Source organism: Paenibacillus sabuli (genome assembly GCF_014705605.1).
GTDB lineage: Bacteria > Bacillota > Bacilli > Paenibacillales > Paenibacillaceae > Paenibacillus_D > Paenibacillus_D sabuli.
Map to the genome: position 1 here is coordinate 1 of NZ_JACXIZ010000032.1, position 115,343 is coordinate 115,343.

At 59.5% G+C, this 115,343-nt stretch carries 75 protein-coding genes and 2 CRISPR repeat arrays (1 of these 77 running past the window's edge); of the genes, 14 read left to right on the forward strand and 61 right to left on the reverse strand.

Annotated elements, in window-relative coordinates:
- The 10 genes from IDH44_RS17765 to IDH44_RS17810 all read right to left on the reverse strand — a co-directional run.
- Positions 1-4,526: hypothetical protein (locus tag IDH44_RS17765; RefSeq protein WP_190920025.1), on the reverse strand; the 4,526-nt coding region annotated here is incomplete at its 3' end.
- Between the two features lie 15 nt (positions 4,527-4,541).
- A complete protein-coding gene (locus IDH44_RS17770; protein WP_190920027.1) occupies positions 4,542-5,726 on the reverse strand; it encodes an S-layer homology domain-containing protein in 1,185 nt (394 codons plus the stop codon).
- Positions 5,727-5,968: 242 nt separating this feature from the next.
- The gene (locus tag IDH44_RS17775; protein ID WP_190920029.1) at positions 5,969-6,325 is read right to left on the reverse strand and encodes a hypothetical protein; all 357 of its coding nucleotides are present in this window, start codon (positions 6,323-6,325) and stop codon (positions 5,969-5,971) included.
- A gap of 941 nt (positions 6,326-7,266) precedes the next feature.
- The gene (locus IDH44_RS17780; RefSeq protein ID WP_190920030.1) at positions 7,267-7,815 is read right to left on the reverse strand and encodes a helix-turn-helix transcriptional regulator; all 549 of its coding nucleotides are present in this window, start codon (positions 7,813-7,815) and stop codon (positions 7,267-7,269) included.
- Between the two features lie 185 nt (positions 7,816-8,000).
- Positions 8,001-9,143, reverse strand: coding sequence for a trans-sulfuration enzyme family protein (locus tag IDH44_RS17785; protein WP_190920031.1), 1,143 nt, complete (start codon positions 9,141-9,143; stop codon positions 8,001-8,003).
- Positions 9,143-10,756 carry an extracellular solute-binding protein gene (locus tag IDH44_RS17790; protein WP_190920032.1) on the reverse strand — a complete coding sequence of 538 codons (1,614 nt, stop codon included), beginning with the start codon at positions 10,754-10,756 and terminating at the stop codon, positions 9,143-9,145. The genes IDH44_RS17785 and IDH44_RS17790 overlap by 1 nt, the downstream gene beginning before the upstream one ends.
- Positions 10,757-10,786: 30 nt before the next feature.
- Complete coding sequence (locus tag IDH44_RS17795) at positions 10,787-11,722, reverse strand: carbohydrate ABC transporter permease (RefSeq protein ID WP_190920033.1); 936 nt, start codon at positions 11,720-11,722, stop codon at positions 10,787-10,789.
- A complete protein-coding gene (locus tag IDH44_RS17800) occupies positions 11,716-12,678 on the reverse strand; it encodes an ABC transporter permease (protein WP_317890205.1) in 963 nt (320 codons plus the stop codon). Before IDH44_RS17800 ends, IDH44_RS17795 begins: the two co-directional genes overlap by 7 nt.
- Positions 12,679-12,782: 104 nt before the next feature.
- Positions 12,783-14,351, reverse strand: a complete 1,569-nt coding sequence (locus IDH44_RS17805) for a response regulator (RefSeq protein ID WP_190920034.1) — start codon at positions 14,349-14,351, stop codon at positions 12,783-12,785.
- On the reverse strand, positions 14,326-16,119 hold the full coding sequence (locus IDH44_RS17810) for a sensor histidine kinase (protein ID WP_190920035.1): 1,794 nt from the start codon (positions 16,117-16,119) through the stop codon (positions 14,326-14,328). Before IDH44_RS17810 ends, IDH44_RS17805 begins: the two co-directional genes overlap by 26 nt.
- A gap of 194 nt (positions 16,120-16,313) precedes the next feature.
- On the opposite strand from IDH44_RS17810, the gene IDH44_RS17815 reads away from it, so the two are divergent.
- Genes IDH44_RS17815 through IDH44_RS17825 form a run of 3 tightly spaced genes read left to right on the forward strand, consistent with a single transcriptional unit; the run spans position 16,314 to position 19,595 of the window.
- Positions 16,314-17,453, forward strand: a complete 1,140-nt coding sequence (locus tag IDH44_RS17815; RefSeq protein ID WP_190920036.1) for a Gfo/Idh/MocA family protein — start codon at positions 16,314-16,316, stop codon at positions 17,451-17,453.
- Positions 17,450-18,589 carry a mandelate racemase/muconate lactonizing enzyme family protein gene (locus tag IDH44_RS17820; protein WP_190920037.1) on the forward strand — a complete coding sequence of 380 codons (1,140 nt, stop codon included), beginning with the start codon at positions 17,450-17,452 and terminating at the stop codon, positions 18,587-18,589. The genes IDH44_RS17815 and IDH44_RS17820 overlap by 4 nt, the downstream gene beginning before the upstream one ends.
- The gene (locus IDH44_RS17825) at positions 18,579-19,595 is read left to right on the forward strand and encodes a Gfo/Idh/MocA family oxidoreductase (RefSeq protein ID WP_190920038.1); all 1,017 of its coding nucleotides are present in this window, start codon (positions 18,579-18,581) and stop codon (positions 19,593-19,595) included. Before IDH44_RS17820 ends, IDH44_RS17825 begins: the two co-directional genes overlap by 11 nt.
- A 326-nt stretch (positions 19,596-19,921) precedes the next feature.
- On the opposite strand, the gene IDH44_RS17830 is transcribed toward IDH44_RS17825, so the two are convergent.
- From IDH44_RS17830 to cas6, 8 genes are all read right to left on the reverse strand, one after another.
- Positions 19,922-22,351 carry a hypothetical protein gene (locus tag IDH44_RS17830; protein ID WP_190920039.1) on the reverse strand — a complete coding sequence of 810 codons (2,430 nt, stop codon included), beginning with the start codon at positions 22,349-22,351 and terminating at the stop codon, positions 19,922-19,924.
- Positions 22,348-22,761: a hypothetical protein gene (locus IDH44_RS17835; protein ID WP_190920040.1), complete on the reverse strand. Its 414-nt coding sequence runs from the start codon at positions 22,759-22,761 to the stop codon at positions 22,348-22,350. Before IDH44_RS17835 ends, IDH44_RS17830 begins: the two co-directional genes overlap by 4 nt.
- A complete protein-coding gene (locus tag IDH44_RS17840; RefSeq protein WP_190920041.1) occupies positions 22,758-24,134 on the reverse strand; it encodes an RAMP superfamily CRISPR-associated protein in 1,377 nt (458 codons plus the stop codon). Before IDH44_RS17840 ends, IDH44_RS17835 begins: the two co-directional genes overlap by 4 nt.
- A complete protein-coding gene (locus tag IDH44_RS17845) occupies positions 24,131-25,876 on the reverse strand; it encodes an RAMP superfamily CRISPR-associated protein (RefSeq protein WP_190920042.1) in 1,746 nt (581 codons plus the stop codon). Before IDH44_RS17845 ends, IDH44_RS17840 begins: the two co-directional genes overlap by 4 nt.
- Position 25,877: 1 nt before the next feature.
- Complete coding sequence (locus IDH44_RS17850) at positions 25,878-26,615, reverse strand: hypothetical protein (RefSeq protein WP_190920043.1); 738 nt, start codon at positions 26,613-26,615, stop codon at positions 25,878-25,880.
- The gene (locus IDH44_RS17855) at positions 26,608-28,221 is read right to left on the reverse strand and encodes a Cas10/Cmr2 second palm domain-containing protein (RefSeq protein ID WP_190920044.1); all 1,614 of its coding nucleotides are present in this window, start codon (positions 28,219-28,221) and stop codon (positions 26,608-26,610) included. Before IDH44_RS17855 ends, IDH44_RS17850 begins: the two co-directional genes overlap by 8 nt.
- 18 nt (positions 28,222-28,239) lie before the next feature.
- Positions 28,240-29,238, reverse strand: a complete 999-nt coding sequence (locus IDH44_RS17860; protein WP_190920045.1) for a DUF6602 domain-containing protein — start codon at positions 29,236-29,238, stop codon at positions 28,240-28,242.
- 275 nt (positions 29,239-29,513) lie between these two features.
- Entirely contained in the window at positions 29,514-30,419 is a 906-nt protein-coding gene (gene cas6, locus IDH44_RS17865) for a CRISPR system precrRNA processing endoribonuclease RAMP protein Cas6 (protein WP_190920047.1), read from the reverse strand.
- Positions 30,420-30,762: 343 nt separating this feature from the next.
- Here cas6 and IDH44_RS17870 point away from each other — a divergent pair, with 343 nt between their 5' ends.
- Positions 30,763-31,044: a heavy metal-binding domain-containing protein gene (locus IDH44_RS17870; protein WP_190920048.1), complete on the forward strand. Its 282-nt coding sequence runs from the start codon at positions 30,763-30,765 to the stop codon at positions 31,042-31,044.
- A gap of 230 nt (positions 31,045-31,274) precedes the next feature.
- Positions 31,275-32,943: direct repeats of the CRISPR family, unit length 32 nt; unit sequence GTTTCAATCCACGCATCCATATAGGATGCGAC.
- Between the two features lie 298 nt (positions 32,944-33,241).
- Here IDH44_RS17870 and IDH44_RS17875 read toward each other — a convergent pair.
- The 13 genes from IDH44_RS17875 to IDH44_RS17935 form a co-directional block, all read right to left on the reverse strand.
- On the reverse strand, positions 33,242-35,071 hold the full coding sequence (locus IDH44_RS17875) for a PucR family transcriptional regulator (protein WP_190920050.1): 1,830 nt from the start codon (positions 35,069-35,071) through the stop codon (positions 33,242-33,244).
- Between the two features lie 133 nt (positions 35,072-35,204).
- Positions 35,205-35,897: a cysteine hydrolase family protein gene (locus tag IDH44_RS17880; protein WP_190920052.1), complete on the reverse strand. Its 693-nt coding sequence runs from the start codon at positions 35,895-35,897 to the stop codon at positions 35,205-35,207.
- Positions 35,898-36,058: 161 nt separating this feature from the next.
- Positions 36,059-36,583: a cupin domain-containing protein gene (locus IDH44_RS17885; protein ID WP_223869791.1), complete on the reverse strand. Its 525-nt coding sequence runs from the start codon at positions 36,581-36,583 to the stop codon at positions 36,059-36,061.
- Positions 36,580-37,446, reverse strand: a complete 867-nt coding sequence (gene biuH, locus IDH44_RS17890; protein WP_317890206.1) for a biuret amidohydrolase — start codon at positions 37,444-37,446, stop codon at positions 36,580-36,582. Before biuH (IDH44_RS17890) ends, IDH44_RS17885 begins: the two co-directional genes overlap by 4 nt.
- Before the next feature lie 400 nt (positions 37,447-37,846).
- A complete protein-coding gene (locus IDH44_RS17895) occupies positions 37,847-38,851 on the reverse strand; it encodes a formamidase (RefSeq protein ID WP_190920056.1) in 1,005 nt (334 codons plus the stop codon).
- A gap of 189 nt (positions 38,852-39,040) precedes the next feature.
- A complete protein-coding gene (locus IDH44_RS17900; protein ID WP_223869792.1) occupies positions 39,041-40,249 on the reverse strand; it encodes a BMP family ABC transporter substrate-binding protein in 1,209 nt (402 codons plus the stop codon).
- A gap of 84 nt (positions 40,250-40,333) precedes the next feature.
- The gene (locus tag IDH44_RS17905; protein WP_190920057.1) at positions 40,334-41,245 is read right to left on the reverse strand and encodes an ABC transporter permease; all 912 of its coding nucleotides are present in this window, start codon (positions 41,243-41,245) and stop codon (positions 40,334-40,336) included.
- A complete protein-coding gene (locus IDH44_RS17910; protein WP_190920059.1) occupies positions 41,242-42,312 on the reverse strand; it encodes an ABC transporter permease in 1,071 nt (356 codons plus the stop codon). Before IDH44_RS17910 ends, IDH44_RS17905 begins: the two co-directional genes overlap by 4 nt.
- Complete coding sequence (locus IDH44_RS17915) at positions 42,309-43,997, reverse strand: ABC transporter ATP-binding protein (protein WP_190920061.1); 1,689 nt, start codon at positions 43,995-43,997, stop codon at positions 42,309-42,311. The genes IDH44_RS17910 and IDH44_RS17915 overlap by 4 nt, the downstream gene beginning before the upstream one ends.
- Before the next feature lie 52 nt (positions 43,998-44,049).
- Positions 44,050-44,472, reverse strand: a complete 423-nt coding sequence (locus tag IDH44_RS17920) for a cupin domain-containing protein (protein WP_190920063.1) — start codon at positions 44,470-44,472, stop codon at positions 44,050-44,052.
- Positions 44,469-45,332 (reverse strand): biuret amidohydrolase, encoded by an 864-nt coding sequence (gene biuH / locus IDH44_RS17925; RefSeq protein ID WP_190920065.1) that lies wholly within the window; start codon positions 45,330-45,332, stop codon positions 44,469-44,471. The genes IDH44_RS17920 and biuH (IDH44_RS17925) overlap by 4 nt, the downstream gene beginning before the upstream one ends.
- 539 nt (positions 45,333-45,871) lie before the next feature.
- A CRISPR array of direct repeats spans positions 45,872-46,231; the repeat unit is 32 nt; unit sequence GTCGCATCCTATATGGATGCGTGGATTGAAAC.
- 557 nt (positions 46,232-46,788) lie between these two features.
- Positions 46,789-47,220 (reverse strand): hypothetical protein, encoded by a 432-nt coding sequence (locus tag IDH44_RS17930; protein ID WP_190920066.1) that lies wholly within the window; start codon positions 47,218-47,220, stop codon positions 46,789-46,791.
- Positions 47,221-47,701: 481 nt separating this feature from the next.
- Positions 47,702-48,088, reverse strand: coding sequence for a (deoxy)nucleoside triphosphate pyrophosphohydrolase (locus IDH44_RS17935; protein ID WP_190920068.1), 387 nt, complete (start codon positions 48,086-48,088; stop codon positions 47,702-47,704).
- Positions 48,089-48,293: 205 nt separating this feature from the next.
- Here IDH44_RS17935 and IDH44_RS17940 point away from each other — a divergent pair, with 205 nt between their 5' ends.
- On the forward strand, positions 48,294-50,165 hold the full coding sequence (locus IDH44_RS17940; RefSeq protein ID WP_190920070.1) for an S-layer homology domain-containing protein: 1,872 nt from the start codon (positions 48,294-48,296) through the stop codon (positions 50,163-50,165).
- A 154-nt stretch (positions 50,166-50,319) separates the two neighbouring features.
- Here IDH44_RS17940 and IDH44_RS17945 read toward each other — a convergent pair whose 3' ends face one another.
- From IDH44_RS17945 to IDH44_RS17970, 6 genes are all read right to left on the reverse strand, one after another.
- Complete coding sequence (locus IDH44_RS17945; protein WP_190920071.1) at positions 50,320-50,964, reverse strand: LamG domain-containing protein; 645 nt, start codon at positions 50,962-50,964, stop codon at positions 50,320-50,322.
- Between the two features lie 145 nt (positions 50,965-51,109).
- Positions 51,110-52,300: an ROK family transcriptional regulator gene (locus IDH44_RS17950; RefSeq protein WP_190920073.1), complete on the reverse strand. Its 1,191-nt coding sequence runs from the start codon at positions 52,298-52,300 to the stop codon at positions 51,110-51,112.
- Between the two features lie 22 nt (positions 52,301-52,322).
- Positions 52,323-53,822, reverse strand: a complete 1,500-nt coding sequence (locus IDH44_RS17955; RefSeq protein WP_190920074.1) for a tripartite tricarboxylate transporter permease — start codon at positions 53,820-53,822, stop codon at positions 52,323-52,325.
- A 22-nt stretch (positions 53,823-53,844) separates the two neighbouring features.
- Positions 53,845-54,444 (reverse strand): tripartite tricarboxylate transporter TctB family protein, encoded by a 600-nt coding sequence (locus tag IDH44_RS17960; protein WP_190920076.1) that lies wholly within the window; start codon positions 54,442-54,444, stop codon positions 53,845-53,847.
- Positions 54,445-54,447: 3 nt separating this feature from the next.
- Entirely contained in the window at positions 54,448-55,455 is a 1,008-nt protein-coding gene (locus IDH44_RS17965) for a tripartite tricarboxylate transporter substrate binding protein (protein ID WP_190920078.1), read from the reverse strand.
- 46 nt (positions 55,456-55,501) lie between these two features.
- The gene (locus IDH44_RS17970) at positions 55,502-56,827 is read right to left on the reverse strand and encodes a sulfatase-like hydrolase/transferase (protein WP_190920080.1); all 1,326 of its coding nucleotides are present in this window, start codon (positions 56,825-56,827) and stop codon (positions 55,502-55,504) included.
- A gap of 291 nt (positions 56,828-57,118) precedes the next feature.
- Here IDH44_RS17970 and IDH44_RS17975 point away from each other — a divergent pair, with 291 nt between their 5' ends.
- Positions 57,119-58,612, forward strand: coding sequence for a sulfatase-like hydrolase/transferase (locus IDH44_RS17975; RefSeq protein WP_190920081.1), 1,494 nt, complete (start codon positions 57,119-57,121; stop codon positions 58,610-58,612).
- Between the two features lie 243 nt (positions 58,613-58,855).
- Here the strand turns inward: IDH44_RS17975 and IDH44_RS17980 are convergent, their stop codons facing one another.
- From IDH44_RS17980 to htpG, 6 genes are all read right to left on the reverse strand, one after another.
- Complete coding sequence (locus tag IDH44_RS17980) at positions 58,856-59,728, reverse strand: carbohydrate ABC transporter permease (RefSeq protein ID WP_190920083.1); 873 nt, start codon at positions 59,726-59,728, stop codon at positions 58,856-58,858.
- Positions 59,729-59,738: 10 nt separating this feature from the next.
- On the reverse strand, positions 59,739-60,647 hold the full coding sequence (locus IDH44_RS17985; protein WP_190920085.1) for an ABC transporter permease: 909 nt from the start codon (positions 60,645-60,647) through the stop codon (positions 59,739-59,741).
- A 170-nt stretch (positions 60,648-60,817) separates the two neighbouring features.
- The gene (locus tag IDH44_RS17990) at positions 60,818-65,623 is read right to left on the reverse strand and encodes a glycosyl hydrolase family 28-related protein (protein ID WP_190920087.1); all 4,806 of its coding nucleotides are present in this window, start codon (positions 65,621-65,623) and stop codon (positions 60,818-60,820) included.
- Positions 65,624-65,681: 58 nt separating this feature from the next.
- Positions 65,682-67,277 (reverse strand): extracellular solute-binding protein, encoded by a 1,596-nt coding sequence (locus tag IDH44_RS17995; protein ID WP_190920089.1) that lies wholly within the window; start codon positions 67,275-67,277, stop codon positions 65,682-65,684.
- A 303-nt stretch (positions 67,278-67,580) separates the two neighbouring features.
- Positions 67,581-70,028: a helix-turn-helix domain-containing protein gene (locus IDH44_RS18000; protein WP_190920091.1), complete on the reverse strand. Its 2,448-nt coding sequence runs from the start codon at positions 70,026-70,028 to the stop codon at positions 67,581-67,583.
- Between the two features lie 604 nt (positions 70,029-70,632).
- A complete protein-coding gene (htpG, locus tag IDH44_RS18005; RefSeq protein ID WP_190920093.1) occupies positions 70,633-72,516 on the reverse strand; it encodes a molecular chaperone HtpG in 1,884 nt (627 codons plus the stop codon).
- A gap of 258 nt (positions 72,517-72,774) precedes the next feature.
- Between htpG and IDH44_RS18010 the strand changes: the two genes are divergently transcribed.
- The 3 genes from IDH44_RS18010 (at position 72,775) to IDH44_RS18020 (ending at position 74,685) form a co-directional block, all read left to right on the forward strand.
- Positions 72,775-73,089, forward strand: coding sequence for a DUF2628 domain-containing protein (locus tag IDH44_RS18010; protein ID WP_190920095.1), 315 nt, complete (start codon positions 72,775-72,777; stop codon positions 73,087-73,089).
- A gap of 257 nt (positions 73,090-73,346) precedes the next feature.
- Positions 73,347-73,973, forward strand: a complete 627-nt coding sequence (locus IDH44_RS18015) for an FMN-dependent NADH-azoreductase (protein WP_190920097.1) — start codon at positions 73,347-73,349, stop codon at positions 73,971-73,973.
- A 238-nt stretch (positions 73,974-74,211) separates the two neighbouring features.
- Entirely contained in the window at positions 74,212-74,685 is a 474-nt protein-coding gene (locus IDH44_RS18020) for an RrF2 family transcriptional regulator (RefSeq protein ID WP_190920100.1), read from the forward strand.
- 8 nt (positions 74,686-74,693) lie between these two features.
- On the opposite strand, the gene IDH44_RS18025 is transcribed toward IDH44_RS18020, so the two are convergent.
- The 10 genes from IDH44_RS18025 to IDH44_RS18070 all read right to left on the reverse strand — a co-directional run bounded on the left by IDH44_RS18025 (position 74,694) and on the right by IDH44_RS18070 (position 88,398).
- Positions 74,694-75,767 (reverse strand): Ger(x)C family spore germination protein, encoded by a 1,074-nt coding sequence (locus IDH44_RS18025; protein WP_190920102.1) that lies wholly within the window; start codon positions 75,765-75,767, stop codon positions 74,694-74,696.
- Positions 75,768-75,799: 32 nt separating this feature from the next.
- Positions 75,800-76,894 carry a hypothetical protein gene (locus tag IDH44_RS18030; RefSeq protein ID WP_190920103.1) on the reverse strand — a complete coding sequence of 365 codons (1,095 nt, stop codon included), beginning with the start codon at positions 76,892-76,894 and terminating at the stop codon, positions 75,800-75,802.
- Positions 76,891-78,255 carry a spore germination protein gene (locus IDH44_RS18035; RefSeq protein ID WP_190920105.1) on the reverse strand — a complete coding sequence of 455 codons (1,365 nt, stop codon included), beginning with the start codon at positions 78,253-78,255 and terminating at the stop codon, positions 76,891-76,893. Before IDH44_RS18035 ends, IDH44_RS18030 begins: the two co-directional genes overlap by 4 nt.
- Positions 78,256-78,403: 148 nt before the next feature.
- Positions 78,404-79,456, reverse strand: a complete 1,053-nt coding sequence (locus tag IDH44_RS18040) for a LacI family DNA-binding transcriptional regulator (protein WP_190920107.1) — start codon at positions 79,454-79,456, stop codon at positions 78,404-78,406.
- A 96-nt stretch (positions 79,457-79,552) separates the two neighbouring features.
- Positions 79,553-82,453, reverse strand: a complete 2,901-nt coding sequence (locus IDH44_RS18045) for a carbohydrate-binding protein (RefSeq protein ID WP_190920109.1) — start codon at positions 82,451-82,453, stop codon at positions 79,553-79,555.
- Between the two features lie 67 nt (positions 82,454-82,520).
- On the reverse strand, positions 82,521-83,363 hold the full coding sequence (locus IDH44_RS18050) for a sugar ABC transporter permease (protein WP_190920111.1): 843 nt from the start codon (positions 83,361-83,363) through the stop codon (positions 82,521-82,523).
- Entirely contained in the window at positions 83,364-84,752 is a 1,389-nt protein-coding gene (locus IDH44_RS18055) for a sugar ABC transporter permease (RefSeq protein ID WP_190920113.1), read from the reverse strand.
- A gap of 22 nt (positions 84,753-84,774) precedes the next feature.
- Positions 84,775-86,178 carry an extracellular solute-binding protein gene (locus tag IDH44_RS18060; RefSeq protein ID WP_317890207.1) on the reverse strand — a complete coding sequence of 468 codons (1,404 nt, stop codon included), beginning with the start codon at positions 86,176-86,178 and terminating at the stop codon, positions 84,775-84,777.
- A 115-nt stretch (positions 86,179-86,293) separates the two neighbouring features.
- Positions 86,294-87,325, reverse strand: coding sequence for a LacI family DNA-binding transcriptional regulator (locus IDH44_RS18065; protein ID WP_190920115.1), 1,032 nt, complete (start codon positions 87,323-87,325; stop codon positions 86,294-86,296).
- Between the two features lie 746 nt (positions 87,326-88,071).
- Positions 88,072-88,398: a YqkE family protein gene (locus tag IDH44_RS18070; RefSeq protein ID WP_223869794.1), complete on the reverse strand. Its 327-nt coding sequence runs from the start codon at positions 88,396-88,398 to the stop codon at positions 88,072-88,074.
- Between the two features lie 211 nt (positions 88,399-88,609).
- Between IDH44_RS18070 and IDH44_RS18075 the strand changes: the two genes are divergently transcribed.
- Positions 88,610-89,599, forward strand: coding sequence for a polysaccharide lyase (locus tag IDH44_RS18075; protein WP_190920119.1), 990 nt, complete (start codon positions 88,610-88,612; stop codon positions 89,597-89,599).
- A 316-nt stretch (positions 89,600-89,915) separates the two neighbouring features.
- Positions 89,916-91,175 (forward strand): carbohydrate-binding protein, encoded by a 1,260-nt coding sequence (locus IDH44_RS18080; protein ID WP_223869795.1) that lies wholly within the window; start codon positions 89,916-89,918, stop codon positions 91,173-91,175.
- Between the two features lie 400 nt (positions 91,176-91,575).
- Here IDH44_RS18080 and IDH44_RS18085 read toward each other — a convergent pair whose 3' ends face one another.
- From IDH44_RS18085 to IDH44_RS18105, 5 genes are all read right to left on the reverse strand, one after another.
- Positions 91,576-96,837, reverse strand: a complete 5,262-nt coding sequence (locus IDH44_RS18085; protein ID WP_190920121.1) for an S-layer homology domain-containing protein — start codon at positions 96,835-96,837, stop codon at positions 91,576-91,578.
- 162 nt (positions 96,838-96,999) lie between these two features.
- A complete protein-coding gene (locus IDH44_RS18090; RefSeq protein WP_190920123.1) occupies positions 97,000-98,610 on the reverse strand; it encodes an extracellular solute-binding protein in 1,611 nt (536 codons plus the stop codon).
- A gap of 77 nt (positions 98,611-98,687) precedes the next feature.
- Entirely contained in the window at positions 98,688-99,554 is an 867-nt protein-coding gene (locus tag IDH44_RS18095) for a carbohydrate ABC transporter permease (protein ID WP_190920125.1), read from the reverse strand.
- 18 nt (positions 99,555-99,572) lie between these two features.
- Positions 99,573-100,478 (reverse strand): ABC transporter permease, encoded by a 906-nt coding sequence (locus IDH44_RS18100; protein WP_223869796.1) that lies wholly within the window; start codon positions 100,476-100,478, stop codon positions 99,573-99,575.
- Between the two features lie 639 nt (positions 100,479-101,117).
- On the reverse strand, positions 101,118-102,107 hold the full coding sequence (locus IDH44_RS18105) for a Gfo/Idh/MocA family protein (RefSeq protein ID WP_317890208.1): 990 nt from the start codon (positions 102,105-102,107) through the stop codon (positions 101,118-101,120).
- 271 nt (positions 102,108-102,378) lie between these two features.
- Here IDH44_RS18105 and IDH44_RS18110 point away from each other — a divergent pair, with 271 nt between their 5' ends.
- Positions 102,379-104,811, forward strand: coding sequence for a helix-turn-helix transcriptional regulator (locus IDH44_RS18110; RefSeq protein ID WP_190920132.1), 2,433 nt, complete (start codon positions 102,379-102,381; stop codon positions 104,809-104,811).
- Between the two features lie 252 nt (positions 104,812-105,063).
- Here the strand turns inward: IDH44_RS18110 and IDH44_RS18115 are convergent, their stop codons facing one another.
- From IDH44_RS18115 to IDH44_RS18125, 3 genes are all read right to left on the reverse strand, one after another.
- The gene (locus IDH44_RS18115) at positions 105,064-106,041 is read right to left on the reverse strand and encodes a GNAT family N-acetyltransferase (RefSeq protein ID WP_190920134.1); all 978 of its coding nucleotides are present in this window, start codon (positions 106,039-106,041) and stop codon (positions 105,064-105,066) included.
- Between the two features lie 117 nt (positions 106,042-106,158).
- Positions 106,159-107,205, reverse strand: a complete 1,047-nt coding sequence (locus tag IDH44_RS18120; protein ID WP_190920136.1) for an ADP-ribosylglycohydrolase family protein — start codon at positions 107,203-107,205, stop codon at positions 106,159-106,161.
- A 236-nt stretch (positions 107,206-107,441) separates the two neighbouring features.
- On the reverse strand, positions 107,442-113,897 hold the full coding sequence (locus IDH44_RS18125; protein WP_190920138.1) for an S-layer homology domain-containing protein: 6,456 nt from the start codon (positions 113,895-113,897) through the stop codon (positions 107,442-107,444).
- A gap of 263 nt (positions 113,898-114,160) precedes the next feature.
- On the opposite strand from IDH44_RS18125, the gene IDH44_RS18130 reads away from it, so the two are divergent.
- Together IDH44_RS18130 and IDH44_RS18135 are read left to right on the forward strand one after the other, a co-directional pair.
- Entirely contained in the window at positions 114,161-115,219 is a 1,059-nt protein-coding gene (locus tag IDH44_RS18130; protein WP_190920140.1) for a Gfo/Idh/MocA family protein, read from the forward strand.
- A gap of 34 nt (positions 115,220-115,253) precedes the next feature.
- Positions 115,254-115,343, forward strand: partial view of a Gfo/Idh/MocA family oxidoreductase gene (locus IDH44_RS18135; protein ID WP_190920142.1) — the 5' end (the start) only. 759 nt of this gene lie beyond the right edge of the window; 90 of the gene's 849 nt are visible here — the first part of the coding sequence; it begins with the start codon at positions 115,254-115,256; its stop codon lies beyond the right edge, outside the window.

A 115,343-nucleotide genomic window follows, 5' to 3' on the forward strand; every position in this document is an offset into this window, starting at 1 on the left:
TTCTCCGCGTCCTCGCTCGTCGTCTGGTACTCGACGTCGGTATCCACCAGCGCCACATTCGTCAGGCGCAGCTCGTTGCTCAGCACGGCCAGATCCGCATACAAGACCCGGTCGAATTCCGTCCGTTGGATTTCCGAGTACGGCCCGAACTTGCCGCCGGAGAAGGTGCTGTCCGTGATGTCGATCAGCGGCGCGCCGTTCACGTAGACACGATGCCGATCATCGAGCACATGGATGCGAATATCTGCGAACGTGCTGGCAGGGGTAGCCAATGCAATGCTTTTCAGCACGGTCCGCTTCCCATTGCTGACCTTCACCAGCCGCAGCGTGTCGCGATTCATCTCGACGCGGTACATGTTGCGGTTGTCCTGCATCTTGTACGAGAAGCCGGAGTATAGCTTGCTGGAGCCGACCTGATTGAGCCGCATCCGGAAGCGCAATTCGATGTTGTCCAGGCTTGGACCGCCGCGCAGCTGCTGCTGTGTGAGCAGCGGAACGGTGGACGATTCCTTCGGCGCGCTTTTGTATACATAGAGCCGGGATGTGCTGTCGGTATTTTCCCGCACTACAAGCGATCCGTCGTCAAGCAGTGCTTCCGATCTTGTGCTGCCCGCGTAGCTCCCGATATTTATCGTGTTGCCGGTGGCCAGCTCAACCGCCTGGAGCGTTTGATTCGCGCCCCACTGGTACATGTATTGATCGTTGGTGAGTTCGGTAGCACCGGGCAATGAGGTGCGGGTCACCTCGCCGTTTCCCCACTTGAGCAAGTTGTCTGTTTGGATAAACACATAGTCAGCCGATAATTTTTTTGAGCTTTTCGAGTAGCCGACTCCCAACTCGCTCAAACGTTGAATTCTCTCGCCATTGCGCATGTCGATCACTTCTCCGCCGTAATCGTATTCATGCAAGATTCCCGTCTTGCCGTCCGGCGAAACGAAAATATCTTCGGCGGCATCGTCTGCATTTTTGACATGATCGTCGAGCCGGATCAAAGAAAACTGCTTGGTAAATGGATTAAACTGATTCAGTGCAGCTCTCTTGGGCCACTGCCCGTAATCAAAACCATAGATGTACCACTTTCCTTTGGCGTCATTCTCAAATTTCTTCCCTTCTCTCAGCATCCTCGTAATCCGTAAATCATTGTCTTCTTCATCATCGGATGACCAGCTGCTGACAGGCGTCTCGTCGTTCTGCCACGTGTACCCGCTTATGGTATACCGATTATCGCTGCTCGTATGCTGGTTCACATCCGGGATATGCGCAACAACAAAATCCTGGTATCCAGCATGTGTGATGTTACCAGTACGTGCAGTTTTGCCCTGCCCAATCTGGATCGGCGGCGGCAACGTTGAGCGGTGAAACGGTGTGCCCGACGGATTTACAATCGAATCGAATGTATACCACTCATATTGGTCCGAGTAGGGATGGGCGAGGACCACGATCTCATGGATACGATCGATTTTAAAGATGACCCGATCCTCTCTTCCATTCCCTTGCTTCGTACCTGAGCTGGAAAAGGCAACAACAAAATGATCGCTGTTATCGTTTTTCGCATTACTGAGCATCCAATCCTCATTCAGATAATGGTGCTCATACGTATATTCACGAAATGTGCTCGTATCCCAATACGTCAAGGGAAGTGAAATCGTTCTAGTGCTGCTGAATGGCGGCAGCACGGCAGGGCTAAGGTAGATTTCACCTTCTGTCGGCACGTGGCCAAGGTACCCTGTTGCCGGATTAATCATCCAATCCTTTCGTCTGCTTTCACTGGCAATGTCGGTGTTCTTCCACGTGGAAAGTAAAAACTTCTCGTTGGAAATCGAGATTTTAGGTATGGCCACCGGCTCTTGCACGGTAGACTGGATATCGAACGTCACAAACGGCGCGTCATTGACGACGTCGACGATCTCCACCGTGCAGGCCCGCTTGCCCCAGTCCTCCTCCGCGCACACTTCGTATTGGTACTTCCCTACGCGCGTAAACGTCTCGGTGAACTTGTACAAGCCGTTGACGCTGATGCTCAGCGGCGAATCATTGGTGAAGGAGCCGTCGTTGGCTGCGTCGTAACGCCGCTTCACCGTCCGGCTGACGATCTCATCCCCATCCGGACTGCTGGCCTCCACGCTATACGTGAACGGCGTATTACGCACCGCCGTGCGCGAGCCGATCAGCTCTACCTCGGGCGGCAGATCCTCCAGCACGGTCAGCTCGTATTCGTCGGGCTCGACCGATTTCAAGCCGATGGAATCGTATACATGCAGCGTGATGATTTCTTGGCCTGGATTCGGATAAATCTCGCGCACATTCGTCCACTCGTCTCGGCTATGGTTGATGCTGCGGCCAACGGGGCTGTAGCTGCGCGAGCTATCGAATTCACCTTCGTACGGGCGCCCCTCGACGACACGCTCCGGCCCGTCGATGACCGGCACCGGATTCGGTGGAATGACGCGAATGTACGTTGTCGCTTCCGCGCAGGCACCGAGCTCGTCGCACATCGTGCCTTTAATGTTGGCATGCATGCCGAACTGCGACATCAGGATGTCGGAATACCCCTGCTGGGGAATCGTCTTGGCCCAGTCCGTGCTCTCGGTGAAGTCGAAGCCGCGGAAAATGGTCTTGTGCCCTTCCGGATCGTACGGCGTCGGCACCGACGGGTCCTCGATCACGACCAGATTCAGCCGGGTGCCTTCCTGGGCCGAGTACACGGGTACAGTCGGGTGCTGCGGATCGACGAAGGCGATCTGGAACACCGGCGGTCGATTGTCCGCCGCCACTTCTACCTCCAGTGGCTTCGGTCCGATCCATTCCGATTCGCCGCAATCCGTAAAAATCTTGAGAAACACCTGATGCGAGCCGGTCTTGATCGCACTGGGGTATGTATCGTACACGAATGACGATGACGTGGTCATGCCCGTCGCATTGATTGTGCTGGTCGTGCCGGACGCGACATGTACAATGCGGTAACGATGGGATTGATAGGTACACCCGTTCATTTCAAAATCTTTGGGCACGAGTGCGAACGGATCTTGGTAGTCGATCGTCCCCGGGACCACTTCGAAGTCACCGCTGAATGTGCCCGGCTCGTTATCGCTGGCTTCATAGTAGAATGAAACGTACGCCTTCTTTTGAGACGTTGTCATGCTGACCGGTACCGAATCGTGGCCGGTATAGGCGCTGCCGTAGCCGGTGTAGTACACGTTGGAGCCAATCAGGTCGCCATACGCTGCCTTTCCGTTCAATGTTTGGCTATATGGCAAGGGCACGATTTGGAATTCCTCGTCCGCAAGCGTGAACGGACCGCTGGAGCCGGTCCGGACCATGTGTCGGATGTTCAACTCGCCACTGCTCTCCGGCACGACGGGCTTATAATACAGGTAGAGATAATAGATACCGTAGGAACCGTCGTACGTAAAGGTTGGCGGATCGCTCGTTTGGATCGCCCCGCCGCTTGGCGGCGTGCCGGTGGTGGTTTTCTTGTAGCCTTCGTACGTGTAAGTGGGATTGGAGGGCGGTGTCGTCGAATACGACTGGCCGACCTCCATATCCCTCACGTCGTCCGGAAAGACGGCGGCCAGGCTCTGCCCTGTCGTGGTATAATGCCGGGTAATGAGCTTCCCTCCGGCCGGGCCGTAGGTTACCTTGAGCGTGCCGGGAAATTGATACGTCTTGGATACGAAATCTGCTTTGAACTTGGCGAAATAGATGTTCATTTGCGCCCATGGATTGGACCAAGGTTGATTGTATTCGTCATTTATAAAGTCTTGACCGTAGTAGATATGGATCGTGTCGGTATCGACGACTTCGAAGTCGTGGTAGCGGGTACTATTGTCGGTGTATCCTTTTTTTTCGAGTTCAGTCATTTCCACTTCTGTTTCAAAGTCAGCAAAAACATTTTCTGCTTGCAATTCGTTCTTGGAGACAGCATAAGATGGAATCGTCATTGCAGTATCGGCCCCATCAAGTTTGTAGGGCTTATTCCGGGTTAATACGCTGATCAACTCATCATAACTACAACCGGGCCACATCGGAACGTTATCTTTGTCGGGGTCCGACGGCCCTTCCGCGCAACCGTTAGGTTGTACGCTGGAGTACCATCTGCGTCCGTCTCCTTTGCTGCCCAAGCCATAGCGATCCCAGGTATACCATCCCCCAAATCCGCCATTGTTGTCTTCAGATTTTACATCCAAAGGAGTTCCTGTTATTTTACTTCTGCCTGACCATGTTTGTTTTCCGATTGCAGCGGTAACTTCGATCATTTCTTCTGATCCGATATACCATGCCAGCTTCTCGATGACCTTTCCCTCGCCGGCATCTAGGGATATCGTACTCGACTGCATCGTTTCGTTCGGGCCGTACATTGCCCCACTACTGCGATAAAGCTTGTCCTCCAGATCGCCGAAACTGACTGGAATGGTTTCTGTGATATTTGCAGCAATCGCTTGTGACGTAGGAGATAACGGAAATGCTGTAATCAGAAGGACAAATATGAGTATATATGAACCGCTGTTTTTCATAAATTTTTGCAAGTCCGGGCCTCCCCTTTAACTTTGCGTGAATAAGGTTAACGTTTTGTGAGTCGCATTGCTAGATCCCGGTGAAATCAAATCTATTGCAATAGAATCTTCATTGTCAAAGCGAGCTTTAGGGAGAATGAACGTGCTGGCTCCTGGCAAATGCTCACCGGTTTTTGTATACACAGCGGATAATCCGTTCAAATCACCTTCTATAAATGCATTGATGTCAGTAGTGCCAAAGCCAACCGTGCCAATTTTTTGACGTTGTCCTGTATCCGCATATTTAGAGGTATCTTTGTTGTAGTGAATCTTTGTCGAGAAATAGAGCAAATAGCTTTCAGGGAAATCTTTAATCGGGTGCATCCCGTAGTATTTACTACGCATCCAAATCAAAGAATCAATATCCTTCACCACATGCCGGTACGGATCGTTCGGGTCTTCCAGGTCGATGACGTACAGGTTCAGCATCTCGCCTTTATACAATCCGTCCTTCGTCTCCATCACATAGCCATTGCGGCCGAACTGCGTGCCGATGCGGTCAAAATGCAATTCGTTCTCCAAGGCCGTGTACATGTTCGTGCGATGCCACGCCAGCTCCGCGTCCATCCGCGTGTTCCTGTCGGCTGGCTCGAGCGTCTGGCCGTCCTTCACCTTCAGCATGCGCTCAATGATCGTCACCGCCTGCGCCCGCGTCGTCTCCCCCTCCGGCGCAGCCTTGCCAGCGCCCATGCCCTTGACTAGGCCGAGATTCGCAGCGACGTACAAATATTCCTCGGCTGTTTCCTGATACGCAAATTGCGAATACATTTCAGCCCCTACAGCCCGGCCAGCAAGCATGGCCATATCCTTGCGCGGAATCGGCGCGTCCCAAGAAGCGTCCTCGAAGTCGCTCGTTTTGTAGATTTTCGCCCTCGTTGCAGCCTCGACATACGGCGCGTACCATTTTCCACCTGCTGCCTCATTCGTTTGCATTCCAAGCGCGTCCACGGTCATTTTCAAAAACTCGGCATACGACACCTTGCGATCTGGCCGGAAGGTGCCGTCTGGATAGCCCTGGACGTATCCTTTACCGACCGCTCCCATGATGCCACTCTCCCCCCAATGGCCTGTCACATCGCTAAATTGCAGCCTCGCCTCCTCGGCAAAAGCCGCATAAGCCAGCGCCAGCCCCGTAAGAAATGCACCAACGGTCAACAGGATGATTTTTTTCATGATTTCATCTTCCCCTTTACTTGTTTTGATTGTACGCCTGTGGTCGTTCCGGTTCCCTTCTACCCTTCAAGGCAAAGCACCATGCCGCCGATTGGCGGCACGGTGCATTTTTTAAATGTTCAGTATTGATAAGCTTCACGCTTATTAACGGACTCTACATTCTCGAAAGTAACTTGCGTCGCGACCAAAGATTGGCCCCAGCCGCTTCACCTTGATTCGGTTTAGATCTTCTTTGACGATGTTTATGATCGATCTTCGTTATCCGGCGTATCCGTTTTCTGCTTGCGCTTCCCGGGATCCAAGAGCCAGCTCGGCACCCCGCCCGGCTGCCCATACCGCGAGTTTCCTTGCCCGATCTCCAATCCTGCGCCAAGTCCCATCCGGACCTTGTAGCGCTGCGCCCAATTCGTCATCGCCTGCCGTGAACGATTGGCCGGAGCTACCGGATTCCAGTAGCCATAGGGACGTGTCGACTGTCCATTCTGGCTATGCCTCCCCTCCCGAGCCCCGCTGCCTGGTCCTACAGATCCTCTTAATGTCTGTGCTTGTTTATTTCCCGGCAGCACCGTGAGATGCCGTTGCTCTCTTCCATCCTGCATGCGTTCCTCCTCAGCTTGTTCTTGGAGCGTCCTGCTCCCCTCGCCTGTCGATGTTTTCCTCATCCATGATTTCGAAGTCCCTTTTTGCATGGCCATTATATCCCCCCATCCCTAATTCCAAGGTCGCAATCAACCTTGACTAATTAGTCCTTAAGACGCTCTCCCTTTCCATTTCGACATAAATCCTCATAATCCTCCCACCTTCGCCCAGTTCATCCTGAACATGACAAACAAAAACACCCACAGCAAGGCAGATCTGCCTGTGCGGGTGCTTCCCACTTGTCGCAAATTGTATGCCCCTATTATAGGGCGTTCTCCAAAATAATACAATACCTATTACAAAATTAGACATGAACGTTGAAATAAGCAAGCCGCTCCGATTGTCCGAAACCTTCAAAAGCCTCACATGTCAGGCCCCGATGAAACGCGCTCCATTTGTTTGTCCAAACCCCCGCAATCCCATGGACTGATGGGACACGCTCTGAGCTAACGGTTATTATCGCGCTTATTTCGTCCAATTTTAATTGATTTCGAACCTAATGGTTGCCACAGCGCTTATTTGTTCCAAATCATGCTTTTTTGATCGATTTCACAGAAATAAGCACTGTGGTAACCGTTACAATTTAATCGATGCTGTTTTAGGCCGAATAGCCGCTGTGGCAACCGCTAGATTCGTTGATCCTGCTTCTGAGCAAGCAAAATCGCCTTCAAACCCACGTCAACAAACTGTTGCCGCAGGTCCAAAGGCGATTTCGTTTCGGCGTGGTACTGCTTCGCGCATGAGACTGTTTCGCGCATTGGGCCTTGCTCAAGGTGGCCGTCCGACCGTCGTCATGCCGCCGGCCCCCGCGCTAGGAGCTGCGTACGGAGGGAAAAGCACATGCATGGCCGCCGACTTTCGCATTGGCACCTCCGCCCTTGGCGCTGACACACGCGGCGGATCAGGCGTGACGATGCCGCCGCCGCGGCGAGCCCGACTCTCCTGCAGCGCCGCATTGCACGGCCGACTGATAAGCCCCCGGCGTCATCCCCGTGGCCTCCTTGAAGGAGCGATTGAAATGCGACGGATCGTTGAAGCCGATGCGCATGCCGATCTGGGCAACGCTCTCCTCGGAGCGCCGCAGCAGCCGCTTGGCCAGTCCGATGCGCTGCTCCATCAGATAGTGGTACGGCGTACAGCCGTTGTATTTCTTGAAAATCTTGAACATGTGCGAACGCGACAGGTGCTCGCGCTCGGCGAGCTCGGTCATATCCAGCGCGCGGCAGCAGTGCCCGGCGATGTAGCGCTGCAGCCGTTTGGCAATTCGCTGCATCTCGCACGCGCTGTGCGCCGTCTGGTCCGACTGCTGCTGCTGACGCGGGTGCTCGTCCTTGCGTTGGCGAGCAGCGCCGGGATAGGTCCAGAGCATGCGAGAGGAAGCAGCGCCACTGCGCCGATCTTCGGCAGTGACAGTAGATTGTATCTCGGCAATGCCGGCAGATCGTAGCATGGGCAAGTCCTCCTCTTGTTCACAATGTCGCAAGCACACGGCTGAGCGCGGGTGCAGACGCACGCCGCAGTACCGAATGCGCGCCTCGCCGCACGTTCCTCTAGTTCGGTGAAGGCCGATACGTATGCAGGCTTCAAGTACTGGTCCCGCTTGTATCCAGCCATCACGCGCTCATCACGCGTCCATCACGTCCGGGCGATACGGCGCAAGCCGCGATCCAGGTCCTCCATGATGGCCGCCGCGCTCTCCAGTCCGACCGAGATGCGCACCAGTCCCCTCGGAATCCCCGTGTGTGTGAGCGCCTCTTCCGGCAGGCCCACCCCAGGGAAATTCATCAGGCTCTCGAAGCCGCCCCAGCTCGGGCCGATCTCGAAGACCTCCAGCGCCTTCGGCAGCTCCTTGATCCGCTCCTCGTCCGCCTTTGGAATAAAGCTCATCAGGCCCGAGCTGCCGGACATCTGCCGCCGGACCAGCTCGGACTGCGGATGGTCCGCCAGTCCCGGGTAGTAGACCCGCTCCACAGCCGGATGCGAGGCGAGGAATTGCGCGACCTCGGCCGCATTGGCCGCGTGCTGGGCCATCCGCACCGGCAGCGTCCGCAGGCCGCGCGTGAGCAAGGCCGCCGTCTGCGGATCCATGACCGCGCCGAGCATGCCGCGCTCGGCATGCTTCATCTGCTCGCATAGCGCGGCGGAGCCGATCAGGACGCCGCCGATCAGGTCGCTGTGCCCGCCCAGGTACTTGGACGCGGAATGCACGACCGCATCGATGCCCAGCCGCAGCGGATTCTGATAGAGCGGTGTAGCATACGTATTGTCCACCATCGTGGCAATCCCTTTGCTGCGCGCCAGCTCGGCGATCGCGCCCAGGTCCTGCAGGCTGAAGACATTGGACACCGGCGACTCGAGGTAGACCAGGCTCGTGTTGTCGCGGATGGCGGCCTCGAAGTCCTCGATGCGCTCGCCCGATACGAGCGTCGTCTCGATGCCGAAGCGCGGCAAGTAGTCCTCCAGGAACAGCCTGGCCGGCGTGTATACGCTGCGCAGCGTCACGATGTGCGCGCCTTGCTTGGCGTAGTGCAGGATGCCCGCCGTGATCGCGGCCATGCCGGAGGAGAAGGCGAGCGCCGCCTCCCCCTCCTCGAGCAGCGCCAGCTTGCGCTCTGCCACTTCTACGGTCGGATTCGCAACCCGCGAATACGTATAGCCGTGGTTTTTCGTTTTGCGCGTGTAGAGCGAACTTTGATAGATCGGAGGGACGACCGCCCCGTGAAACCGGTCGTAGTCGTCCCCGCCATGCATGCAGATATCCTGCTTGCGATTCGTCATTACTCGATCCAGCCGATTTCTTTCAGACCGGCTGTGACTTCTTCGTCGTACGTCGGTCCGCCCATTTGCTCCCAACGCTTCAGCATCGCTTCATACGCGGTGTCGAAATCGTCGGCAATGATGATTTTGGACAGCTCCTCATACAGCATCGCATCCAGAGAGCTTGTGTTCTTCTCGCCGAACGGGCGCTCATTGGTGAGCAGCGGCTGGAACTCCGCATATTCCGTTACGATTTCCCGATACTCGACGACCTTGGTAGCGAACCATTCGCCTTCGGTCTCGTACTGAATCAGAGCCGTGTCCGACGGATACCATGGCAGCCCGAGGCTCATGATCGCCAGGTCGGAGGAATACCAGCTGATTTCGTTTTTCTTTTTGTCCGGATCGATGACCAGACGCAAGCCGTCTTCCATCGTGTATTGCTCGCCTTCGAACCCGTCCATCAGCGTGACCATGACGTCCGGATCGGACATCCAGTTCAGGTACTTGATGACGGCGTCGGTTTTGTCCGCGCTCGTCTTCGGCACCATGATGAACATGCCAAACGGATAGCCGGCCGTGATCATTTGCGAGCCGTCCGGCGCGACGAACGGTTCGACCGTTACCCAATCCACATCCGGCATTTTTTCGCGCATCTGCTTATCCAGGTTGTAGGCAGGTTCGTTGGAATCGACGAAGCCGACACGACCGGCGAGCAGATTTTCGCTATGGTTTTGCGAGTTGACGTCGGTGATGAATTCCTTCGGAAGAAGTCCTTCTTTATAGAAGCGGTTCATCGTTTCGAACAGAGCGCGTCCTTCTTCGGTGACGATTCCGGAATGGAACTCTCCATCCTTGATGTTGCCGGTCGGCAGGTAGATCTGCGTGCCGGGACCGTCCATTTTCATGCCCAGTCCGAAGCCCACGCCGTACATGAAGCCCTTCATCGATTGGCCGAACGCCGGAATCGAGTACGGAATGACTTTGTCCGCGCCTACGTCGCCCGGATCCTGCTCCTTGAACGCCTTGAGCACCTCGTACAGCTCGTCGACCGTCGTCGGCACATCCATGCCGACCTCATCCAGCCAATCTTGACGAATGCTCATCGTCGGACCCGTCGTGTTCGGCTTTTTGGCCATCACGGCATAGCGCGTATCTTCATACGTACCGGCCGCTTCCATGGCTTCCTTGTTGTTCTCCATCAGGTCCTGGCCATACGCCTCGATCGACTCGTCGAGCGGCGCCAGTCCGCCTTGCGAAGCGAATTTGAGGAATGTATTGGCGTCATACGTCAGCACGACGTCCGGCGCCGTCCCCGAAGCCATCCACGCGCTCAGCTTGGCCGACTCCTCGGAGCGCGGCAGCGGCACGAACTCGATCTGGATGCCCAGCTCGGCGACTTGCTCATTGATCCAGCGCGACATGAGCGTGTCGGTGATTTGCTGGCCTTCCGGCGCCGTCCCGCGATCCCAGATGGAGACGCGGACCGTTTCCATCTCCGCCGGCTCTTCGTTACCGCCATTGTTTCCGCTTGCCCCGCTATTGTTGCCACTGTTTCCGCCATTGGCCGAACAGCCCACAATTGCCAGCACGAGCAGCAAGATGCCCATGACTTGTCCTGCTTTTTTCATCATACCCCGTTACCCCCTAAAGTAATGATTGCATTATCCTTTAACCGAACCGATCATGACCCCTTTGACAAAATATTTTTGCAGCCAAGGGTACACCAGCAAGATCGGAACGGTAGAATAAACGATGGTTGCGGCCTTGAGCGATTCTTGAATCAGCTCGAGTCCGAGCTCCTGCTGGAGCGTCTCCATGGATGTATCCATCTGCGACAGCAGCAATATATTGCGCAGCTTGACCTGCAGCGGATACAGATCGGGATTGTCGATATAGAGTACTGCGGCGAAATAGCTGTTCCAGTGCATGACCGCATAGAACAAGCCAATGGTCGCCAGCGACGCCTTGGAGAGCGGCAGCACGAACTTGAGAATATACTTCAGATTGCTGCAGCCGTCGACAGTCGCCGATTCCCGAATCTCGTCCGGCATGGACCGGAAGAACGACATCATGATGAACACGTAGAAGGCGTTGACCAGGCCCGGGACGATGAGCGCCCAGACCGTATTGAGCAGCCCCATCTCCTTGACGAGCAAGAAGGACGGGATCATGCCGCCGGAGAACAGCATCGTGATCAGGATGAAGTTGATCACCGGCACCTTCCATTTCAAGTCCCGACGCGACAGCGGATACGCCGTGATGACCGTGAAGATGACATTGAGCATCGTGCCGACGACCGCCAGGAAGATCGTGACGAGCAGCGCCCGGAAAATAACGCTGTCGATCAGTACCGCCTTAATCGCATCAAGCTGGAAGTCCACCGGCCAGATGAAGACCTGCCCGGTCTGAATCGCATACTCGCCGCTAAACGCAGTGGCGAACTGATTCAGGAACGGAAACACGCACAGAAAGGTGAAGAAGATGATGAAGCCGTAATTGAAAATATTGAACAGTACATCCTGGTAGCGAATCGGCTTTCTGCGCTTCACACTGTTGTTGACTAAGCTGTTGTTGTCTCCACTGCGCTTGTCTACCATAGTCCCTGCCCCCCTGCCCGGCGTACCGTATAGTTGGCGCCCAGAATGAGTACAAGGTTGACCAGCGACTGCACCGTATCGACTGCCGTGGTGATGCTATAGTTGCCTTGCACGATGCCGTAAGAGTAAATAAATGTCGATATTACCTGGGAAATATCGAGTACGATCGGATTTTGCAACGCAAAAATGTGCTCGAAGCCGATCGTGGTCAGGTTGCCGATGTTGATGATCAGCAGGATCAGAATCGTCGGCGCGATGCCGGGAATTGTAATAAACCACATCTTGTTGAAGCGCCCCGCGCCGTCCATCTCCGCGGATTCGTACAGCGCGGGATCAATCGCGGTCATCGCGGCCAGATACAAGATCGTACCCCAGCCGGCGCTCTGCCAGATGCCCGAGAAGACATAAGAAGCCGTCCACCAGAAATCGTCGATCATGAAATAAATGTCGCTAAGCCCAACGGCGCGCAGCAAATGATTGACGACGCCATTCTCGGGCGAGAGCACATTGTAGACGATGCCGCCGAGAATGATCCAGGACATGAAATGCGGTACATAGAGCAGCGACTGCGTGAACCGCTTGAAATAGCGCGCCCGCAGCTCGTTGAGCATAAGCGCCAGGATGATCGGCGCCGGGAAGCCGAATAGGAGCGACCACAGATTCAGCAGCAGCGTGTTGCGGATGATCGGCCAGAAGTTCGGCAGCTCGACCATTTCCTTGAAGTACTGCAACCCGGCCCATTCGCTGGCCCACAGCCCCTGAAAGATGTTGTAATCTTTGAAGGCGATAATATAGCCGCCCATTGGGATGTAACGAAAAATGAGGAAGAACACAATGCCGGGAATAAGCAGCAGATAGAGGTCGTAGTTTCGTTTCCATTCCTTTTGCGCCGCCTTGCGGCGTGACACCTTGGGCAGTGGCTGCGTTTGCATGGCGGCAGTTTCATTGCTTCGCACCCACATTCCCCCTTTCCTGATTCGTGATTCACTATATGTTTATTTAATCAGGAATTGAAAACGGTTACCATTTGAATATTTGATCATTTTATATGTTATTTTGATTAGCCGTGGTTATTTTTATATTCCTGCGGGGAAAGATGCTCGTATTTTTTGAATACCTGGTAAAAATAAATGTAATTCTTGAAACCCGTCAGCTCGCTCACCTCGTAGATGCGGCGGGCCGGGTCGCGAAGCAGGCGCTTGGCCGCCTCCAGCCTTGTCCGCGTGACGATGTCGACGAAGCCGGAGCCCGTCTCCTTGCGCAGGATCCGGCTCAGGTGGCCGGAGCTGATCTGGAACCGTTCGGCGATGACCTTGAGTCCCAAGTCCTCCGCATAATGCGCCTCGATATAATGCAGCACCTCCTTGACCAGCGAGCTGTACGCCGGCCGGCCGGCGTCGAGCTGCTCGTGGCAGGCGGCCAGCAGCTCGCGCAGATACGACTCGGCCTGCGCCATGTCGCCGAGTCGCTGCACCCGGTTCAGAATTTCGTCGACGCTCTGTCCGAAGGCGGCGTCGGAGTTTGTTTTTTTGTAATAATGGCGCACGATCGTCAGACTCAGCTCGCCGATCAGCCCCTTGGCGACCGAGACATTGCCGCGGGCGTAGGCGGCGATCCGCGCCAGCACGGCGCCGACCCGCTCCTCGAGCTCCGCCTGCGTGCCCGCAGCCAGCTGCGTCTGGAATTGCTCCAGCTCATGCAGGATCGACAGCTTGACATGATCGGCATCGAGCGGCTCGGCCGCCTCGAAAAACCGCAGCCGCAGACGCCGGCCGGTCTCCAGAAATTGCAGACGCAGCTGGTCAAGCTGCCGCACCGGCTCGCTCCATGCGTAATAGAAGCCGTGATAAGGCGCTTCGTCCAGCAGGCGGTCGAGGGCATGGGCCAAGCTATCCATATGCGTTCGAATATCCGACTGCTGCCGCAAATTGCGATACATGAACACAAATACCGTCTGATTCAGCAGGTCGATGCGGAACAGCTCCGGATCGTCCTCCTCCTGCCAAGGCTGCAACAGCGCGTAGATCGCCTCGTTCAATCGCGCGAGACCCTCCGGCGCCTCGACGCTCTCCCACGGCGTCGCCGCACCGTCGCCGACGATAAGCAGCGCATAGCGGCTGGCTTCCAATCGGTGCATCCCGAAGCGCTCCAGCGAATCCGGCACGCTGACGCGTCCGGTCAGTACATCGGAAATATACTGCTTGCGCGCCGATGGCAGCAGCCATTCGTCCTCCCGCTGCTTGCGCTGCTCCGCCGCCAGCTCGCGCACTGCCTTGGTGACAGCCGCCTCAACCTCTTCGTGATCGATCGGCTTGAGGATATATTCCGCGACCCCCAGGCGCAGGCATCTGCGGGCATAATCGAATTCCTCGTAGCCGGTGATGACGATGATGCGGCAGCTCGGCAGCAGCTCCGCTGCAAATTCCGCCAACTGCAGGCCGTCCAGCCCCGGCATGCGAATATCGGTGATGATCAGATCCGGCCGCAATTCCTCAATCAGACGCTGCCCGGCGATGCCGTCGGCCGCGCTGCCGGCCATCTCGCAATCCAGCGCCGCCCAATCGATCGTCTCCACCAGCGAACGGCGAATGAACGGCTTGTCGTCAATGACGATGACTTTGGCTGCCAATGCTGAGTTCCCCCTTTGCTTTGGGCATGCGAATGCGGATTCGCGTCCCTTCGTTCAAGCGGCTGCGCACGTCGATCCCGTAGCGCTCGCCGAATAACAGCTGGATGCGCATGTGTACGCTGCGCACCCCGACCCGCGTGCGCCCTGACGGCTCCGGCTCGTCCCCGGCGAGCAGCGCGGCGACTTGCGCCTCCGACATGCCGACCCCGTTGTCCTCGACCTCCATCACCAGGTCTGCGCCCTCCTCGCGGCAGCGGATCGCAATATGCCCGACGCCCGGCTTCTCCTCGATGCCGTGCACGATCGCATTCTCGAGGATCGGCTGCAGGATGAGCTTGGGCACCGTCCACTGCAGCGCGCGCTCCTCGATCTCGTATTCGACCTGGAGGCGATCCTCGTAGGTAATACTCTGCAAGGTCAGGTAATCCCGAATCAGTTGGATCTCCTCTTCGAGCGGGATGAACTTCTGCTTGCGCCCGAGACTGCTGCGCATGAGCCGGCCGAGCAGATAGATCATCTGGCCGATCTCCTTCTCCCCGCGCAGCCGCGCCAGTCCGTGGATCGACTCGAGCGTGTTGTAGAGGAAGTGCGGATTCATCTGGGCCTGCAGGGCCACGTACTCCGACTCGAGACGCTTGTATTCGGCGCGCTCCTTCTGCAGCTTCTCCTGGCTGGCGGTATAGATCAGCTCCTGGATCTTGACGGCCATGATATTGAAACGCTCGGCGATGACGCCGATCTCGTCGCGCGAATCGGACGGCATGACCGTATCGAGCACCCCCAGCGACAGATTCTTCATGCTGCGCACGAGCCGATTGAGCCGCTTGGTGATGTAGCGCGAGAGGATGTCCGCATGGACGAAGGCCGCCGCAAGGGCGACCGCAAAAATCACCACCGCCCAGTACCGCAGCTCCTTGATCCATCTCGTCAATTGGTCCAGCGGCACCGCATTGAGCAGCCGCCAGCGCCCGTCGGACGTCTCGTAATCGGTGACGATATAGCGCTTGCTGCCGTGCGTGAGCTCGGCCGCGGCGCCCTGCCCCGCCTCCTCGTACAGCTGCGCTGCCTCCGGACCACCGTAGATCAGCAGCTCGCCGCGGCGATTGGCGAACATGATCTCCCCCGCCTGGGCGCTGCCGGGATACATGCTGCGAAAAAAATCGGTGTCGACACCCACGACGAGCGTGCCGCAATACGCGGACGTACTCGGATCGTACATGGCGCGCTGCATCAGCACGACCCTCTGGTCGCCGGGACTCCAGACCGTCTGGCCGCGCCGATCGATCAGCTCCGTGCGCCGCTCCGGCGTGAGCTGGTACGCATCCAGCGCCGGATTGACGGTCGAGGACAAGCGCATCTGACGGTAGACGGTGCCGTCGAGCCCCTCGATCATCGCATACGGGAAGATATTGTAGGCGTAGACCATGCGATACAAAAACTGCTTGATCGCCTGGGCCATGAACACGTTGCCGACGCCTTCTCCCTGCTGCTGCACCATCACGCTGCAAAAATTGGCCCGTTCATATTCCTGGAACGTCAAGTCCTCGAGATCCACCACGCTCTGCTCGACCTGGCGAGCGATCTGGTTGAGCAGCAGCGTCGAGCTTTCCGCCGACATCGTCTTGATCGAACGAATGGAGATGTAATAGTTGAACAAGCTGCTCGTCGCCAGCACAATGCAGAGCAGCAGCATAAAAGCAAACAAAAAACGGGTTCGAAGACTGAAGGTTCGCGTATGATTCCCTGGGTCGTGGCTAGACACCGGCATCCCCCATTTTCTCATTCTGCACACCGTATGGGCTGTGAACAGGCATACTGTTCATTTTACCGCATCTGCCGCGCGATGAAATCAGCAAGGATTGGATAATCGTCTTTAAATTGCCCGATTCGTCCTATTTTATCGATGCCTATAGTAGACTGGAGTCAAATTTGGCAACACTTACGGCAAGGAGATGAGTAATAATGGGTTCTAAACTAGGAATCGGAATTATTGGATGCGGCATTATCGCCGCCCGCCATATTGATGCATGCAAGCAGCTCGGCGAGTGGTGCGAAATCAAGGCCGTCGCCGACATTTCCCGGGAAAAGGCGGAGCAAGCAGCCGCCTCGGCCGGCGAGGGCACGGCGATCTATACGGATTACAAGGAAATGCTGGAGCGCAGCGATATCGACATTATCAGCCTGTGCACGCCGCCATTTTTTCATAAAGAGCCGGCGCTGGCCGCCTTTGCGAAGGGCAAGCATGTGCTGGTCGAGAAGCCGCTGGCGCCGTCGCTGGAGGACTGCGATGCGATGATCGCCGCGGCGCGCGCGCACAATTGCAAGCTGGCGACCGTCTTCCAGCTGCGCTTCCTGCCGGATATTCAGAAGATCAAGCGCATCCTCGATTCGGATGTGATGGGACCGCTCGTATCCGCCCAGATGAGCGGCAATTACTGGCGCGGGGACAAGTATTACGACGTGCCGTGGCGCGGCAAGTTCGCCAGCGAATGCGGCGGCGTGACGATGAATCACGCGATTCATACGATGGATCTGTTCCTGTGGCTGATGGGCCAGCCGCTCGAGCAGGTACGAGCGGAGATGGACACGATCAACCACGACATCGAGGTCGAGGACTGGTCAACCGCAACGATGCGCTTCGCCGGCGGCGCGGTCGCGCAGGCGACCTGCTCGCTCACGACTGTGCGGGAGGGGCACGAGATGAACTTCTCCTCGCAGCGCCACTACGTCGGCTTCCCGTATGCGCTGCACGCGGTGCAGCAGACCGACCTGGGCGGCGCCAAGATGGACCGCGAGGCAATCGCCGAGCTGGAGCAGGCGGCGCTGCCCACGGGGGATGAGCCGGAGCTGCCGACGCTCGGCCATTGCCATCAATACTACGATCTGTTCGAAGCCATCCGCACGGACAGCGAGCCGATGATCAGCGGCGCCGAAGGACGGCGCACGATCGAAGCCATCACCGCGATCTACAAATCGGCGACGCTCGGCGAGCCGGTCTCGCTGCCAATCGCGGATAGCGATCCGTGGTACACCGCCGAGGGCATCCAGCGGCTCGTGAAGCGCTCCGGACGCGGCGAATCCGCGCAGGAGTCGACGTCATGATCATCCAGCGCGCCGAGATCTACCCGCTGCACCTGCCGATGAAGGCGCTGTTCAAGACGTCGCGCGGCGCGATCGGCGGCGCGGGCATGGAGCGCACCGTCGTGCTCGTCAAGCTGACCAGCGACACCGGCGTCGTCGGCTGGGGCGAGGGCTCGCCGAGCCGGCTCTGGTCGAGCGAGACGATGGAGAGCGTGGTCAGCGCGCTGCAGCGCTACCTGCTGCCGGCCGTCATCGGCCGGGCGGTGAGCGATCTGGCCGGGCTCCACCAGGCGATGAACGCCGTAATCGCGCCGGGCTTCTCCATTGCGCATCCGATCGCCAAGTGCGCCGTCGATACCGCCGTGCACGACCTGCTCGGCAAGGCGCGCGGCCTCTCGCTGCCGGAGCTATGGGGCTACGCACCGACAGACGAGGCTGTGCTGAGCTGGACCGTCAGCGCCGGCGACGAGACTGCGCTGGACAGCGCCATCGCGGAGGGGCGCGAGCGCGGCTATGCCAACTTCAATCTCAAGCTCGGCACCGATCCGGCCTTCGACCTGCTACAGTGCGAGCGGGTGCGGGCGGCCGCGCCGGACGGCTTCCTGTGGGGCGACGCCAACGGCGGCTACCGCTTCCACGACATCCTGCGCCTGCTGCCCGATCTGGAAGCGGCTGGCCTCGATCTGCTGGAGCAGCCGCTGCCAGCCAACCAGCTGCGCGATCTCGCCGCGCTCAAGCAGCGCATGCGCATCCCGCTCGGCGCCGACGAGCCGATCATCGCGCCGCGCGAGCTGATGGAGTGGATCCGTCAGGACCTGATCACCGCCTATGTGGCGAAGCCGTCGCGCAGCGGCGGGCTGTTCCCTTCGCGGATCTGCATGGAGATCGCCGACCACGCGCCGCTGATGACCGTCTGCAGCGGGCTGACCGAGACCGGGATCGGCCTCGCGGCCAATGCGCAGCTCGCCTGCGCGTTTGGCATCCAGCGGCCGTGCGCCTGGAACGGGCCGCAATTCCTGGACGAGTCGCTGCTGACCGAGCCGCTGACGATCGAGGGCGGCAAGCTGCGGCGGCCGGAGGGGCCGGGTCTGGGCGTGACGGTGGACGAGGACAAGGTGCGTCATTATACGAACGGAGGCGAGCTCCATGTCGAATGAGCTGAAGCTGGGCCTGATCGGCCTGGACACGTCGCATGTCATCAAGTTCACCGAGCTGCTGAATAATCCCGAGCACCCGCATCACGTGGCAGGCGCGCGCGTCGTGGCCGGCTATCCCGGCGGCTCGCCGGACGTCGAAGCGAGCCACACGCGCGTGGAAGGCTTCACGCGGCAGCTCGCCGAGCAGCATGGCGTGGACGTGCTGGAGACGCCCGAGGCGGTCGCCGAGCAGTGCGACGCGCTGCTCATCACGAGCGTGGACGGGCGCACGCACCGCGAGCTGTTCGAGCGGATCGCGCCCTATCGGCGGCCGGTCTTCATCGACAAGCCGTTCACCTGCAGCCTCGAGGACGCCGAAGCGATCTATCGGCTGGCTGCCGTACAGCGCATCCCCGTCATGACCACGTCGGTGCTGCGCTATCTGGAGGCCTTCGAGCGGGAGCTGGATACGGAGGAGACTGTCGAGGGCATCGACTGCTTCACCCCGCTCGTGCTGGAGCCGACCAATCCGGGGTGGTTCTGGTACGGCATCCACGGCGTGGAGATGCTGTTCCGCGCGCTCGGCACCGGCTGTGCCGAGGTGACCGTGACCGCCGAGACGGCAGGAGCCGCCGAGAGCGGGCATGCCGCGGACGCGGGAGCTGCTAGCGCAGCAGGGACGCGTACCGGCGGCGCGGACACCGATTCGGGGGACGCACAAGTCGCCAACGTGCGTGCCGAGATCGCGGTCGCGCGGTGGGCGGACGGCCGGATCGGCACGATTCGCGGCAACCGGACGCGCAGCTACCACTACGGCGCGACGCTGCACTTCGCCGGCCGCAGCGCGGCGGTCAGCTCCGCCTCCGGCGGTCGGCCGATGCAGGCAGGGCTGCTGGAGCGCGTGCTGCACATGTTCCGCACCGGCGAGCCCGACGTCTCGCCGCAGGAGACGCTCGCCATGATCCGCTTCATCGAAGCCGTCAACACGAGCCGTACGACGGGAACGACAGTAAAGCTCCAGCCTTAGGCTGGAGCTTTTTTTTCAGCTACTCGTAATAATTGCAGGACCGTCTGGTGTCACGCGGGCCTTTCGTCAGCGCAAACGTACGTTAGGGTGGCCCAGGTCAGAAGGGCAGATCAGCGGACCTGAAATAGGCTCTCTTACACCAAAAGAGCTGAGGTCCGTTAGAGAGTACGGACATACTGCGGAGACTCCCCAACCACGTTAGCCTCAAATTCAAGCAGTTGACCATAATGCTTGTATGCGGAATTCCACGCCGTCCTGCCAGATCATCTGATGCAGCATCAAACCATTGTCGCAGCTTTAACCATCCGGCTTGCGTTTTATACAAACTATAGCGGCTTTAATACCCAGTTGGTTGGATATCCTCCATCTTTATTGGTTTCTTTATTTATTTTGTCCTGCAGATTGTGCCAATTTACTCCCGGTTCAAAAACTTGCTTACTCTTCAGATAGCGTTTAAAGTGGATATGTTTGAAATAGTCCCGCGGCTTCAAACCCTCGTAAATAGAATTGAGGAATGCATCAACATACGTTCCAACTTGCTCTTCAGATAATTCTTGGCACTCTTCCGAATGTCCATACATCAGGGCTTCAAAACTGTTATCATTCGGCTCAAGTTGCACCTTGATCTCGAAAACTTGAACTTTTCCAAAACCGTAAGGTTTGGCCCCGCCGATCGATTCAAACAAGTTGTCGACATCCAGACCTAAGGTTCCCACCTTATCTTTATATTCCGATGTCCGATGAAGCTGCGAAATATCCAATGCCAGAATGAGCAAGCCTAGCTCATCTTTGGTCAAATTTGAAAAAGCGATTTCACCGGAAAGTTTAATACCGTCCGGCTGGAGGACACGTTTTGTGGAAAGCAACGAATCCCTTCCTGTATCTTTCTTATCAATCTTTGGTTCCGTATCTCCCATCGACTTATTTAAAATGTGGTAGTACTTGCGGCCGTTTAATTTAGGCTTTTCTTTTTGAGCATAAGTACTGGCCTTCCCCTTTTTCCTCTCCGGTTGCTGCAAATACATCCTGCTCGCTGAAGCATACGGCGTCAATAGTTGGAAGTTCTTATCATTAACTTGCGGCTTGCCTGTAATGTGAATTGGTGAAAAGCGTACCCGTGACTTGTAGGATTCTGGCGCTTCCTTTTTTGAGCTTGTCCGGGCTGCATAACCAAACAAGGCGTTGGCATAATCGATTCTGTCACCATCAGGCGTGCCTAGCAGATCGTTTAGTTGGTGCTTATACGGAACTTTGAAGTATGGCGTGCGACCAATCAGCATTTTCTTACCTGTGAACAGAAAAAATACGATCTTACGGCCTTCTTTCCATTTGCTCTCGTATTCAAACAAATCATAAAACTTTCGAAACTCTTTTGATGATTTACCTTTTTTATTAGGCCTTATCTTACTTAAAAACAAGTTATAACTATTAATTTCTTCTTGACTGATCACAACTGTTTTGTCATCAACCGGCTCGCCAATAACATAATGACTTCTTTTTGAGAACGCATTAGTCGAATTAAACAGCCTGCCTTTTGGCCAGTGTTCTTTTTGGCCGGCTCTCGAAATGCTGGTTATTGTCCCGTTATCAGTAGTTTGATAATAAACTTCTCCCGATTCATAAGGTTGAAATTCCCTGTTTTTCTTAATGAAAGCCTCATATAAAATATACATGCGCGCTTTCAACCCCCACCGTTGTGCGCTCTTTCCTGCCAAGTCAGTTAAAATATCGCTTTTACTGCATTTTCTCAACAATTTCTCAAGCAGCAATTTCTCTATTTTATCTAATTCTTGAAACACCGTGTCTATTTCTGCATGTTTCCATTCGCTAATTTTAAACATTTTTTTACGCGACATTTGCGTGAAACTAAATTGGTCTATAAAAACTGTTTTAAAATGATTTTCTAATTCAACACTTAGCAAATGTTTATTCTGAAATCGAATGCCTTTTATTTGCTCCGATATCTGATTTATTTCTTTCTCAATCTCATTTAAAAGCTCCAGATATGACTCTAATGATTTTTTGTCGTATAATAACCACGACCGGTTTAATGAAAGATTCCATTTTTTTAATTGATGTTCTTTAACTGATGAAAAATTTTTACTACCGATTGGTTTTGCCGGAATAAGGAAAAAATCATTTCCTTTTTTATGTAAATACCCGGCTCGAACCACATTTTCGATTTGAAATGTTTGATCCATCTCTTGCTTTTCTTTTTGTACTTCTGAATCTAATTCTGAATCATCGTTCATTTCAAAAGGATCATAAACAGAATTACACATTAATTGATACCTGTAAGTTTCTTTGTCTTCCCCCGCCAAATCCCGATACAACATCTCCGTACGATCAATAAAGTCCGGGGCGCTGGCGCTAAGAATTTCGGCATTGCTGCGCAGCTTTCCTCTCATCATACTGCCCGCGAGAAACGGCTTGTCCTCATAGTCCTTCCGCAGTTCAACTGCCAGCGGCGTACATGGCTTGAGTTGATAGCGAATACTACCACTTAGGCGCTCGTCCCGACCACGGATCGGAAGATGGCTCGGAAGCTTGCTTTGTTCATACTGAAGATAGTCACTATCCTCTCCATTCCCTGGAAAAGGAATGAAATGATAAGGCAATGTCACTTCTTTAAGTGGCGGCTTATTTCTGTCCGATTGTTTTCCCTTCCCGTTCTGATTATTCCCACGATCGTTCCCACTTCCATTTCTTTGTCCGCTTTGACGTCCCTTCCCATAATCCGAATGTTTCCCATTCATTCCGCCATCCCCTCCTCCAAGCCGTACAACACGGTTTTTGCCACAAAGGCCAGATTGTCCTTATAATCCAAATACTCGCGCACGACCAAAGTCTTGTAGGGCGAAGCGGTTTTTTTGAAGTGCCTGTCCAACTTATACTTGCGCTCAACGCTCTCCGAATCGAGCCCGCTATGCTCCATCGGCGCGTACAACACCAGTTGTTCTCCGTCTCGGGCGAGATACAGCTCGCGTTGCGCATTAAAGAAATGCGCCTCAATCACGCGATCGTCTCGTATAGCTTGCGACAACCACGTATCACCCGACTCTTCCTCTTCATTTAATCGGCCCATTCGCACATCATCCAGCAAATGAACGATGTAATAATCGTCGCGCAGCTCCAACTCGGCAAAATCAAAAATCGGCTTGCTCATTCTGCCCTGCACCACCTTTCGAATTCCTTGTAGTATATGCGCAGCGTTGCTTCTACTGCCGATTCGATGCGGCCCGAATTGCTGAGCGACAAGCTTGTCTCTAGTCCGTGTCCCTTCATCACCGTATGATTGGCGTAGAATTGACCCAGACCAATCCCCGTTCTCCCACCGATTGGCAACTGACCGCTGCCCAGCAGGCGCAGCGCATACACGATTGGGAAGACATAGCGCCGATGCGACTCGTCAATGGCATCCAACCCAATCTCAATCACAGCCTCCGCTTGAATTTCCCGCTGTCGTTTCAGCGCCCCCTTGAACGCACTCCCTGTCAGACGGTCGATCTTGACATAAGTCGGCTCCGCGTCTTTCTCTTTTTCCGGTCGTTCCACAACCACACGCTTCACTTCGCTCAGCTTGACATCTTCGAAACTGAATTTACCGCGTCCATCCTTGCTTCCGAACATTTCCGCGCATTTCTTGTCCGCTAGCTCCGTACTGTCGGTCATGCGAATCAATAGCTTGTACACTTGCTGACGCAGCAGGCCTCTGATACTCGTGGCGGGAATGACATAAGTGCCTCCCTCCTTCAGCAACCCTGTGAGCGTTCCCTCTATTGAATGCTCCGACTCAGAAAGCGCAAAAGCTTGATACACCCCGTACGGGAACTTGCCGGACAACGTAAAGGACATCTGCGCATGAAGCTCGCCCTCGTCTCGCTCTGTCGATAACGATTCGGAATGATCATTCGAACCCTCGAAGAGGTACGCGTCAACATCTTCGGCACATTGAAAGGCCCACACTTGGCGCTCCAGCTTTAGCAATTCAAAGCATCCAAAGCCGTTGCTTTTCTTCCCGCCGAATTGAAGCGCCCCGGACTTAATGCCATTCTTCCATATTTGTATAAATGATTCGAAGTTCTGATCCTCGAATTCAATCGTAAAGCTAAGCTCCGTGCCTACTGGCAAGTATTCCAGCTTGTACTTTTGCTTATCAAGGGCCGCACCTGTATGCGCATCGATCGCCGTGCCTTCTCTGTAGACTTTCGGTTCTCTCTTCCCCTCTCGCTTCAATAGCCTAGCATCGCTAATATAAATAGAACTGGTGACAAAAGATTCTTTTGGCTTATCTGAGTTTGTATTCTCATCCTGCTTGACAGGTTCGACTCCGCCCATGCAGTTGCGGATATCTTGCTCCGGTACTTGAACCGCCCTCAAATAATCGCGAAGTGCGCCGCCGATTGCATTGCCGCAAAGAAAAGGCTCACCGCTGCTGTTTCGCAATACAGCTTTGCCGTCCTCACCGTCCTCGCCGTCACCGAAATGCACCGGCGACACCGATTGAATCGTGAAGCGATACCGCTGTTTCTGGCTCACGCGCCTTCGCCTCCTTTCCGCGTTTCCCGATCTTTGTGTTTTCTCCTCATCATCCAGAGACCTTGGCGCAGCAGCTCCGCGATGAATCGCTTCTGTCTCATTCGCTCATTCGTCTCATCCGCATATAACAATTCCGCCTTCACGCCGCCCAACATCTTTTGAGCATACTCCGTTATTCTGGCGTCTGCCTCCATCACTTGGTCTGGATCGCGGTACAAGTAATCCAATATTCTTAAAAAGTTCGCCCCGGCAATCGAACACTTTGCATTATCCGTCATATAATCCGGTTGCGATTCTCCCGAAGCTTTGCGTTGACTTGGTTTTGTTTCTTTTTGATCACGTTGACCCAGCCATTCTTCGACTTCCCGCAGCATGCGCCCCAAGTGATGATTGCTTAGAGTATCTGCCAGGATCAACGCGGGGCCGTTCTCCGTTGGAGGCCGAATCGCTGGCTTGGATTGATTTCCTTCAAGAGAAGTCGCGCAGATCATTTCGAGCCAATTCGTCTTGACATGTTCGCTCAAACCCGCATTCATAATGCGAATAACTTCCCAATCTTCGTCGTTCTCTTTCACTTGTAAATGACCATCCTGCGATGTTGCATGGCCAGCAGCCTCCTTCGGCCCCGCTGCGCCCATGACAAGACGATTCGGATAATCCAGATTCACGCCGATCCAGCCGAAGCCCTCCTGCGTCCGGTATCCATGCAATTGAGCTTCCAAGCGGCGAATGCCCGCTTGCAGCAAGCTTTCATCCGGCGTCCCCTTCAACTTGTACCGCATGACCGATCCGGCCTTGACGCATGCTTCCTTCGGATAACGCGCCTGCCACTTGGCGTTGTAGCCTTCCGTCATCCCGGTTTGCACATAAATCTTTTCTACGCTCACCTCTACTCCAAGCATCTCCTCTAGTCGCTCAACCGGATAGTGCGGGGCCGGCTGCCCATGCCCGTCACGGAAAATGCAATCCGAAAGACAAGTGAGGGTAAGATTACCGTTGACAACTTCTTCGCTGGACGGTAACCCCAACAGTCCCTTAGCCTCTTCATAGCCGAAAGGGCGCTCGGTCAAGCGCACGCTGCAGCGCCCATACCCGGAGCCGCGCGATCCGCCGATGTACCAATCCGGCTCCGCTTGCAGCACCGGCTCGATCCAATCCAGCACGTCTTCATCCGCCGCAATCAGCGCACGGAAGTGTTGACCCGGGGCGAGCGCCTGATACTGAAATAAATTTTCTTTTTCGCGCTGGTCTTCGTTCTTCTTCGTATTGTGATGCAGACGATACACCTTTTTCGGCTTCATCCCGTGTAGAGTCGGTTCACCGTTCACCTGGTCCCGGCCAATAAAACGTGGCTCCAGCACATTTTTGTCCTTACCCTTGTCACCCTCGAATAAATTGGAAATTGTGAACGGTTCAATGCTTTCATAATCGCCGTGCTCCCGCAGCCTGTGCATATACGCACGCCAGCGATGCTTGTCCATACGCAGATGCTGCGGAGCCGGCAGATACAAGACGTCTCCAGCGCTCGGGTAGGCTGGATAACAGTATAGTCGCTGTAACAGCGCGGCCTGCTTTTCCTCTGGAAACCGACCATGACGAATCAACTGCGCAATCAGTGCGCCACGCACTGTCGAACCCGGCAGATGGTCCTTCGACGGCTCATTTTGGTTGGCCTTGCTCCCGCCCGCGCCGATCTTCAGCGGCTCATGGTTCACAATCTCAATGATGCGGTAATGGCGCATCTCATTGCCCTCCCTTCGATAATCCGAGCGGTTCGTCATTACACAACAGATTGGCTTCGACTTCACCCCTGCCCCGATGGATGGAGGCGCCAATGTGCCGGAATGCAGCCACGATTCGAACCAGATCATCCAAACATTCGCAGCTCGGAGAACACATAAAATGCACAGGCGCGTAGAAAATCAGGCCCTCCTTGACCGCATGATAGGAAGTGAAGTGTTTTTTTCGGGCGGAGCCGGCCTCTTCCAACTGAATGCCAACCCGCCGCTCGGTCTGCGCCGCCGTCAGATCATGCGACGAGATGCGTACATATCCCTGCTCCTCGTCCTGCTCCAACATTGACTTGTAGTAATGACGTACGGCCCGCGGCAACTCCAGATGTCCCAGCTTCATCTTTCCCTCTGTCACATTGAGACGATCCTCCTGCCGCTCATACAGATGCGCAACCAACGGCTTGTATTTGTCTTTCTTAAGTTCTAATTCTGGGTTTAAACCGAACAAAAAATCCATGTGCTCGCAAAATGAAGCCGCCCGTTGCTGATCAATTTGCATGTATTGCTTGAGCAGCCAGAAGGCTTCCCGCTTGAGCTGGCCTTTGAGCGATTTGGCGTGAAAATAAACAAATCCGTCTGGATCGGTGAGCGCCTTGCTCTGGACCAGACCGAACGCTTTCTCGCCACTGCTGAATATGGCTTCGCTGCGCAGTTGAACCCGAATAGCATAGGAACACGATTCAATCATCGGCTTCCTCTCCCTTCTGCGTCGTAAAAGCACGAAGCTCAATCGCATCGTTTAATACGTAAGTATAGGTGGTCCGCCCGTCTCGCTTGCTTACCCAGATCGGGGCATTAGATGGGTCCCAGCCTGGTTGATCACCATCTTGGTCAAATTTCGAGCCGGGCAAGTGCTCCTTCGTCATGCACGCCAGCTTGTCTTCGGCACCGCGCTGATCAAAAAAGAAACGGTACGCATGCTTGCCTTCGTAGGCGAGCTGCTTGACCTTCTCAAGTTGTGAATTGCTAATATCGTACATGTTGTCTGCCAATCCTTTTACGGCATCATAGCTGAAAATGCCACGATCAATGCCCGCCTCTTGATCGATGCGCAACGGACGGATACGGAACACCTCGCGGTCGTTGTTATGCTTGACATGACGGGCATACGCCGATTCCGGAATTACTTGGCCCTGCACAATCTCCCAATCGATAAACGAAGCCGTTGCTGCTTGTCCCGGCTCTCCCACGGCGTACAGCGCCTCCTTCGCCTGCTTGCACAGCGCCTCCGCTTTTTGCACTGCTTCAAAAAACGGGTACGTCACTTTCGTAATGACCACCCCTGCGCAAGCTGTCAGATACGGCTCATCCTCAAAAATATGAGGCAAATTCCCCGATTCTATGAATGCCTCAGATTGATGTTGAATATTTTTAATGATCGTCGCTGCCGTCTCAATCGCATGCTCCGCAGGGACAATCAGACAGACATCGTCCCCGGCCATGACGACCGGTGTCACAGGCACCTTCTTATCCTCCCATTCATCCGAACTAATCAGAGTAGTCTTTAACGCATTTACCACCGCATCTTGATAGAGTTGATCAATGGCTTCGCTGAACAAACGCAATTCATCATATGTACGAACCTTACTTACCAAGTCGCCCATTTTGTTGCCATCCAGTGCAATGACCCCAATATAGCTTTTCCCTTCACTCTCGCTATCTTTCTTAAAGTTTTGCAATTCATTTGTTGTTTCGATCTTGCTATTGGCTAGCTGTTCTTCCAGCGGTCCAAATAAATGGTTCCTGGCCCGGTTGTATTTTTGATCGTCATTCTTTTTATCCTGCTTGGCCTGCGCAATCGCCGGATACCCGGTCTCATCAATCTCTTCCACGCCGTAACTCCACCTTCTAAATCGAGCGCGGCGCTTATCCTTTAGCTGATCGGCCCTGCTATGAAGCTCTCGATGAATGACCTTATATGCATTGGATTGCTCCTCTTCCTTTAAAATGCCTTCAACTTCTTCATCCGTTACGCAACTGATGTATAGCTCAATGTCGGGGAAACGAACCAGCGCTTCCCGAGAGTACTCCCTTACAAACGGCACAAGGTCCTCCGCATTATAGAAGCGGACGATGCTGTTACCCCCGCCCGAGTAAACAAACTCGTGACGATTCGAATAGTTACCTGTTAGGAACCAGCTTAAAGAAAAATCGTCCTGATTGTCTTCGAGCTCTTTCATTTTTTCGGTCAACGCTTTAATGACAAAGGAATTATACAGGTTCTTTTTCAATCCGTTGTGTTTGAAAATAAACGTTTGCTTCTGCGAAACGTCGATAAATGCATAGCCGCCCATGGTTGGCCTCCATTTCGATTATTTCTGCCTACTGTGAGTTGAGTTTAAGTTTCGTCGTGGCGTACGTTCCTTTTTCCCTTCCGCTCGAGTAAATTCTTGCTGTGTCTTATTAAAAGCCTTGGCATACGCGAAATGAGGAAATAACATCGGGTTGTTTAATAACATTAGCAGTTGATTGAGTTGAAAGTTTAGTGTTAACAGCGGATTTCCAAATACACATAAGTCTTGCAGTGTATTGGCCAATTTTGGCCTATCATCCGCTTTTGCAAATATTAGCTCACTAAATTTGTCGTAGTCATGATCTTTACCCAGATGATCCAATTCCAAGTCCTCATTGGGTATATCCTTTAATTCTTGCTTGTAATTCAACTTCTTTGACCACCATCCTATTTTTTTGGACTCATGTTTGACCAGTAGCTCGAATTTTGCATTTTTTTGATTCCGTTCCCTTTTTTCAAGGATAATAAAATCAAAATGATCACCAAGCTCGTTCTTCACTTCTCTGATCTTACTTTCGTTCACGTAATTTTTTAATGCAACTAGCACTTGTATTGGGGTTGTTTGCTTCTGCGTCTTGTTTGTTAACCCGATTGCATGCCCAGTAGTCATTCTTGCTATGCCTGTGGCCCTCGAATTTAAATTCTTGATACTTTCACTCCAAGCTTTCAATTTTTCTGGTTCATAATCAGTGCTTTTGCATTCCACAACCATCACAACTGCTTCAATTGGAATAAATTTAAGCGCATTGTATTGAAAAACATAGGGCGTATACTGTTCATCGTATACAGCCAAGTCTACTTCCCGCGAAGTTTTGCGATCCGAGTCGATGATAATCACCCCTTGCGCAATTGAGAACTTGCGCGGAACGATACTCTGGAAAAATTTAAGCCACATTTGTTCCCGGTAATTTCCGGTTAGTCCATCGTGCTCCGAAGCAAGCTCCAATTCGTTTACCATCATGGCATTCAAGTCATTATAGTTTTTATAGATGGTTTGAAAGGTTTTATTTTCTGCCATCCCGATATACCCCTTTCCTGTTAATCCGTTATCTGATACTAAACATGCGTACGGAACAGCAAGCACAAGACTTTCGGCTCCCTATCAAAAGGATGATAAGATTCGCCAAATTACCACCATATTCACTTCCATATGGTAATAAAATTCGCTCTAATTCCCTAATCTCCTTCTTTATTCTCCAAATTTTGCTTGCGATCCGCTTATATCGCAAAATAAAAAACGTTATTGAGCAGAAAGTTCTACTCAATAACGTGGTTGTTTTAGTCCGACTTCTCTCAAGCATCATAAAACACCTCATACCGTCCAAACCCAATAGTCGAGTTCTTGCCGGCATGAAGCCTTCTTCCTGCCTCCAGCAAAGGCGTGAAGGAGGTCAGGTCGCCTTCGTAGCGCGCCCATCCCTCGATGGCTGGCAGCTCCAGCTTGCCGCCGCGGGTCATCGAGTAACGCTCGAAATCGACGTCGCGCCAGCTCTGCTCGACAGTCTGAACCATGCGCGCCGCCTCCAGCATCGCGTCTTCGTCCCACTGCAGCTCTTGTCCCGTATACGCCTTCGACAGCAAGGTCAGCCGACGGCTGATGGAATGGATTAATTCCTCAAAGGCGATTCGACGGCTCAACTTGCGCCGCACCAGAATACGCGTGGGGGTAACAAAACGAACCAGTGCCGTCCGTGCCCGCCGTTCGGGCATAGTCAGCGGCTGGGGCATCAGGTTGCGCATCCAGATGCGCCCGCCGCTCCAGATTAGCGCATCGCGCTCCGGGACGCTAATCTGTTCGAGCCGAAAGCGCAGCCTTTCCGCGCCCCAGCCTCGCTCGCCCATCGCTTGCAAGCCATCCACATAAAAGCCCGCCTCCCTGACCGCACTCCCGATCAGCGTCATCTCAAATGTACACTGGTCCCCCTTCTTCCACTCAATCTTGTCCCGTACATGCGGATACAGCACATAGGCGTTCACGGCGCCTGCGTCGTGCCCGGGCGAAGCAAAATTACGCGCATATGCACAATCTTGAGCGATCTGGCAGACATAGCACCGCACATCCGGTGTCGGACATACGAAGTCCCGCATGCTATGACCGAGCACCCCGCGCAGCGTCGAGCCCAGATAAGGGGGCAGCTTTCCTTCGGTCTCACACGCAAATGAGGCGCGCAGAGTCAATGTTTCAATATGTCCAAACATATCGGCATCCTTTCTGTGTGAGGAAGCTCGTCTCTGTAGTATAAACCATTGGTCGTGAATCTTATCTACTAATTCCCCTTTATATTTTCGATCTATATTCCCATATCCCTGCTCCACTCGCCAAAATAATTCACAAGTTTCTACATGATTTGCGCCTCATTTTACAAAATCATACTCTTTCAACATCAGAGGTGACCTCCGTTCCATGGCACGACGTTATCCGAAAGCGCCCAAATTCGACAATTCATGATAACGAGGAAGGATTTGTAAAAAATATGTCGAATGTAAACCAAACGATTCACAAGAAGTGCTGCATCAAAAAAATGAATCGGAGGGTACAAACATGCCAATTATCATCACCACAGGAAACTTGAACGTGCACTGCGAAGTCATCGATACTATATTTGCCATTGACTCTCACAAAGAGGGAGTGTTCAAGAGCGCTGATCCCAATTTAGCTTTCGAGGGGGTCAAAAATCAGCTAAAACAAAGAGCGGCGCAACTTGGAGGTCATGCCGTGATCAGCTGTCAATTTGAATACCGTGTCGCCCAAGCCAGCGGGATGATGGGGACCAAGCAAGTAATTGAAATCTTCGCCTACGGAACAGTCGTTCGATTCATTTAACTTCGCAAATTGAAGCGCTGGCTGCGCATTGCTGCGAATAACGAACTCGACGAAGTAAGGGAGGCTTGGTCCAGATAGCCAAAAGCCCAAAGAGTCTGCTGAGCAAGTTGCCGCTAGACAACTTGCTCCACCCTTCCCCATAGCAAACTTGCAGTATAATTTCAACCCTTTATAAATTCAGCCTTCACAATTCCATTCAGGGGCACGATTGTGATTCCTCAATGAGTCGCGTTTCAACACACGCATCCATATAGGATGCGACGACGCCGGCTTCTACGCGGAGGACGGCACGCTGTTTCAATCCACGCATCCATATAGGATGCGACACGTATGACTACGAAACCGATTATTGTTACGAAAGTTTCAATCCACGCATCCATGTAGGATGCGACCGTTGTCGGCAGCTTTATGGCATTGGGTATCACGTTTCAATCCACGCATCCATATAGGATGCGACTGGTTCGCCCAAAACAACTTTTGTAAGCGAGCATGTTTCAATCCACGCATCCATATAGGATGCGACCTCCTTCACTAAAAACAGTGAGGGTGTGTGGGAGTTTCAATCCACGCATCCATATAGGATGCGACAAAGAAGTAATTGAGCGATTAAACCGTGAATCTGTTTCAATCCACGCATCCATATAGGATGCGACTGTCCAATCGGGTCTGGGCCGTGACGATTCGAGTGTTTCAATCCACGCATCCATATAGGATGCGACGACCACTGAGCAATTAGCGGCATATATGGCCGCTGTTTCAATCCACGCATCCATATAGGATGCGACATTTTGCCTTACCGCGAGACACAACGCTGTTGTCGTTTCAATCCACGCATCCATATAGGATGCGACATAAAGAGATCCTTGACTTATACCAATATTTAACTGTTTCAATCCACGCATCCATATAGGATGCGACTGACAACACCAACAAAAACACACATGACCTTGGCGTTTCAATCCACGCATCCATATAGGATGCGACCAAAGTAGACGGTATCACCTTCGACAGCCGCGCGGTTTCAATCCACGCATCCATATAGGATGCGACCTCGTCGTAATCCATGCCGCGTAGCCAATAAATGTTTCAATCCACGCATCCATATAGGATGCGACCATTGACGATCCGGTCAAAAACGCCGAGGAAGCGTTTCAATCCACGCATCCATATAGGATGCGACATGGCTCGAGACTATGCAGACTACAAACGCCACGTTTCAATCCACGCATCCATATAGGATGCGACGTTCCGGAAAAAGGTATGATTTTTGTGGATGATGTTTCAATCCACGCATCCATATAGGATGCGACAAAATAAAGCGGGTGATGCCGATATGACAACCAAGTTTCAATCCACGCATCCATATAGGATGCGACAGTCCGATCGTGCGTATGACCGCAACGTGCTGGAGTTTCAATCCACGCATCCATATAGGATGCGACTGCCGCTCGCCCTCGTACTCGTAGGCGTGGACAATGTTTCAATCCACGCATCCATATAGGATGCGACTTCCGCTCTCCGCCCGCCTGGATGGCGAGGGTGTTTCAATCCACGCATCCATATAGGATGCGACGTCGATGTAGTGCACGTCGTACTGGTTCCACGGGTTTCAATCCACGCATCCATATAGGATGCGACCGTCGCCACTCCCAAATCGACCATCGTGCGGGTGTTTCAATCCACGCATCCATATAGGATGCGACCAGTCAAAACGAATTGACCAAAACGCCATTGCTGTTTCAATCCACGCATCCATATAGGATGCGACTACTCAGCTTAGAGCGCTCGTACCCGGCTTGGGTGTTTCAATCCACGCATCCATATAGGATGCGACCCGTACATCCTCCACAAAGAATACGTCGTCCTGGTTTCAATCCACGCATCCATATAGGATGCGACAGCGGCGCCCGGAAACCCTTACGGGGCGGGCGTTTTCGGGCCCCAAAGTGCGAACCCCTTTTTAGTATACGATGTTTAGCCTGCAAAATCGACCCTTTCTTCAAAAAAGCCAGTACTGGCGCGGGGTGCGAACCTCCCAGGGATTTCATGTGCACCTGAGGTTCGCACCAGCATCGAACCGAGTAGCCGACATCCCATTGGCGCTCACACACTGCAACATTTGCCATAGGCTAATTCACACGGCCTACCCTTCCAGTACAGCCGCTCCCTTGCCCAATCCAACCCACTCCGCAACCAACTACCGCCCGCCGCCGCTGTCCGACTCCATCTCGTGGAGCTTGATCGCGAGCTGCAGCTGCAGGCGCGTCTCGGGATCGTCGAGCTGCCAGCCGAGCTCGCTGCGCAGGCGCTCCAGCCGGTATGTCACCGTATTATAATGAAGGAACAGACGCTCCGCCGTCTCCTTGGTATTGCATCCGCACTGCAGGTATGTCGCTACCGTCTGCAGCATCGCGCCTTGCTGCTTGCGGTCGAACGCCAGCAGCGGCGCCAGATACATGCGCCTGTAAGCCTCCAGCTCCTCCGACCCGTGCAGCCGATACAGCAGCAGGTAGACGCCGAGCTCCTCATAGCGCACCACCGGAGCGCTCATCCGGCAGACCCGGGCCACCTGCGCCGTGCGCATCGCCTCGCGGAAGCTCCCCGGGACGCCTCCGACCCCCGTCGACGACCGCCCGAGCCGCAGCGCCCACTCCGCGCCGGGCAGCGCCTGGCGAAGCGCGCGCAACACGCGCTCCACCTCACGGTCTAGCCGCAACTGGCGCTGATCAACGCTGGGTGAGTCAGCCACTCTAGCCGAATTAGCCACTCTAGCCGACTCGGCCACGTCGGTCGCGTCCGCCGACGCAGCCGACACGCCGTCGACTGCGCGCGCCGCCCGATTCCGCGCTTCCTCCCCCTGCCCCGCAACCATCCCCGGAAGCGGAAACAGCACGACGAGTCGGCCCTCCAGCACGGTCCATTGCGGCTGAGCCGCGCCCCCGCGCGAAGTGCCGCCGCCGTAGCTCAGCCGCCGCGCCGCTCCCTGCAGCTCGCGCGTCTGCTCCCGGCCGCCCAGATCGGCTTCGCCGGCAACCTCGTCCGCGCCCAGCCGCTGCACGATGCCGACGACATAGCCCGCTCCCGCCGGTAGCGGCTGGCCGCAGGCCTCGGCGCGCAGCCGCAGATCAACCTCGGAGACGATCCGCCCCGCCATCCAGTCCTGCAGGAATTGGTCGACATATTTGGCCTCGATGCGCCGCCGCGCCTGCTCATTACTGATCTCAAAGCCGGCCAGCTCGGCCGCCCAGTTCATCGTCATCGTATCCACAATGCCGTACTCCCGATTGTGCTCCAGCAGCAGCAGCAGAAATGGCGCCCCCTGTCCATCCGGCACCTCGGCAATATACACGCGCACATTGCGCCCGGCCAGCGGCACGAAGCTCGTCTGCATGCGGGCATCCTCGCGCAGCCGCAGCCAATGGCCATCCTCCGCCTCCAGCTCCGCACACAGCGGCTCCGCCTCGGGCGAAGCCATCCACCCGCCGTCAGGATCGAGCAGTGCGACGGGATTGCGCAGCAACTGCTGCAGATGGTGCAAAAACGCAGGCAGCCCGTCCCCGTGCAGCAGCACGTGAGACAGGCGCTGGACATGACTCTGCAGCACGGCCAGATAGCGCGATTCAGCGACGAGCACGCGCTCCATCACCTCGCGCACGACATCGGAGAAGGACGTCTCCGGCCCCAGCTCGATGAGCGGCAGGCCATGCCGGTCGGCCGCCTCGACTGCGGATGGCGGGATCGCTTCGATGAAGCGCTTGGTCTTGATGCCGAGCGCGGCCACACCCTTGCCCGCGAGCTGGGCGATGAGCGTCTCCAGCACCTGCGGCTCCTCCCGGAACGGGTACCCCGTCGTCACGAGGAATTCGCCCGGCCGCACCCAGTCCACGACATCCGGCACCTCCATGACATTGACGCGGCTGACCAGCTTGTCCAGTCCGGCCTCGCCGCCGAGCAGCCGCGAGCCTTGCAGATGCGGCACATTCAGCAGATGCTTGACCATCAATCCCTGTATCTCTTCCTCTGTCACCTTGGATTCGCGCCTCCTTTCCGCTCTGCCGGGCCGCCCCGCTCCGCTCGGGAACTGGCTCCTGCCGCGTCCTTCCCCCTGATCGTCCTTCTATCTGCCGCTCATGCATCGTCCGACCGACGCGCCCGACGCCTTACCCCCGCCGGATCTCGGCCAATGCGTCCACGACCGCGCCGCTCTCGACCACCCAGCCGAAGATGCCGCCCTGCTGCCACACCATGCGCAGCGCAGCCTCGTGATCGGCCGGATCGAAGGCGGCGGTCGCGTCAGCGATTACCGCGCATTCGTAGCCGCGGTCATTGGCCTCGCGCAGCGTCGTATGGACGCACACATGCGTCGTCACCCCGGCGAGCAGCAGCGAGGCGATGCCCTGCTCCGCCAGATAGGCCTCCAGGCCCGTCCGGTAAAAAGCGCCTTTGCCCGGCTTGTCTACGATGTATTCACCATCCGCCGGCGCCAGCTCGGGCACGATCGCGTGCCCTGGCTCGCCGCGCACGAGCACCCGTCCCATCGGCCCCGGATCGCCGATGCCCGCGCCCTGGCGACGGCTGCGCGCCAGCTTGGACGGCGGGCAATCCGACAGATCGGGGAGATGGCCCTCGCGCGTATGCACGATGGTCAGCCCGGCCCGCCGCGCCGCCGCAAGCACGTCCGAGATCGCCGGGATGATCGCCCGCGCCGGCGCCACATCGTTGCCGAGCCGCTCGCCGAAGCCGCCGGGGGCGCAGAAGTCATTCTGCATATCGATGACGACGAGCGCCGTCCGCGCCGGATCGAAGGCATACGGGTACGGACGCGCATCGTCGATGCAAGGGCTATCGTTCATTGCCGGTTCACGCTCCGTTCGAAATTCGTCGTCCGATCATTCGTCGGCATGCTTGTCGCCGCTTGCGCACGCTATTGAGTATGTGGTGATGTACGCTGCCCGCCGCTCACGGCCCCCGCCATCCACACTCGACCAGCCGACGCGCAGGCGGCTACGCCCGCTTACCTCTCTTCGAGCGGCACATCCACCAAGATTGTATCAAAAAACGCGTTCTTCGGCACATTCGGCTCTGATGGCAAAAAGATGCTGATCTGCTCAGTCGGGGCAATGTCGTCGTTGCGCACCGAATGCACGACGCCAGCCGGCACGTGGAACGTGTCCCCGGCACGATACGTGCGCCACGCACCATTGCACAGCAACCGCACCTGCCCCTTCGTAATGTGAATAATCTCGGCCACGCTATGGTAATGCGGCAACACGGCGCCGCCGACATCAATGCGCTCCCACAGCACCGAGCTGGCGCGCACGCCGAGTCGGTCCGCCTCCGCCGCATCGGCGATCTCCCGATGGTAAAGGCCTGGATGCGCCGGGATCGGCGCCCACTTCAAGTGCTCGCCAACCTTCACCGTCGTCATCGCCGCACTTTGGCGACCATCTTCACCGTCCGAATCCACCCTGTTTCCCGCTCTACTGGCCTGCTCGCTCACACCTGCCTGATTCACCGGCTCGCGCTTCTGCATCGTCATCCTCCTCGTTCTCCTGATCCGATTGGCTGCCCCAGTGGCAGTCCCTCTGCCGCTGCCTTTGCCACCGACTGCGACTCTACCCCTGCCTCAGACGCTCCCAGCTCCAGCCGCAGCAGCGCCGCGATGAGTCGGTCCGAATCCGACAGCGCGCCGAACACGCCGCCCTGCATCGTGATCATCTTGAGCGCGGCGATATGGTTGCCGACATCGGTCGCCCCTGTGCAGTCCTCCAGCACGACGCATTCATAGCCGCGGTCGTTGGCCTCGCGCAGCGTCGTCTGCACCCCGACATCGGTCGTGATGCCGGTGAGCACGAGCTTGCGGATACCGCGCGTGCGCAGGATCAGATCCAGATCCGTCGCATAAAAGCTTCCCTTGCCCGGCTTGTCGAGCACGATCTCGCCCTCGGCCGGCGTGAGCCGATCGACGATCTGCCAGCCCGGCTCGCCGCGCACGAGGATGCGCCCGCACGGCCCCTCCGAGCCGATCTCCGCCCCTGCCAGAGCACTGCGCCAGCGCTTGATCGGCGGCAGGTCGGCCAGATCGGGGCGATGCCCCTCGCGGGAGTAGATCACCGTGAAGCCCGGCACCCGCCGCACCGCGTCGAGCACCCGCCGGATCGGCTCGATCGCGCGCGCCGTCACCGACAGGTCGTAGCCCATCCGGTCGATATAGCCGCCCTTGCCGCAGAAGTCATGCTGCATGTCGATCACCAGCAGCGCCGTCTGTACAGGGACGAGCGCGCCGTCATACGGCCAATCGTACGGCACGGCCTTGACGGCCCCGTTCGCTTCGTCCTTGCCGCCTTGCGCCGCAGCGCCTCCCCCTTCAGTTCGCGTGCGTTGTGAGTTGCGTCGTTCCACGTTGTCCCTCTCCCTTGCTCGTCGGCGCATTGTCGCACACTACGGCTGTTCCTTGTCCGATGTGCGCTATGTGCGCCTTGCCCCTCCGGCAGTTTCCATTGAAGACCGGGCCTGAACAGCTGAACTGCATAAGTGCAGTTCAATTTGCCCTCTTCCCCCGAAAACCCGGCCTGAACTGCAAAAGTACAGTTAAAACAAGGGCATATCATCAAAAATGCTGATTTCGACCCAAAATAACTGTACTTTTACAGTTCGCATTCCTAGGCGACCGTATCAACTGAAAATAACTGTATTTATGCAGTTCATGATCGACTCGGACGTTACGCTCGCGCTTTACTCTGAGCTCTACGACTCTCGAACGCTACTCTCGCGTTCTACCCTCAGGGGCGACGCCCCAGCTTCATTCCCGCACTGTGCCGCCATAGCGGCGCGTCGGACGAGGGAAGCCCTCGCCGGTGCCGTCGGTCACCTGGACCTCGTCCTCCCACGGCACGCGGTAGCGTCCAGCCGCCAGATCGTGCATGTACGTGTACGGACAGTCTCCCGCCCCGCCTTCGACGGCGACATAACCGCGGTGGCCGAGCTGATAGATATTGTTCTCCACGCCCCACAGCCGCCGCGCCTCGCGCACGAGGGCCGGGCGTACCTCGCCGGACACGATCTCGTCGGCACGGCCGCCGCCGCTGACGAGCGGCACACCGTCGTAGCCGACGATCATCGCCTCGCCCATCGAGTCGAATGTGCCGTCGCTGCCGCTCATGCACACCGAGACGGTATACATCAGGTTGCAGAAGGCATTGGCCTGATTCGTAATCTGCCACGCATGGCGGATCGGCGCCGTGTAGCCGGCCGTCCGGATCATGATGTCCGCGCCGATATAGGCGCACTCGCGCGCCATCTCGGGGAACATGCCGTCGTGGCAGATGATCAGCGCCAGCTTGCTGCCGCGCGGCCCGTCGCAGACCGGGATGCCCAGATCGCCCGGCTCCCACGGCTCCACGGGCACCCAAGGGTGGAGCTTGCGATACTTGAGCCGCACCTCGCCTGCATCGTCGATGATCAGGCCCGTATTGTACGGCATGCCGCCGGGATTGGCCTCCATGATCGAGAAGCAGCCCCAGATCCGATGATCCCGGCACGCCTGCCGCATCGCCTGCACCTGGGGGCCATCGTCCGTGCACATCAGCGCCGGATCGGTGTTCATCGACAGGCCGTGCAGCGAATATTCGGGAAAGACGATCAGGTCCATACTCGGCAGGCCGCGCCTGGCCTTGGCCGTCATCTCGACGATGCGCGCCGTCTGTCGCTCCAGCTGCTCCGGCGTCTCCACGACAGGCAGCTGCAGCTGTGCCAGTCCGATCACGACGCCGTCCGCCGACTTGTTCAATCCGCCTAATCCATTCACAGTCATGCACGCTCCTCTCTTGCTTGGTCCGATTCCAGGACCGGGGTCACGCCTGCCCGCCAACGCTGCCGACAGGCGCGGCTCCCCGCATCACAGTCCGACTACCCTGGGCTCTGCCTCCAGACCAGCCGCTTCGCGACTGCCTTCTCCCCAGTCCATCTCCACACTCAAAGTCCGACTACCTTCCCTTTACTTCGGAATGCTGCCGATTACGCCCTCGACGAGGAAGTCCGCCGCCTCCAGCTCGTCGAGCGTCGGCGTCTCGCCCTCTGCGATCCGCACCTCGCCGGACTGATCGCGCACCGGACCGAGGAATGGCTGCAGCGTGCCTTCCAGCAGCGCCGCCTTCTTCTCCTCGACGAGCGCCTGCACATCCTCTGGCACATTCGCCCCGTAGCCGGTCAATTGCACGACGTCGTCGGCGAGCATGCCGCGGTACTTGCCGTCATATTCACTATCTGCGAACTCGCCGTCGATCGCCGTCTGTACCATATCGACATACAGGTCCGGCCAGTTCCACACCGAGCCCGTGATCCAGCCCTCCGGCGCCAGCGATGAGGCGTCCGCGTGGTAGCCGACCGACATCGCGCCGCGGCGCTCCGCCGTCTCGATGACCGTCTTGGTGCAGTCCTGATGCTGGCTCAGCACGTCCACGCCGCTGTCGATCAGCGAGTTGGCCGCATTGGCCTGCTGACCGGGATCGCACCAGCTGCCGGTGAAGACGACCGACGTCGTCGCGTCGGGATTGACCGACTGCGCGCCCAGCTCGAATGCATTGACATTGAGCAGCACCTGCGGGATCGGCACCGAGACGATGTAACCGAGCTTGCCCGACTCCGACATCTCCGCCGCCGCGATGCCCGCCAGGTAGACGGGCTCCCAGATCGTGCCGAAGTACGTGCCGAGATTGTCCGCCGTCTTGAGCCCGCCCTGGTGGTAGAACACGACGTCCGGATGCCGCTTGGCGACATTAAGCGCGGGATCGAGATGGCCGTAGGAGGTCGGGAATATAATCCTGGCCCCGTCGCGGATCATCTGCTCCATGACGCGCTCGGCCTCGGCTGTCTCCGGCACGTTCTCCGAACGCAGCACCTTCAGATCCGGGAATGCCTCCTCTACCGCCTCGCTGCCCAGATAGGCCGCCTGGTTGTAGCCGTAGTCGTCGCGCGCGCCGACGAAGATAAAGCCGACCGCCGAGCCGCCGGTGCCCGGCGCCTCCGCAGTCTCCGCGTCGCCGTCACCACCCGCGTTCGTGTCATCGGCGCTTGTCGCGCCGCCGTTATCCCCCTCGGCCTGCGCATTGCCAGACGGCTCGGCGCCGGGCTGGCTGCAGGCGGACAGCAGCAGGATTGTCGCGATCAGGAGCAGCATCGATTGGTAGAGCATTCTCTTTTTCATCAGTAGGTTCCCCTCCACAATAATGGATTGATCGATTTGTACAGCTTGATCATCATTCGTGCAAGCTTTGCTTGCGCACTCGGGCTAACCGCCCGAGGTGCCGGTGAACACCCTGCCCAGCGCCTCCGGCATGCGGCTGCGCTGCCTGAGCTCGACCAGATAGAGCGCCGCCAGCGTCAAGAGATACGGCAGCATGAACAGGAAGAACGGCGAGATCGGCAGCCCGCTCTGCTGCACGGTGAGCTGCAGCGCCTGGGCCGCGCCGAACAGATACGCGCCGAGCATCGCCCGCAGCGGCTTCCACGAGGCAAAGATGACGAGCGCCACCGCTACGACGCCGCGGCCCTGCACCATGTTCTCCACCCAGCTGTGGGTGAAGGCGACTGCGAGCTGCACGCCGCCGACCCCGGCGAGGAAGCCGCCGGCCAGCACCGCCGCATACCGCACGAGCTGCGGATTGATGCCCGCCGCCAGCAGCACCTCCTCGCGCTCGCCCGCCGCCCGGACGATGACCCCGAGCCGCGTGCGGAACAGCAGCAGCCACAGCAGCGGCACGAGCAGGATCGACAGGTAGGTGAGCGGATCGTGATTGAACAGCACCTGTCCGAGCAGCGGGATGTCCGCCAGCAGCGGGATCGGCACCGGATTGAAGCCGACGATCTGCTCGCTGACGAAGCCGCGGCCGAAGAACGCCGTCACCCCCATGCCGAAGAACATCAGCGTCAGCCCGGTCGCGAGCTGATTGGCCCCGCAGGTGATGACGAGGAAGGCGTGGATGAGCGACATCAGCAGCCCGCACAGCCCGCCCGCCAGCGTGCCTAGCCATGGGTTACCGGTCCACACCGTCACCGCGAACCCGCCGAGCGCGCCGCCCAGCATCGATCCCTCGGTGCCGAGATTGATCACGCCGGCGCGCTCGGAGATGAGTTCGCCCTGACTCGCCAGCATGACCGAGGTGCCCGAGCGCAGCGCGCCGGTCAGAATGTCTGCGATCATGTCTTCACCTTCCTTCCGGCACCGCTGCCCAGCAAGAAGAACAGGACGAGCGCCATGAGTATGTGCACCGAGGACGAGGGCAGGCCGGAGCCGATCTCCAGCGAATTGCCCGCGACGCTGATCATGCCGAGTACGAATGCAGTCAGCAGCAGACGCAGTGGCTTGTTCCAGGCCATCCAGGCTGCCAGGAACCCGAGGTAGCCGTAGTTGACGCCCGTGGACGGCCGCAGCCGTCCCTCGATGCCGGCGATCTCGATCATCCCGGCGATGCCGGCGAGCGCGCCCGCGGCGATCAGCACCCAGAGCTGCATCCGGCTTACGTTCATGCCGGCCCGCTCTGCGGCGAGCCGGTTGCCGCCGAGCACCCGGATGCGGAAGCCGAGCCGCGTCCGCCCCAGCACGTACCAGACAGCGAGCGCCAGCACGATGGCGATCACGAAGCCGACGTGCAACCGTGTGCCGTCAATGATCGGCAGCCGCAGCGTCCAGTTGATCTCCGGAGAGAACGGCCAGTTGAACGACTCCGGGTCCTTGAGCAGCCCGTGCACGAACAGGCCGACCGTGAACGCCGCGACATAATTGAGCAGCAGACTCGTGATCGTCTCGTTGAGGTTGCCCTTCACCTTGAGCAAGGCGACGACGCCCGCCCACAATGCACCTCCGACCGCGCCCGCCAGCAGCATCAGCGGAATGCCGAGCCACGAAGGCAGGCCGCCGAGCAGGAAGACTGCGAAGCCGGTCGAGACGAGCGCCCCGATCGCGAGCTGGCCCTCGCCGCCGACGTTGATCATGCCCGCCCGCGCCGGAAGCGCGGCCGCCAGGCCGGTCAGGACGAACGGCGTCGCCTTGATCAGCACTTCGCCGAAGCCGTACAGATCGCCGAAGGTCGAGACGAACATCGCCCGGTACAGCAGCAGCGGATTGACCCCGTTGGCCAGCAGGAAGATCGCGAACAGCGCGAATGGCGCCAGTATAATGAGCGTCTGTCGCAGAGCGGGCCGCCAGCGCGGACTGCGCGGCGCCTGCCCCTCGGGCAGCGCGGTTGCGAGTGCGGCTGTAGCTTTCATGCGGATTCCCCCTTCAACATGCGTTCGCCGATCTGCCGCACATCCGTGTCCTCCGGCGCGTACGGCCCGAGCAGCCGCTGGCCGGCGAGCACGACGAGCCGATCTGACAGCTTGAACAATTCGCCCAGATCCTCGGAGAAGAGCAGCACTGCCGTGCCCTGCTCCGCCAGCGCCACGAGCTGCTGCTGGATCGTGCGCGTCGTCCCGATGTCCAGGCCCCGGCTCGGGTAGCTGATGATCAGGATATCCGGACGGCGCAGCAGCGCCCGCGTCAGCACCATGCGCTGCACATTGCCGCCGGAGAGCGTATCGGCGCGACGCTCGGCGGAGGCGAGCGCCAGCGCCGCAGCCGCCTCGCTCGCATCCAGCTCGGTGCGAGCTGCCTTCCAGTCGATACCCGTACCCTTGGGCTGTGGGGCGAGACCGTCGAGCACCATATGCTCGAGGATGCTGAAGCCGGGGATGACCGACTCCTTGAGCGGGTCCTCCGAGACGAAGCTGACGCCTGCGTCCATGAATGCCCGCACGCCGCCGCGCAGCCTCCGACCGCCGACCGTCAGCGTGCCGCCCGCCAGCTCGCGCAGGCCGAACAGCGTCTCTGCCAGCTCGCGCTGGCCATTGCCGGAGATGCCGGCGACGCCGGTGATCGCGCCGCGCGGCAGCTCCAGTTCCAGCTCGCGCAGCACGACCTCGCCGTGATTGCCGCGGATCAGGCCACCCTTGACCGCGAGCATAGTCTTGCCGATTGGCGACAATGCGGCGCTCCCGTGGTCTGCACGCGTGCGTCCGGGCGCTTCCCCACCGTTCGCGACATCCGACGCTTCCGCACCAGCTTCAATCACCGCGGCGACGCCTTCGGTACCGGGGCCGCGCCGCGCCTTGACGACTGCGCGCAGCTCCTTGTCGCCCATCATCGCGCGGATCAGCGACTCGCGCTCCAGCCCGCCCTCCTCGCGCGTTGCCGCGTACGTGACCGCGCCGCTGCGCAGCACGGTTGCCCGGTCGGCGCAGGCCATCACCTCGTCGATCTTGTGCGTGATCAGCAGGATGCCGTAGCCGTCCGCACGCAGACGCCGCAGCATCTCCAGGAAGGCGACGACCTCCTGCGGCACGAGCACGCTCGTCGGCTCGTCGAAGATGATGATCCGCGTGCCGTGCGCGAGTAGCACCTTGACGATCTCCAGCCGCTGGCGCTGGCCGAGATCGAGCTGCCACACCTCGGCCTCCGGATCGACGGACAAGCCGTATTTGGCCGAGACGTCAAGGATGCGTCGATGCAGCGCCTTGCGCCGCATCCGCCAGCCGCCCTCCGAGCTCGACAGCGCGATATTGTCCAGCACCGTCATCGCCGGCACGAGCCGGAAGTCCTGGAACACCATGCCGATGCCGCGCGCCCGCGCCTTGGCGGGCGGGTGCAACACCGCCAGCTCGCCGTCCATGCGCAGCTCGCCCTCATCAGGTACATAGACGCCGTAGAGCATCTTCATCAAGGTACTCTTGCCCGCGCCGTTCTCGCCGAGGATGGCGTGAATCTCGCCCGCCCGCACCTGCAGGTCGATCGCCCGGCTGGCGACGAGCGCACCGAAGCGCTTCGTCAGCCCCCGCGTCTCCAGCAGACAGGGCGCGGCGGACGCCGCTGTTCCCTCTCGCCCGGCGGTCGAATTGTCCCTCTCGCTGTCATTCATGCTGCCGCCTCCTCTCGTATCCTCTGACATTGGGCCGCGCCGGTTGCGGGCATCATGCCTCGTCTCTTCCTTCCGCAACCTGATGCGTCGCAAAAAAGGCATTGGGTTCCCGCATCTCTGACACCGGTAAAAAGATACTGATCTGCTCCGAGGCGTTCGCGCCGCGATTCGCCACCGCATGCACCGCACCCGCCGGGACAAGGAAGGTATCGCCCGCACCGAATTCCCGCCACCGGCCGTCCATCAGCAAGCGCACCTCGCCTCGTGTAATATGAATGACCTCGGCCACGTCGTGGTAATGCGGCAGCACCGCGCCACCCGGCTCGATGCGCTCACGCAGGATCGAACTGACCGCGACGCGTAGCGCGTCCGCCTTGGCCGCTGGCAGCAGCTCCTGGTAGCCCACCTGCCGATGCTCCGCAAAGTCCACCCAAGGAAGCTCGCGCTCCTGCCGCACCTCCGTATTTCTCATCATCGAACGCCTCCTTCCGGATACCTGCCCATCGCCTTCGTCTGCGACACGCCGGCAAACTCGCCGTCCGCCTCCGCGCCTAGGCCCGCCGCCCTCCCGCTCACGCTGCCCGAGCCGCCTGCTACCGTCGGGCCGGCTGCGTCCGTTGCACCTAGCCTGCACAGCGCCTCCAGCACATGTCCGGAACCGGACACCCCGCCGAATACGCCGCCTTGCATCGTGACCATCTTGAGAGCCGCCTCGTGGTTGTCCCGGGCCGTCGCACCGGTACAGTCCTCCAGGATCAGGCATTCGTAGCCGCGGTCATTGGCCTCGCGCATCGTCGTATGGACACAGACATCCGTCGTGATGCCGGCGAGGATCAGATTGCGGATGCCCTTGGTGCGCAGGATCAGATCCAGATCGGTCGCGTAGAAGCTGCCCTTGCCTGGCTTGTCGATGACGATCTCGCCCGGCAACGGCGCCAACTCCTCGATGATCTGCCAGCCCGGCTCACCGCGTACCAATATGCGGTTGCCCGGTGCGCCGGCGCCGATCTCGGCTCCAATCTGGCGGCTGCGCCAGCGCTTGTTGGCTGGCAGGTCCGACAGATCCGTCCGATGCCCCTCGCGGGTGTGAATGATCGTGAAGCCAGGCAGCGTCCGTGCGGCGTCGAGCAGTCTCCGGATAGGCGCAATCGCGCGCCGCGTCAACGACAGGTCGTAGCCCATGCGATCGACGTATCCTCCGATTCCGCAGAAGTCCGTCTGCATGTCGATGACGATTAGCGCCGTATTGTGCGCAACGAGATTGCCGTCATAAGGGTAGTCGTAAGGATTGGCCTGAATGTAGAGCGGCCCTTCTTTTTTGACGTCCAGTTGCATAAGCCAGCTCCCCTTTCGATTTTATTTGCTTTCAATTCTTGTTTCGGCTTTGCCAGTGTACGGATCGACTATATTAAGTAGAGCCCTTCACTAATGAGCACCAAGTCAATGTGAGGTTATTTGACTAATTTTCTGATACGTCAAATTATATAACATGGTTTTTCGGAAGTCGTTAGCAATTAATAACAGAATAACGGATGATTTATTGTGACTTAGTCACAAAACGACCTCGTAACTGACATTGAATTAACGCAAAGTGCGTTGTCCTTTATTGGTGAACTGAATCAAAGAAGGGAAGGACGGTCAGAGGAACTGAAGGGTGCTGAGACAATGAGAATACAGCGCCCATTGAGGAGAAGGCGGGGCGCATGGTGCGAACCTGAGGTGCACATGAAAACCCCGGGAGGTTCGCACCCCGCGCCAGCACTGGTTTTTTTGAAGAAAGGGTCGATTTTGAAGGCCGAACATCGTATACTAAAAAGGGGTTCGCACTTTCGGGCCCGAAAACGCCCGCCCCGCAAGGGCTCGGGGGCGCCGCTGTCGCATCCTATATGGATGCGTGGATTGAAACTACGAGTGGATCTTTCCAGATCGTGACGCGGGAGGTCGCATCCTATATGGATGCGTGGATTGAAACTTGCCCGTGGTCGGGCTCAGCGTACAGTACCGTGTCGCATCCTATATGGATGCGTGGATTGAAACGCCTCGAGATCGTCGTATGTCTCGCGGAACAGGTGTCGCATCCTATATGGATGCGTGGATTGAAACGACGGCGTGGTGTTGGATGAGTCATCGATCCTCGTCGCATCCTATATGGATGCGTGGATTGAAACCCTTTTTCGCCCAGCCAATTAACAAGCGTCCGCCGTCGCATCCTATATGGATGCGTGGATTGAAACCTATTCGGCGCTAAGGATCCTTCACGAAATAACCAATGACAGCTCATCCATCAGGCGGGCAAACGAACTCACCTCACCTCAGCTAACGGTTGCCAGCGCGCTTATTTCGATGGATTTCAGGCGATTTCCAGGCTAGCGGTTGCCACAGCGCTTATTTGGCCTCAATCGCGTTTTTTCGATGGATTTCAAGAAAATAAGACCTGTGGCAACCGTTACAATGCAATCGGCGTTTTTTTGGGCGCAATAGCCGCTGTGGCAACCGTTAGGTTCGTTGGCCGATGGTGAAGGGATGAGGACGGTTTCAATCGCACCAGGTTATTCTGTCATGGACACTAAGCCTGGTGTATCCGCCGCCGGTCGCATCCTATTATGGATGTATGCAGTTGGCGGCATTGATTTCGGATCAAATGATCGCCGTGAATTACAAACGAAACATCTCCTGCCCCTGCAAAAAAAAGGAGCCCTCACGGCATAGTCCGCAAAAACATTGCGGGCTAACCATTATTTTGGACGCCTCATCTATCACACTATGTTTCCTGTCGGTTTTACAGTATCCGTCAAAAGCGAATGATTTGCTTGGGAGTCTTACCAACTGCAACATATACAAATGCTGCGGCTTGCACCGTCAGTGTGAGCCACGCCAAATCGCATCGTTTCAAAATTATTTCCAAAGCAGGTGCCACAATTATCAGAACAATACGGATCCATCTGAATGCGCCATGCTTAATCATTTCTCGCCTTACCGCCCGTTGCCAAATAAAAACGATAAATGAGAGTGCGACCAAGCATGAAACACCAAACAATATGATGTTGAATCGAATCCAAACACTTGAATGCTCTTCAATCAACTGTACTAAACGAAAGATAAATATGAACAATCCAAAAATCACCACTATAGGAAATGATGGTTCGACGATCTTTAAAAGATAATACATCACCGGCACGTATTGACGGTCCTGCTCCTCGCGCTGGCGTCTCTGATCGATCAAGCCTTTAAATTCCTTGTAGAGCCAAACGAGCATCGTTCCAACGACTGAAATCTGTAGGGTTTCTGTGTTTTTTGGCGACCCAGCAAAAAGCCGAGGCTGACCTGAAAATAATCGGCAAACAAAACTAGCGTGGAAAAATCAGGTTCTCGATACCCACTATGAAAAACAGCCTTGACGATGCGTTGATTCACACAGAGCGGGGTACTGAAAAACTGAGCTCGGACGAAGCCATTTTTATGGAACGCTCCTTAAAGGCTTACCATGCGGCAAAAGCAAGCTGGATAGAAAACGAAGCCTAGCCCTCTATACTACAGGCTGCTCTCTCCCAGGCTTCCTCAGCCTGATCTTGCAACACTTAATCAATCATGTTCCTTCTAACGTTTATGACTGTAAAGGGCCGCCAAAGAATGGCGGCCTTTTTAGCACATCCTGGCTTCCCCCCGCTTTCAATGGCATATTTTAACAAAAACATACAAATGCCTTACACGCCCTTCATCAGCAAGGCGACAAAAGGCTTGTCCGCCGGTGCAAATGAAAAGGCCGAGAGCTCGGACGGCGCCACCCAGCGATAGTCGTCGTGATCGCGCAATTGGAGTTCGCCCGCAACCAACGTCGCACGGTAAGCGATGAGTCGAATCGCGGTGTCTCCGTAATCATGCGCATTGACTGCAAACGGCGCATACGGCGCAATCGCCAGATTCATCTCCTCCAGCAGCTCGCGCTGCAAGCAAGCCTGCGGGGATTCGCCCGGCTCCAGCTTGCCGCCCGGAAACTCCCACATGCCCGCCTGCGCTTTACCCGCTCGCCGACGCGCAATCAAGATCTGACCCTCGCCATTTTCGATAATGGCGGCTGCAACTTCGATCATATCCTGCACACCTCTCTTTTCTTTCGCTCTCCTGTCCCTATACGTTAGGGTACCATAAGATTTCGATGCCTTCACGCACCTCTTCCTTCCTCCCTGTTTCCTTAAAACGATTCTACACAAAAAATACCTCCGCCCCCCAGTCCCCTGCCATGCTATAATGCTAGTTATGTATGTTTCTACCAGACCATGGAGAGGGGTTCATATTTTGCGTAATAGATGGATTGGTCCGATAATGGGCGTCCTGCTGCTCACGGGCTGGGCTTATACACCTGCCGAAGGGGACGCAAGGGCGCAAGGCGCGGCAGTGCCGGAGAAGGCACAAGCCGCGGCGAAGACCGCCTTTGACGATGTAGCGGCGACGCATTGGGCGGCCGAAGCGATTGAGGAGATGGCCCGCGTCGAGATCATCAACGGATATGACGGCAACGTGTTTCGCCCGAGCAATCCGGTGACCCGCGAGGAATTTGCCGTCCTGCTGGCCAAGACGTTTGATCTGGAGTCTGTTACGGACGGCTCGCCAGCTCCGGCGGAGGCGACGTTCGCAGACGTCGCGCCTGGACGCTGGTCCTTCGATGCCATCGAAGCAGCCGAGCTCTACTTCCCCGGCGATGCCGAATCATCCGGCATGCCTGTATTCGAGCCGAAGGCGGAGGCAACGCGCGAGGATGTGGCGGCGGCCATCGCGCGTACGCTCGGCTATGCCGCTGCAACGCATGACGACACAGACCTGCGGGTATTCCGCGATGCCGCGGATGTCGCCCCCGGCGTGCGGGACGCCGTAGCAGCAGCCATCGCGTACGGAATTGTCGGCGGCTACGCGGACGGCACCTTCCGCCCGCAGGCGACGATCACGCGAGCCGAGACGGCCGCGATCCTGTACCGCGCCGTATTCGGCCCCCTCGAGACGGGCGCAGGCACAGCGGACGAACCCGCCGGTCGGCCAGACACCGCGATGCCCGCTGAGCTGATCACCGACTTCTCGGATGCGGACGGCTGGTACGGCACGGTCGCGCATACCGGGGACGTGAGTCGGATCGTCGAGGGCGCCTCCTCGATTATCCTGTCCACCGATGCGGACAATACCACCACCGCAGCCAGACTGACCGAAGCCGCGCTCGATCTGAGCCGAGCCCGTAATCTGATGGTGCGTCTGTATGTAGAGGATCTGGAGCGCCTATCCAAGTTCGAGGTGCGCGTCTCCGCCGACCCGGCCATGAAGGCGTATCTGCGCTTCGCGCAGACGAAGTGGCAATTGGTCGAAGGCTGGAACGAGGTGCTAATCCCGGTCGAGGCGTTCGACGCGGAGGGCGATGCCTCACTGGAGCGCGTCATGACGACGGTGCAGGTCTCGATTACCCAGCGCGGCGATCTGCCGGTAAGCGCAGTGTTCGATGCGCTCTATCGCGATTACGCCGGCAAGGGCAAGGTGATGATTCAGTTCGACGACGGCTGGTCATCAGTCTACAGCAAGGCGTTCCCGATGATGCAAGCCAAAGGATTCTCCGGCAGCTTCGGCATCGTCACCGACTTCATCGGCACGAAGAACTACGCCACGCTGGCACAGCTCGACGAGATGTACGCAGCCGGCTGGGATATGTTCAACCATACGGCTACGCATGCCAGTCTGACCGGGGTGAGCGCTGCCGAGGCAGAGGAAGAAGTGCGCGCCGCCAGGGCCTTCTTATTACGTCACCGCATGGCCCGGGGAGCCGACTATCTGGCTTATCCGTATGGCGATTACAATGAAGCGACCGTCGACATCGTCGCCCGCTACAGCCGCTACGCCCGCACCGTCACCGGAGGCTATGAGCTGGACCCTCCGATCAATCCCCATCGCCTCAAGGCGATTGAGCTGGTCAACGGCATCGAGCCAGCCGTCTACCAGGACGCAATTCGTACGGCAGCCAGAGAGGGCAGCACCGTTATCTTTTTCCTGCATCGCATTGAAGATGCCGGAGAGGCAACGAGTATGCTGCATACAGCGGATTTCCAGGCCTTCCTCGATGAGCTGGACGCGCAGCGGGGCACGGTCGACATCATGACGGTCAGTCAGTGGGCGCAGTCACTCGCACACTGAAGCCCGGCCCCGTTCGTACCGGCATTCGCACATAGACGACCGTACGAACGGGAGCCCTCTGCCACGCGGACGCATCCGCGGCGCGGTCCGGATGACGGGAGGCCGAGGCCTTGTCGCAGACACCGCGCCGATCACCGGCTTTCGCCGTCGCCTTTCACGGACCGACGATCAAGTCGTCGATCCTCCCCTCGAACCAGCGTTCGTAGCCGGCGATGCCGCGACCGATGTACAGCGGACCCGAGCCGGTGCCGGTGAGCGCCGTGTTAGCCACGCTGCCCGCCGCCACGCCATCGCGATAGAATCGGATCGCGCTGCCGTCGTGCACCGCCTGGAGACGGTACCACTGGTTGCTGTTCCAGGAGAGCGCGTCCCCCTCGTGCCAGCTCCCATTCCAGAATAGCCCGAGCTTGCCGGAGGCGGATACGCGCAATCCGTAAGGGACCGGCGCGCCTTGCATCTCCACGATCTTCTGAATCCGCGTCCCTGCATCCGCCGCAAAATTGACGCGCACATCGATCCGAATCGTCGAATCGAAGTCCAGCCCGGATACATCCGAGACTGTAACCCCGCTCGCGCTCCCGTCGAAGGCCAGCGCCCCCCCATTGTACCCGCTATCCCATACCGCGCCGCTCACCGTGCCGTCATGCCCGTTCCCCGAACGATCCGCCGCGACCGTGCTCGATCCCTCGTCGAACGTCCAGGCCGCCGCCTCGGTTGCCGACTCGAGCTTGATCTGGAACGTCTTGCCCCGAGCGCCGCCAACGGCAATGCTCAGCTTGACCTGCGGGCTTGATTGCACTTCCCATCCAATTCTTCATCATCCCTGGTCCCCTTCCTTCAATGTGCCAATCATGTTCATTTTCTTAATTTTAAGCGCTTTCAATTTAGTTGACGCTTCCGAGCCGCCGACTGTACTCGATCAGTCGGCGGCCGCTTCTATTTTTTTAGAAGAACGAGAACGTATCGTCAATGACCAGCGCCCCGGCCCCCAGCACAATCGCATTCTCCAGCTCCGACACCTCGACCGGCGTGCGCTTGCCTTTGGCACTGAGCACGCGCGCGCGGATGGTCTCCTGCACCGCTTTCGCCAGAATCGGTGTCGCCGTCCCCAGCTTGCCGCTCAGAATGATCGCCTCGGGATTAAGCAGATTCACCGCATTGGCAATTCCGATGCCGAGATAACTTCCCGCCTCCCGCATCGCCTGCTCGCACAACGCGGAGCCTTGCTCGAGTGCCAGCACAATGTCCGCGAACGCAAGCGCGTCGAGATCAGCCGGGAATCGCTCCCGCTCCTCACCCGGCGCAAGCTTGAGCTTGCGGCGGACGTTCTCCTCGATTTGGCGAATCGACACGAACGTCTCCACACAGCCATAATTGCCGCAGCTGCACCGCTCGCCGGCATAATCGATCGTCGTATGTCCGATGACGCCAGCCTCGCCGGTATCGCCGCGCAGCAGATGATCGCTGACGATCAGGCCGGAGCCGATGCCATTCTCCGCCAGCACCGTCATGAAATGCTTGCGCCCGATCCCCTTGCCGAACCACTTCTCGGCGATCGCTGCCGCATTGGCATTGTTATCCATCATGACCGGCAGATGATGGGCTTCGTGCAGCAGCCGGCGCAGCGGAATCCGCGACTGTCCGTAGAAGTCGGGAGGCGACACCTCCCCTTCTTCCGTCTCGTCGAGCGGACCCGGCACGACAACGCCGATCCCCAGCACCAGCTTAGGGGCGACGGCCGCTTCCGCGATGACCTGGTCAACCGCCCGGTGTACGAACTGCATCACCTCGCCGAACGGCATCGCCCTCGTGTCGTAGCGATGGCGGAGCGCCAGTGCATCGCCCTCCATGTTCATGATGGCCACCTTCACCCGGGAGCGACTGAGCTGGATGCCGATGGAGAAGAAGCAATCGCGGTTGAACACGAGCTGCACCGGGCGTCTGCCGCGAGCGGAAGGGACCGAGCCGTTCTCCATAATGATGCCGTCGCCGATCAGCTCCTCCGTAATGCGAGTGATCGTCGGCTGCGGAATGTTCGTCAGCGCCGAGATATCGATCCGCGAGATCGGACCTTGCTCCCGAATGACCTTGATGATACGTTTATAGTTAAGCTCCTTTACATTCACGAGGCCCATATGCATTCCCCTTCACATCTTTTCACGCTTGCTTTTGCTTATCCAATCTGCTCTGCACGTCCCGATGAATCTTGATGGAGAAGAACATGGAGACGAGCGCCAGGGCGAGGATCGCCAGCATCATTGGACGCGCCAGGAACTCGGTGACATGACCGCCCGATGAAGCCATCGACAGCAGGAAATTCTTCTCTATGATCGGCCCCAGGATCAAGCCCAGCAGCAGCGGCGGGATCGGATACGAGAAGCGCAGCATCACGAATCCGAGCACGCCGAAGATCAGCGCCACCCATACATTGAATACGTTGTTGGTCAACGCGAAGGTGCCGCAGACGACCAGCACCGTGATCACGGAGAACAGATAATGCGTCGGGATGTTCGCAACCTTGGCGATCAGCCGCGAGCCGTACCAACTGACGAGCAATACGAGGATCTCCAGGAAGAGGATGCCGATGAACAACCCCGAGACGATATCGCCAGAACGCTCGAACAGCATCGGGCCGACCTGGATGCCATGCAGAATCATCGCGCCCAGAATAATGGCCGTCCCCACATCGCCGGGAATACCGAACGTCAGCAGCGGAATCATCGCCGCCGATTCCGTACCGATCGCACCCGATTCCGCCGCCGCGACGCCGTCGAGCTCGCCCTTCCCGTACTTCTCCGGCTTCTTGGACGCGCGTACCGCTTCATTATAACTCAAGAAGGAGGCAATGACAGCGCCCGTGCCAGGCAACGCGCCGATGAAGCTGCCGATCGCGCCGCCCTTGAACATCGTCTTCAGCGAGCCGCGGATCTCCTTCCAGGTCAGGCCCTGACCGGAGAGCTGCGTGGCGGCTGCGGCACCGGAGGCGCGATGACGCATGTAGAACTGATGAAGAATGCCGGATACCGCGAACAATCCGATCAAGGCCGCGATCAAGTCAATGCCGTCGGACAAGTACGCGCTCCCGAACGTGAAGCGCTCGATGCCATTCTGCGGATCGGCGCCGAGCGTGGAGATGAAGATCCCGACGCTCGCCGCGATCAACGCCTTGCTCAGCGACTTGCCGGCGACGCCGGCGACGACCGAGATGCCGAATATACCGAGCGCGAAATATTCGGGCGGCCCGAACCGAAGCGCCACCTTCGCCAGCAGCGGCGAAAAAAGGACCAGGGCGACGATCGAGATCAGCGCGCCGACAAACGCCGAGAATGCCGACATCTGCAGCGCCTTGCGCGATTGGCCGCGCAGCGTCAGCGGATAGCCGTCGAGCGCCGCCGCCGCGCCTGCCGGCGTGCCCGGCGTATTGATCAAGATGGCCGTAATCGAGCCGCCATATACCGCGCCGAAGTGGATGCCGAGCAGGAACAGCAGCGCCTGCAGCGGCTCCATCGTGAACGTGAACGGAATCGCCAGCCCGAGCGCCATCGGATCGCTAAGCCCGGGCAGAGCCCCGATCAGGATGCCGGCCAGCACGCCGATGCACATGAACAGCAGGAGCATCGGATCGAATAACAAGTCGAATGCCGCTTGAATATGCATACTGAATTCATCTCCTTGCGAATTACCCCCACCAGCCGGACGGGAGAGGGATAGTCAGCCATTGTGAGAACGCATACCAGATGAGCAGAGAAGCAATGCCGGCACACAGGATCGCCTTGTACCAGGCGACGGTCCGCAGCAAGTAGATGACTCCGAGCATGCACAAGAAAGACGCCAGCAGGAAGCCCGCCGTATGCAATGCCAGTACATAACCCGTCAACAGAGCGATGCCGAGCGGCACCCGCCACGCGAATGCGTTTTTGGCGCCGCCCTTGCCGGTCTCCTCCGAATCGCTCCGACTTCCTGGTGTGTTTACGCTTTCGATATCATCCCGACTGTCGGAGCGGACTGTACGTTCTGCAGTGCCGGCTTGATCCGAGTCGAGCTCCGGCTTGCGCGCGGGCAGCAGCACCCCGACCAACCGCACGGCCGAGATGAGGATCATACACCAGGCCATCATCTTCGGGAACAACTGAGGCAGGGTAGAGGCCTCGCTCAAGAAGGAGCTGAACGCGTCGATTTGCGAAGGCACCAGGACGAGGATCGCCGCTCCCAGCAATCCGGGCACCAGACAATCGACGAGCACGGCCACTCTGCGTTTATCCTCCCGTTGCGCTTGCATGCGTCAACCTCCCAGCTCCGCTTTGATTGCGTCGATATTTTGCTTGTCGTCGACAATTGCCTGGACGAGCTCATCTGGCGTCTCGCCTGTGACGAGCAGATTCGTATTCGTCACGAAGGTCTGGAATTGCTCCGATTCCATCGCCTCGGCGAACCACTCCCGGAGTTGCTCCTGCAGCTCCACAGGCATACCCGCCGGTCCGTAGAGGGCGAAGGTCGCGCCTCCGACGACATCGATTCCCTGTTCCTTGAGCGTCGGCGCCTCCTCATAGTTCGAATAGCGCTCCTGCGCCGGCACGCCCAGCACCTTCACCGTCCCGGCGTCGAGCTGCGCCTCGACATTGGACAGATTGACGACCGCCACCTCCGCATTGCCGCCCAGGATCGCCGTGACGGCGGCCGGGTTGCCGTCGAACGGCAAATGCCGAATGCTCATTCCGGTCTGCTTCGCCGCCATCACCGCGAGCACGTGACCATACGTATTGACGCCCGCCGATCCGAAGCGCGGCTCGCCGCCTTGCGCTGCATAATACGTCGCCATCTCGGCCATCGTATCGTACGGCGCATCGGCGGGAGCGGCATAGATAATCTGGAAGTCGCCCACCCCGATAATCGGCGTGAAGTCATCGGGAAAGGTGAAGTCCACTTGCTGCAGCGCCGGCCGCAGACTGAGCAGCCCGCTCGGCAGCATCGCCAGCGTGTACCCGTCCGGCTCCGCATCCACCATCAGCATCGTCCCCGGCACCTGACCGCCGCCCGGGTGATTCTCCACCACGAGCGCCTGCCCCGTCAGCTCCTGGAACGCCTGCGCCATTGCGCGGGGCGCCAGATCCAGCGTACCGCCTGCCGCGGCAGGCACGATCAATTTGACTTCTTTTGCCGGATAATTCGCGGCGCCGTCCTGCCCGCCCTCCGGCGCCTTGGTCGATCCATTCGAGCTGCAAGCGACCATCCCCAGCATCAGCGCGCCGGCCGCCACGGTCATCCCCAACTTGTGCAATACCCTTTTCATTTGAATTCCCCCTAGAATGAATGGTAATCGTGCAGCCTTGCTTGTTTTACGTTCGGTCCGCCGCACCTGCAGCCGGGTCCGCCTGCAGCCTGGCGTACCACGCCTCCGCCTGCGCTTGCAATTCGGCGGCCAGATCGGGGTATTGTGCGGCCAGATTGTGCCGCTCACCCGGATCGGCGGCCAGATCGGACAGATGCACGCGGTCCGGCTGGGTCCGATTCATGTCGAGCATCCCGCCCAGGACCAGCTTCCAATTGCCCCTGCGTACCGCGAGCTGACCGTTGTATTCCCAGTACACCTCCTCGTGCGGCGACGGTGCATCGCCCTTCATCATCGTCGTCAGGCGCCGCCCGTCGAAGACGACGTCAGGCCCCGGGTCGATGCCGGTCAGCTCCAGCAGCGTCGGCACCAGATCCTTCATCATCCCCAGCTCGTGGTTCACCTGTCCCTGTGGCAGCGCGGCCGGATAACGGATCAACGCCGGCTCGCGGATCCCCCCCTCGAACAGGCTGCCCTTGTGCCCGCGGAATCGCCCCGCGCTCCCGCCATAATACAGATCCTCGGTGCCATCCAGCCAATTGCGCGCTTCGGTTGACGGGCCGTTGTCGCTGGAGAAGAATACAATCGTATCTTCACCCATTCCCGCCTCCCGAAGCGCGTCCATGATCTCGCCTACCCCGTCATCGACAGCGGCCATCATCGCCGCCATGATCCTGCGATCCCACGGCAGGTCGGGGAAGCGGTCGAGATACCGCTGCGGCGCATGCATCGGATAATGCGGCGCGTTGTAGGCGACGTACATCAGGAACGGCTCATCGCCATGCGTACGGATATACGAGGTCGCCTTGTCCGTGATGATCTCCGTCATGTAGCGTCCGTCGTTCCAGACCTCCTCGCCATTGTGCCACAGATCGTGCACCGGATTGACGCCCTTGGCCTGCGCCCAATAGAAGATATGGGAGTAATAATCGATGCAGCCAGAGTGGAAGCCGTAGAATTCCTCGAAGCCGTGCGCATTGGGCACGTCGTCCGGCGTCGAGCCGAGATGCCACTTGCCGAATGCTGCGGTGCGATAGCCGTTATCCTGCAGCAAGCCGGCAATCGTCGGCACCTGGCTCGACAGACCCGCGGTACCTCGCTTGCCGATCAGGATCTGATCCACGCCCGTCCGGGCCGGATACAGGCCGGTCAGCAGCGCCGCCCGCGAGGGCGAGCAGACCGGAGAGTCCGAGTGCCAATCCGTGAAGCGTACCCCTTCCTCCGCCAGGCGGTCGATGTGCGGCGTTCGCGCCGTATCCGAACCGTAGCAGCCCAGATCGCCGTACCCCAAGTCGTCGCAATAAAAAATGAGCACATTCGGTTTTTTGTTCATCCTTAACATCACTTCTTTCTTCGGTAGCGCTTTCATGTTGAAAATCAGGTCTAGCATAACACGCCCGTAATTTAATTTCAATATAAAATTAAAAAATGTAATTTCTTTTTTAATTTCAATTTCAACAAATAAAATCCTCTTTAAAACAAGGATATCTTTCGTTTTCGACGATTAATCCAGATTTTTGTTTTATTTATTTTTAAATTGAAATTATATAGATCATTTGCTATATTAGGCTCATCGGGTATTTTCGTAACCTGGACACTTAGCGAAGAGAGGGAGCAATCATTCATGGATAATGTTTTGTTTATTTTAACCGACCAGCAACGGACCGACACGATGGGGAGTTATGGGGGGAGCGTATGCCGCACACCAAATCTGGATGCGCTTTCAGAAGATAGCGTCGTGTTTACCAACGCCTATACGAGCTGTCCGATTTGCACGCCGGCGCGGGCCTCGCTGCAGAGTGGCTACTATCCGTTCAACGTCGGAATGCAGTCGAATATGTACGGCTCCAACTGCCTGATTCGCGAACTGCCGGACGATCCCGGTCTCTTGAGCCGCCAGCTTGTGCAGCAGGGTTACAGCGCCGGCTACACCGGCAAGTGGCATCTGGGCCACGGCAAATCCATCCTCGATACGGAGGATTTCCGCCGCTATGGCAAGCGCACGATTCAGTTCCCGGAATTCCAGCACGGTATCCGCAGCCTGCCGACCGACCTCGGCTACGAGGGAGACGACTTCCCCGGCCACGGCGACGGCGGACACGGTTATCCGCAATACGCCGATTACTTGGCGGAGAACGGCCTCAGCTTCGAGACCGTCAACACATTGTCGGGCAACTTCGACGTGCACACCGCCGCCGAGGTCGTCTCGCCGATCGAATCGACCGTCGATTATTACTTGACCGAACGCGCCATACATTACATTGACCGCTTCCGTCGTCGGCAACGGCCGTTCTTTTTTGCGCTCAACTTCTGGGGGCCGCACGAGCCGTACCTCGCGCCGACCAAGCATCTCGACACGTACCGCGACATGAAGCTGGAACCGTGGCCGAATTTCCACGATGACGGAGAGGGCAAGCCGTCCATTCACCGCGCGCGCATGGCCAATTCGCAAGAATGGGAGGCGTTCGAGCCGTATGTCAAGCATTATTACGGCGCAATGAGCGCCATCGACGAGCAGATCGGCCGCCTCATCGCCTATCTCAAGGCGCATGATCTCTACGACAACACGACAATCATCTTCTCCTCCGATCACGGGGAGTCGCTCGGCATTCATGGCGGCCTGAGCGACAAGGCGTTCTTCATGTACGAGGAGACCTGCCGCATCCCGCTGCTCGTCAAGCCGGCCGGTCAGCGGCATGCCACGCGCGAGGAGAGCCGCTTCGTCAACTCCTGCGACATTCACGCCACCATCCTGGACATGGCCGGGGTGGCGCGGGACGCAGCCGAGCAGCGTGACGGCCGTTCTTTTGTACCGCTGCTGCGCGGCGAAGACATCGCCGATTGGCCCGACTGCGCCGTGACGGAATGCTCCGGCCTGGAGAATGTCATGTTCACCCAGCGTATGATTCGCTACAAGCACTACAAGTATGTATTCAATTGCGGCGATACCGACGAGCTCTACGACCTGCAGCGCGATCCGCATGAATTGCACAATCTCGTCCAAGAGCCGGACTGCGCCGACACATTGGCCCAATTGCGAGGCAAGCTCGCCGAATGGATGGCCGCGCATCAAGACGGTCTGCTCAAGCTGTTCAAGCGCATGCGCAGCGTCGCCTAGAGCGAGCGTGTCGGCGCCGGTGACGCGGCGGCCCTGCTCCAGCACGACGATCTGAGAGGGTGTGCAAGCCATACACCGCGTGCAGGAAGCTGCGCGCGGTGCGGAAATGTGCAGGGCGGAACAACCAACGATCCCGTTCAACTACATCTAACGGGAATAGGAGCTGATGACCGCTGGAGCATTGACACGAATTCCCGGCCAGCCAGCCCAGCCGATCGGGCCGCCTCTCCCTCTCCCTGTCCCTCAGCCCTTCACCGAGCCGACCATGACGCCCTTCTCGAAATACCTGAGCATGAATGGATACAAGAGCAGCATCGGCGTGATGGATACGATGATCGACGCCATCTTCAGACTCTCCGGCGTCGGCGGCTCCTCGGACAGCGCGATGTCCGCGAACGAGTCCTGACGGTCCTCGATCAGGATCTCCTGCAGGATCTGCTGCAGGACGAACTTGCTGCGGTCCGTGACGTACAGCAGATTGTCCATGAACATATTCAGATGCGCGACGAGGTTCCACAGTCCGATCGTGGCGACGACGGGAATCGTCAGCGGCAGGATGACGCGGTAGAGCGTCTTGAGCTCGCTGGCGCCGTCGATTCGCGCCGCCTCCTCCAGCTCGCGAGGAATCGAGCGGAAGAAGGTGATCATCACCAGCACATGAAAGGCGTTCGCCATATGCAGCACGATATAGACGCCGCGCGTATTGAGGATGTCCAGCTCCTTAAGCAGCAGATACGTCGGAATGATGCCGCCCTCGAACAGCATCGTGAACAGAATTAGCAGCAAGAACATCCGCTTAAGCGGAAAATACGACTTGGAGAGCGGATAAGCCGCCAGGATCGTCACCGTCAGCGCGGCCGCCGTGCCGAGGACCATCCGGAACAGCGTATTGCCATAGGCCCGCCACAGGCTGGTCGCATCGAGAATTTGCGCGTAGGCCTCCAGGCTGACCGAGCGCGGGTAGAAATGAAAGCCTGCCCGCAGCGCCTCCCCGCGGTCGCTGAACGAGATCGATAGCACATGCAGAAAGGGATAGAAAATCATCACAACCGAACAGGCCAAAACGACATATAGCAGCACATCGAAAAATTTCTCGCCTCTGGATTTTGTAATCATTACCGGCCTCCTACCACAGTCCCTGCTCGCCGCCGCTCAGTCTGCGCGCCGCATAATTGGCAAGCAGCACGAGCGCCAGCCCGATCACCGAACGGAACATACCGATCGCCGCGGTGTAGCTGTACTGGAATTGCTCCAGTCCGACCCGGTAGACGTAGGTGTCGAATACATCCCCGGTCTCGAAGTTGAGCGGATTGAGAAAATTGTACACCTGCTCGAAATTCATGCTCATGAAGCCGCCCAGGTTCAGAATGAACATGATCGTAATCGTCGGCAGCAGCGAAGGCAGCGTAATGTGCAGGATGCGTTGCCATCGCTTGGCCCCGTCCACGGTCGCCGCTTCGTACAGCTGCGGGTCGATCGCAGACAATGCGGCAAAAAAGATGATCGAGTTCCATCCGGTCTCCTTGAGTAGCATCGAGACGACGAGCACCGGCCGGAAATACCCGGCCTCGCCCATGAAGAAGATCGGATCGCCGCCGAACCACTGAATGATGTAATTGACGACGCCGGCGCTCGGCGACAGGAAATAAATGAACAGGCCGGAGATGATGACCCAGGAAATAAAATGCGGCAAATACGTCGTCGTCTGCACGAGCCGCTGAAACCAGCGGTGGCGTACTTCGTTGAGCATCACGGCCAGTACGATCGGCGCCGGAAACACGAGCAGCACATAATAGAGGTTAATAATCAGCGTATTGCGAAAAATGCGATAAAAATTCGGATCTGCGATCAATCGTCGAAAATGCTCCAGCCCGGCCCAGGGACTGCCCAGGATGCCGTCCGAAATATTGAAATTTTTGAACGCAATGATCAGGCCGTACATCGGCCCGTAGCGGAATAGCCCGAAAAACACGAGCGCAACAAGCAGCATCGCGGTCAGCTCTTTGTGCCGCCAAAAGCTTCTTAAAACCAGCATGGTCTTCCCTCCAACTCCCTCGGTAAAGCAGAGCCGCCTGCCAGACGGCTCCCACACTTCGTCATGCGCATGCAGCCATGCTACAGCGCGTGCCAGCTAACATCCGGCCTTCGCCACCATCCGCGTGAGCGACGGGCGCGGCTCGGGGAGACGCCGCCGGCTGTCTTCCCTCACTCGTCAATTGTCATCACCTTGAGATTGTCGAATTCCACCGCGCCATCCCAGCGGTCCGCATAGAACTGGGCGGTGATCGTCGTCAGCTGCGAGTCCGCCAGCTCGAACACCTGCTGTCCGCTATCCAGCCCGAGCCGTTCGCCGTCCAGATCGACCACGTATTCCCCCGCGTCCAGGTCCAGGACGAGCTTCACGTGGCGCCACTGGCCCACCGTGCTCGTGTACGGCGATGCCTTCTTCCAGTCGACCCAGTAATGGCCGTAAGCGGAGAACAGCCCCTTGAACGAGATCGGTCCGTCGCCCGGAAACAGCGCAAAATGCAGCTGTGAATTGCCGGTATGCCGCACATCCCAGCTCATCTCGACCACACCGCTGTCGATTGCCTGCGGCAAAGCAAAGCTGACGCGCGGCTCTCGCCCATTGCCCGCCGAGGAAATGCGCAGCGCATGATCATAGCGGTCTTCCGTCCCGGCTATTGTAATCAGATCGCCGTCCCCGCTGCTGACGCTGTAACCTGGCGGCAGCGCGCCGGCCAAGGTCGCATTGTAATCCTCCTCCAGCACCGCCGTGCGTCCGGCGCTGCCGGTCGTGAAGACTGCCGGCTGACGCCCCGTCTCCCAGCTGTCCGCGCCCGCATGCGCCCGCACCTGCCAATAGTAGGTCGTGTGCGGCAGCAGCGAGCTGCCGCTCAAGGCGTAGCTGTCCCCTGTGAGACCGCTCAGCTCCGCGACCGGGCTGCTCAGGTCCTCGTCGTCATCGACGATCAGCGTATACGTATCCGCGCTGTCAATCGCCATCCAGTGGAAGGTCGGCTGCACGAGCACCTCCTGCGCACCGGACTGCGGCGTCAAGGCAATCGGCGCTTCGCGCGTGAAGTGCACCGCGTATTCGGTCTCTACTTCGGTCTCTACGGCGGTCAGCCCCGCGCCGGACGGACCGGCCACGACGAAGCGGACCGCATCGCCCTGCCGCACCTGGTACACACTGTCGATTACCGACTGCTCCGCCAGTGCAGACGAGGCGAGCACGCTGCCGTTCACTTCGAGGCGCCATGCACTGCCATGCGGCAGCGACGTGCCAGACGAACGGATCACGCCGTACAGACGCGCCTCGCCGTCATACGGCGCTTCCCACTGGCGAATCGCCTCGGAGGCGTCGCTGCCGTCGATCGCTGCCGTATGCCGGGTGAGGATGACCGAGTCGTCCGCATTGCGCCACGCATCGGCGTTGTACGTCAGCTCGCCGTCCGCATCCCGATAGGACCAGCCCCCCTCTCCCTGCTCGCTGCTGTAATCGAGCGAGGAAGAGGCGATGCCCGCGCCGCCGAATCCGGCGATTGCGGCCCCCGGCTCGCCTTGCCACGCTTGCGCGGTCCATGCCGCGACGCGGTAGTCGTACAGCTCGCCCGGCGCGGCCGCCGCATCCGCATACGTCGTCGCCGTCAGCGGCTGCGCGTTGAGCAGTGCATAGTCCTGCGCGCCGTAAATGCTGCGGAACACATTATAGCCTTCCGCACCGTACACCGCATCCCAGACGAGCTCGGCATAGTCGGACTGCGGCATCATCTTCACAGACGCCGGCGGCTGGGGCAGCTCGAGCTCCTCGATCACGGTGCCGCTGCCCGCGTCGCTGTATCGCCAGGCGACGCCGGCGAGCCGATTGTGGCGCAGCAGCGTATCCCGGGCGTTGACGGTCACGTCGATCGGGGTCGTCGCCGCGTTGGCCTCGATCAGCGTCTCCCGCACATTCGCCGACGGATCCTGGATCGAATTCAGCCGCATGCCCACGCTGGCGGACGTATTGCCGCGCAGCGTGTTGCCCATGGCAATGACCGCGTCGCGCGGGTTGCGCCCGATGCCGTATTCGGAATATCCGATGCGCACGCTCGGCGCGACGGTGTGCTGGATCGTATTGTAGTAGGCCGCGCCGTATTGATTCGGATTGCCGCTGTGGTCCAGTGCGGTAATGCCGGCGCCGCCCTGCTCCGCCTCGTTGCCGTCGAGCACATTGTCGATCACATTGCCCCACAGCAGGAAGCTGTTGCCCTTGTTGTGCGCCGCCGTATTGCCGACGACGAGATTGTGCGCGTGGAAGCGGGCGACGACGAGCTTGGACGTATAGTTCGGCGCCAGCTCCCACGGCCGGTCGACGACGAGCGTATCGTGGTCGTTGCTGACGACCTTGCGATATTGGCCTCGGCCCTTGCCGTCCACGATCAGCACGTACAGCTGCGCCATCTGGTCCGTCGTCCAGCTCACGTCCGCCACCGTCACCTCGCTGCCGCTCGCCTCGCTCACATCGCCGAAGTAGTGGGTATTCGGGAAGCTGCTGTCGCCGAGATTGTCGAACAGCACGTATTCGCCGTCATTGGTCGGGTACACCTCGTTGCCGACGTACGTGATGACATTGTGCGCCACGTAGTTCATTTCATTGGGGCCGATGCCAGTCTGGTCGGTGCCGTAGTTGAACGTGATGCCCCGGTTCGCCTCGCGCTTGCCGTCCGTATTGCGCCCGTCGATCGTGTTGCCCTCGACGATATTGCGCGACGAACCGCTAAAGACGATCGGCGTATACCTGCGCACCTGCACCGTATTGCCTTGAATCCGGCTATACGTCAAGCGGTCGAAGTTAATCGCATTGTAACCGTCGAACGCATTGTCCTCTACGGTGATGCGCTTCAGCTGAGCGGCTCCGCTGCCATAGACTCCGCCGAAATAGCCCTTGATCCCGGTCGTTGGAAAATGCGTGTTCAGCTTGTTGCCCCGCACGACGACGTCCGAGGCGCCATTCGCGATGACGATGCCCCGATCGACGCTGACGCTGCCGGTCAGCTCCAGGCCTGTGAGCGCCGTGTGCGCGGCCAGCTCGACCATCGCCGGGCCGAGTCCGCCGCCCGCCGGGCCGATCGGACCGGTGTCGGCATAACGGATGCGGGAGAGATGCGCGCCGCTGCCGTCTCTGCCCGCTCCGGCCAGCTCCACGCCGGCGTCGACGGCTAGCGTATCGTCGATCAGGTATTCACCGGCCGGGACCAGCACGCGCCCCCCTCCGGCCGCCGCTGCTGTGTCCAGCGCCGTCTGAATCGCGAGCGTGTCAGAGGCGGCATCGTCCGCCACCGCGCCGTAATCGGTGATGGCATAGGTCGCGGCCGGTGCCGGCTCGTCGACGACGGTCAGCGTCTGCACCTCGCCCCACCCGTAGGCGCCGCCATGTCCGCTATGCACCCAGACGCCGTATTCGCCGGGCGGCAGCGTCTGAGGCAGCTCGAATTCGAGCGAATAGGGGCTCACCGCGTCCAGCTCCATCGCGTACACCGCGCCGGACACGCTGTGCAGATACACATGCGAGACGCTGTCGCCGTTCGCATGCGACAGATTGCGGCCGATCACCCGCACCTCGCGGGCGCCGGCCAGATTGACGCGGTCGGGCGAGGCGTAATAGACAGTCGGCCGGTTCAGCAGCCGCACCTCGCCGCGCTTGCTCCCGTTGACCGCCCATAGCGCATAGGCGCCCCATTCGTCCGCTGCCGGCATGACGGCGCGCAGCACGCGCTCGTCTACAGCCTCGGCGTCGATCTCCGCCGCCCCGGCAGGGTCGATCGCCTCCGGATCCGCGGACGCTGTGCCGACCGCCGCTGCGATCGTCGCCTCGTCCCAGTCCGGCAGCCGCTTGAGCAGCAGCGTATCGCCGTCCAGCCGCTCGCCGAATACCTGCACCGTCTGGCCGGGGCCGACCGCATGCGGCGCCGTCTCGAAGACGACCGGCACGCGGTCCCCGCTCGCATCGAGCTGCGTGCGCAGCCCGTAGATCTGGCCCGACTCCCATGCCTCGCCGTCTTGCTCGGCGACGACCTTCCAGTAATAGGCCGTGTCATAGTCCAGCGCCTGTCCGGATGTCAGCGTGTAGGTGGGCTCTGTGATCCCTGCGATCGTGCGGCTGACCTCGCTGAAGTCCGGCGTACGGGCGACGATCAGCGTATAGCTGTCCGCGCCGGCATCGCGCCAGACGAAGGTCGGCGTGTCCGACACGTCCTCGGCCAGATGGGCGGGACTGATCGGCTGCGGCAGCTCGCGGGCATATCGGATCTCCAGATTGTCCACGTAATAGGCGCCCAGCTGATAGCCGTTGTCCGAGCCGCCGCGGCCGAACCGATTGTAGATCGCGAAGCGCTCAATTGCAGCGTCCGTCCGGAACGCCGTCGGCCCCTTCGTAATCGGCACGCCGTCGATCGCCAGCTCGAAGGTCCGAGCCGTCAGGTCGGCAGTGAGCGTGTAGCTGTACCAGCGATTGGCCTGATTCGTCCCGACCTCCTGGTAGGTCGGGTTCATCGTATAGTGGCGGTTGTGATCGACGAAGACGAGCGCCGGCGTATTGCCGAAGTTCATGTCCTCGCCGAGCCCGTACACGATGAACCGCTGGCCGGGCTCCCGGTACACGTCGAACGTCACGGTCAGCGCGCCGCTCGTCAGCGCCCCGCCAAAGTCGTAGACGATGCCGGGGCTGCCCTCGGTGCCCGTCGCCTCCCGGTTCAGCTTCACGACCCGGTTGCCCGCCAGCTCCGCCACCTCGACCGTCGAGCGCGTCCCCTGAATGTACGGGATCAATCCTGGCGGCAGCGCGGCGCCGAGCGGCGCGCTCTCGAAGTCTTCACTGAACAGCACCTCTTCCGCAGCAGCGCCGCTGCCTTCCGCGTCCGCATAGGCACGCGGCGCGGATTGTCCGATGTAACCTGTCGGCATGAGCAGGCCGATCGTCATGACCAGGCCGAGCAGCTGCGCCGTTGCACGCTTCACGATTCGCATGACACCTCTCCTTTTTTAACGTGACTGGATCGATTGTGCCTCCGAGTACCCTTCTGCTTCACGCTCCGAGCTGCAGCTCGGCATAGAGCGCGTTGGCTTCCTCGGTCAGCACGCTGCCGCCCTTGGCGTACCATTCCTCGACGAAGGCGTCGAAGGCGTCCAGCTCCTTCTGTCCGGTGATGATCTCCGCATAGGTGCGCTGCATGAGCAGGGTCAGATCCTCATTGTATTGTCCTCCGGAGGGCAAGGCGGAGAAGTAGAGCGCATCGGTCCATTGGTCGCCCGAACTGTAGGCGTCGATCGCTTCCACCATCTGCGGATTCATCATTCGCTCGCGCATCGCGATCTCCTGGATCGAGCCGAAGGCGAACAAGCCCGCGCCCATCTGGTAGCGGCCCTCCGCCTTTTCGTAGCCGGGCAGGTACTCGATCGGCCCGCTGTCGCCTTCGATGTATTGCCACTGCTCGCCCTCATAGCCGCTGCTCGCGAGCCGGTGGAGCGCTTCGTCGGTGCTCTGATCGCGCATGATCGTCAGGATGCGCGCCAGCTTCTCCGGCTCCTCCTGCAGCTGCTTGCCGAACACGATATAGTTGCTCTTGGAGCCCCAGCTCCACGAGCCGTGCCCGCCCGGACCCGTAGGATTGACGCCCGGCGCCAGCTCGGCATCCGGATTGAGCGCGAGCATCTCTGCAGTGGTCGGGGCGCTGTCGCTGTACAGCCGACTCACGGTCTCCTCGATCACGCCGATGCGGCCGTTGTAGAGCTTGGTCCGGTAATTATCCTGCGTATCCGTGATGAATTCGGGATCGATGACCTTGTCCGCGTACCATTGGCGCAGCAGCGCCAGCGCTTCCTTGGCCTCCGGCATGACGGATCCGTTGACGATCTCGCCATCGCGCGCATGCCACATCGTCGGCTCGATGCCATAGGCGCCGAAGATGCTGTAGAAGCCGGACGACCAGGTCGTCGTCATCGTCCCGGTCAGGCCGTACGTGTCGTCCCGGCCGTTGCCGTCGGGGTCTTCCCGGGTGAACGCGTAGACCGCCGCTTCGAATTCCTCCAGCGTCTCGGGCACCTTGGCAATGCCAACCTGATCCAGCCAATCTTTGCGCCACAGCATGGCGAAATCGTAATTGCGCTTGGTCACGAACATCGGCACGGCCCAGAGCTGATCGTCAAAGGTCGCCGGACCCGTCAGCTGCGCGTCCACCGCCTGCAAATCGCGATAATACTCGGGCAGCTTCTCCTCGAGCATCGACGGCTCAATCGGCATTAGCAGGCCCTGTGCCTGGTACGCCGCGACATCCTTCGGATCGCCGAGCGTAAAGACGTCGGGAATTTCCCCGCTGGCAATGCTCGCATCGGTAATCTTCACCGGCTTGATTTGAATATTGTAGCGTTCCTCCAGTTCCTGCTGCACCGGCGTATCGCTCACGACCCCTGCCGCGGCGAAATGGATGCCCCACGTCACCTCGATCGGCGCTTCCTCCTCCGCCGAGTCTGCCTGCCCGCTGTCCCCGCTTCCAGACGTCACGGCTCCTTCTCCTTGTGCCGAAGGGCTGTTGCCCTCGCCCGAGCAGCCGTACAGGGCAGCAGACATGAGCAGCAGCAACAGCGCCGCCCATTTCCATCCGTGCTTCTTGTTGTGGTACATGTCCTGTTCCCCCTCATTTATCATGGTTATCTTGGTGTGAGCGCCCCACCGCTCAAGGCCTACTATACGAATTTTGTATCCGCTTACACAATAGTGTTTTTGCGTTTTTCCGCCGCTTTCGGATAAAACAAGACCGGTCGCGGCAGTCGCTTTTCCGCTTTTTTTGGCTTTTCCGGTTTTTTATCGGCTTGGCGCACGGGAAAAACGCCCGTTGGTCCGACTCACAAGCAAGCCGTACCAACGGGCGAAGCCGTCGCCGCAAATTACCGCAATCCCCGATTCTGCGAACACCGCGCCGCCAGATCACCCTTCACTGTGATGCATGCGGCGAAACCCGCCCGGCGTATAGCCGGTTTTGGACTTGAACAGCTTGGTGAAGTAGCTGACTGTATTGTATCCGACCTCGCGGCAGATCTCCTCCACGACGAGATCGGTGCTGATCAGCAGTCGTTTGGCCGCATTGATTTTCAGATCCATCAAGTATTCGTTGAGCGTCCTGCCCGTCTTGTCCTTGAACAGACGGCCGACGTAGGAAACGCTTAATTGCACGTGCTCGGCGATTGCGTCCAGCGAAATATTGCGGTTGTAGTGCTCCTCCATGAAGCGAATTACCCGCTCCATCGTCTCCTCGTGAATGCGGGCGGCCTTGTCAGCGTAATACGTCATGATCCGCTCGGCCAGTCTCGTCAGGTACGCCTGCATCTCCTGCAGCGTGTGCACGCTGGAGATATCCTCGATTCCATGCGTCGGACCGCCGAGCACGACATCGATCGACTCGCCTGTCGCGGTTACCGACTTGATCATCTCGCCGCTGAACTGATAGAACAGATGGCGAATGTTGGTCTCGCTCAGCTTCTTGTCCCGGATGACCCGGACCAGTCCATCGAGAATCGGCGGCACGCCCGCCCGGTCGCCCTGCTTCAATCGGTCGATCAGCTGCTTCTCCAGCTCGTAGGGGTAATAATAAGGCGCCTCCCCGCTGTCCCAGGCCACGATTGCGGCATAGAGCAGAATTTCGCCTTTGCCGACATAGATCTTTTGCTGCACCGCGCGCTCGGCCTCGCGATAGGCCGTCTCCAGCCCCGGGAGCCCTTCATGAATGGCGCTAACGCCGATCGTCACGCTGATGCCGTGCGCAGAGGCGGCATAGCTGCGTATGCGCTGGGCCGCCTCTGCGCCTGCGTCCGTAGCCTCCTTCTCCAGCTCGTGCACGAGCACGAGCTGATCCTCGTCCTTGACCAGCACTTCGCCCCCGCTCATCGCGCCGATCTCCTCCGCCATGCGATACCGCAGCAGGTGCAGCGGCATGCGGTCCCCGCGTGCCGTCCACTGTCCGGCCTCGTCGATCTCGATGAGCAGCAGCGCGAATCGGCCCAGCGGCCGCACCTCCAAAAAGGCGTCATAATCGACATCCGCTTCCCGATCATGACGGAAGCCGTAGCCCCGCAGCCAGTCCAGTAAATACTTTTCCTTAAATGCCGACTTGTTGCGCTGCAGCACACGCTCGATGCTCTCCTTTTTTTCCACCAGTCGGGCATGCCGGCTCGTCATGTGCTCGTAAGCCGATTGAATATAACTGGCCTCGTCCTCGCCCGCAGCGGGGGCCTTGCCCCATCCCTTCAGATGCTCGATTGCCGTACGGAGCGGGCGGTAAATGCGGCGCGACAGGAACAGGGCGACCAGCGTCGCTGCCGCGATGTAGAACAGCGCCACCATCAATACGACCCACTTGATATTCTCCACCTGATTGAGCAGCGCCTTCTCCGGCGTCAGCAGCACGTACTTCCAATCCGTCACATCCGACACCGCATACGATTCGATCGTATTCTCGCCGCCGATGTTCACATGCGCTTGCCCGCCCCCGTCCTGGTAGACATGCGCCAGCTCCACATACGCGCGGCTCAGCCCTCCCGTCAGCGGCAGCACCGCGCGATTGTCGGCGCCCAATACGAGCGATTCGCCGAACGCCGCATTGCGATCGCCCAGCGCATCTGCGAACAGCAGGCTCCGATCGAGATTGATGATCAACGCGCCCTTGGGCTCGCCCAGCAGCGGGATCGGCTGCACGTGGGTGATGACGGCGCCGGCCGCATCCGGTTCCACCGGCACAGCGGGCGGCCCCTGGCGTCCGGCTGTCGCAGCCTGCGCGGAGGACGCCGCCGGCCCGGAGAGCGCCATCGACGCAGCCGGCAGCTTCGGCGCAGCGGGCAGCATCGGCCCGGGGGCCGGCTCCGCCTCCCCGGCTGCCTCCTGCCCTTCCGGCCCCTTCACCCGGTTGACGACCCATTGCACGCCGCCCTCTGCCCGGTCTTCGACATAGGGCAGCCAGGAGCGGTCCGCGAATTCGCCCAGCGGCTGGGCGGTACTGGACGAGGTGAGCACCTGCTGCAGATCGGCATAGTACAGGTAGATGGATTCGATATAGGGATAGAGCGATTTTTGTTGTTCGAGATAACGCGTGAGGTCGATCAGGGAGCCGACCGCCAGATCGTCCCCCCACTTCGCGAACATATACGACTGCGTCATCGTCATATTCACGGCCAGATCGCGCACCGCGGAGAGCTCCTTGTCAATCAGCGATTTTTGCTGATCCAGGATGTAGCGGTTGTAGGATTTGGCGTTGTCAAAGTTGTTATTCACCGCGATGGAATAGGTCACCGTCGAAATGAGCACCACACTGCACAAAATAATGCCCAACGCCAGCAGCACGATTTTCACATATAGACTCGGCTTGCGCATGCTTGGAATCATAATACGCTCCTCCTTGCTCGATCATGGTCCGAAGACGATGTGGGGATCGTCTACGCGGCTAATTTCACGGTTTATGTAAGCGCTTACTATATAATCGATTCCAATTCATTCTTTCTTAAAGTTTATCGCATCGCAATGGGCTTGCCAACATGAATTTGGGCTTACCTGTGGACCGCGCACATCCGCCCTTGCGCCGGCCCCGATTCGTCGCCCGATCGAGCCTCTGTTCGTTTGCGGCACGTGTTCGTTTCGCTAATGTCCGTTAGACAATTTTGACCTTCCAAATTTGGCGCTAAGGCGCTCTCATGTCCGTTACGTTCCGCGGGATTCCGCGGGGTTCCGCGAAGTTCCTTTGCGCTGCGTTCCGTCGTGTTCCGATGTGTGCTGCTCAATTTCGTTCCGTTCCGTTACGTTCCGAGACGTGTGCTCCATTCCAAGCCGTCCGATTCACCAAAAAAAACGCCCCTGCCCGCCGCAAAAAGCGGCGATGCAGAAGCGTACCCGTTTGCTGGACGCGACGCTTTGCTCTGCGTTCCTTAAGTGTTCGCTGCGTCTTAAGCGTCTTGAAGACCTCCAAAATTGCCAAACGCTCCGGCGATCCCCTCTACGCCATGATCTTGCAGACGTCGTTGGTGTATTGCACCGGGTCCTCGACCGGCAGGCCCTCGATGAGCAGCGCCTGATTGTACAGCACATTGGTCAGCACGGCCAGCTTGTCCTTGTCGCCGGCGAGCGCGCCTTGCAGCTTGTGGAAGACGTCGTGCTGCGTGTTGATCTCCAGCACCTTCTCCGCCTTGACATCCTGCCCCGGCGTCGGCATCGCGCCGAGGATCTTCTCCATCTCGATCGACACCTCGCCCTCGGAGGAGAAGCAGACCGGATGCGTGCGCAGCCGTTTCGATGCCTTTACGTCCTTGACCTTGCCCGCGAGCTGTTCCTTCATATAGGCGAACAGCTCCTGATTGTCCTCGGCCTTGTCCTCGGCTTCCTTGTCCTTGTCCTCGCTGTCGATGCCCAGATCGCTGCTGGAGACGGAGCGGAATTCCTTCTCCTTGTAGTTCATCAGCATCTTGATCGCGAATTCGTCGATATCCTCGGTGAAGTAGAGGATTTCATACCCCTTGTCCGCGACGAGCTCGGTCTGCGGCAGGCGGGCGATCCGCTCCTTGGACTCGCCGGTCGCGTAGTAGATGTACTTCTGCTCCTCCGGCATGCGCGAGACGTACTCGTCCAGCGTGACCAGCTTGTCCGCCTTGGAGGAATGGAACAGCAGCAGGTCGATCAGCACGTCCTTGTCGCGGCCGTAGTCGCTGTACACGCCGTACTTGAGCTGGCGTCCGAACGACTGGTAGAACTTGTCGTAGCTCTCGCGCTCGTCCTTGAGCAGGCTCTGCAGCTGGCTCTTGATCTTGTTCTTGATGTTCTTGGCGATCAGCTTGAGCTGGCGGTCGTGCTGCAGCATCTCGCGCGAGATGTTGAGCGACAGGTCCTCGGAGTCGACCATGCCCTTGACGAAGCTGAAGTAGTCCGGCAGCAGATCCGCGCACTTCTCCATGATCAGCACGCCGCTGGAGTACAGCTCCAGCCCCTTCTCGTACTCCTTGGAGTAGTAGTCGAACGGCGTATTCTCCGGAATGAACAGGATCGCATTGTACACGATTGCGCCGTCGGCGCTGATATGCAGATGCTTGAGCGGCTTGTCGAAGCCGTAGCGCTTCTCCTGGTAGAAGTTCGTATAGTCTTCGTCCGTCAGCTCGCTCTTATTCTTCTTCCAGATCGGCACCATGCTGTTGATCGTCTGCTCTTCGCGCACTTCCTCGAACTCGTCCTCGCTGCCTTCCTTCGGCCGCTGGCTGGACACCTCCATCTTGATCGGATACTTGATGAAGTCCGAGTATTTCTTAATAATGGCGCGCAGCCGGTATTCCTCGAGGAATTCTTCGTAGGAGTCGTCCTCGGTGCTCTCCTTGATCGTCAGCGTGATGTCCGTGCCGACCGTCTCCTTCTCCGCCGGTGCGATCGCATAGCCGTCCGCGCCTTCGGATTCCCACTTGTACGCTTGCTCTGCGCCGAGCGCCCGGCTGATGACCGTCACCTTGTCCGCGACCATGAACGCCGAGTAAAAGCCAACGCCGAACTGGCCGATGATGTCGTGGCCGTCCTTCGCTTCATTTGCTTTCTTGAACGCGAGCGAGCCGCTCTTGGCGATGACGCCGAGGTTGCTCTCCAGCTCCTCCGCGCTCATGCCGATGCCGGTGTCGCTGATCGTCAGCGTGCGCGCTTCCTTGTTCGGCGTGACTTTGATGAAATAATGGTCCTTGTCGAATACGAGCGAGTCGTCGCTGAGCGCCTTATAATAGAGCTTGTCCGTGGCGTCGCTGGCATTGGAGATCAGCTCGCGCAGGAAGATTTCCTTCTGCGTGTAGATCGAGTTGATCATCATCTCCAGCAAGCGCTTCGATTCCGCTTCAAACTGCTTCTTGGCCATGGATGTTCGATTCTCCCCTTTCAGATCCCGCGCCGTCCTTCGCGCATCGTTAGCACTCGACCGTCTCGAGTGCCAGTCATCATTTTTATACCATTCCCGGAGGGGGGCTGTCAATTCCTTATCGGCTGATCCGCAAACCCTGTCGTTAAATCAATAATTGAAAATACCATAAAATCCAAAATTATGGTGACATACGACATCCTGTGTGGTATCATTCGCTCATAGTCTAAAAGGCTTATTACATAAGGAGGATAAGAATTGAAAGCACTACTAAAAAATCAGGCCGGGGTCACAAAAAGCGTAAAAGTCGGGTTTAGCTGGACAACATTCTTTTTTGGATTTTTAGTGCCGCTTTTCAGAGGCGACTTGAAGTGGTGCATCATTTTGGTCATTTTGGAGGCGGTATTCGGTTCCTTTACGCTCGGTATTGGTGCATTCGTAACCGGAATTATTTTCTCATTCGTTTACAACAAACTCTATATTAAAGAATTGCTTGAGAAAGGCTATGCGCCGGCTACAGTACGCGACCAGGAAATTTTAGAGCAAGGACAAATTGTCGCTCGTGCAGCATAAGCTTCTACAAAAACGCACCCTTTTTGACCAATTCGCGATTTACCGAATTGGTCTTTTTTGTTGTTTCAAGGCGAAACGGCTGGCGCCATCCTCTTAGCGGCGCAGCCAAACTCGCTTATACTTGCGGCAACCTCAGCAAGCGCAAGCAAATCCGGCAAACGCGGGCAGCCAAAGTTTAGGGCTTGCATTTTTCTTTTCTCGGCTTTATAATGTGCTAGTAACAGTAACACTTTAAAAAGAAAAGGAAGTGGAGAATAGTGAGCAACGTATTATTCGTCAAAGCCAACGACCGCCCTGCCGATCAAGCGGTGAGCGTACAAATGTACGACGCCTTCCTGCAAGCGTACAAGGCCGCCAATCCGGACGACCAGATTACAGAGCTGGACCTGTTCAACTCGGAGCTGCCTTACTACAACAACGCCATGATGACCGGACTGTTCAAGCAAGCCAATGGCATGGATCTGGACGAGCAGGAGAAGTCGCTGACCGCGACTGCCAACGGCTACCTGGATCAGTTCCTGGCAGCCGACAAGGTCGTCTTCGCCTTTCCGCTATGGAACTTCACGGTGCCGGCGCAGCTCACGACCTACCTGTTCTATCTGGCGCAGGGCGGCAAGACGTTCAAATACACGCCCGAAGGCCCCGTCGGTCTGGCCGGCGACAAAAAAGTCGCGCTGCTCAACGCGCGCGGCGGCGTCTACAGCGCCGGTCCTGCTGAAGCGATTGAAATGTCGATGCGCTATGTGCGCAGCATCATGAACTTCTTTGGCATCACCAATCTCGTCGAGGTCATCGTCGAAGGCCATCAGCAAAAGCCCGACGAAAAGGACGCGATTCTCGAAGAAGGACGCCGCCGGGCGGCCGAGGCTGGCGCCAGCTTCTAAAGCGGCATTTCGAAGAGAGCCCGCCCCCGGGCTCTCTTTTTTCATTGGCCCGCATTTGGCCGATCGAACGTCGCCACGCAGCATGGCAAGCTTGGACGCTGGCATCCCTTGCCGCCGCGTGTCGTCCCTTTCATCCCTTGCCGCCGCTTGGCGACAACGCTTATAATGAGGATGATGCAACAAGCGACCGTTCAAGTGCTTCATAACAAGCTTATATGGAAGAAAGGGAGTGCTGTCGATGAGCATCGCCGACCGCAGGATCGACTTTGGCCCGCCTCACTTCAAGATCGCCGTCCATACCTTGGCCTGGCTCGCCAGAAGCGCGTGCACCGTCTCCAGCTCGGTGCTGGCCGCGCACGTCGACACGCACCCGACCTTCATGCGCAGAATGCTGCAGAGCCTTGCCGGCGCAGGCATCGTCGAGTCCAAGGGCGGACGAGACGGCGGGTACCGCCTGCGCACTGGGCCGTCCGCGCTGACGCTGGGCGATATTTATGCGGCCGTGAGCAATGCCTGCACAGCAGCGGCAGCAGACGCGCAGACGCCCTCCTCCGGGCAGCATCTTACCGCTGCGTGCGCCGCAGCCGGGCAAAAGCTGGATGAACAGCTCGAAGCCATCCTGCATGAGGCGCAGCAGCAGACGATTCGCTACTTGCATACCTTGACCCTCGAAGCGGTCATGACCCGCATGGAGCAGCCCGACCCGGACTGAATGCGGGTTCAGTGCAAGCCCCCCGTAGTCTGTATGATGACGTCGACCCGCACATCGAACGCTGCATCGGGGTAGTGTGTCGTCCAGTCGTCCCAGTCCGAGCGCCCGATATGGGAGCCACGGTAGCGCAGGCCGATTCCGAACGGATCGAGACCATGCTTTTGCAGCTTCAGCAGCAGATTCAGCGCCTCTTTTTGAAGCGTCTCCTCTGCTTCCTTCCGCGCTTCGCCGAGCTCGTTCGCAGGCAGACTCCCTTTTACTTCCTCGACGACGCCTTCGACTTCCATATCAATCGCTATCCGCATCCACCCTTCCGCTCCCCGCTTTAGTTTAATGCTCGTATGCGACTCGTCCATCGCCAAAAAAAACTCCCCGCCGTTCTCCCGCTTGATTTTAATATCCGCGCGATTGGCGCGGCCGGATAGGACGGAATACAAGGCCGTTTCCTTCGGCGACAACACCAGTTGCATCCGCTTTTTGTCAAAGACAGCCGAATGATCGATCGCAAAAAGATTGGAGCCGTCGACGCGAATGATCGGCAAAATCGGATCCAGCCCGCGCTCGTAGAGCCGCTTGCGAAAGCTGAACATGTACTCGGTAATGATATAAGGCGAGACAGTACCGGTGTCGCCGAACGACAAAAAAAGCGAGTTCGAGGGCAAGCGCTCCGATTTCGGTTTGAGCGCAAGCACTTCCTCCGCTGTGGGATCGGCCACCCCGACCCAGGCGATGCCCTGAATATCCCGGCGGCGGGTAAAGAAGTCGATCGTCTCCCGCATATCGCCCTTGGCCACTTCCTTCCCGAACACGATGAGCTTGGCATGGCTGAAATCCAGCTCTTTGTCAACCTTCGCCTTGGCAATGCGAATCGCCTCGGTGATCGAATTAGTCTGTTCCTTGACGAGTATAAATTCCTCCGCCCCCGACTTGATATTGGCCTGCGGCACCGCGAGCTTCAAAATGACCGTATAGGCCAGCTCCTCCTTGACCGCCTTGTCGACGCCGATGCTCACGACAAAAAAGCGCTTGTCGATATCCTTGTAACCGCATCCCGCCAGCACGAACAATACCCCCACTGCCATCCAGCAAGCGATCCTCCGAAAGCAGCGCGCCCTCATGTACTTGCCCTCCTTCGCATGGCGAGCCAGATCAGTACACACGCCAGCATCAGCTCCGCGACAAAACGAATCTGCAGCCAAGCTTCGCCAAAGGCGAAAATATCCTCTTGCCGAAACTGATTCTCCATCCAGATGATCACCGTCCCGTACGTGAACAACATCGCGAATCGGGCGCGCGCCCATACCTTGCGGCTACGTCCGGGCAGCCGAAAGACGCTCTGCAGCAGTTCGAACGACACATGCCACGCCAGAATGACCGACACGAGCGCGATGCTGATATACAGCACAAGGAATACCGTAATGAGCCGCTCGATCGGCGCATAATCCATGCGCAGCGCATCCGCTGTCGCAACCCACGGATACGTAAAATCGCCGACACCGTCGGCGCCGTGAAAGCCGACCGGAATCAGGAAGGTCGTCGCCAGATTAACAAGACCCAGCACCGGCAACGCCCACAGCTTGCGCAGCGGAATCTTGCCGTTGATGACCCGATGAAAAACTAGCAGGCCGATGTAGCCCGAAAAGGTGAACGTCACGCCTGCGACCGCACGCCAATTGGGCGGGTCCGGAAAATAAGACAACACCTCCATGATCGAAGGCCAGGTAATCGCCTTATTGATGTACGCATGGTACATAATTAAGAGCACGAGCGGCAGGTTGATCGCCAGGATCATCTCCAGCAGCATGAGCAGCTTGTCGCTCCCCAGAAACGCCAGAATGACGAGCACCACGACCGAATAAATGAACATCATATGGATGCCCGATATATCGGGATTGATGTAGCGGATCGTCACATTGTTAAAAGCCAGCAGCGTCATAGCGCCGGCCGCGAACCAGATCCAGCTGAAGCCAAACAGCACCGGCGCCCGCAGCCAGAACGGGCTCTGTCCGATTAATTCCGGCAGCCCCTGTGCCGGATACCGATTGAATATGCCGACGAACAGCAGCAGCAGCACCGAACCAATCAGCGTACCCAGCAAAATCGACATAATCGCGCCGTCAAAGCGATGCTCGATCAAAATAGACGGCACATACGCAAACACATTGACGAGCATATTGACGACCATCAAATAATACACGTACCTCGTCATCCCGAACGGCCTCCCTGCAGCCGCTGCGCCTCCTTGGCGGTCGGGACAAAAAACAACTTGAAATACGGCTGTCCAAAGCTCTCTTGCCGCACGATATACGCGACCAGGGCAATCGAGCCCACCACCAGACCAACGATGCCGTACCCGATACAACACGCCAACAAAAAGTACTTGGCGATGCGCACTGCAAAGCTCATCGCATTGATCGGAATGACAAAATTGGAGATGGCGACCGCCGCCACAATGATGATCATGATATCTGACACCAGTCCCGCCTGCGTCACCGCCTGACCGAGGATCAGGCCCCCGACCGTCGTCGCGGTGGAGCCAATTACATTGGGCAGTCGCACGCTCGCCTCGGTGAGCAGCTCCATCATGATCAGCATGAACAGTACCTCCAAAAAAGCCGGGAACGGCACCCCGACCCGGCTCCCTGCGACCGAGAAGGCGAGCTGCACCCGGAACAGCTCCGGACTATAGGCGGTCACGGCGACATACAGCGCCGGGACAAGCAGACAGATCAAGAGGCCGAGATAGCGCAAAAAAATCAAAAAACCGCTGATCCATACCGATTGATACAGATCGTCCATCGTCGACATAAAGTCGTAAAAGACGGTCGGCGCCACGAGCGCGAACGGCGTCCCTTCGATTAAAATGACCGCCTTGCCCTGCGCGAGATTGAGCGCGACCCGGTCCGGGCGGTCGGTGGTCATCATCGTAGGAAACAGCTTGCGCTTTCGTTTGGCCATCAGCTTTTCCAGCTGGCCGGCCGCAAAGAGCACATCCGTCTGCACCTGGTCGAGCTCTTGCTTGATCAGCTCGAGCGTGTGGGGATCAATTCGCTTTTTGTCGTACAACAGTGCAATCTCCGTCAGCGAGGCTGTGCCGATCCGCCGCTTCTCCATGAACAGCGAGGGCTGATGATAACGATGCCGCAGCAGATTGAGACTCGTTTCCAGGTCCTCCGACAGCTTGAACTGCGGACCCTGGATGACCTTCTCCACGTCCGCTTCAGTGACGGCGCTGTTCTTTTTCTCGCGCATATCCAGCAGGACGACGCAGGAGCCGGCCAGCAGCAGCGCATAGCCATACATGAGCTCGTGCACGCTTTTTTCCTTGCCCGGATACGGGATGCTGCGCGGCAAGGACAGCAGATACGATTCGAATTCGCTCTGCTTGCCGATTGCAAAAAGCGGCCGCAGCACCTGCTCGTTCAGCAGCTTTTCATTGCATAGACTGCACACATACACGAGGCGCGCCTCAATATCGCCCGTCCGGATCTCCTGGGCCACGACATCGGGCTGACTGCCGAGCTGATCCTCGATCCAGCGTATTTCCTCCAAAAGCGGACTGGGCTTCATTCGCTGCACCTCCCTTATGTGCCGATTCCGCCTTTCTTCGATTATTGCCTTGGAGCCAGGGAGTTAAACCCGCTGCGGCGTGCGCACAGCGAAAAGCCGCTCGGTTCACAGGATCTGTGCTCCGAGCGGCTCATACGCAGGATCGCATTCAATTATTCCGGGCGTTGGCAGCCCCGGCCGGGCCGGTTGTCTCACGCACAATGAGTTCCGCTGGCAGCACGATGCGGCGAGCTGGATCGCCGACGCCATCAATCTGGCCGAGCAGCATGCGCACCGCCACGCGTCCCTTGGCCAGGATGTCTTGGGATACGGTTGTCAGCGCCGGGGCGGTATACTCGGAGACGAACAGATTGTCGAAACCGACAACGGAGTAGTCATGGGGGACACGCTTGCCCTGCTCGCGCAGCCCCTTGACCAGCCCCATCGCCATCACGTCGGAGAAAGCAAAGGCCGCGGTCACGTCCGGCAGCGCGGCGACGTGCCTTGCGGCCTCGAAACCACCCTCCAGCGACGTAGGCAGACGCAATAGCAAGTCACCCTCATACGGCAGTCCGGCCTCTTCGAGCGCATCCCGGTAGCCGAGCAGCCGCTCGTAGAGGACGCCGAAATACGGTAGTTGCTCCGGCGGCATATCGCCGGTCAGCAGCGCGATGCGCCGATGGCCGAGCCCAATCAGATGAGCAGTGGCGGCATGCGCGCCGCTGCGGTCGTCGAGCACGACCTGATTGAGCTCGGGCGAACGCAGGTAGCTGTCGATGAATACGGCCGGCACACCGAGCGCGGCGACACGCGGCACGAGCGGCGAGCCCTCGCCCGCGCCGACGACAATCAGCCCGTCCAGCCGCCGTTCTTTGACGAAGGCCAGCGTCTCGCGCTCCTCGTCGATCCCAGTCAGGATCACATGGTAGCGCCCGTCCCTGGCCCCCTCCTCCACGCCTGCCAGCAGGTCCCAGTAGAACGGGTTGTCCTGCAGCCGACCGGGCTGCATCGTCGGCACGACGACGCCGATCAGATCGGAGCGGTTCGTCTTCAGATGGCGGGCCGGTAGATTGGGCGTATAGCCGAGTTCTGCGATGATGCGCTCCACCTTGCGCCGCGTCTCGCCCGAGACGCGCCCTTTGCCGTTGATGACATTGGAGACGGTGGCGATGGAGACGCCTGCCGCCTTCGCCACATCGACAATGCCGATTTCGTGATTCATCCCGATCCCTCGCTCTACTTCGCTCGATCCGCGGCATCAGCCAATCGGATAAAACGTTTTATCACCAGTATAGCGCATCCCGTCCCGCCGTCCAAGTTACCAGCCGCTGTTGCCCGGTCCTCTTACAATCGAGTACTGGTTGCCGGGATTGTGCAGCCCGCCGGACGTCGCCCCGGTCACGGTCACGCGGCTGAACTGGCCGCTGCCGCTGACGGTGTCGAAGGCGAGACCGTACGTGCCGGCGCCGTTAATCTCGACCCGGTCGAGCGTGATGCCCGTGATCGTCTGGTTGTAGCTGAACTTGATCCCCTCGTACGTGCTGTCCAGCAGCTCGAGCCGCGCCACCTCGATCGGCGCGGTGATGTCCTGATTCTCCGCGTAGATCCAGAGCGCGCCGAAGCTCGTCGACCAGTTCGGCTCCCAGCCGCCCGTCCGCACGAGCGTATTGCGCTTCACCTCCGTCGTGCCGGTGAACGGCACGGCGCCGAAGCGCGTGCTGACGACGATGCCAGCGCCCGCCGTCACCGTGTCCGCGCCGACGCTGTCCAGCACCTTATTGGCGTGGCCGCCGTAGATCGCGTATGTGTTGGCCAGCACCGGCACCTGCGCAGTGTTGTAACGGAACGTATTGTTTGCATTAGGCGCACTGTCCGACCACATCGCGAAGGCGTCATCGCCGGTATTGCGCACATGATAGTGGGCGATCGTCGTATGCTGCACGCCGCCGTGCAGGTTGAGGCCGTCCGCCCACGTGTTGCGCACCCGGCCGCCGACGGCGTACAGGCCGTCCGTGCCGCTCTGCAGCCACATGCCGACCTTCATATGCTCGATCCACACCTGCTGGATGAGCGAGCCGGTGCCGAAGTTGCCCTCGAAGCCCGCTTGGTCCGTGGCGTCGTTGCGCTGCACCGCATCGCCACTGATCGCCAGGTCAGCGATCGTCACGTCGCCCCCCGTACCGTAAAAGCCGCCCTTGCCGCCCGTCCCGAGCAGCTCGGTATGCCACATCCCCGCGCCGCGGATATGGATCTGCGACACCTGGACGCGGTCGTTCATCCGGTAGCGTCCGGCCGGAATCCAGACGCCCGCCGCGCCGCCTGCCTTGGCGTGCGCGATCGCGTCGCGGATCGCCTGCGTATCGTCGCCGCTGTCGCCGGATACGGCGCCGAAGTCGGCGATGCTGACGAAGCCCGGCGGCCGCGCGTAAGCCGGGTCAATCTGCTCCAGATCGATCAGGTCGATGGTATAGTACGCTGCCTGATCGCGTCCGTCCTTTTGCAGCCGGACGGTCGCGCCGGCCGGGATGGCGCCGACGAGGAAGCGGCTCTCATCATAGAAATGATGCGCGCCGCCGCCCGACGGGTCGTCGTTGTACGGATAGGCGCCGTAGGTCCAGGCGTAGCGCGAGCTCAGGTCCAGGCTCTGCCGCTTCGTCCCGTTGACGTACAGACTCAGCGTAGCCTCCGTGCCGCCACCGCCCGGCGCATCCGGCATGCTGTAGCGCACGACGAGCGCATTGGCCGACTGCGGCGCCGTCCACTCGACGTAGTGCCCGGTCTGGGTCAGCTTGACGGCGCTGCGGCCCGCCGACTCGGCCTCGACGGTCAGATAATCACGGTCCGGTGCCAGCACCTGCGCATTGGTCGCGCCAGCCTCGGCCTCCAGCTCTTGATACGGCACCGTAGCGCCACGCGCCTCGAGCGGTACGCCCGTATCTACCGTCAGCGCATCGACCGCGATGCCCGTGCCGCTGCCGAGCGCCCGATACGTGATCGTGTTGAGCCCGCGGCGCAGCCGCAGCGTCTCGCTCCGCTCGCCCCAACTGTCCAGTCCGCCGGTCGCGGCGAGCGTCGTCGTGCCCGCCGCGACTCCGTTGACCTCGACCTCGAGCGTGCGACTCCCGCCCGCATAGCGCAGCGTCGCCCCGGCCGCCCCCGCTTCCTCCGTCCGCACGGTGAAGACGACGCGGTCGCCCGTCGCTGCGAACGTCTGCAGCGCCGTGCCGGTGCTCGTCACGCTACCGGAATAGAACTGGTCTTCCGCCTCATAGCGCTCGCCTGAGCCTGGACCAGGACCGGGGCCCGGGCCGCTGCCGTCCGGCAGCGTCAGCGCCAGATGATCCAGATTGACATTGCCGCTGTCCGCGAGGTCGAACTGGTAGCGGATCGTATTGGCCCCGCTCTGCAGCGCCACCGTCTCGGTCAACGTGCCCCAGCTGCTCCAGCCGCCGGTGGCCGGCAGTTCGAGTTGCTTCGTCTTGACGCCGTTGACGTACAGGCTGAGCGTTTTGACGCTGCCGGTGCCGTTGGCGTAGCGGAGCACGGCCTCGCCGTCGCCCGCCTCCGGCGACGTCGCCGCGAACTGCACCGCGGCGCTGCCCTTGTGGCTGTCGATCAGTCCGCCGACATAGCCGCTCCCCGTGTAGCCGCCGTGCTCGGCCTCGGCCAGCGCGCCGCCGAGCAGGGTCGCGGCCTCGGCCTCCAGCATGCCCGCAGGCGGCGCCGCGGTCGGCTCGACGTCCAGCCGGTCGAGGTTGACGTTGCCGCTGTCGCTCAGATCGAACTGGTAGCGGATCGTATTACTGCCGCTCTGCAGCGCGATCGTCTCGACCGCCGTGCCCCAGCTGTCCCAGCTGCCGGTAGATGGCAGCGCGATTCCCCTCAATTTGGTACCGTTTACATACAAGCTCAGCGTCATCGTGCTACCGGTGCCGTTGGCATAGCGGAGCGCCGCGGTATAGCTGCCCGCGGCAGCCGCGCTGACCGCGAACTGTACGGCCGCCGCGCCCTTGTTGCCGTCGGTGAAGCCGTCTGCGAAGCCGCTGCCCGAGTAGCCTGCATGGTTCGTCGCGACGCCAGCGCCGCCCAGCAACGTCGCTGCTTCCGCTTCCCATGACGCCGCCTGCGCTTGCTGGCCGCCGACCGGCGCCAGCACGAGCACAAGGCACAGCGCGAGCCATGCGCTCGCCGCCGCCTTGATCCGTTTCAACTGATTCATCCCATGACCTCCTGTGAATTAGGTATCGTCGTGACGGCCCCGCACGAGCTTGGGGAGGGCGACGCCCTCAGCCCTTTGTCGCGCCTTCCGCGAGACCGGTGATGAGATAGCGCTGCAGGAACAAGAACACCGCGGCGATCGGTACGGCGATCAGGATCGCCCCCGCCGCGAACCGCGTGAAGTTGTTGGCGAACTTGTCGTTGATGAAATTGAACAGCCCGAGCGCCAGCGTGAACTTCTCCGGGCTGCGCAGGATGATGCGCGGCAGCAGGAAGTCCATGAACGGCGCCATGAAGTTGAATAACGCCACCACAGCCAGGATCGGCTTGGCCAGCGGCAGCAGGATGCGGGCAAAGATGCGCAGATGCCCCGCACCGTCGATCTTGGCCGATTCGTCCAGGTCCCGCGGGATCGTGTCGAGATAGCCCTTGACGAGGAAGGCGTTCATCGGCAGGCCGCCGCCGACGTAGATGAGCACGAGCCCCCACAGCGAATCGAGCAGACCGACGACATTGAGCAGCAGGTAGATCGCCACCATCCCCATCAGCACCGGGAACATCTGCAGCAGCAGGAACGCGTAGATGCCGTACCGCCGACCGACGAATTCGTAGCGCGAGAAGGCGAACGCCACCCCCGAGACGAGCAGCACCGAGGCGGCCGAGGTGACGGCTGCGACGAGCAGCGTATTGCGATACCAAAGCAGGTAGTCGCTGCGTGGGTCGGTGAACAGCCATTCGTAATGCGTCAGCGACCAGTTGTCCGGAATCAGGCTCGCGCTGAACAGGCTCGTGCCCGGGTTGAGCGAGATGCTCAGCGTCCACAAGAGCGGGTAGGCGATCGCCGCGAACATCAGCAGCACGACGAGATAGATCGACGACAGCTCGAGGCGATTCTTCAGCGTGCGTCTCATCTAGTACATCTTCTCCTCTCGGTACGAGCGGCTGCGCGTGAACTGGAAGAATGCGAATACCGCCACGATCAGGCCCATGATGATCGAGATCGCCGCCGCCATCTTGTAATTGTTGTTCTCGAAGGTCAGCTTATACACCCAGGAGATGAGGATGTCGGTGCCGCCCGCCGTCTGTCCCCGCACCGGCGGCCCGCCTTCGTTGAACAGATAGATGATGTTGAAATTGTTAAAATTGCCCGCGTACTGCATGATCAGCAGCGGCGCGGTCGCGTACAGCACATGCGGCAGCGTGATGAAGCGGAACTTGTGCCAGCGGCTGCCCCCGTCCACGTCGGCCGCCTCGTACCAGTCGCGCGAGATGCTCTGCAGCACGCCGCTGAACAGCGCGAACACGAACGGGAAGCCGAGCCAGATCTGGATCAGGATGATCGTCACCCGCGCCCAGAGCGGATCGGACATCCAAGGCAAGCTCACCCCGAAGGGTGCCAATAGCTCGCGGTTGACCGCGCCGAAGTCGTCGTTGAACATCGCCGCGAAGATCAGGATCGTCACGAACGAGGGCACCGCCCACGGCAAGATGAACACGGTGCGGATGAGCCGCTTGAAGCGCACCCGCGCATCGTTGACCAGCACCGCGAGGAACATCGCCAGCCCGATCTGCAGCGTCGTCGCCACGAACGTCCAGACGATCGTCCACGACAGCACCGACAGCAGGCTGGAACGCCAGATCGGCTCGGTCAGGAGCGTCCGGAAGTTGGCCAGCCCGACCCAGTCGAGCAGCTTTGCCGGCGGCGAATTGTAAAGATTGTAGTTCGTGAAGGCGAGCGCGATCATGAACAACAGCGGGAAGACGACGACGAACGCCAGGATGAAAAAAACCGGCAGCACCATATAGTACGGAAAGCCGCGATCCCAGGCCGCATGGAAGTTCTCCTTGACGCTCGGGATGCGCCAGCCGGCCTGCAGCCGCCGCGCGTCGCGGCGGGCATCGACGATATTGTAGGCGTAGAAGGCAAGCAGGAACGCCGCCACGATGAGCGACAGCAGCCCCTGCACGAGCAGCGTGCGCGAGTCGTCCAGCTGCGGGATCGTGCCCAGCGTCGCCAGCCCCCAGAAGCCGATATTCATGAATTCGTACAGCAGTCCGGCCGCAGCGGCGGCAAGGCCCAGGAACAGCATGCCTTTGATCCATCTGCGATTGTACAGCTGGCCGAGACCCGGCACGATCGACAAGATCGCGGCGAGGCCCGGCCGGTGCGTTCGGCGGCGCGGTCCGGTCGGCTGCTGCGGGCGCAGCGACTGGCGAGGGACTTGCCCTTGCGCCGCATGCGCGTGCGCCGGTTGACGCGTCGCTCCGTTTTGATGCCGTGATGTTGGTTCGGTAGCCATGACTTCACCCTCTTGCTCGTTGTTATTGCGCGCCGGCCATCTTGATCCGGTCCTCGATCTGCCCGACCGCCTCGTCGAGCACCTCCTGCACGTCCTCGCCTTCGGAAGCGAACACGAGCGCATTGGCCATCGGCTCCCATACATGCGACAGCTCCGGCACATTGGGGAACGGCTTGCCGTAGGCGATCTGCTCGGAGAAGCCCGCCACCAGCGGATCGCCCGTCAGCTTCGGATCGCGCAGCACCTCTACATTGGGCGGGGTCTCGCCCGTGCCCTCGAACCAGGCCATCGTCGACTCCGCATTGGTCAGATACGCCGCCAGGTCACTCGCCCATTCGGGCTGCTCGGAGAACGCCGACAGCATCCAGCCCTTGACGCCGATGAACGATTGCGGATGAGTGCCGTCTGGCAGCGTCGGCAGCGGCGCCACCGCCAGATCGTCGCCGAGCTGCTTGCGGTGATCGGCGATCGCCCACGGTCCGTTGATGACCGCCGCGACCTTGCCTTCGTTGAACAGACCGCCCACGATGTCGCCGGTGACGCCCCGGGGGATATACCCCTTGTCGAACCAGCTCTGGATCAGCGACACGCCGCTGACCGTGCCTTCCTTGTTAAGCCCGATGTCGGCGATATCGTAGCCGGTGCCGCGCTCGCCAAAGATGTAGCCGCCGCTGCCGCCCATGAACGCCCAGGAGAAGTAGAAGTCCGTCGCATTGTACAGGAAGCCGTATTCGTCATTGGCGGCATCGGTCCGCTCCGCGGCGAGCTGCTCCAGCTCGGCGACTGTCTGCGGCGCCTTGTCGATCAGTGCCTTGTTGTACAGCAGGGCGTACGTCTCGACGACGAACGGCAGGCCGTACAGCTCGCCATCCGCGCTAAGCGCCTCGAGCGACTCTGGCGTATAGCGCGCCAGTACGTCCGCGCCTGCCACGATCGGCTGTACGAGCCCCTGCACCGCCAGACTGCCGATGCCCGGCTGGTAGAACAGATCTGGCCCCTTGCCGGCCGGGCCGTCCAGCGACAGCGCCTGCGGCTGGTCGTTCATCGCGATTGGCGTGATCACCACCGGGATGCCGGTCGCGGCTGTATACTTTTCTGCAATCGCTTCCAAATGGTCGAGACTTTCCGCGTTTTCGTCTGCCCAGATCGTCAGCTGTGCCGGTTTTTCCGGCATTTCGCCTGCACCGCCCGCGTTGCCGTCCGAATTGCCCGTTCCCCCGTTCGTCGTTTCACCGCCCCCTGCGACTGCATGATTCGAGTTCCCTGACTCTCCCGACGCGTTTCCATTCGCCTGCGTCTGCACATTGTCGGCCGCACCGCTTTCGGCGCCTTCTCCACTGTCCCCGCGGTCCGGTCCGCACGCGGCCAGCAGCATGACGAGCAGCAGCAGACCGAGCGCGGGCATTCCCTTCTTCTTGTTCAACACCTGGTATTCCTCCCCTTCGTGAATGTTCCAAATGCGATGCTTACTTCACAGTCTAGCGCGTCCGCGACGAGCTCAGCCACCCATCGCTTGTAACAGCAGCACAGAGAGACCGCCGCTACGCCGGCGTTCCGGTCGTCTCGCGCACCTTCAGTTCGACGGGCAACACCACCTTTCGTGAGAATCCGGCCTCTTGCTCAATCTGGTCCACGAGCAGCCGGATTGCCGCAAGACCTTTTTGCACAATGTTCTGCGACACCGTCGTCAGCGCCGGGGACATGTAGCCCGATAGGCACAGGTCGTCGAACCCGATGACCGATATGTCGGCCGGCACGCCCAGTCCCTCCTGCCTCAGCCCCTTGACAATCCCCATTGCGCTGATGTCGGAGAAGGAGAACACCGCGGTCACATCTCCGGCCTCGCGCAGCCAGGCAGCCGCCTGCAACCCGCCTTCCATAGAGGTCGGGTAGCGCATGAACAGCCGCGGGTCGTAGCCCACACCCGCTTCCTCCAGCGCCAGCCGATACCCGCTCCAGCGCTCCTGCAACACACCGTTGCGGTGCAGACGCTCCGGCGCGATATCCCCTGGCAGCACCGCGATGCGCCGGTGGCCGAGCTCGAGCAGATGCTGCGTTGCCAGCAGGCCGCCTAGCCGGTCGTCCAGGCATACCTGATACAGCCGGGCATCGCGCAGATAGCTGTCGACGAATACACAGGGCACGCCCAGTTCCAGCACCCGCTCCACCGCGCCGCCCTCCTCCGAGGCTCCGACATAGATCAGTCCGTCGAGCTGGCGTTCCTTGACGAAGGCGAACGTCTCATCCCCCTCCTCGATCCCTGCGAGAATGATGTGAAAGTCGCGGTCGCGCGCGCCTTCCTCAATTCCAGCGAGCAGGTCCCAATAGAATGGATTGTCCTGCAGCCGCCCAGGCCGGGCCGTCGGAATGACAAGCCCGATCAACCGCGACTGATTCGTCTTCAGAATGCGGGCTAACAGATTAGGCGCATAGCCAAGCTGCTCGATCGCGCGCCGGACTCGCCGTTCGGTTGCCGTAGAGACCCGGCCCTTGTCGTTGATTACGTTCGATACCGTCGCAATCGACACTCGTGCCGCCCGGGCTACTTCACTTAGTCGGATATCCTGCTTCATCTTTCCTCTCCAAGCAATGTCGAAATATATAATATAATTAAACGTTTAATCAACATATAAATATGATGATTAAACATTTAATCAGACATTACCATATATCGGATGAAAGCGTCAAGCAAAAGCTTTAGGATCCCCCACCTTTCCACGCTTACCACTTCTAGCGTTTTCTCCCTGTCCCTTTGCCCCTTTGCCCCCTTTTTGCGCCAACTGCAAAAGTACAGGTATTTTGGTGAATAATCGCCGAAATCGCCTCATGAACTGCAAAAATACAGTTAGAATCCTTGCGTTTCACAAAAACCACGCACTTCCTCCAAAATAAACTGCAGATATACAGTACGAGCGCCGCAATTTCAACACCACGCCGCAAGTAACTGCACATTTACAGTTATTTGTGCTTAGATAAGCCAGCCTTGACTACCCGGAGAAACATCCGGTCTGGGTAAGGCCAGGCAGCCTCGCATGCTCCGGCCGAATCGCCGATTGCACGGCGACGTAAGCAAGACGCGCGAAACGCTTGGCAGCGCGGTTATATAACAGCGGTGTGCATGACAAAAAGCGGATCTGCAACGCGCTCCAACGAGCCGTCACAGGATCCGCGAATGGTCTGTGGCTATACGAACGCGTACCCTCACATGCTTAGGCTCCAAACTGCGCGGCGCCGTTGGCAACAGTCAGACCGGATCGGAGCTTCACGAGGGCGGCAACCGGGGCAGTGAGAGATACCCGACTCGCATCCCCTCGTCCGCTCAGGACTTGTGCTTGCCCCAATCCGGATCGCTATTGTCGAGCAGATAGGCAAAGTCGTTCTCGCGCCGCTTGCGCTCCGCCTCGCGCTCGGCCCGGGCCTGCTCGCGCACCGCCTCCTGCTTGCGCGCCTCCTCTTCCTTGAGCTGCGCCGCTTGGTTGCTTAGCTTGTTGAGCGTATCGGCGCTCAGCAGGTCCTTGAGCGTCGCGCCTCCGCCCGAGCCAAGCGACTCGCTCGGTCGCTTATCGCCCCGATCGTTACTCCCCTGCGCTCGCGTGCGTTCGGGGCCCTGATGTCGTTGTGCTCGCGCTTGCTTTTTCTTACCCAATGCAATCACCTCTACCCGCATTATAGCATGCACGCCCCGTTTTCAAAGTCGAATGCTGTAGATTCCGCTCGATTGATATGCCATTTTTTTCTTCGACATAGTATAATGATTTTATCACGATGGAGAAACTTGACATATCCCACTATCCTGCATCCACTCGCGCGAGCTCACGCTAAGGCTGCGCCCATCACCCGCCAGGAGGTACACACAGATGAAAAGGATGAGACGAGCCGCCCTTGTACTGCTAACCTCGCTGCTCGCAGGAGGAGCCGCGACGCATGCCGCCCCGCTGGTCAATACGTTCGAGCGCCCGGAGGCGGACAAGCCTTACGCGCTCGCCGAGTGGGCGGCTGACGGCTGGAACGCGCCGTGGGAGCTCGGCATGGATGCCCGCACCTTGATTGATACCCGTTACGCCAACAGCGGGGACCAGTCGCTGCGCGTCTTTTACCCGCAAGGCAAGTTCGACCCGCAAGATTCCGGGGTGCTGGCGCCGTTCGCGCTTGAGCCCGGTCAAGAATATTACCTCTCCTACTGGGTGCGCTTCGACGAGAACTTCAGCTGGGGGACGACGTCGTACGCCGGCAAGCTCGGACTCGGCCTCTCGGGCGGCGGCGCCTGCTCGGACGGCGAGACCTGCACCGGCTACAATGGCTTCAACTCCCGCATCAGCTGGCGCAGCGGCGGCCAGGCCGCCGTCTACTATTATGATATGGGCAACCACAGCAACTACGGCCAATATGTCGCCTTGCAGCTGGAGGGCGAGGACATCTACTATCCGAAGGACGAATGGATCAACATCGTGCAACGGCTCAAGGTGAACACCGTCAAGGGCGGCCATGCTTATCCGGACGGCGAGATTCAGGTCTGGTACAACGGGGAATCGGCAGCGCACATTACCGACCTGCGCTTCGTCCGCAATCGGGACAAGGTCGACACCGCCTACTTCTCGACCTTCTTCGGCGGCGCCACCGCGGCCTTTGCGCCGGCCGGCGATTCTTACGCCTGGTACGACGACATCACGGTATCCGCCGATCCGGCCGACATTTGTGAGCTTCGATCCGAGGGATGCCCGGCTGATCCGGACCAGGTTCGTTCGGACCAGGCTCTTCCGGAGCAAGTTCTGCCGGAGCCATTTTTTTCGGACCACGCTTCCGCCCGCGCCGTCTTTTCAGCATTTCTACATAAAATCTTAAAATAAAGCAAGGCCCAGCCCATCTGAAATCCCCAAATCTGCATACAATTGCAAAACTGCCTTATCGAGCAAATCTGCATCTCATGCTACGCTCTAGATGCGCGTACACACACCTCGTTTACGGACCACGCGTCCGGGACGAGGTGTGTTTTTTCTTGCGCATACGGCCCGCCAAATCGCTAAAGAAAGGAGAGGATGCCGGCACCGGCTCAAGCCATCGACAGGAACCTGAAAGGCCAGAACAGCAAGGTCGTCCATGAGGACCAAGTGAGTGTCGTTGCGTGAAATCCTGTAAGTCCAACTTCGCACAGGAGGTAGGTAAATGATGAAAACGATAAAGCGCGTCTTGATGTTGTGCATGATCTCGCTCCTCGCCGGAGCCGTCGCGGTCAGTGCCGCGCCGCTGGTCAATACGTTCGAACGCCCGTCCGCAGGCGGCCCGTACACGCTCAGCGAGTGGGCGACGGACGGCTGGAATGCGCCTTGGGATCAAGGGATGAGTACGCGCACGATGATCGACAGCAATTATGCGCACAATGGCGGCAAGTCGCTGCGCGTCTTTTATCCGGAGGACGAGGTCGGACCGATCGATTCCGGCGCTCAAGCACCGTTCGCCCTCACCCCCGGTCAGGAGTATTATCTCTCCTATTGGGTGCGCTTCAGCAACGACTTCAGCTGGGGCACGACGGAATTCGCAGGCAAGCTCGGTCTCGGTCTGGCGGGCGGGGCGGCCTGCTCGGGCGGGCAGGTCTGTACCGGGTACAACGGCTTCAGCTCCCGCATCATCTGGCGCAGCGGCGGTCAGGCCGCCATCTATTACTACCACATGGGCAACGGCGGCCAGTACGGCGATTACAGAATTCTGAAGCAAGGCGGCAACGATATTTATTATCAGAAGGGCCAGTGGATCAATATCGTCCAGCGGCTCAAGGTCAACACCGTCAGCGGCGGCAACGCCAACCCCGACGGCGAGATCCAGATCTGGTACAACGGCGTATCGGCGGCCAATATCACCGGCCTGCGCTTCGTACGCAATTCAGACAAGGTCGACAAGGCTTACTTCTCCTCCTTCTTTGGCGGCGCCACCGCATCATTCGCACCAGCCAACGACTCCTACATCTGGTACGACGACATCAAGGTGTCCACCACCCCGGCCGACATCTGCGAGCTGAGCTCCGGCGGATGCTCTAGCGGACCGTCAATCTTCCGTGAGGCCGAGAACTATACCTACATGTCCGGCATCATGACCGAGCCGACGCCCGATGTCGGCGGCGGACTGAATGTCGGCGGCATCGACGCCGGGGACTGGGTGGCCTACGCGGGCATTCCCATCACCAGCGGGGGCACGTATCTCATGGAATACCGCGTCGCCTCGCCCAATACCGGCGGCAAGATCTCGCTCGATCTCGGAGGGGGCGCGACCGTGCTGGGCCACATTAATGTGCCGAATACCGGCAGCTGGTCCAATTACCAGACGATCTCGCACCAGGTCCAGATCCCGGCCGGCACGCATCAGTTCGGCATCTACGCCGTCGCGGGCGGCTTCGACATCAATTGGTGGCGGCTGACGAAGGTGAACTAATGCAGGCGCTCCGGTGGCCGGAACGACTATAGCCGGTCGCCAGAGCGCCAGGCAGCAGCTACCTGCGCTCACAGCCTTGCGGCGCCGACGCGGGGGGCGTGGGTAACGATACGATTAGGTGCTGCTGCACTGATGGGCAGGCAGGCCGTGCGCCAGCCCCCCCCCCTTGGCGCACACCCAGCCGCACCGCAATAACGATACTTTCTGTCGCTATTGGACCAGCCAGCCGGATCGCCCAACTCATCCCAGTAGTGGTACGCCTATTGGTATTGTTGCTCAATGACGACTCGCCCCTCCATTCGCCCAAAGAGCCCTCGCGACCATGCATGGTCGCGAGGGCTCTTGCTTTTGTGCTGCCGGTTATTTTGGCGTGTTCGTCGATTGCGCGCTTGCTATTTCTCTATCTGCCTTCCATCTCGCCGCGATCCTCCAGCAGTCGCAGCACGACCGTGATCGCTTCCGCCCGGGAAGCCGGAGCCAGCGGGTCGAAGCGATTGCCCGGACGGCCGGTCATCAGACCGGCCCGCTGCACGAGCTCTACCGCAGCTCGCGCCCATGCCGGAATGTCGCTCGCATCGGTGAAGTCGCCCGACGGCCCGACTGGCTGTGGACCCGTCGCTGATTCATCCGTCCGCGTAGCCTCCATCGCTGCGCCATCAGTCAATGCTGCCCCTGCCGCTGCTCCATCCGCCGATGAGGCATCTGCCCCTGCGGCGTCCGCCTTCAGGTCGAGCGCTTTGGCGAGCACGACTGCCAGCTCGGCACGCGTGAGCGGCGCTTGCGGCTGGAAGCGGCCGTCCGCATAGCCGCCGACGAGCCCCAGCTCGGCAGCCAGCTGGGCCGCGTCCGCGGCCCATGGGGCAATGGCTTCGCCGTCGGCAAAGGCGGCCTGCGCTGACGGAGATGTCCCGTCCCCAGACGCATCGGCTTGGGATAGCGCAAGCATGGACCGCAGTCCATTGATCAGCATGACGACGAATTGCTGGCGCGTCACCGGCGCATCCGGCCGCACCGAGCCGTCGCCAAAGCCGCGCACAATGCCCGCTCGCAAGGCGGTCTCAATGCTGCGCTTGGCCCAATGGTCCTCCGCCAGATCCCGCACGACAGGCAGCGGGTCCGGATCGGACGGGTTGCCCGAATCACCGCCGATCCCGTCCTCGTCACCGGCGCCATCTTCCTCCGCAGAGTCGCTCGATTCGTCCGAGTGCTCCTGGTCGCCGGAACCATCCGAGTCGCCAGGTTCCTCAGTATCGCTCGGATCGTCGGAGTCGTGCGGGTCGCCGCCATTATCGGAATCGCCGGAATCCGGATCACCTCCATCATCCGAGTCTCCGGGGTCCGGACTGTCTCCATCATCGGAATCGCCGGGGTCGGCGGGATCCGCGGGATCGCCCCCGTCACCCGGGTCGTCTCCGGCCGGCGACTGGATCAGCACATACGCGCCGTCCGTCGTGAACGGCACGGTCTCGCCGTTCCAGCTCGCCGCCGTCGCGCCCGGCGCATAGACGACCGCCGTCACGCGCTCCACGCCCGCCTGCTCCGGCATCGTCACCCCGACAGTCGCCCCCGACAGCTCGGCCGTCGGGAGCGCGACCTGCTCGGCATCATACGCCGTGCCGTCCACGAGCGCATACTGCAGCTCGCCCGGCGCCTCCGACTCCCCGCCGTAGGCGAACAGATTCGTGCGGCCGTCCAGCAGCTTCACCTCCAGCCGGTCGTCCGTCAGCCTGCGCGCCGAAGCGATCTGGCTCCCCCCGTCGCCCAGCGGCTCCAGCACCGTGACGAACTGCGCGCTCGCCGCCTCGACCCGATTGACCACGACCGGCGAATACCGGCTCGGATCATCGGCTGTGCCCGGGGCCTCGCCGACGATCATCGTCGAAGGCGAATCCTGCGCGCTCGTCAGGCTGATCATGCGGAGTCCGTTGCCCGCCGTGGTATGCCAGGCTCCGCTCCAAGGGCCGGTCAGCTCCGCCGACTCGCCATCGCGGAAATACGAATACGCGTCTTCCGTGCCGAGCGGCGAATCCAGCTCGTCCAGCTGAACCGACGGATCAGACGTCAGCTCGCCGACGCCGTGCAGGATCCAGTCGTACTGGCGGCTCGTGTCCGACTCGAGCGCGAACAGGTCGATCATATAGTCCGGCGTCACGGCGACCGTGCGCTCGTAGCGATTCATGCCCGGATACGCCTTGGTCGCCGTATTGGTCATGCTGCCGAAGTCGTCCGACGGCAGATACAGCTTCGTCGGCTCGTAGATCTCGGCGCCGCCCGCGCTCGGGATCGCCTGCGTCTGCCCGTCCACCATCACCGTATTGTGCGGGAAGGTCTTCTTGTAATACGCCTCGTACATCGAGTGGCTGTACGGCGGAATCCCCGGGTCCGGCGCGAGACGCTCGCCCTGGCCGAACACATCCAGATGCAGCTTGTCCGGATGGCCGTGATAGCCGCCGTGCAGGCCGTAGTCCACCAGTGCGAACAATTGCTCCTCGCCCTCTCCTACACGAATGACGGAGTGGCCCAGCCCTTCGAAGTTCAGACTCTCCGAAGGCAGCTCGCCGCCGCTCGGGAGCACCGGCTTGCCGTAGAAGACTGCCTCCTCGCCCACGATCGCACTGCTCGCATTGCCTGCCAGCACGTGGCCGCCGCGCGGCCGGCCGAGCTCGCCGTACAACGTATCCAGCAGCGTCCCGTATATCGGGTCTTCATACTGCGCATAGACCGCCTCGTAATCCTTGGGCACCGTGTGCCCCGGCTTGCCCAGATGCGTCGGATACTTGCCCGAGTCGTTGCTGTTGATGATCCCCAGATCGGGATACATGTACTGCAGCGTCGCGTCGAACGTCTTCTTGAAGTTCGGATAGCCGAACAGATCGTAGCCGACATTCTTCAGCGACTGCGCATGCAGCAGCAGCGCCGACTGTGCGTAGAAGTGGTAGCCGATCGCCCCCTCGTACCAGAAGCCGTCGGCCAGCACACTGTTATCCATCTGATAGTCGAAGCCGCTGCGGCCGTTGACGGAGAAGTCCATCAGCTCCTCGTCCTCGAGCGCAGCCCCGACGGCTCCGATTGCGGCATTGTGCCACGTCTGCCAGTTGGACTTGCCGACGTCGTAGCCCTGCAGCGTCTGCGCCGACGCTGCGAATAGATTGCGCTCGATGCTGTGCGTCTCCTCGGCGCTCAGCAGTCCGCTCGGGGCGATCAGATCGTACGCCTGCACAAGCTTGATCATCTGTACCGCCTCGTCCAGCGTCTGGAAGAACAGCTTGCCGTACTGCGGCTGCACCGGGTAGCCCGGGTACAGCTCGGCGTAGCGGACGAGGATCTCCTTGGCCTTGGCCGCATACGGCGTCTCGCCGGTGAGCGCGTACACGAGCGCCAGCTTGCGCGCGGCCTCCACATTCAGCGTATGCGTGGTGAAGCGCCAGCCCGCATCGACCTCGTCCCCGGTATAGTATTCGTTATCCGTCGGACACAGATGGGCGTGCGGCGAATCATAGTCGTAGACGAGCGGCTCGTCGCCGCAGGCGAACCAGGTCGTCTGCCCGGCCGGCTTGGTCGGATAGTAGATCGCCTTGTTCAGCCACTCGTCGGCCTCGGCCCGGATCGCAGTCAGGTAATCGGCGGCCCAATCATAGGTCGCGACCTTGTCCCGGGCGTCGTCCAGCTCGGACTGCGTGAGCATGATGTACGGGTGCTGCATCGTCGGCACGCGCTCCGCTCCGACCTGCACCTCCAGCTCGAGCTTGATCTCCTTGCCGCCCGCGACGGGACGCACGGCGAACGTCGCCTGCGCGGTATCGCCCTCGGCCGCAGAAGCCGGCACCTGGACCTCGATGTCGAGATCTGTCTCCTCGCCGACCGCGACGCTCGCGGTCATCGCATCGTAGCTCGCGGTATAGCCCGCCCCGAATTCGGCCTGCGGCACGATCGCATAGGCCGTCGCTTCGGCGCCGATATTTTTCAGCGTGAAGCGATAGTGCAGCGTGCTGCCGGGCAAGGCGCTTTTTGTGATTTGTTTGATCGATGGCTCGACGACATTTTTGGCCAGCGCCAGACCGTCGAAGTAGAGCTCGTCGTCCGGGCTCGGCACAGGGTCGGAGCCGTACCACCCGTGATGGATGATGATCTGATTGAAGTTGTCCAGATCGGCCGAGCCCGTCGAATTGAGGAACTTGTTGTACGGGATCTCGATCTTCTTCCACCCCGTCCAGTCGACGAAGAAGGAGGTCATGAAGTAATCGAACGCCGGCGTCTCCGGAATATTCGCATCCAGGATGAAGTAGACCTTCTTGTTCGAGGCATACTCCGAGTACAGCCAGAATTCGACCTGATCGTAATCCTTCCACGGCGCGTCGAAGCCCGTCACATTGATCGCATTGGTCGGGTCCTGCCAATACCCCGACCGTTCCCCGAGCACGGCGCGCTCTGCAGTCGGCGTCGTGTTGGTCCAGCCGGCGAAGCCCTCCATGTCGCTGATCGGGTAGCTGGAGATGCCCGACAGATCGATCTCGTACGGGTGCGTCGTCACCTCGCTCGTCTTGCCGTCATACACGGCCTTGGTCACGAGCGTCGCCGATTCGTCGACGAGCACGGGATCGGTGTAGATCCGATAGGCCGCATCGTCTTCGCCTTCATAGCGATAGTACACCGCCGCGCCGACGGTGTCCGAGGTCAGGCTGACCTGCTTGGGCTCGGCGTAGGTGCCGGCGGGCGGCGCGGCGACGACCTCCTCCACCACATCGCGGTACTCGAACGTATACGTATACGTCGTCTCCTCGCTGTCCACGCCGCCGAGCCGCGACTTGGCAACGAGCGTCGTATCCTCGGTCAGCAGCAGCGGTTCCGTATACGGCTGGAAGTCCGCATCGAGGCCGAGCCGCTGGTAGTAGATCCGGCTCAGCGCCTGCGGCTGCGTCGCGCTGGAGAGCGCCACCGTCACCTTGTTGACGTATTGCCCGCTCGGCTGGTCCGCGACGACCGGATGGAGCTCGCCCTCGCCGGTCAGGCGAAAGTCGTCGAGGTAGACCTGCAGCTCCGGATCGAGCGTCGTGCCGCTCACCCCCGCCTGGTCGAAGCGAACGTAGTCGAGCGCGCCCCACGGCTTGACCGCGGACGAGCTGGACAGCGTCTTGACGACATCCAGCGGCACCTCGACCTGCTTCCAGCCGGTCCAGTCGAGCGGCATCCGATAGTAATAGTAATTGGATGAGTCGCCCTTCATGAAGAAGCGCAGCTGGATCGGCTTGTCCGCCTGACCGCCGGTGCGCGCCTTCGCCGAATACGCCCAGAACGAAAGCGTCGTGTAGCCGTTCAGATCGATATTCGGCGCCAGCTTGGGATAGATCAGCGCCGAGCCGGCGATCAGGTTCCCCGGATTGCCCGGATCGTCGATGGCGAGCAGCCATTTTTTCGAACCGTCGCCTTCCTGGATGTACGCCGGGTCCGAGTTGGCCACGAGCGCGATCCCGGCTGTGCCGACCGTATCGCCGGTGCTGTTCGTCGCCGAGTCCATGTCGTTGAGCGGCGCCGACAGCGCGATTGTGCCGGACGCGGCATGCGTAGGTTGCGGCCCTGCGACGCCTGCCGCGCCCAGCAGGCCGACCAGCATCGCGATGACAGTCAAGACGGAGATCCGCCTGGTGAACCGGATAGATGTCATGCTATACCCTCCCCATGTGTGAACGATACGTTTGTCTTCCCCGCTTACAGCACCAGCCCCGTTATCGCTAACGAGGCTGGCGGTAGATCGAGGCGGCGATGCATGCTGCGTTCGCCCGGTTGCGATTTGCGGGCGCGCAGCGCCGCTCCCGCATGACGGCTTTTACTGTACGGCAGCGAGCGCGCGCTCGTGCGCGGCCTTGTAGATGCCGAGAATTTCTTCGTAGCCGAGCTTCTTCTGCTCTTCGATGAAGGCGCCCCACTCGTCGAAGCTGCGCGTCCCCATGATGAACTTGGCGAAATTCTCGTCGCGGTGGCTGTTGAGCGCATCGCCCTTGGTGCTGATGATCTGCTGTTCATCCGGCGTGAAGGCCACGGATACCGGCTTCTCGCTGTCATACTGCGGCGCTTGCTCGTAGGCGGTCTTGAGCTCCGGCGAGGAGACCGAGATGTGCGCATCGTAGTCGAACCAGGCGTACGTGCCGTCCGTCGAGAGCCCGGTCTGCTTGCGCAGATCGGCGACATCCGCATAATCGGCGATGAAGGCGTCCCCTTCGTACGTCTCGCCCTCCTTGCCCCAGCTCACCATCTGACGGCCTTCCTCCGAGTAGAAGAAGTCCAGGAAGCGGACGATGTCGTCGATCTTGTCGGAGGTGGAGGCAATCATGAAGCCTTCCTCGCTGACCGCGGTGTACGCGTTCTCCTGCGGACCGCCCGCCCAGCCGGCCGGCGGCGGCATGAAGTTCATCGAGAACGCCGGATTGTCCGCGCGCAGCGCCGAGTTGAAGAAGTCGATCCGGCCGATGTAGTCTAGCGTGATGAAGGCGCGGTCCGTGGAGACGATATCCTGCCACATCTTTGTGTCGATGGTCAAGAAGTCCTTCGGAATGAGCTCTTCCTTGTAGAACTTGTTGAAGTATTCCAGCATCTTCATGTAATCATCCTGCACGGGCGCATAGATCCACTGCTCGCTGGCCTGGTCGAAGAGCACGCTCGCCTTGGCCACTTCTACCGGAGCCGGCACGCCGAAGCCTGCGCCGAAGTCCAGGAAATTGCGCAGCCCGCTGCGGAAGGTAAGCGGATAGCTGTCCGGGTACTCGGCCTTGAGCGTCTGCAGCACCTCATACAGCTCGTCCCAGGTCGACGGCGTCTGCAGCCCGAGCTCCGTGAAGACGTCCTCGCGGTACATCCAGGTGCGGCGATTCGTCTCGCCGATGCCGCCGTTGGGCGTCATGTACATCTTGCCGTCGGCGGAGATCATGTGCTGCGTCTCGGCCGGGTATTCCTCCATCCACGCCTTGAAGTTGGGCATCTGATCGACATAGTCGAGCAGATTGACCAGGGCGCCCTGCTGGCCGAATTTGTCTGCGGCCGCCTTCGTCTGGATCCACATCAGGTCCGGCATCTCGCCGGAGGCAATCGCCAGGCTGACGGCGTCCTCGAGCAGATTGCCCGAGGGCAGTTGCACATCGAGCGTGACGCCCGTGTTTTCCTTGATGAAGTCCCATACCGGCCAGTCTTCGTTGTACGGCCAGCTCGGATTGCTGTAGTTGAGGAAGGTGAAGGTCTGCTCCTTGAGCGGTTCGCCGCTCCCTGCGTTCTCGCCCCCGGTATTGCCGGACCCCGCGTTGACGGCATTGTCGTTGCCTGCTCCGTTGGTGTTGCCGCCGTTGCCGCCGTTGCCGCCGTTGCCGTTGTTGCCGCCGGAGCACGCCGCCAGCACCAGGCACAGACCGAGTACGACCGCCAGCATCATCGATGTTCTTTTTTTCATGCTTTGCCCTCTCTCCCTTTGCATACGTTTTTCTTTCCCTTTCCCCTGCTATAGGTGCACCCTTATAGCTTTCTATTTTAACCTTTGACCGACCCGATCAGCGCGCCTTTGGCAAAATACTTCTGCAGGAACGGGTAGATCAGAAGGATGGGAACCGTCGTCACGATAATGGTCGCGTACTTGAGCGACTCGTCGATCAGCAGGTTGTCGCCGCCGATGTTGCCGGCGCCGTTGGCGCCGCCGGAGCCCTGCAGCACCATATTGCGAATGATGACCTGCAGCGGCAGCAAGTCCGCGTCGCGCAGATAGAGCAGCGCGGAGAAGAAGTTGTTCCAGATCGCGACGCCGTAGAACAGCCCGATCGTCGCGAGGATTGCCTTGGACAGCGGCAGCACCAGTCGAAAAAAGATACCGATGTCCGTGAGGCCGTCGATTTTGCCCGATTCCTCGACCTCCTGCGGCATATTCGTGAAGAATGTGCGCATGACGATCAGATTCCAGGAGCTGACCGCCGTCGGCAGGATCATCGCCCAGATCGTGTCGATCAGGTTGTAGCTCTTGACGACGAGGAAGGTCGGGATCATGCCGCCGCTGAAGAACAGCGTAATGACGACCATGATCATGAAAAAATTGCGGAACAGCATCGTTCGCTTGGAGAGCGCGTAGGCGCCCGCCGCACTGACGAACAGCGAGATGAACGTGCCCAGCACGGTATACAGAATCGTGTTGCGGTATGCAATGCCGATATCCGGGTTGTCGAACACAGAGGCGTACGTATTGAGCGAGAAGTCCTTGGGCCACAGGAACACCTCGCCCTTGAGCACCGGCACCGGGCCGCTCAGCGAGACGGCAATCATATAGATGAACGGATACAGGGCCGAGACGACGACGCCTAGCAGCACCAGGTAGATGAGCGCGTCGAAGACGTTGAATTTATGTTTCATAACGGGCTTGCTCCTTTCCTACCAGAGGCTCGTCTCGCTCACGCGGCGGCTGATCCAGTTGGCGCTCAGAATGAAGGCCAGGTTGATCACGCTCGTGAACAGATCGATCGCGGTGCCGTAGCTGTAGTTCATCGCCTGTATCCCCGTCCGGTAGACGTACGTGCTCAGCACGTCGGCCGTGGAGTAGATCGACGGATTGAGCATGAGCAGCACCTTTTCGAAGCCGATGTCCAGCAGCTGCCCCATGTTGAGTATACAGAGGATGATGATCGCCGAGCTGATGCCCGGCAGCGTCACGTGCAGCAGCTGATGCCAGCGGCTCGCACCGTCGACCCGCGCGGCCTCGTACAGCTGCGGATCGATCGCGCTGAGTGCGGCTAGATAGATGATGGTCTCCCAGCCGACATGCTGCCAGATCTCGGAGAGCACGTACAGCGAGCGGAAGTAATTCTCGTCCTGCATGAAGTTGATCGCGTCGGCGCCGAACCACTCGACGATCTGATTGACGAGCCCGTTGCTCGGCGACAGGAACAGGAACATCATACTGACGACGACGACATTGGAGATGAAATGCGGCAAGTAGCTGACCGATTGCACGAACCGCTTCAGCACCTGCTTGCGCACCTCATTGAGCAATAAGGCGAGAATGATCGGCGCCGGAAAGCCGAACACGAGCCGGTAGAAGCCGAGCAAAATCGTGTTTTTCACCAGCTTCGGAAAATCCGGGCTCTCAAAAAACAGCTTGTAGTATTTGAGGCCGGACCAATCGCTCTCCCACACGCCCTTGAACGGGTTGTAATCCTTGAAGGAAATCAGAATCCCGAACATCGGCACGTATTTGAATAGGATGTAATACACGAGCGCCGGCAGAAACAACAACAACAAATATTTACTTCGGTTGAATCTTGCAAGGAAAAGTGACATCCCTTGTCCTCCTGTCTGCATTTACGGTGCGAGGTCTATGATGAATACAATACGAACCTCGCGCTTTTCGGACAAGCGTCCAAGCTTATAAAACGTAGCAATTCTTCATCTATCTGCGAATCGGACTAGTATCGCAAGAATTGCGAAGCGATTACCTGACATACTAACGTTAGTTTCGCCTTTCATCGTTTCACGTTTGCTGCATTTTCTTCATTCGCTGCTGCATCCTTTACGCGTTGTTGCATCCACTTCATACGCCGATCCAACCCGCTCCTCGACGCTCCCGCTCGGATCGACGTGTCCTCGCCTCAAGCGGCCGGACCGCCAAAAACTCCCAACGCTACACACCGCCCATTTGCATACGCTTTCATTTTACGTAGAACCGTGCACACAGACAGCCGCGAGGCTGAAGCTCCGCTCGACCGCGCCGTAACGGACATGGGAGCCGCTTAGCGTCGCTGGTTTCCATTACAACTGCCGCACTCTCCCACGCTGCGTCTGTCTGCCTGCTCCGGTCTACGCCGCGCCGCCTTTTGCATCTTCTGACACTCGCACACACGCCGGTCTGCCCGCATCGACAGTCGACATTCGATAATGACGGTCGCTTGCTCCACGCTTGCCCGGCAGATCCCCGTCGACTTAGCCGTTTACCTCGACCGCCTGGCCGCATGCGGCGGAGCGATACAGCGCTTCGACGGCTGCCACCACGCTGCGGGCATACTCCGCGTCTGCCTCTTGCGGCTCAGCGCCTTGCTCGAGTGCCGTGAGCAGATTGCGCAGCTGCAAGACGAGCGTCGGCTCTTGCTGCTCCGTCTGCACCGGGGCGTAGTCGCCGCCGTCGCTGATCCAGAGTCCGAGTCCGGTGCGCAGACGCAGGCTGCCGCGCGTGAAGTGCAGCTCCGTCTCGTCGATCGGCGCGCCCGGATAGCCCGATTGGCAGATGACCGCCGGGATGCCGCTTGCCGTGTGGCACAGCGCCGCCCCGCTGCCCTCGACGTCGCCGCGGCCGAGCGCATAATCCATAGTGGCATGGACCCGGACCAGCGGCTCGCCGGTCAGCCACTGGATCTTGTCGATGCAGTGCGCGCCCAGATTGGTGAGGATGCCGCCGCCCGCCTTGGCCCGCTCGAAAAACCAGTCCGGCCGCTCCGGCTTGTCATACGGCAGGTGGCGTCGCACGTTGATCATGACCAGCCGGCCCAGCTCGCCGCTGCGGATGTACGCCCTCGCCGCCGCATTGTCCGCATAATAATGCTGGGTATGGGCGATCGCCAGCGTCCGCCCCGCTGCACGCGCAGCGGCCGCAATGACCTCGCATTGCGCCGTATTCAGCGCCATCGGCTTCTCCAGCAGCACATGGCAGCCTTGCTCGAAAGCAAAGACCGACGCTTGCTCGTGCAAGTGATGCGGCAATGTCACAATCGCGATATCCGGCCGCTGCTCGCGCAGCATCGTCTCGTAATCCACATACGCTGCGATACCATAGGCTTCCGCCAGCTCCTTCGCCCGCTCGCTGCGAATATCCGCGATTGCGCAGGCCTGCGCATCCGGCAATGCCGCCATGGCTTCGAGATGGGAGGCTGCGATGATACCGCCTCCAATTATTGCAATTCGATAGCTCGCGCTCACTCGTCCTGCCCCCTTGCCCTTTCGATAACTGCTTGGATGCATCTTACATCTGTATCTGCTCGCGTTTTATCGTACCAGCGATGCGGTGCGTCGCGCGATCAGGGAATCTTGCGATTCTTTGCGTTTTTCGCGAAAAACGCCTTTTTTTCAGCCTTACATTAAGAAATGATAAGGATCGAAAGCGTTGATTATTGAGCCCGTCCGAACGGCTCATGCTATACTCATTTATATGGATGGAGCCGAGAGAGCGATTAATGAAAGGAATCCTGACATGAAGCGACCGATCCGAATCCCGAACATTTCAAACCACCAGCTGCCGCTTTTTTACACGCTGCTCTGCAGCTTCGTCGCAATTATCGTCCTGCTGGCATCGATCCATTTGGCCTCCTACTCGTTTTTTCGCAATCGCATCAAGGACGAAATTATCGTGAACAGCGGGCTCAACCTCAACACCACAGCCACCAATTACGAAAAGCAATTTAAAGTTGTCCGCAGTTTCATGCTCGGCTACCTGTTCGATAACGACACCCAGGTGCTCAAAAGCGGAGGCGACGCCATTCGCTACGATGTCGTCTCGCGCGTGCAGCACGAGCTGCAAGCGACGATGAATAATGCGCAGCTCTATTTGGACAACATTATTTATTTTTTCAAGGACACCGGCTTCGTCTTCGACCGGGACGGCACGCGCGATGCCTCGACGATGTTCACGAAGTTCTATGCCAGCGACACGTATACCGAGGCGTTCTGGAAGGGCGAGGTGGAGGAGGTGGACAGCTTCCGGGTGTACCCCTCCGCTGTGTTCCGCATGAACACGGCCTTTGAGCAGTCGTCGCACGGCAATCTGATGCCGATTCTGATCAAGAGCCCTTACGACGAGCGGCTGGCTTTTATTTTGCTGCTCAAGAGCCGGGCGGTGTACGAGGCCTTTCACCAGCCCAAGCCCGGCAGCAATCTGTACATTCTGAATCCGGACGGCCAGGTGCTGTTCCATTCCGCGCCGTCCGCCGAGCTGCCGGCGCAGGTGCGCGCCGCCGCCGGCCAGGGCTACGACAAGGTCGGGGACACGTATTATTTTTACCGGCCCGGACGGGAGACCGGCTTGCTGTATGTCGAAGCGGTGGCCGACCGGGGCCTGACCGACCAGATCCGGCAGCTCAATACCATTATGCTCGCGCTGCTCGGCCTGTCGATCCTGATTGGTCTTGGCGTGTCGTACGTCATTGCACGACGGTTCCATCACCCGCTGGCCAGGCTGATCCGTTCGATCCAGGCCTATAGCGTACTGGGCGGCCCTCGCGCCTCCGGCAGCCGGATCCGAGAGTACAACATGCTCCACACGACCTTTGACCAGCTCTCGCGCTCCAATGAAGCGATCCATCTCGACCTGCAGGCCAAAAATTCGATGCTTCAGCAATTCGCTTATATGGCCAAGCTCAAGAAGATTGCGGCCGGCGCCGCGCTGGAGCCATCGGTCGGCACCGATCGGCCGTATCGGATCGTGCTGGTGCATCTCGAATTCAAGGCGCGCTTCCTCACGGAAATCTCGAGCTCGCCGCACCGTGCCTTCAATACATACAAGGAGGTAATCGACCTGCACTTCTCCGGCCAATATCCCGACTCGCTCACCTTCCAGATGGAGCGCGACCAGATTCTGTCGATCCTCTTCCTGGACGAGGAGCCGGACGGCCTTGGAAGCGCCGGGGGTGCCGCTCCAAGTGCCGTAGTAGGAGGCATCGCGGGCGTCGGGGGCCGCGAGAGGACTGTCACGAAGATCGGCGAACCAGGTGCCGCGAAGAGCGAGGCGCAGAGCGGCGCTCCGGCCGCGGCTCCGGGCAGTGCAGGGCCGGCTGCCGCCCACGAAGCGGAGCTGGCGGGACTGGTGCAATTGTTCGAAGCAGACTCGGCCTATTGCAACTTTACAATTGCGCCGAGTCCGGTGCGCACGCACACGACCGATTTCGCCGAGACGTACCAGAATGCGCTCGATCTGATCGCACAGCGCAGACTCGGCGAGGACGTGCAGGTCGTCACCGAGTGGCGCCCCTTGCCCGAGCTGCTCATTCCGACGCCGTCGGAAGAGACGGAGCTGGCTGCGAATCTGCAGGCCGGCGTGGATGCGGTGACCGTCCCGCTCGTCGACAAGCTGCTGGATCAGCTCGAGCAGGGCGGCGCGGTGGCGGCGCAGGTACGCGAATTCGCCAAGGACGTCGTCAATCGGACGATCAAGGCGATGTATGCGCGCAACGTCCCGGTCCAGGCCGTGATCGACGGCGACGCCGTGTACGGACAGGTGGAGAACTGCCACACGCTGGAGCAATACAAGGCGTTTTTTCACGCCTTTCTGAGCCGCTCGGCGGCAGCCATTCAGGAGAAGAAGTCGGAGACGGACCCGATCACCAAGTTCGTGATCGAATACGTGGAGGGCCATTACGGGGGCGATCTGTCGCTCGACGCCCTGGCGCACAAGCTGGGCATCACCGGCCCCTACCTGTCCAGCTACTTCAAGGAAAAGACCGGCACCAACTTCAGCGATTATATCTACACCGTACGCATGAACAAAGCGAGCGAAATGCTGATCGAGACCGATCTGCTCATCCAGGAGATCGCGTCGCTCGTCGGCTATCTGACCGTCGCTTCGTTCAACCGCGTGTTCAAGCGCTACACCGGCATGACGCCGAGCGAATTCCGCAGGCACAAGCGGTGACAGCAGGCAACCAGGCAACCAGGCAACCAGCCGGCCAGTTGGCGGGCTGGCATGAGGCCTCGCCACGAGGGCGAACCGGCGAGGTCATTTCTTCAAGGATGAGGAAAGCGACATCAGGCTTGCGTTGCGGCGAGGCGACCAGTTCAGTTGCCTTCTCACCGTACTCCCTATCTCCCACGAAATAAAAAAGAGCGCACGCTGGTCTAATTTCAGCGTGCGCTCTTTTTGACGACTGTGGTCGTCCGACCGCCGTCATGCCATCGCCTTCGCATAGCGGACATAAGCTCGCCACGTCTCGTAGCCCAGCTTGCCGTAGAAGTCGACGAACGGCGTCGTGTCGATCACGATCGCGCGGCAGCCGCGATGCAGCAGGAAGTGGATGCCCGCCTGCACGATCTTGATTCCGTACCGGTGGCCGCGGTAGCGCTCGTCGATCCCGAGCGGCCCGATGCCGCCGAGCGGCTGCTCGAACAGCGGCGCCCAGTAGATATTCTGCGCCAGCAGCGGCGAATCCGCATCGTTGATGCGGCAGAAGCCGATCGGCTCGCCCCCATGCTCCAGCACGACATATTCCCGCCCCGTGCCGCCGCGCTCCCAATACGCCCGATGCTGGTAATCCCATGCGCCCGGAAAGCAGCGCGCCATGAATGCCGTCATCGCCTCTCTGTCTTGCGGCGTCGCCAGACGCATCGTCGCCTGCGTCTCGCCGAGCTCCGGCAGCGCCACTTCGACATCGGCCGCATAGGCACGACGCATGTCGTACACGGTGCCCTCCTCGGCGTAGCCGCGCCGTTCCAGCCAGACACGCGTCTGCTCCAGCTCGGCCGGCAGCCCGGGCGCGAGGCGGCTGTACAGATCATTGCCCAGTTGGATGCGGCGCGCCCCGCGGGCGGCGAGCACTCCCTCCGCACGGCGCAGCAGTTCGCCGCCGATCCCCCTGCCTCGCGCAGCCTGCGCGACGAGCAGCGAATGGATCCAGCCGTGCTCGCTGCTGATCCCGTATGCCGCGAGGCGCGTGCCGGGATGCTTGGCGACGACGAAGCCGATCAGCCGCCCGGAGGCTGGATCCTCCGCCGCCCATGATCCTTCGTGCAGCAGATTCTCGTCCTCGAATACTGTCTGCCGCAGCAGGCGCTGCCGCATCGGCAGCGCCTGCCCCAACTCCTCGTTCCATAGCGCCTGCATGCGATCCAGATGCGCTTCGTCGAGCGGCATCAGCTTGCATTTCATTGTGCACTCCCCCTCAGCTAGCTCTATGCTAACCGTACCGGAAATCGCGGCGCAGTGGTATAAGCCATTTTTCAGATTCTTTGCCTATGATCGGATGCCGGGACGAGCGAGCCGCCGTCAATCTCCCGGATAGCGCGTCGGTTCGAGCTGCCCTGCCAGCCGATAGGCAAGCAGATCGTCCGCCACCCGGAGCAGCACATCCTGCAGCTCTACCCCTGCGGCCCAGTCCGCGGGTATCCGATCGTACCCGAGCGCGGCGCCCAGAATATTGCCCGTAATCGCGCCGGTGCTGTCGCTGTCGCCGCTGTGATTGACCGCCGCGATGAGCGCTTGCCTGAAGTCGCGCGCATGCTTGAGTGCGCAATAGACGGCGATGCCGAGCGCTTCCTCGCCGACCCAGCCCTCGCCCAGCTCGGCGATCGCCTCGACGTCGGGCCGGTCTTGCTGCGCGAGCCTCACCGCCGACTGCAGACACCGCGTGCATTCCTCATGCCCCGTATAGCCGGGCAGGACGCCCAGCGTAGCCGCGACCGCCGCTTCCAGGGACTGCCCTTCGATGATTGCGGCGACCAGATACGCGAGCGCGCCGGCGGACAGGTAACCGCTCGGATGGCCATGGGTCAGCGCAGCGTACTTAACCGCCATGTCGAAGGCTTGTTCCTTCGGATAAAAAAGTCCGGCGGGCGCAGCCCGCATCACCCCGCCGCAGCCCTTGCTGTCGTTGATCGGCCTCTCCGCCGTGCCGATCGTGCGGCTCGACAGCGCGCTCAGGCACGAATGCCCCGGCGCCCGGCGCGCATACAGCTCCTGTACGTCGAGCAGCCAGCTTTTATACGCCCATGCGTAACCGTCGTACTTCGGGTAGCCTTGCGTCAGCAGCCAGCGCTGATAGGCATAATAGACGGCGGACGGCGAATGCGCGATTCCCTTCTGACGGCCCCGCGACTCCGCGCGCAGGATGCCCTCGGCCGTGAACAGCGTCATCTGCGTATCGTCCGTAATCTCCGCTGCGCCGGCGTCGCCGGGCTGCAAGTCGCGGATGCCGCCGCTGCCGTATTTGGCGAGAATCGTCTCGTAGCTGTCGAATTCCACCGGCCAGCCTAGTGCGTCGCCGATGGCGCCGCCGACGAGACAGCCTCTATAAAAAGCGGGTGTGCGCTTCATCGTGAACCCCCTCATCTTCAAATTACCAACGCAAAAAACGCCCCATCCTTGTGGCTTAAATCTACTATATACTATACGCCTGCAAGCCGCCCGGACACAAACGGCGCTCGGCAGCCGCGCCTCATGAACGGCGAAAGAAGCCTCCCGCAGCCGCGCCTCTCAAAAGAAAAAACCGACGCTCGCCCGAGCGTCGGCTTCTCTCTCGATCCCGCCGGGACACGGCGGTCCCGACTAGACTATGGCAGCGGCAGCCACTGCTCGCCGCCTGCCTCCCTCACTTCGTACGCATGGTCGACGGACGCCTCCATGATGTCGGCATACGCCCAGTGGCCCGCCGTCACGTCCGGCCACTCCAGCTGCTCCGCCCCGTAGAGCGGGCCGCGTCCGAATACGCGGTTGAGAATCGTCACCGCTTCGGCCCGCGTCAGCTGCCGATCCGGCGCGAAGCTGCCGTCCGGATAGCCGCCCATGATGCCCGTCTCCTGCACGGCGGCGATGATGCCGCTCGCCCAGTGCGACGCCGACACATCCGCGAACGGACTGCCTGCGACCTCGTCCAGACCCAGGTTATTCGCCACGACGGCCGCCATCTCGGCGCGCGTGATGCCCGACTGCGGACGGAAGCTGCCGTCCGGGTAGCCGCTCATCAGACCGGCTTCGAGCGCGCGGGCAATATCTCCTGCCGCCCAATGCGACGCCGCCACGTCCGGGTAGCCTGCTGCTGTCTTACCCGTCAGCTCGGCAAGCCGCGACAGCATCGCTGCCATCTCGGCGCGCGTAACGTCGCGGTCCGGGCGGAAATTGCCGTCCGGGTAGCCATTCATGTAAGCATCATGCGTCAGCACCGCATCCGCCGGGAAGTGGATGATCGTGAAGGTGCTGAAGCGGTCGATGCTGAATTGTAGGCCCAATGCGCCATCCGCCATCGTCACGACCTCGCCGCGTACGACTTCCTTGTCGCCGTCGGAATGCTCGATGTACACGCCCATGCTGCGCAGGTACAGCTCGCGCGCCGCTGCCTGCTCCGGCAGCGCCACCTCATCCATCGGCAGGATCAAGGTAACCGGACGGCTCGACAGATTCGTCTCGATCGTCATCGGACGCGAGACGACCTCGGCGTCGTCGTCGCCGCTGATCGCACGGACGACCGCTTCGGTACGCGCCCGATCCTCGACTTCGCCGCGCTCCTCTTCATCGCGCACCGGTACCAGTCGGAAGTAGAAATCCTCCTCCAGCCCTTCCAAGGAGCTCGCCGGCACGAGGATCACGCCATGCGGCGAACGGATCTCCAGGTCGATGCCATGCTCCTGCAGCTGGCGCACCGTCGCCAGCGGCACCTCGATCGACGCTTCGTCGATCTTGTCCTCCGCATCCGGCACGAGCACCGTGATGCGCGATTCCTCACGCTCCAGCGCCTTGCCGATTGCTTCCTCCGCCTTGGCGGCATCCAGCTCGACGCGGTCGGTGACGCGGCCGTCGGCATGACGCGTGCGCTCCAGCTCGACGAGCGTCACATTGTCGTCATCGCCTGAGATCACATCAACGGTGATCGTCTCGGTGTTGGTCGCCGGCGGGACGAACGGCCCGCCGGTCGAACGGCGATTCAGATCATCGCGCGCCTCCGTCACAGCTGCCAGCGCTGCGTCTACTTCGCGCTGCGTAGCAGACGGGTCGTCCAGCACCGCTTGGGCCGCTGCCAGCGCGTCCTCCAGCGCCTTCCAGCTCGACGAGGTATAGCGTGATTCGCGCAGCTCCTCGGCGTCGATCTCCTCGACCTTCGCCTGCAGCGCCGTCTTGTCGACGACGAGCTGATTGTCCGCCGCTTCGTCGAAGCCGTCCACCGGCAGACCCGTCTCCCCGCGCAGATTGCCTGCCTCTGCATCATAGGCGACCGTGACAGCCGTATCGATATCTACGGCGTCAGGCAGGGTGAGGATCAGTGTGGCGCCGTCCACTGTGAATCCGGTCGGCGTCACCGTCTCGCCGTTGACCGTCACCGTGAAGCCGGCCAGATCGTCCAGTTTCACAGTCTGGTCAAAGGCCAGCACAACTTCGCTCGGGGTCCTCACCGTGATCTGCTCCAGCTCCGGCTCCACCATACCCGCGAGTCCATCATAGGCAGCATCCAGCGCATCCAGCGCATCGGCTACCTCCTGCTGTGTCGCCTCCGGATCGGCCAATACCGCCTGCGCAGCTTGCAACTCGTCCTGTAGCGCCGACCAGCTCGCAGGGGTGTAATTCGCTTCCGTCAGGTTGGCATCGTCGATCTCATCGACCTTGGCCTGCAGCGCCGACTTATCGACCTCCAGCCAATTGCCCGCTGCTTGCTCGAAGCTTGCGACCGGCAGACCCGTTTCGCCCGTCAGGGTGCCCGGGGCCGCCGCATCATAGGCGACTGTCACGCTCGCATCCGCATCTACCGCCGCCGGCAGCGTCAGCGTCAGCGTATCGCCGTTCACGGTGAATCCCGCAGGCGTCACCGCTTCGCCGTTCACGGTCACCGTGAAGCCGTCCAGATCGTCCAGCATGACCGTCCGATCGAAGGCCAGCTCCAGGTACGTCGAAGCGGTCACCGTCGCGCGCTCCAGTACTGGCGCCGTCAGCCCCTCCAGGCCGCTATATGCCGCATTCAGCGCATCCAGCGCTTCGTTCACTTCCTGCTGCGTCGCTGTCGGATCGTCGAGCACGTCCTGTGCAGCGGTCCGCGCCGCTTCCAGCGCTCCCCAGCTTGCAGGCGTGTAGTTCGCTTCCGCCAGCGTACCGCCGTCCACTTCGCCGGTGATCGCATCGGCTCTGTCCGCCAGCGCCGACTTGTCCACCGTCAGATTGTTGACGGCCGCTTCGTCGAAGCCGGCTGCCGGCAGACCGGTCTCGCCGGTCAGCGTGCCCGGCGCAGCCGCATCGTAGGCCACCGTCACGCTCGCGTCCGCATCCACCGCCTCCGGCAGCGTCAGCGTCACCGTGTCGCCGTCCACCGTGAAGGCACCTGGCTCCAGCGTGACCGGCGCGCCGTTCACTTCGACCGTGAAGCCGCTCAGATCGGTCAGCTCGACCGGCTTGTCAAAGGTCAGCTCGACCGCCGTCGGACTCGTCACGGCGATGCCTTCCAGCTCAGGCGCGGTCAGGCCGACCAGTTCGTTGTAGGCCTCATTCAGCGCCGTCAATGCGTCGTCTACCTCCTGCTGCGTCGCTGTCGGATCGTCGAGCACGTCCTGTGCAGCGGTCCGCGCCGCTTCCAGCGCTCCCCAGCTTGCAGGCGTGTAGTTCGCTTCCGCCAGCGTACCGCCGTCCACCTCGCCGGTGATCGCATCGGCTCTGTCCGCCAGCGCCGACTTGTCCACCGTCAGATTGTTGACGGCCGCTTCGTCGAAGTCGGCTACCGGCAGACCGGTCTCGCCGGTCAGCGTGCCCGGCGCAGCCGCGTCGTAGGCCACCGTCACGATCGCGTCCGCATCCACCGCCTCCGGCAGCGTCAGCGTCACCGTGTCGCCGTCCACCGTGAAGGCACCTGGTCCCAGCGTGACCGGCGCCCCGTTCACTTCGACCGTGAAGCCGCTCAGATCGGTCAGCTCGACCGGCTTGTCAAAGGTCAGCTCAACCGCTGTCGGACTCGTCACGACGACGCTGTCCAGCTCGGGCGCAGTCAATCCGACCAGCCCGGTGTACGCCTCATTCAGCGCCGTCAACGCTTCGTTCACTTCCTGCTGCGTCGCTGCCGGATCGTCGAGCACCTCCTGCGCCGCCGTCTGCGCCGCCTCCAGCACCGCCCAGCTTGCAGGCGTGTAGTTCGCTTCCGCCAGCGCGCCGCCTTCCATCTCGTCTGCGAGCTCATCCAGCTTGTTGGCGAGCGCCACCTTGTTGATCGCCGCCAACGCCTCGAACGGATTCGCCGCGACATGGCTTGCCGCGTCCCGGACATTGCCGGTGCCGTCGTAAGCGATGGTGACCGGTTCGCCAGAGGCGAGCTCCGCATCCGGGAGGGAGATCAGCAGCGTGTTCGGGTCTGCGGCATCCACCTCATAAGACGCGGCGCTCAAGTCAAGCACGGTGTCCCCGACACGCACCGTGAAGCCGTTCAGGCTGCCGACCGCTACTGCACGGTCGAACGTCAGACGGAGCGTGTGATCATCCGTATCCGATGCCGCCAGTTCCAGCGCCGCCTGCGTCGGCACCGGGTACTCGAAGCCGAAGGTAAAGTAAACGCCGTCGGCCAGCTCTGCGCTGTTCAGCGTGACCGTACCATCGGTATCCGATACCGCATAATACGCGACATTGGCCTCCATATCCGCCGAATCGCTCACGATGAGATACGCCGGATAACCGACATTGTAATCGCCCTGGTCCATCACTTCGTCCGCTCGCAGCGTAATCGTCGTATCTGCCCAGTTCGTCTTGTCGACCTTGTAAATCCGCGCCAGTGTTGCAAGCGACGCGTCCGCATACTCCAGCCGAAGGCCGTCTTCGTAGCTGGCCTCCGCGCCGTTGTCGCCGAACAGCAGGAACGATCGGTCCTGCGCGATCGCCGCCGCATTTTGCGAATTGGATGGCGCGACAGCGTCACCGACCGCAATGGCCACATTCCCGTCCGCTTCGGACTTGGACTGCTTCTGCAGTTGGTTGCCCTCGTCGTCGCGTCCAATGCCGGTGACGCGGTTGCTGTATGCCGCGTAGTCTGGATTGGTGAAATCCCAGAATACCGTGCCGGCCGTGCCGTCCCAATTGCTCGCCACATAGTACTCGGCATTTTGCAGCGTCAGGCCGTATTTTAAGGCCAGATAGCTGTTCACGCGATCCCGCTCGGCCGGAGCCAGCTCGCGATCGAACAGGATCATTTCCGGTATTGCACTGCCTTGCAAGACCGAATTATGACCTGCCCCAATGTAATAGCGACTAAAAGCCGTTAATGTTGGGAATCCAAAACGATTGCCGGTTGCATCTGTCGCTTCGAACTCCTCGTCATACAAAGATGTTCCATTCAAGCTCAGGCGCCATGATTCAGGAGAGCTCAACACGCGCAGCAAGCCCGCCTGGTTCAAGTTCGCAACCGGATCCGTCAGCGTTACTTGCGGATTCGACACGCTGCGGCCAAAATAGGTGCTGAACCCGTTTGCTCTGTAATGTGCTCCGCTCGCATATGCGCCACCCAATTCCCAAGGAAATCCGGAGTTGCCGCCAGCGGCCTGCACCGAGAACACTTCACGCGTGTTATCGCCAGTGGAAAAATTGGGCGTCCAATAATAGCGCGCCCCGGTCATGCCAACATTGAAATTCATGGCCGCGCGGTTGCTTTCATAGTTAAAGGCGCTAGTAGGTGCAATCGCCTCCCACATGCGGTCGGCCGCGAGATCCTGCAGCTGCTGGACATCGCCATTGCCGTCGATGACCCCCGCTTCCGCACTGCGCTTCATGTCCACCCAGGAGATCAAGCCATCCGACACTCCGCCCGGGGAGACATCGCCCGAAGCCGCTACCGTGAGCCCGGTCCGCGCCGCCTCCAGCCGCTCGAGCGCCAACCCGATATCCTCGGCAGTGGCGTTCGCATCGTCCAGTACATCCTGAGCCTTGTCCATTTCGATCTGCAAGGCATTCCAACTCAAGGGCAAATAATCGGTGACGTCGAGGCCCTCGCCCGCAATCTCGTCACGCTTCGCCTGCAGCGCCGACTTGTCGATCAGCGTGACCGTGGCGCTGATCGAGCGGCTCGTATCGTCGCCCGGCATGCCGCCGTATTCCACGACGTAGCCCAGAACCGAATTGTTCGTGTTGGCGAAATCATTCCAAAGTCCGGAAGTGGCCCCGCCGCTGTAAATGTGCGTAACATATTCTTGTCCGCTATGATCGTTGGGTTCCCCGCCGGCCCAATTTGTATACATCAGGCCTGTCTGCGGAACGCCGTAGACGGCATCGGCCACAGCACTGCCGTTACCTGTCAATCCGGTGTAGAATACAAGACCGCTTCCGCCATCCTGCAGACCTTCCGGCCCCGTCACCCAGCGCCACTCGACATTGGCCGCGTTCGCCGGCCCGGTTACCACGCCGCCGCTCACGGCACGGTTGACGTCCTTGCCGCCGATCCAGCCGATGCCTTGCGCTTTTTCCTCGATGAAATCATTTTCGGCCTGGCTCGTAATGGTGGCCAGGTAGCCCTGAAGCCCGAAGTGAACACGCGTTGCCGCCGCCTGAACCGCCTGTTCCCAGGTCAACCCTCCGGCAACGATGTATTCATAGTAATGGCCATTGCCGCTAAACCCGAGCGCCGTGCCGAGCGAGAACGTGATCTCGCGCTTCCTCGTGCCGGTCGCCAACGCGGCAAATTCGGCGCCCTGCAGCACGGCCTCGTAGTCCGCAGGAGTTGCCGTGCCGGACAGGACGTAGACGCCATTGCCCTCGTCACTGACCATAATGCCCGTCGCCCCAGTATCAAACGTCAGCGTATCGCCCGGCTGATAGCCGTTGATGACCGCATTGGCGCCGTCCAGCGTCTCGCCGATATCTTCTGCAGAGATGGACAAGATATCGAAAGAAGAACCAACAAAATCCATATACGCGGAAGAAGCGTCAATCTCAATTGTACCCGGCGCCGCGTGCACCTTGGCCGGCGCCGGCAACGCAAACCCGCTCAGTACCAGTGCCAGCGACAAGGTCATCGCCAGCCAGCGCCGGATGACCTTCTTTTTTCGTGTGTCGATCAACTTGAAAAACCTCCTTGCATCGATTGCTTATTCTAGTGCGTCTCTTCCCGATTGAATACGGCAAACCATTCTAAAACCACTCCGGTCGGTCGCTCCCTCCTTCGCATGGAAAATCCAAGAAAACAATATCGCAGCTACCTCTACAAAACCTTTACAGGTGTCACAAAACACAAATTGGGACAACCAAGAAGTCAGATTCGCGCCTGCATGCCTTCGCGCAAACGCGCTACAATAAGAAGAGAACAAACGAGGAGGGAAATCCATTGTCCACGATGAAAATCGCCATCATCGGCTGCGGCACGATTGCCAGCAACGCCCATATCAAGGCTTATATGGCCAATGCCGAAGCGGAGATCAAATATTTTTGCGATCTGATCCCCGAGAAAGCCGAAAAAGCCGTCGCCGAATTCGGCTGCGGCATCGCCATCACCGACTACAAGGTCGCGCTCGACGATCCGGAGATCGAGGCCGTCTCGATCTGCACGCCCAATCACGTCCATGCCTCGATCTCGATCGATTGCATGCGCGCGGGCAAGCATGTGCTCTGCGAAAAGCCGGCCGCGCGCACGTACGCGGAGGCGCTGGAGATGCAGCAGGTCCAGCACGAAACCGGGTGCGTGCTCAACATCGGCGTCGTGAACCGGTTCAACTCGGCGGTCAACCATATCAAGCGCATGGTCGAGAACGGCGAGCTCGGCGACGTGTACCACATCTATGTCAGCTTCCGCTCGCACCGCTCGATTCCCGGTCTGGGCGGCGCCTTCACGACCAAGGCGATCGCCGGCGGCGGCGCGCTCATCGACTGGGGCGTGCATTTCCTCGACATCGTCATGTACTGCCTCGGCGATCCGCGCCCAGTGGCCGTCTCGGGACAGGCCTATTCCAAGCTCGGCGCCGATATCCCGAACTATGCCTACACGAGCATGTGGGCCGGCCCGCCCAACCCGGAGGGCACGTACGACGTCGACGACTTCGTGACCGCGCTCGTGCGCACCGAGGGCCCGACGATCTCGATGAACGGCGCCTGGGCGCAAAATATCGGCGAGCGGGAGATGTACATCGACTTCCTCGGCGACAAGGCCGGCATCCGCCTGCAGTACGGCAGCGACTTCAAAGTTTACGGCGCCAAGGACGGCGTATTGCTGGAGACCGCACCGTCCTTCCGCTCTGTGGACATGTTCCAGGAGGAGATCGACCGCTTCGTCGCTTGCATCCGCAGCGGCGAGAAGCTGCCGTCGCATATCGACACGGTCATCCTGTCCTCGCAAATTATTCAGGGCATCTATGATTCATCGGAGTCCAAAAAGGAAATCTTGTTCTAGAGGCAGATAGACGCCAAGGAGGGATCGGCAAGCGATGCAGACGATCGGCTTCATCGATTATTATCTGGACGAATGGCATGCGAATAAATATCCGCAGTGGATCGAAGCGGCGTCGGGCGGAGAA

What these genes read in the sequence shown, in the direction of transcription:
- IDH44_RS17770 (WP_190920027.1), bottom strand. Translation starts at nt 5,726, where the DNA reads ATGAAAAAAATCATCCTGTTGACCGTTGGTGCATTTCTTACGGGGCTG.
- IDH44_RS17775 (WP_190920029.1), bottom strand. Translation starts at nt 6,325, where the DNA reads ATGCAGGATGGAAGAGAGCAACGGCATCTCACGGTGCTGCCGGGAAAT.
- IDH44_RS17780 (WP_190920030.1), bottom strand. Translation starts at nt 7,815, where the DNA reads ATGCTACGATCTGCCGGCATTGCCGAGATACAATCTACTGTCACTGCC.
- IDH44_RS17785 (WP_190920031.1), bottom strand. Translation starts at nt 9,143, where the DNA reads ATGACGAATCGCAAGCAGGATATCTGCATGCATGGCGGGGACGACTAC.
- IDH44_RS17790 (WP_190920032.1), bottom strand. Translation starts at nt 10,756, where the DNA reads ATGATGAAAAAAGCAGGACAAGTCATGGGCATCTTGCTGCTCGTGCTG.
- IDH44_RS17795 (WP_190920033.1), bottom strand. Translation starts at nt 11,722, where the DNA reads ATGGTAGACAAGCGCAGTGGAGACAACAACAGCTTAGTCAACAACAGT.
- IDH44_RS17810 (WP_190920035.1), bottom strand. Translation starts at nt 16,119, where the DNA reads ATGCCGGTGTCTAGCCACGACCCAGGGAATCATACGCGAACCTTCAGT.
- IDH44_RS17815 (WP_190920036.1), top strand. Translation starts at nt 16,314, where the DNA reads ATGGGTTCTAAACTAGGAATCGGAATTATTGGATGCGGCATTATCGCC.
- IDH44_RS17820 (WP_190920037.1), top strand. Translation starts at nt 17,450, where the DNA reads ATGATCATCCAGCGCGCCGAGATCTACCCGCTGCACCTGCCGATGAAG.
- IDH44_RS17825 (WP_190920038.1), top strand. Translation starts at nt 18,579, where the DNA reads ATGTCGAATGAGCTGAAGCTGGGCCTGATCGGCCTGGACACGTCGCAT.
- IDH44_RS17830 (WP_190920039.1), bottom strand. Translation starts at nt 22,351, where the DNA reads ATGAATGGGAAACATTCGGATTATGGGAAGGGACGTCAAAGCGGACAA.
- IDH44_RS17835 (WP_190920040.1), bottom strand. Translation starts at nt 22,761, where the DNA reads ATGAGCAAGCCGATTTTTGATTTTGCCGAGTTGGAGCTGCGCGACGAT.
- IDH44_RS17845 (WP_190920042.1), bottom strand. Translation starts at nt 25,876, where the DNA reads ATGCGCCATTACCGCATCATTGAGATTGTGAACCATGAGCCGCTGAAG.
- IDH44_RS17850 (WP_190920043.1), bottom strand. Translation starts at nt 26,615, where the DNA reads ATGATTGAATCGTGTTCCTATGCTATTCGGGTTCAACTGCGCAGCGAA.
- IDH44_RS17855 (WP_190920044.1), bottom strand. Translation starts at nt 28,221, where the DNA reads ATGGGCGGCTATGCATTTATCGACGTTTCGCAGAAGCAAACGTTTATT.
- IDH44_RS17860 (WP_190920045.1), bottom strand. Translation starts at nt 29,238, where the DNA reads ATGGCAGAAAATAAAACCTTTCAAACCATCTATAAAAACTATAATGAC.
- cas6 (WP_190920047.1), bottom strand. Translation starts at nt 30,419, where the DNA reads ATGTTTGGACATATTGAAACATTGACTCTGCGCGCCTCATTTGCGTGT.
- IDH44_RS17870 (WP_190920048.1), top strand. Translation starts at nt 30,763, where the DNA reads ATGCCAATTATCATCACCACAGGAAACTTGAACGTGCACTGCGAAGTC.
- IDH44_RS17880 (WP_190920052.1), bottom strand. Translation starts at nt 35,897, where the DNA reads ATGAACGATAGCCCTTGCATCGACGATGCGCGTCCGTACCCGTATGCC.
- IDH44_RS17885 (WP_223869791.1), bottom strand. Translation starts at nt 36,583, where the DNA reads ATGACGATGCAGAAGCGCGAGCCGGTGAATCAGGCAGGTGTGAGCGAG.
- IDH44_RS17900 (WP_223869792.1), bottom strand. Translation starts at nt 40,249, where the DNA reads ATGAAAAAGAGAATGCTCTACCAATCGATGCTGCTCCTGATCGCGACA.
- IDH44_RS17905 (WP_190920057.1), bottom strand. Translation starts at nt 41,245, where the DNA reads ATGATCGCAGACATTCTGACCGGCGCGCTGCGCTCGGGCACCTCGGTC.
- IDH44_RS17910 (WP_190920059.1), bottom strand. Translation starts at nt 42,312, where the DNA reads ATGAAAGCTACAGCCGCACTCGCAACCGCGCTGCCCGAGGGGCAGGCG.
- IDH44_RS17915 (WP_190920061.1), bottom strand. Translation starts at nt 43,997, where the DNA reads ATGAATGACAGCGAGAGGGACAATTCGACCGCCGGGCGAGAGGGAACA.
- IDH44_RS17920 (WP_190920063.1), bottom strand. Translation starts at nt 44,472, where the DNA reads ATGATGAGAAATACGGAGGTGCGGCAGGAGCGCGAGCTTCCTTGGGTG.
- biuH (WP_190920065.1), bottom strand. Translation starts at nt 45,332, where the DNA reads ATGCAACTGGACGTCAAAAAAGAAGGGCCGCTCTACATTCAGGCCAAT.
- IDH44_RS17935 (WP_190920068.1), bottom strand. Translation starts at nt 48,088, where the DNA reads ATGATCGAAGTTGCAGCCGCCATTATCGAAAATGGCGAGGGTCAGATC.
- IDH44_RS17950 (WP_190920073.1), bottom strand. Translation starts at nt 52,300, where the DNA reads ATGGGCCTCGTGAATGTAAAGGAGCTTAACTATAAACGTATCATCAAG.
- IDH44_RS17955 (WP_190920074.1), bottom strand. Translation starts at nt 53,822, where the DNA reads ATGCATATTCAAGCGGCATTCGACTTGTTATTCGATCCGATGCTCCTG.
- IDH44_RS17960 (WP_190920076.1), bottom strand. Translation starts at nt 54,444, where the DNA reads ATGCAAGCGCAACGGGAGGATAAACGCAGAGTGGCCGTGCTCGTCGAT.
- IDH44_RS17965 (WP_190920078.1), bottom strand. Translation starts at nt 55,455, where the DNA reads ATGAAAAGGGTATTGCACAAGTTGGGGATGACCGTGGCGGCCGGCGCG.
- IDH44_RS17970 (WP_190920080.1), bottom strand. Translation starts at nt 56,827, where the DNA reads ATGAACAAAAAACCGAATGTGCTCATTTTTTATTGCGACGACTTGGGG.
- IDH44_RS17975 (WP_190920081.1), top strand. Translation starts at nt 57,119, where the DNA reads ATGGATAATGTTTTGTTTATTTTAACCGACCAGCAACGGACCGACACG.
- IDH44_RS17980 (WP_190920083.1), bottom strand. Translation starts at nt 59,728, where the DNA reads ATGATTACAAAATCCAGAGGCGAGAAATTTTTCGATGTGCTGCTATAT.
- IDH44_RS17985 (WP_190920085.1), bottom strand. Translation starts at nt 60,647, where the DNA reads ATGCTGGTTTTAAGAAGCTTTTGGCGGCACAAAGAGCTGACCGCGATG.
- IDH44_RS17990 (WP_190920087.1), bottom strand. Translation starts at nt 65,623, where the DNA reads ATGCGAATCGTGAAGCGTGCAACGGCGCAGCTGCTCGGCCTGGTCATG.
- IDH44_RS17995 (WP_190920089.1), bottom strand. Translation starts at nt 67,277, where the DNA reads ATGTACCACAACAAGAAGCACGGATGGAAATGGGCGGCGCTGTTGCTG.
- IDH44_RS18000 (WP_190920091.1), bottom strand. Translation starts at nt 70,028, where the DNA reads ATGATTCCAAGCATGCGCAAGCCGAGTCTATATGTGAAAATCGTGCTG.
- htpG (WP_190920093.1), bottom strand. Translation starts at nt 72,516, where the DNA reads ATGGCCAAGAAGCAGTTTGAAGCGGAATCGAAGCGCTTGCTGGAGATG.
- IDH44_RS18020 (WP_190920100.1), top strand. Translation starts at nt 74,212, where the DNA reads ATGAGCATCGCCGACCGCAGGATCGACTTTGGCCCGCCTCACTTCAAG.
- IDH44_RS18025 (WP_190920102.1), bottom strand. Translation starts at nt 75,767, where the DNA reads ATGGCAGTGGGGGTATTGTTCGTGCTGGCGGGATGCGGTTACAAGGAT.
- IDH44_RS18030 (WP_190920103.1), bottom strand. Translation starts at nt 76,894, where the DNA reads ATGACGAGGTACGTGTATTATTTGATGGTCGTCAATATGCTCGTCAAT.
- IDH44_RS18035 (WP_190920105.1), bottom strand. Translation starts at nt 78,255, where the DNA reads ATGAAGCCCAGTCCGCTTTTGGAGGAAATACGCTGGATCGAGGATCAG.
- IDH44_RS18040 (WP_190920107.1), bottom strand. Translation starts at nt 79,456, where the DNA reads ATGAATCACGAAATCGGCATTGTCGATGTGGCGAAGGCGGCAGGCGTC.
- IDH44_RS18045 (WP_190920109.1), bottom strand. Translation starts at nt 82,453, where the DNA reads ATGAATCAGTTGAAACGGATCAAGGCGGCGGCGAGCGCATGGCTCGCG.
- IDH44_RS18050 (WP_190920111.1), bottom strand. Translation starts at nt 83,363, where the DNA reads ATGAGACGCACGCTGAAGAATCGCCTCGAGCTGTCGTCGATCTATCTC.
- IDH44_RS18055 (WP_190920113.1), bottom strand. Translation starts at nt 84,752, where the DNA reads ATGGCTACCGAACCAACATCACGGCATCAAAACGGAGCGACGCGTCAA.
- IDH44_RS18065 (WP_190920115.1), bottom strand. Translation starts at nt 87,325, where the DNA reads ATGAAGCAGGATATCCGACTAAGTGAAGTAGCCCGGGCGGCACGAGTG.
- IDH44_RS18075 (WP_190920119.1), top strand. Translation starts at nt 88,610, where the DNA reads ATGAAAAGGATGAGACGAGCCGCCCTTGTACTGCTAACCTCGCTGCTC.
- IDH44_RS18080 (WP_223869795.1), top strand. Translation starts at nt 89,916, where the DNA reads ATGATGAAAACGATAAAGCGCGTCTTGATGTTGTGCATGATCTCGCTC.
- IDH44_RS18085 (WP_190920121.1), bottom strand. Translation starts at nt 96,837, where the DNA reads ATGACATCTATCCGGTTCACCAGGCGGATCTCCGTCTTGACTGTCATC.
- IDH44_RS18090 (WP_190920123.1), bottom strand. Translation starts at nt 98,610, where the DNA reads ATGAAAAAAAGAACATCGATGATGCTGGCGGTCGTACTCGGTCTGTGC.
- IDH44_RS18095 (WP_190920125.1), bottom strand. Translation starts at nt 99,554, where the DNA reads ATGAAACATAAATTCAACGTCTTCGACGCGCTCATCTACCTGGTGCTG.
- IDH44_RS18100 (WP_223869796.1), bottom strand. Translation starts at nt 100,478, where the DNA reads ATGTCACTTTTCCTTGCAAGATTCAACCGAAGTAAATATTTGTTGTTG.
- IDH44_RS18110 (WP_190920132.1), top strand. Translation starts at nt 102,379, where the DNA reads ATGAAGCGACCGATCCGAATCCCGAACATTTCAAACCACCAGCTGCCG.
- IDH44_RS18115 (WP_190920134.1), bottom strand. Translation starts at nt 106,041, where the DNA reads ATGAAATGCAAGCTGATGCCGCTCGACGAAGCGCATCTGGATCGCATG.
- IDH44_RS18120 (WP_190920136.1), bottom strand. Translation starts at nt 107,205, where the DNA reads ATGAAGCGCACACCCGCTTTTTATAGAGGCTGTCTCGTCGGCGGCGCC.